Here is a 115,343-nt window from a genome sequence, read left to right on the forward strand (position 1 = left end):
GCTGACGGGCGCTATCAAAGATACTATCGTCAACATGGAAGACTTGGCAGTATACGGTCTTCGTTTCTTGGAAGCGAATTATCCTGACCGACTTTCGGATAGATATGGGTTGGCAACTATCGGCGATGAAATTCTCCCTATTTTCGAACAGATCGGTGCACGCCGTAAAGTGTATACGACAGGTGGAGAAGTCGATCATGACAAAGTGGCTGAGCTGATTGTCCGGGATATTCGAAACGAATACCTTGGAAAACTGACTTTCGACTTCACAGCCCAACAACCGCAACAAGAGTAGGCCGATGCCGGCACGGAATTTTTCCGCGGCAATCGGCCTTTTCTTTTATGCGGGTCAAAAAGTGACAACAGCAACCGATATAATAAACAAGAAATGAGTCGATAAATCGTCTGTTACTGGAAGGTGATTACATTGAAAACGATTAAAGAAATTACGGGACGGTTAAAGACCGTTGAAGAACCGGAACAGTGGATGGAAGAACTCGCATTGGACCCGAGAATAGGTGTGAAAAATGCGCTTAACCGTTGGAAACGACAGTACGACAAAAGAAAAGCTGTGGAACAGAACCACTTTGCGAAGGAAGCCTTTGACGTGTCGTTTGCGCCGTTTGAAGGAGCTATGATTGCTGGGGTCGACGAAGCGGGCAGAGGGCCATTGGCGGGTCCTGTGGTCACCTCAGCGGTTATTTTACCGCGAGAAACTCCGGAGCTCACCGGTCTGGATGATTCAAAGGCTGTGCCGAAAGCTGAAAGGGAGCGACTTGCGGAAAAAATCCGCAACGTCGCAATCGCTTATTCAACACATATCCAATCGGCTCATGCCATCGACGATATGAATATTTATGCTGCGACAAGGGATTCGATGGAGAAGGCGATAAGGGGGCTTGCAGTCAAGCCTGATTTCGTCATTGCAGATGCAATGGAACTAAAGACTGAATGTCCAACAGAATCTGTTATAAAGGGGGATGCAAAGAGCTTGGCGATTGCGGCGGCTTCAATCATCGCAAAGACGACACGTGACGCGATCATGGACGAATTACATAACGACTTTCCTATGTATAATTTCAAGAGGAATGCAGGATACGGAACGGCCGAGCATGTCCTAGCGCTTCAGACACATGGACCGAGCGAGCACCACCGCACAAGTTTCGAACCTGTCAAATCCATGATGAAAGATAGGAGGGGGGATAAGTGAGCTTTCCGACTACAGGAGCAGTGAGCAGCCAGGCTGCAGCAGGCATTGCCCAGAACAGGCCGCTTGTACTGAATGAAGGCCAGTTGTTCCACGGACAGATTAAACAACTTTTTCCGGGACAAATGGCTGAAGTGCAAATAGGCGGACAACGGCTGTTCGCGAAACTGGAAGTTCCGATGAAGGCCGGCGACTCCTATTATTTTCAGGTAAGTTCAGTAAAGCCCGAATTACAGTTGAAGATTATTTCGGGACCGCTTCAGTCTAATGAAGGACAGGTCCGCCAGCTAAGTGGTCTTATGGATGCGATGCAATTGCCGAAAACGCAGGAAATGCAATCACTTCTTACGTTCGTCATGAAAAACAGGATTCCGATCACGCGGGAAGGCCTGCTGGAAGCGGAAACGATAATGAAGGGTGTTTCGCCCGCCGCGCGGATTGAAGCGCTTGCGTCGATCCAAAAAATGATTGAGCTGAAATTGCCGCTCACAAAAAGTAATTTCCAGTCACTAGTAGGCGTCGAAACGAAAGAAGGGTTGCATACCGTTCTGACATCTCTTAAAAGTGCCTTGGCTATGGATGACAAGGTCATGCCGCATGTCAAGGATACAATCCTATCTGCTCTTGAGAAGGTGGATAAACCGTTCATACAGGCGACAGGAGGGGCTCTTCTGGGGCAATCCCTTCTAACATTACTCGACGGCAGTGAACCGCCGGAAACCCGATTCGCGACATTGCAACTATTGAAAAGTGCAGCTGTTTTACCGGAACGGAGCTCTCTAGCAAACCTCCAGCAAATGCTGGCTTCGCTTCTGACAACGGACAGCACGATTCGCCCGGCAGCTTCTGCCCCAACGCCACAGCAAAACGTACCTGTTGGACAGCAGCTATTGTGGGCACTTAAACAGGTTGGAGATGCTCCTCAAGGGCAGATGAAAGTACCATTGGAAAATGTAAAAGCACTGATTTCATCCGATACGGGGATGAATACACAGCAAAAAATTGCGCTTACAGAAATCGTCAATCGTGTTCCAGTCATGCAACCGGCTACTGATTCAACCACGAAGTTCATACAGGAATTCACCCAGGCATACACACGGATTGCTGCTTCCAATGCCGTTACAGCACCATTTCAACTCACTACTTCAGCTGAAGGACCAATAGAACGATTGCTCACTGTACTTGGTCAGCATGGAACGGACAAGCTGGAGATGCTCATGCGGACGGCGGAGCGTTCCGACAATTCAACTATCCAACAAGCGGTGCGAACAGCTGAAGCCGTTGTGTCTAAAATGATTGACGGGACAGCTGTAAAAGATGCTTTTCAGACGGTCATTCGCTCGTTTGGGCTTAATTATGAAGCGGGGCTGCTTGGTAAAGAAACTGATTTCGGACGACTTGCGGAAACATTAAAGCCACAGTTGCTTACGCTCATGCATAATCCTTCTATATCCCCAGCCCTACGTGAGGCGGCAGAAACTGTCGTCATGAGGATGAACGGCCCGCTGTTGCAGTCGGGGGAGAATGGCGCCCAACATCAATTAGTCATGCAAGTTCCACTTGAGTTTTTCGGAAAGCGTATCGATGCGACATTGCATTGGAACAGTCGGATGAAAGAGGACGGGAAAATGGACTCCGGATTCGCTAGGATTCTCTTTTATCTTGATCTTGAATCGATTAAGAATACAGTCATTGATATGCAAGTACAGAACCGGATTGTCTCGGTTACTGTCTTTAATGCTGATGAAACGCTTAAGATAATTGGAGACCCGCTCCAGCAAAGATTGAAAGAAGGACTTGAGTCGACCGGCTACAAACTGTCGGGCGTCTTCTTCAAAAATTTCAAGGAAGAAGATGGAAATGCGGCTAAACGGAAAAACTTCCCGAAAACCGACAGGGCAGGAGTTGACTTCCGCGTATGAAGAATGAACTGCACGTTCGAAAAGAAGCTGTTGCCCTTTCGTATGAACCGTTTTCGGAGGGGGCACCGAAAGTAGTCGCGAAAGGAAAAGGGAAAATCGCCGAAAATATATTGGAAAAGGCGAAAGCGAATAATATCCCGATACAGGAGGATCCCAGTCTGGTTGAAATTTTAGGTCAATTGAACATCAATGAATCGATTCCGGAAGAATTATACAAAGCGGTTTCGGAAGTTTTTGCATATATTTACCAGATCGACCGCGAACATGGAGGGAAAAGAATGTAACGACTTCCCCCTAAATTCGACAAATGTCTACATTCAGCAATCAATTGTGGACAATGTTTGACATCTTTACTACAATGGATGAGGCAGTAAATTAAAAGAGTTAGAAGTTCGATTGGAGGATGTAAGATGAATATCCATGAATATCAAGGTAAACAGTTGCTTAGAGAATATGGTGTAGCTGTTTCTAACGGTCTTGTTGCTTTCTCTCCTGAGGAAGCGGTAAAAGCTGCAAAGGAACTAGGTACGGACATCATCGTTGTTAAAGCACAAATCCACGCGGGTGGCCGTGGTAAAGCAGGCGGTGTCAAGATTGCAAAAAATCTTGATGAAGTTCGCGCTTATGCGGAGGAATTGATCGGCAAAACACTTGTGACTCATCAAACAGGTCCTGAGGGCAAAGAAATCAAACGTCTTCTTATCGAAGAAGGTTCTGATATCAAGAAAGAATACTATCTTGGACTTGTTCTCGACAGTGCAACAGACCGTGTAACACTTATGGGTTCTGAAGAAGGCGGAATGGATATCGAGGAAGTTGCAGAAGCAACGCCTGAAAAGATATTCAAAGAAGTCATCGACCCGGTTGTTGGTTTGACTGGATTCCAGGCACGCCGTATGGCATTCTACATGAACATCCCTACACATCTTGTCAACAAAGCAGCGAAATTCATGCTTGGACTTTATCAAGTATTCGTAGAAAAAGACGCATCTATTGTTGAAATCAACCCGCTAGTGGTAACGGCTGGGGACGATGTACTTGCGCTTGACGCGAAGTTCAACTTTGACGACAGTGCACTATACCGTCATAAAGACATCCAAGAACTTCGTGATTTTGACGAAGAGGATCCAAAAGAAATCGAAGCTTCGAAGTATGACCTAAGCTATATTTCCCTCGATGGAAGTATCGGCTGTATGGTTAACGGCGCAGGTCTTGCGATGGCTACAATGGATACTATCAACTACTACGGTGGATCACCTGCCAACTTCCTTGACGTTGGTGGCAGCGCGACAGCTGAAAAAGTTACTGAAGCATTCAAAATCATCCTTTCTGATAAAAACGTCAAAGGGATTTTCGTCAACATTTTCGGCGGGATTATGAAGTGTGACGTAATTGCTGAAGGCGTTATAATTGCATCAAAAGAAGTAGGTCTACAAGTGCCACTTGTCGTTCGTTTGGAAGGTACAAATGTCGATAAAGGTAAAGCACTATTGAATGAATCAGGATTGAACATCATCGCTGCTGATACAATGGCAGACGGTGCGAAAAAGATTGTAGAACTCGTAGGTTAAGAAAGGCAGGGACAAACGATGAGTATTTTTATTAACAAAGATACAAAAGTTATCGTACAAGGAATCACAGGTGCTACAGCACTTTTCCATACAGAACAAATGCTTGAGTACGGAACGAAAATTGTTGGCGGAGTTACACCTGGTAAAGGCGGAACGGAAGCGGCGGGTGTTCCTGTTTTCAACACGGTTGAAGAAGCTGTAAAAGCGACAGGCGCAAACGTTTCGGTTATTTATGTTCCGGCTCCATTCGCAGCAGACGCGATCATGGAAGCAGTAGATGCAGACCTTGATATGACGATCTGTATTACTGAACATATTCCGGTACTTGATATGGTAAAAGTGAAGCGTTACATGGAAGGCAAGAAAACACGTCTTGTCGGTCCGAACTGCCCGGGTGTCATCACGGCGGACGAATGTAAAATCGGCATCATGCCTGGCTACATCCATACAAAAGGACATGTCGGCGTCGTTTCACGTTCAGGTACACTGACGTATGAAGCCACTCACCAATTAAGCCAAGCAGGCATCGGTCAAACGACTGCTGTCGGTATTGGTGGAGACCCGGTAAACGGTACAAACTTCATCGATGTTCTTAAAGAATTCAACGAAGATCCTGAGACATACGCTGTCGTTATGATCGGTGAAATCGGCGGAACTGCTGAAGAAGAAGCTGCTGCATGGATCCAAGCGAACATGACGAAGCCTGTTGTCGGCTTCATCGGCGGGCAAACAGCTCCAGAAGGAAAACGTATGGGCCATGCTGGTGCCATCATTTCCGGCGGTAAAGGAACAGCTGCAGAGAAAATCAAAGCGCTAAATGCTGCTGGTGTTGAAGTTGCAGACACTCCTTCTGTCATCGGGGAAACGTTAATTAAAGTTATTAAAGAAAAAGGTCTGTACGAAAAGTGTAAAACACATTAATATGGGAGATGCAGCGTGTATTTTCATGCGCTGCATCTTTTTTTATTATAAAAGGGAGGTATTTAATGGAACTGACAGACGCGGAAAGAAGATTGCTAGCGCTTCACTATGTATTTCCTGTGCCCTTTAACAGGTTGAACGGACTTTATGGGATAGACCCCAATCTCGAAAAGTTATATTCATATAAAGCGTTTGAATTAGCTAATATATTGAAAATCACACTGTCAAAAGCGCATCAATTACAGGAAAAGCTGTACCGCAACGCCGATATCCCCTACGAAAAATTATATGAACGGCATGCAATCATCCCGATTCCGTTCACGAATCCCCTTTACCCTGACCAGTTACGAATACTTTTCGATCCGCCGTCCGTCCTGTATGTAAAAGGCGATGCGACGTTGATCGCCGAGCAGTTTAATGTCGCAATCATCGGATCCCGGAAAGCAACTGCATATTCAAAAAAAGCGATGTCATTTATCGTGCCGCCTCTCGTTGAAAATAAGGCTATTATTGTATCCGGGTTGGCGAAAGGTGCCGACACGATGGCACATGAAGCTGCACTTGAATTCGGCGGTAAAACAATTGCCGTACTCGGGCACGGACTTTTTCACCTCTATCCGAAAGAGAATCAGATTCTTGCAGATGAAATAGCGACAAACCATCTCCTAGTTACGGAGTATCCGCCGTATGTCAAACCTGAACGTTGGACCTTTCCGATGCGAAACCGTATTATAAGCGGATTGTCCGACGTAGTCGTGGTCACGGAATCGGCAGATAAAAGCGGGACGATGAGTACGGTCGAACATGCACTTGAGCATGGGAAAGACGTGTACGCAGTTCCTGGACCTATCACATCAAGTTTATCAACCGGACCGAATAAGTTGCTGGATGAAGGTGCAAAACCCCTATGGAATGGGTTTCAAATTGTCGGATCACATGTTTTAAACGGTTGAATAAAATTCATTTCTATTGAAAAGGTTGCATTAAAATGAAATCTGGTATACATTTTGCAACAGATATTCTTTTGAGTTTACGTTCAAAAAAAAAGGATGAAAAGGGCCGGGTATCAAGCCGACTACATATAAAAGTCAGTGCCTGCCGTGCAAGTCCGGACATTTTGAACTACCTCTTTTGATGAATAAATATGGAACCTCTCTAAGGAGGCAGACACGTAATGGCAGACTACCTAGTAATTGTAGAATCACCCGCGAAGGCAAAAACGATTGAGCGCTATCTCGGGAAAAAATATAAAGTGCGTGCATCTCTCGGCCACTTGCGCGATCTTCCGCGCAGTCAAATGGGCGTGGATACCGAAAATAACTATGAACCGAAGTACATCACCATCCGCGGTAAAGGTCCGATTTTGCAGGATTTGAAAAAAGAAGCGAAAAAAGCAAAAAAAATCTTTCTCGCGGCTGACCCCGACAGAGAAGGGGAAGCGATTGCATGGCATTTGGCAAACCAGCTTGGCGTGGATGTCGAATCGGATTGCCGTGTAGTTTTCAATGAAATTACAAAAGAAGCGATAAAAGAATCGTTCAAACACCCAAGACCGATTGATATGGATCGTGTCGATGCTCAACAGGCACGCCGGATATTGGACCGCCTTGTAGGCTATAACATCAGTCCTATCCTTTGGAAAAAAGTGAAAAAAGGTCTTTCAGCCGGTCGGGTTCAATCTGTAGCGCTACGCATGATCATCGATAGGGAGAATGAAATCAATTCATTCGTTCCTGAAGAATATTGGAGTATTTCCGGTCAAGTCGAAAAAGATGATACCACGTTCGAAGCGACGTTTTACGGAGATTCGAAGAAAAAAGTGAAGCTGACAGATAAACAGCAAGTTGATGCAATTCTGGGGCAGCTGGACGGAGACGAATTCGACATTGCGAAAGTAGTGAAAAAAGAACGCAAACGAAATCCGGCACTCCCGTTCACTACTTCATCCTTACAGCAGGAAGCTGCCCGCAAGCTGAACTTCCGTGCGAAAAAAACGATGATGCTTGCCCAGCAGCTCTATGAAGGAATCAACCTTGGAAAAGAAGGAAGCGTCGGACTCATCACCTATATGAGAACTGACTCGACCAGGATTGCCGATAGTGCAAAAGAGGAAGCGAAATCATTCATCGAAACGATGTACGGGAAAGAATTTGTCACAGCAACAAAATCAGCAACTAAAAGCACAGCTAAAACCCAGGATGCACACGAAGCGGTACGTCCGACATCCGTCATGCGGCCACCAGCTGCTATGAAAACGGTATTATCACGGGATCAACTTCGTCTGTATAAGCTTATATGGGAACGATTCGTTGCCAGTCAAATGGCACCGGCGATATTAGACACGGTGTCAGTTGATCTAGTTAACGGCGATGTCCGCTTCAGAGCAAGCGGATCACAAGTGAAGTTCCAAGGGTTCATGAAAGTGTATGTTGAAGGTCATGACGATAAGGAAGAAGAGAAGGATCGGATTCTCCCGCCGCTTGAAGAAGGCGAACGGGTGAAATTCAGTGAAATTGATCCGAAACAGCACTTTACACAGCCGCCACCACGGTATTCGGAAGCGAGATTGGTGAAAACGCTCGAGGAGCAGGGGATAGGCCGTCCATCCACTTATGCACCCACCCTCGACACGATTCAAAAGCGGGGCTATGTAACACTCGATGCTAAAAGATTTATTCCGACGGAGCTTGGCGGTATCGTCCATCAGGCAGTGGATCAATATTTCCCTAATATCATCGACTTGGAGTTTACGGCCCAAATGGAAAAAGGGCTGGATAATGTCGAGCATGGCCTGACCAAATGGGTTGAAGTCATCGATGACTTTTATCAAGACTTCGAGAAGCATGTGCAAGTTGCAGACGCTGAGATGGAAAAAATAGAAATCAAAGATGAGCCCGCAGGCGAAGACTGTGAAAAATGCAGTTCGCCCATGGTTTATAAATTGGGCCGGTATGGAAAGTTCATGGCTTGTTCCAATTTTCCGGATTGCCGAAATACAAAGGCAATCATCAAACCGATCGGCGTCGCTTGCCCTAGCTGTAAAGAAGGACAGGTCGTTGAACGGAAAAGCAAGACGAAGCGTATATTTTTCGGGTGTGACCGATATCCGGAATGTGAATACGTTTCTTGGGATAAACCAGTTGCGAGACCATGTCCGAAATGCGACAGTTCCCTAGTTGAAAAGAAATCGAAAAAAGGTGTACAAGTTCAATGTACAGAATGTGATTATAAAGAAGATACACAGTAACAAGAAAAGTGTAAGCGCCTGTTCGGAGGTGACAGGCATAAGACGGGCCGGCGAAGCAGCGTTCTATGCTGCACAGTCGGACCGACTAATGTCCCGAGCCTCTAGGCGCTGGAGCCTAGACAACAAGAACTGAAGAAGGAAGGTGACGGGATGACACCCATCGTAAATGTAATAGGCGCAGGGCTTGCAGGGAGCGAGGCTGCATGGCAAATCGCCAGCCGTGGAGTGAATGTCCGCCTATTTGAAATGAGACCGGTAAAACAGACGCCTGCACACCATACGGACAAGTTTGCTGAGCTTGTTTGCAGTAACTCGTTGCGCGCGAACAACTTAACGAATGCGGTAGGCATCATCAAGGAAGAGATGAGAAGACTCGATTCCCTGATTATACGCGCGGCAGACGCTTGCGCTGTGCCAGCCGGAGGAGCGTTGGCGGTCGACCGCCATGAATTTGCCGGCAATGTGACAGAGACTATTCGAAATCACCCGCTAATCGAAATCATTAACGAAGAAGTGACAGAACTGCCGGAAGGGATCACAATCATTGCAACAGGGCCACTAACATCACCGGCACTCGCCGAACAGATCCGTAAACTGACGGGAGAGGAATATTTATACTTCTATGACGCGGCAGCACCCATCATCGAGAAAGACTCGATCGACATGAACAAGGTCTATTTGAAATCCCGTTATGATAAAGGAGAAGCGGCATATTTGAACTGTCCGATGGATGAGGAAGAATTCGAACGCTTCTACAATGCACTTATCGCAGCTGAAATCGTACCGCTAAAGGAATTCGAAAAAGAGATTTACTTCGAAGGTTGCATGCCTGTGGAAGTACTTGCTCAACGCGGTGAAAAGACATTGTTATTCGGTGCACTTAAACCAGTCGGGCTTGAACATCCTGAAACAGGAAAGCTTGCAAAAGCTGTTATTCAGTTGCGTCAAGATGATGCAGCGGGCACTTTGTATAATATCGTCGGTTTTCAAACTCATATGAAATGGGGCGCGCAAAAGGAAGTCATCAACCTTATCCCGGGTCTGGAAAATGTCGAAATTGTACGGTATGGCGTTATGCATCGCAACACATTCATAAACTCACCCCGTGTACTGGATGCAACCTATCAGTTGAAGGCAAACCGCAACGTCTTTTTTGCAGGTCAGATGACAGGCGTGGAAGGTTATGTTGAATCGGCAGGCTCTGGCCTTATCGCCGGCATAAACGCAGCGAATTTGGCGCTCGGTAAAGAACCGGTCCTATTCCCGAACGAAACTGCACTGGGAAGCATGGCGCGTTATGTCACTGAAGCAAATCCCGAAAACTTCCAGCCGATGAACATTAACTTCGGTCTTTTCCCGAATCTTGAAAAACGAGTCAAATCCAAACTGGAACGTGCCGAAAAACATGCCGAGCGTGCTTTGGAAGCAATCAGTGAATTTCAATCAGTAGCATTGACTTAACTGTATTGGTTGAAGTTTTGAATGTGGAGTAAATAATAAGCGCAAGAGTGTATTTGAAGGGATTCTATATTTCTACTATAATTGGGAATATCTAACGTGTTTACAGACTTTTGGATGCGAATCAACTAGTTTGTTTCCAAAAAGAAGAAGTCCGGGGAAGTGATCCGGGCTTTTTCTTTTGCGAATATGTACAAATTGTGTCTGAAATTCGAACAAATCATAAGAGGTCAGACTTCTTGGGGAAAGATAGTTGCCGGACGCTTATCATTTATTGTATAGTGAATCGTGGATGACTTTTGAATTTCTGGACTTGTCTTTATTTTGCGGTTATTAAGTAAATCGCTTCGCTATGGCGTTTCATAAATAATGTGTTATTATTCAAATGACTCAAAATACTTCAGTAACTTGGAGACTCTTTATTCGGAGGGATGAAGTGTATGACAGTACAATCTTCGATCGTCCGTGACGAATACATCTCATATGTACGCTTGGAAAAGAATTATTCATTTTACACGGTTTTGGAATACGAAAAAGACGTTGATGCTTTTCTATCCTTTCTTGAAGTCGAGGGAATAAAGGATTTGAATGAAGTTACATATCCAGAAGCAAGACTCTATGCAACTGAACTTTATGACAAGGGATTATCGAGGGCATCGATATCCAGGAAAGTTTCCTCAATCCGTTCCTTTTTCAAGTTCGCGAATGCCCGGTATGGGATAAATGATAGCGCATTCCGATCCTTGCATCATCCAAAAAAGGAAGAACGACTGCCTGCTTTTTTTTATGAAGAAGAAATGGAGCTTTTATTTTCATCTTGTGATGGGCAGGATAAGAAGACATTGCGTGACTATGCACTGCTGGAATTACTATATGCGACCGGCATACGCGTCAGTGAGCTGACTTCACTCAAAATGCAAGACATTGATGATCACCTTGGTATAATTCTGGTCATGGGAAAAGGCCGCAAAGAACGCTATGTGCCTTTCGGAAGTTTTGCACAATCCGCACTCGATGCCTATCGGGAGAAGAGCAGGCTGGATTTGATGAAACAGAAAGAACACGACATGCTGTTCGTCAATTTACGGGGCGACCCACTGACTGACGGGGGTGTCCGACATATCTTAAGCATGATGATGGAGCGCGCATCACTCCACTCAAAAATCTATCCACATATGATTCGCCACTCTTTTGCAACCCACCTTCTGGCAGGGGGCGCCGACATGAGGACTGTCCAGGAACTTCTGGGACACAGCCACTTATCTTCAACGCAAGTGTATACACACATAACAAAAGAGCATTTACGGAAAACATATATGAATACGCATCCGCGAGCATAGGAGGATGATCCGATGGAATTCCATGCAACAACAATCTTTGCAATTCGTCATGAAGGTTCTTGTGCCATGTCGGGTGATGGGCAAGTGACTGTGGGAAATGCAGTCGTTATGAAACATACGGCGAAAAAAGTCCGTCGCATATTTGGCGGTAAAGTGCTGGCAGGATTTGCTGGATCAGTAGCCGACGCATTCACATTGTTTGAATTATTCGAGGCAAAACTGATGGAGTATAACGGGAATCTTCAACGGGCCTCTGTGGAACTTGCCAAAGAATGGCGTGGCGACCGGATACTTCGGAAACTTGAAGCGATGTTACTCGTCATGGACAGTGAAACGTTGCTGCTCGTATCAGGAACGGGAGAAGTGATTGAACCTGATGACGGGATTTTGGCAATCGGTTCCGGCGGTCATTATGCACTTGCAGCCGGCCGGGCTTTGAAGAAGTTTAGCGGGCATTCGCTCACTGCTGCTGAAATAGCACAAGCGGCACTGGAAACGGCTGCGGAAATATGTGTCTACACGAATGACCATATTATTGTGGAGGTACTCGAATGATGAAAAGACAAGAACTGACACCCAAGGAATTGACTGCACATCTAGACAGGTATATCATCGGTCAAGACAAAGCCAAGCGGGCAGTGGCTGTAGCAATCCGAAACAGGTACAGAAGAAGTCTACTTCCGGATAATGAGAAAAATGAAATCATACCGAAAAACATTTTAATGATTGGCCCGACTGGAGTCGGTAAGACAGAAATCGCACGAAGAATCGCGAAACTTGCAAATGCCCCATTCATTAAAGTGGAAGCTACGAAATTTACCGAAGTCGGCTATGTCGGTCGCGATGTCGAGTCGATGATCAGGGATTTAACGGAAGCGGGCGTCCGGATCGTTCGGGAAGAGCAACGCGAAGCTGTGAAAGAAAATGCTGCTATACTTGCCGAGGAACGACTGATTGAACTTCTTGTCCCTGAAAAAAAGAAAATGGGAAATATGCAAAATCCGTTTGAAATGCTGTTCGGTCAAAAGACAGAACAGGAAGAGCCTGATTATACAGAAGTTGCCGAAGTGAAGCGAAAACGTTCCGATATCGCGGCCAGACTAAAAGCAGGCGAACTGGAAGAGCAAATGGTCAGTGTTGAAGTATCAGCACAACAACCTTCAATGTTTGACGCGTTACAAGGTTCGGGTATGGAACAAATGGGAGCGAATATGCAGGATGCACTTTCTTCCTTGATGCCGAAAAAAACGGTAAAGCGAAAGTTGAAAGTGAAGGATGCACGCACTGCACTCGAAGCGGAAGAGGCCGACAAACTAATCGATCCTGAGGAAATTGCAAGACGTGCAATCGAATTAACCGAGCAATCCGGTATCGTCTTCATCGATGAAATGGACAAAATCGCCAGTAGAGGCGGAGGCGGTTCTTCGGCGGATGTTTCACGTGAGGGCGTGCAACGGGATATTTTACCAATCGTTGAGGGGTCGACTGTGACGACAAAGTACGGTACAGTGAAGACCGACTTCATCTTGTTCATCGCCGCAGGAGCTTTCCATATGTCGAAACCATCTGATATCATTCCGGAACTGCAAGGGCGATTCCCGATCCGTGTCGAGCTAGATAAGCTTACAAAAGATGATTTTATGCGTATCTTAAAAGAACCCGACTTTTCGCTTATCCGTCAATACGAAAAGTTGTTATATACGGAGGACGTCGTTTTGGACTTTACAGACGAAGCTATCGGCAGACTTGCTGAAATCGCCTTTGAAGTGAACGACGAAACTGAAAATATCGGGGCTAGACGACTTCATACGATTTTAGAGAAATTGCTTGAGGAACTATCCTATGAAGCGTCTGAAATAGGTCCCGCGACAATTAAAATCACACCTGCGTATGTCGACGAGAAATTGAAAAATATCGCAAAGAATAAAGATTTGTCACATTTTATACTTTAAGTAAAACGTTTTAGTTTATTTAAATAGTAAAAACCTTTAGAATATTCTTTAAACACTTAGCTATTATTTTGAGGAGGAAAAACAACAAATGAATTTGTTATCAAAAACACGTCAAATTAACGCAATGCTTCAAGAATCAGCAGGTAAAACAGTGAACTTCAAAGAAATGGCTGAAAAACTCAGCTCCGTCATCGAATGTAATGCATTCATCGTTAGCAGAAAAGGTAAATTGCTCGGTTTGGAAATCCATCATAAAATCGACAACGAACGAATGAAGCAAATGTTCGTTGATCGTCAATTCCCTGAAGAATATACAAACCGCTTATTTGATGTAAGAGAAACGTCTCCCAACTTGGACGTATATAATCCACACACTGTGTTCCCGAATGAAAACCGTGAATTATTCAAAGAAGGTTTGACGACGATCGTTCCAATCGTCGGCGGCGGTGAACGTCTTGGTACCCTTATCTTGGCTAGACTGAAAGATGAGTTCCATGACGATGATTTGATTCTTGCCGAATATGGCGCAACAGTCGTAGGAATGGAAATCTTGCGTGAGAAATCCGAGAAGATTGAAATCGAAGCGCGCAGCAAGGCAGTTGTTCAAATGGCTATCAATTCACTTTCGTACAGTGAACACGAAGCGATTGAGCACATCTTCAATGAACTTGATGGAAATGAAGGGTTGCTTGTAGCATCGAAAATCGCCGATCGCGTAGGGATTACACGATCAGTTATCGTAAATGCACTGCGTAAACTTGAAAGTGCCGGCGTTATCGAGTCCCGTTCACTTGGGATGAAAGGGACGTATATCAAAGTCCTCAACAATAAATTCCTCGAAGAACTTGAGAAGCAAAAATCATAAGTACAGGGATTCTATCCAAGCACTTCTTTCCATCGTGGAGAGAAGTGCTTTTTTGTGTGTGAAAATAGAGGCGGAGAGTGAAGAATGAGAATGCGCGGCATAAATGTCTTTCGATATGACTAAGGGACTAGTGATGTTTATGTGCCATTTTTCTATAAAAAAAGGGGTGTTTAGGACTAAAAGATAATATTCACATATGATAGACAAAAATCTACAAAATCCGCTACAATAGGAGTATCTAGAAGAGTGATAGATTACTTAATTTGAATGAATAATGATTTAATTCTTTATTAATAGGGAACATAAAAAACAAGAGGTGAAAACGTTGAATATATTTGGAACGACGATTTCGCAGTTGGAGCGAGGATTGGATTTTTCTGCTACAAAAGGTAAAGTGATTGCCCAAAATATAGCAAATATCGACACCCCCAATTATAAAGCGAAAAGTGTCAGTTTTAAAGAAGTCTTGGCCGACGCAAAAGAGAATTCATTGGAAGCTTATAGAACGGACGCACGACATATTGCTTTTAGATCGCACACGACGAACCCGGGTGTATTCAATTATTCGAATCTACGCTACCGGCAAGACGGAAATGGTGTGGATATGGATAAAGAGCAAGCAGATCTGGCGGCTAACCAAATTTACTATAATGCGGTAGTCGACCGCATTAGCGGTAAGTTCAATTCGTTACAGAATGTTATTAAAGGAGGTCGTTGACGATGACGATATTCCATAGTTTGAATACGTCCGCCTCTGCATTGACTGCCCAACGTCTGCGGATGGATGTCATTTCATCCAATATGGCTAACGTAGATACGACACGAGGAAAGATGGTAGATGGCGAATGGCAGCCATATCGCCGTAAATCCGTTTCTTTTCAACCGCGCGAAGGGCAATTCTCATCGTTGTTAAATGCTGCGATTGGAAAACCACAAAAAGGTTCAGCCGGGTACGGAGTCACGGTTTCAAGTATTAAAGAAGATACCGAAACGCCGTTCAAGCTTGTCTTCGATCCATCCCATCCTGATGCGAATGACGAAGGATATGTTTCCATGCCAAATGTTGACCCGTTGAGGGAAATGATTGATCTGATGTCCGCTACACGTTCTTATGAAGCAAACGTTACTGTTTTGAATGCAAATAAATCAATGCTGATGAAAGCACTTGAAATCGGCAAATGATAACCCCGGAAGGAAGATGACCCAATGGCTATACAATCTGTTTTCAATCCTGTGCAATCCGCGGGACCATTGCAAATGGAACCGCAGAAGAAATCAACGCCGTATGAAGCACAACAAAGTTTCGGAACATTTTTAAAAGATGCAATCCAGCAAGTGAACAATAAGCAGATGGAATCAGACACAGCGACGCAAAAGCTTGTGATGGGCGGAGATATCGAACTTCATGATGTCATGATTGCATCGCAGAAAGCATCGATTGCGTTAAATGCAACAATGGAAGTTCGGAATAAAGTAATCGAAGCGTATCAAGAAATCATCCGGATGCCTATTTGATTGCAAGTATCAATAGAGTTAAGCCGCATTGTTGAATTACGTAAGCTGACCGGGGGATTACAATGAATGAAAGATTGGCAAAAATCAGGACGGATATGCAGGCGTTCTGGTCAAGTCGTACAAAAAAACAAAAAATAACATATACAGGCACCACAGTGGCAATTATTAGCCTTGCCGCTATCTTGACGTTCTTCCTATCCAAAACGGAGTTTGTTCCACTGTATTCCGAAGTTTCCAGAGCGGAAATAGGACGGATAAAAGAGCAGCTGGATAGCCAAGGGGTTCAAAGTAAAATTGCTCCTGGGGGAACTTCAATACTTGTGCCAAGTGAGCGTGTAGACGACTTGCTTGTGTCGCTTGCCGCAGAAGGATTTCCTGATTCAGGGCTGATCGATTACTCTTTCTTTGCAGAAAATGCCGGTTTTGGAACGACGGATAACGAATTCAATATGATTAAACTTGCGTCGATGCAAACCGAACTTGCGAACCTGATGAAAGGAATCGATGGTGTTAAAGATGCGAAAGTGATGATCACGTTGCCGACAGAAAGCGTTTTTCTGAATGAAAGTACCCAACAGGCAAGTGCATCGATTGTTCTGAAGACAGACGCAGGTCATAAGTTCAGCGAACAGCAAATTACCGCCCTTTATAATCTTGTGTCAAAGAGCCTCCCGAATTTATCAACGGATGATATCGTCATCACGAACCAGTATTTTGAGTACTTCGACTTGAAGACCAGTGATAATCCATATGGAACAAGCATTGCAGACCAGATGTCGGTCAAAAAGACGATAGAACGCGATTTGCAGCGCCAAGTGCAGATGATGCTCGGCACAATGATGGGACAGGATAAAATCATCGTTTCCATAACGACGGATATCGATTTCCAAAAAGAAAAGAGAGAAGAGAACCTTGTGTCGCCTGTCGATGAAGAAAGTATGGAAGGGATCGCCCTCAGCGTCCAGCGTCTAACCGAGTCGTTTACAGGCAATGGACCGGGTGCGGGAGGTACACCGCAAGCGGAAGATCCCACAGATAACGGAACGGGTTACGTGGAAGGCGCATTTTCAAATGGTGATTATGAAAAGATCGAGGAAACGGTAAATAATGAAGTAAACCGGATTCGTAAAGAAATTGTGGAAAGCCCTTATAAAATACGTGACATTGGAATCCAGGTCATGGTTGAGCCGCCTGTAGCAGATGATGCAACATCTATGCCGCCGGGTCTGGAAGAAGATGTCCAACGCATACTTGAAACAATTATTCGGACAACCCTCGATAAAGAAGCAGCCGGAGAATTGACTGATGATGTGTTGAATGACAAAATCGTCTTTTCAGTTCAGCCTTTCAACGGCAAAATGATGGATTTCTCAGAACCGAAGTCCACAATTCCTCTGTGGGTGTACCTGGTTGGAGGGGCATTGCTACTAATCATCGTTATTCTGGTCTTTGCGTTTTTCAAGAAACGAAGAAAAGCGGAAGAGCTGGAAGAAGAATTCATTATAGAAGAACAACTAGCTTCATTTGACGTAGATGATATCAATACAGAACTCGAAACAGAGGGGACTGTTCGCAGAAAACAACTGGAAAAAATGGCGAAGGAAAAACCGGAAGAGTTTGCAAAACTTTTACGGACATGGATAGCCGAGGAATGACGGAGGGATGAATTATGGTGAAAAAAGAAAAAGGGATGACGGGTAAACAAAAAGCGGCTCTCCTGCTCATTTCCCTCGGTCCAGAGGTTTCGGCGTCAATCTATAAACATTTAAATGAAGATGAGATTGAGAGATTGACACTTGAAATATCGGGCGTCAAAAAAGTTGAGTCTTCGGTGAAAGAAGAAATTATTGAAGAGTTTCATCATATCGCACTAGCTCAAGATTACATCTCACAGGGAGGAATCGGCTACGCGAAGACGGTGCTGGAAAAGGCTCTTGGAAAGGAACATGCGCAAGCGATTATTAATCGTCTGACATCATCACTGCAAGTACGTCCTTTCGATTTTGCCAGACGGGCAGATCCGACGCAGATTTTAAATTTCATCCAAAATGAGCACCCGCAAACAATTTCACTTATCTTGTCATACTTGGATGCGGAACAGGCTGGAATGATACTCTCCTCATTACCGCAGGAAATGCAGGCGGATATCGCCAAGAGAATCGCAACGATGGATTCGACTTCCCCTGAGGTCATCAGCGAAATAGAAGCAGTTCTTGAACGTAAGCTCTCTTCGACCGTCACGCAGGATTACACGGAGACAGGCGGTATCGATGCAGTTGTTGAAGTGCTTAACGGAGTTGACAGAACGACGGAGAAAACGATTCTTGATGCGCTTGAAATCCAGGACCCGGAGTTGGCCGAAGAGATACGCAAAAGGATGTTCGTCTTCGAGGACATTGTCACATTGGACAACCGGTCGATTCAGCGTATTATTCGCGACTGTGAAAATGAAGATTTAATTCTCTCATTAAAGGTCTCTAGCGAAGAAGTGAAGGATATTTTGTTCAGGAATATGTCTCAACGGATGGCCGAATCGTTCCGGGAAGAGATGGAAATCATGGGACCTGTCCGACTGAAAGATGTGGAGGAAGCCCAATCCCGTATTGTCGGTATAATTCGAAGGCTTGAAGACTCAGGTGAAATCATTATTGCCCGCGGTGGAGGAGATGACATCATTGTCTAATGTATTCCGTTCATTCAATACAATGCTCGAGGATGGCAAAACCAAGGAAATCTCGATACGCAGCTTATCCATTTCGCAAGAAACCGTCGCCGAAGAACGTTTATCATTGTTAACGGAACGCGACCGTCTGCTGAAAGATGCCCATGAAACGAATGAACGGGAAAAATCGGTGATTGAACAGTTAAGACAAACTGCGACCGATGATATCAAATCGATGCAGGCAGCCTGGGAACTTGAAAAGACGGAACTTCAACAGCAAGCATATGAAGAAGGATTCCAGGTTGGTTATGAAGAAGGGCGAAACAAAGCGATTTCAGATATGACGGCTTCCATCCGCCTGGCAAATGAAGCTACAAATTTATCGAGAGAAAATGCAACCCAATACCTTATGGACCAGGAACGGGTCATTCTTGAACTCGCGATGCTGACTGCAGAACGGATTATCGGGCAAACGCTGCAAGAAGATAAGGAAATCTATTTGTCGGCCGTCAAAAGAGCGTTGAAAGAAACACGCGAAATGAAGGAGATTAAATTGTATGTCTCCCACGATTATTTCGAAATTGTTTCCAAAAATCGTTCGGAGCTTGCATCGATTTTTCCGTCCAATGTACCGTTCCTTATTTTTGCAAATGAAGATTTCGAATCCACTGAGTGCTATATTGAAACAAATCATGGGCGGATTGTCGTCAGTATCGACGAACAATTGAACGAAATAAGGGGAAAACTCATCGAAATCATGGAAAGTGGTGAGTGACGGTGAAAAGAGCGGAAGAACTGATTGACTATATTCCGAAGGTGAAGACTTTCAAAAAACTTGGGCGTGTAGTTCGCGTGGTAGGTCTTATGATTGAGTCACGAGGTCCTGAAAGTTCAATCGGAGATGTCTGTCATATCCATTTGAATAATTCCGGAAAAGACGAAGCCATTATTAAAGCGGAAGTCGTCGGATTCAAAGAAGAAATCGTCATTCTTATGCCGTATACGAATATTCGTGACATATCCAGCGGTTGTCTCGTTGAAGGACTCGGAAAACCGCTCGAAATTAAAGTGGGTATGAATTTAATCGGAAAAGTGCTTGACTCAATGGGTAATCCGATTGACAACAGCGCTCTCCCGCAAGGATTGGTGACAGTCAGGACTGAACAGGATCCACCCAATGCCCTCACACGTCCGCCGATCAATGAAAAGCTTTCCGTCGGTGTCAAAGCGATTGATGGTATGTTGACGGTTGGAAAAGGGCAACGTGTCGGGATTTTCGCCGGATCTGGTGTCGGGAAAAGTACATTGCTTGGAATGATCGCCCGCAATACGACCGCCGAATTGAATGTCATCGCACTGATCGGGGAACGTGGGCGGGAAGTGCGGGAATTCATTGAACGCGACCTTGGCCCCGAGGGGATGAGCCGGTCGATTGTGGTGGCGACAACTTCGGACCAGCCCGCACTCATGCGCATAAAAGGTGCGTTTACGGCAACAGCCATCGCCGAGTATTTCCGGGATAAAGGAATGAACGTCATGCTCATGATGGATTCTGTCACACGGGTTGCGATGGCCCAGCGCGAAATAGGCCTTGCCGTCGGGGAACCTCCTGCCACAAGGGGTTATACACCATCCGTCTTTGCGATATTGCCGAAACTGCTGGAACGGACAGGAACCAATGAGCGCGGTTCCATAACAGCGTTCTATACAGTTCTTGTGGACGGCGATGATATGAATGAGCCGATTGCTGATACAGTTCGGGGAATCCTTGATGGCCACATCGTACTCGATCGAACGCTCGCAAACAGGGGGCAATACCCTGCTATCAATGTGCTGAAAAGCGTTAGTCGGCTTATGAACCATATTGCGGATACAGAACACGTCAAAGCAGCCGAAAAACTGCGTGATCTTTATTACACGTACGATAAATCTGAAGATCTTATTAATATCGGCGCCTATAAACGCGGCACTTCAAAAGAAATCGACCAGGCAATCGAATTCGAGCCACTAATCACAAAATATTTAAAACAAGGTTATAAAGATAACGTTTCAATAGAAGACAGCATAGCAGAGCTCGTTTCGCTTGGTACGGGAGGTAATAGAGGTTGAAACCTTACCATTATCGTTTTGAAAAAGTGTTGACGTTCCGGGAACAGGAGAAAACTGAGACGGAAGTTGAGTTCAAAGGGGCTGTTGAGGCTTTCGAAACAGTCGCAACCAAACTATATGATTTGCTGAAAAAGAAAGAAGATATTCTTATGGAGCAACAAGTTAAAATGACGGCCGGATTTTCAGTCAATGAAATTCATCACTATGCTAGATTCATTACCAGTTTAGAAAAAAGGACTGCAGAAGTGCAGCAGCAAGTGATGCAAGCCCGTTCAAAAATGAATTGGTATGAGAATAAACTGTTGGAAAAAACGCTTGAGGTGCGAAAGTTTGAAAAGATGAGAGAAAAAGATCATGAAAATCATCGCGCAGAAATGGAACAGTTGGAAGCGATAGAGCTTGATGAATTATCGACGCTGAAGTTCCGCGGAAGAGAAAACGGGTGATAATAGGGTGAAAAAGACTAAACGAACAAAAGAATTCTCTACAGGAGAAATAGAGAAGAGCCCAGGGATATTACAGGTTTTACTGCTTTGGGTCATTATTCCGCTTCTATTTGCAATGGCGGTATTCCTGATTATCGCAACTGTCCTTGACATAAACGTTTTTGACAAAGCAAAAGGATCGTCAGAAAATCTTCCATTCCTTACTGAAAAGAAGGAACAGGAAACGGAAGCAGGAGAGATTATCCTAGAAGAGCGCGTCGTGACGATGCAAGCGGAAATTCAGGAGAAGGAAGCCCAACTTTTCAAAGTACAACAAGATCTCGATAAATCTTCCGATGAAAATAAGAAATTGTTGAAGGAACAGGAAAAGCTTCTTGAAGAAATCACGGTACTTGAACAAGAAAAAGAGGATTCAAAACGAAATTTCAAAGATATCGTGTCGACCTTTGAGCAGATGTCGGCAAAATCTGCAGCCCCTGTCATATCAAAAATGAGTGACGCGGAAGCCATTCGGATTTTAACTAGTTTGAAACCGGCTACCCTTGCTTCCGTTCTTGAAAAAATGTCACCAGAAGACGCTGCAAAATACACTGTGATGATGACTAAATAGTTGTCGGTTTCTGCCGATACTATTGAAGGGAGGTGGATAAGTGAACATCGCATTGATGCAAGCAACAAGTGGGGCTAATTTGAAGGTTCCGACAACTAGTGTGCAGACAAAGAAGCCGGAACAAAGTACATTCGGTTCGATTTTTAGCAGTGCCGCTGGAAATACCCCTTTATCCGTCGTTCCGGTCCAAGAACCGAGTGACAACGGGATTTCAGATGAATCGATATTGGCCATTTTTAACGCGACATCTATAGAAGAGCTTGAAGTTGTAGCAAAGGGTAAAACGGATGAGGAAAACGAGGATTCGACAAATAAACTGAACTTAATCGACAATCTAGGTAATCTGGAAGAGCTGGCCAGTATGTTAGATCTTAATCTCGAAGAACTGGTTGAAAGTTTGCTTCCGCTGTTACAAAAAGCAGGACTAACGAAAGATGAACTCTCGGAAGTGGCTAATACGACCGATTTTTGGACGGTATTGAATGCCATTGATAAAGTGGCTCCAAATTTTTTCACACAATTGACGGAGGCACTCGAAGGAAAAGGCGTTATCCCGAAACAACAGGCGGTAGATTTGTTGACACTGTTGAAAACAGCTGAACTTGCAGCACCGAAAACAGATTTATTTATGAAGCAGGAACAGCAGGTTTTTTCCTTGCAAGGTTACTTGGTAACTGAGGGGGAACATTTTGGAAATGTACGTAATTCCCAGAGTTCAGCAAACCATGGGATTTTACAGTTGATGGAGTCGAAACATGTCGGACAAACTGTCATTCAGGCGGATAAAGGTTCAGAGTTAACACAACAAACGTATAGCAGTGTAGCTGGAAACGTGGCAGTAGGTAAAGGTGAAATCACAAATGCTGAATTGGAAAATCGTAATAGCGCACGAAATGAGACATTGATCAAAGAGATGCAAACTATTTTCAAGCGTGCGAATTTCGGTCAGACAGGTGGAACGAACCGTTTGCTCATCAAACTCTATCCGGAACATCTCGGTCAAGTCAGAATTGAATTGATTCAAAACAACGGTATCATGACAGCAAGAATCCTTGCTTCGACTGCACTTGGCAAAGAGATGCTAGATAGTCAGCTGCACCAGCTCAGAAGCGCATTCCTGCAACAAAACCTACAAGTGGAACGAATCGACATTGCCCAAACACTGCAAGACACCTCAAGAAATGATCGTGAGCAGGCGTTTAATCAGCACTTCAAAAAAGAGGCACAAGAAACGGAAAACCATCATGATGAAAATGATGAAGAAGGAATGACATTCCAAGAATATATGATCGAGTTAGAGGTGTAAGTAATGATTGATGGACAACAACCAATTTCAAGTTCGATGTATTTGGTCAATAAAAAACGGGATGAGCGCCAAACCGGTAACGGGGTCATGGGGAAAGATGACTTCATGAAATTACTTATCACCCAATTGCAAAATCAGGACCCGACAAACCCGATGAAAGATAATGAGTTTATCGCTCAGATGGCTCAGTTTTCTGCATTGGAACAGACGATGAATTTATCAAAGTCCTTTGATAAATTTGCCGAAGCACAAAACCAATCACAACTGATTCAGTACAATAGCTTCGTAGGGAAAAATATCAAATGGCATGAAATAACGGACAAAACCGGAGAAGACGGCAAACCAGTCATTAACGAAGGAACAGGAATGATTAATTCGGTGAAGTTCGTGAATGGTTCCGCTATATTTACGATGCAGGATGGGAAAGAACTGACGCCGGGCAATATTTCGGAAGTTCTTGCCGGAGCTGGCAATACAAACAGCCTCGTGGAAGCTAGTATGCTAATCGGGAAAACAGTCGGGTATTCAGATGGCGAGGTAGAAAAGACAGGTACAGTCGTCTCCGTTTCTAATAAAGAAGGAAAATTGCAGTACATTTTAAATGACGGAAGCCGTATTGATGGTAACAATTTCACATCAATAAGCCAATAAGCAAGAACGGAGTGAATGTATGGACAACGTAAACATCCATCGCATTCCCTCGCAACCGCTCATACGCCAAGGACAATCGCCGAAAATCCAACCAAGTCCGAAACAATCCTTTCTTGAACATCTGAATAAAGCGGTACAGCCTGCTGAACTTAAAATCAGCAAACACGCATCAGAACGTTTGACGGAACGGAATATCCATATATCGGATGCTGAATGGGCACATGTCACTGAAAAGGTGAATGAGGCGAAGGTGAAGGGAATCAAAGAATCGCTCGTACTGATGGATCAGGCAGCACTTATTGTCAGTGCAAAAAATTCGACAGTTATTACAGCGATGGATCGCATGGAAGCGAAAGATCAACTATTTACGAACATCGACGGCACAATCGTGCTTAGCTAATACCGAATGGCAGGACCTTATTAGGATGCCATCCATCTGCTGACCGACGGAAGCAGATACACTTTTTTACAATCGAGAGGGGAAAAACATAAATGTTACGTTCAATGTATTCAGGTATTTCAGGACTACGAAACTTCCAAACAAAACTAGATGTAATTGGTAACAACATCTCTAACGTCAATACGTACGGATTTAAAAAAGGCCGTACAATCTTTAAAGACTTGATTTCACAGACGGTAGCGGGATCGTCCGGACCTATGGAAAGCGGTGCGCGCGGTGGGGTTAACGCAAAACAAGTGGGACTTGGTTCTCAAATCGCGGCAATCGATACGATCCATACTGGTGGTTCAACACAATTTACAGGGAATACACTAGATCTGGCAATTGCAGGTGATGGATTCTTTAAGGTGGGGGAAGATGGCGGCGATAATGCATTCTATACTAGGGCCGGTAATTTTTATATGGATCAAGCAGGCGATTTAGTAGATGGAGAGGGAAGATATGTTCTAGATATTGATGACAATAAAATTAACATACCACTTACCGCCACATCGATGTCAATCGGTCAAGATGGAAGTGTGAAATATGTACTTCCAGACGAAGATGAAGTCCAGGGAGATGCTCAAATATCTATAACGAAGTTTTCGAACCCTGGGGGACTCGAAAAAGTAGGCGGGAATTTATTTCAAATCTCAGCCAACTCTGGTCCGGCCTCCACGGGTGGACCCCTTGATGAAGGTCGAGGGAAAATTGAATCCGGGTTCTTAGAAATGTCCAACGTCGATCTTGCCGAAGAATTCACTGAAATGATTGTTGCGCAACGTGGATTCCAAGCAAACACGCGGATCATTACAACATCTGATGAAATCCTTCAAGAACTTGTCAACTTGAAACGATAAGAAACTTACTTTATCTAAATCGAACATACTGAGAGAAGGCTCCCCTAGCGTCGAATCGCGTCCAGTGGACGTCTATAATCTAACTTATATAGCATAGCTTTCACAAGAAAAGGAGGGCTGGGCCGGCTCTTGCAGCCCGGCCCCTTACATATATGATACAAGTTACACGCTTGAATGGCAGTGCGTTCACGTTGAATGCATTATACATAGAAAGAATTGAGTCGTTTCCCGATACTACGATTACATTGACGACAGGCTCGAAATATGTTGTCCTCGATACGGCCGATGAAGTGAACAGCCGGATCGTCGAATTTTATAAGGCGGTCCAGTTGTTATCAAATCCGCATATCCGAGGTGAAGAACATGAAGAATAAACTGTTGACAGTATCCCTAATCATAATCGTCTGTATTACATTGCTAGGCGGTGTTGCACTCGTACTCGCCATGCAGCTGAAAAACGGCGATGACGTAAAAGAACCGACAATTGATGACATCATCGAATCCTCGGTTGATGTCGAAGAGATTACAACGAATTTAGGCAACCGGCAATTCATCCGAATCACCTTGAAAATCCAGACGGACAATAAAAAGGCGGCGGAAGAGCTTGCCAAAAGGGATTTCCAAGTGAAAAACATCGTCATCCAGGAACTTTCCGAGATGACAGCGAAAGATCTAGAAGGGAAAGCCGGTAAACAAGCCTTCGAGGATGCATTGAAATCACACTTAAATCCACTTATGCAAAACGGTGACGTCGAAAAAGTCTATATCGTATCTTATATTATTCAATAAGCATTTAAGTTGAAGAACTGAATCCTGTGTATTAGTGGGAATTCTTTATTTCGACTTAACTATATCGTCAAATTTTGAACTTCAAACTCAGATGCCGGGAGGTGACCATATGTCAGGGGATATTTTATCCCAAAATGAGATCGACGCATTATTATCTGCGATTTCAACAGGGGAAATGTCTGCAGAAGACATGAAAAAGGAAGACGAGACCCGGAAAGTCAAAGTGTATGACTTTAAACGTGCTCTACGATTTTCCAAAGATCAAATTCGCAGTTTAACAAGGATACATGAAAATTTTGCTAGATTGCTGACGACATATTTTTCAGCACAGTTACGAACGTACGTCCAAATCAATGTGGCATCGGTCGATCAGATCCCATTTGAGGAATTTATCCGTTCCATTCCAAATATGACGTTAATTAATATCTTTGAAGTACCGCCTTTGGAAGGTAACATCCTGATGGAAGTAAATCCGAACATTGCTTATACGATGCTTGACCGCCTAATGGGAGGAGTGGGAGCAAGCCCGGGGAAAGTCGATAATTTGACGGAGATCGAGTTAAAAATCATGACTAACTTATTTGAGCGTTCCTTCGATAATCTACGGGAAGCGTGGTCCGGAATCATTGATATTGATCCATTCCTGACAGAGATGGAAGTGAATCCTCAGTTCCTTCAGATGATATCGCCGAATGAAACGGTTGTAGTCATTTCCTTTAATATCGTGATCGGTGAATCAAGCGGGATGATCAACATTTGTATTCCGCACGTTGTTCTCGAACCGATCGTACCCAATTTGTCGGTCCGTTATTGGATGCAGACAAATAAAAAAGAACCGTCGCCAGAGCAAAGTGCAATTCTTGAAAAAAGGTTAAAAAAAGCCCCGTTGTCGGTCATCGCTGAACTTGGCAATGGAAAGATGACGATTGAGGATTTTCTTTACCTTCAAAAGGGGGATGTCATCAAGCTTGATAGTAAAATTGAGGATCCGCTTATCATCAAAATCGGCGATATGCCGAAATTCACCGCACAGCCCGGCCATTTGAAAAACCGGATGGCTGTACAGATAATAGATACAGAGATTGGAGGGGATGAAGATGATGAGTGATAATATCCTTTCGCAGGAAGAAATAGAAGCATTATTACGCGGGGAACCGTTGCCGAGTAGTGAAGTAGAGGAATCGACAAAAAAGATTTTAGCGACGGAAGATTATTTGGACGCAATGGAACAGGATGCGCTCGGTGAAATCGGCAATATATCATTCGGCAGTTCAGCGACGGCATTGTCATCGCTGCTTGGTCAAAAAGTTGATATAACGACACCAACCATCTCGGTTGTTGATAAGGAAACGTTAGAAGAAGAATTCATCCATCCGTATGTTGCCGTTAAAGTGGACTACACAGTAGGGCTTAGCGGGATGAATCTACTCGTTATCAAACAAAGTGACGCGGCTATCATTGCGGATCTCATGTTGGGAGGCGATGGTTCGGAACCGAATATGGACCTAGGTGAAATCCATTTGAGTGCAGTTCAAGAAGCGATGAATCAAATGATGGGTTCAGCGGCGACTTCAATGTCGACATTATTCAATAAAAAAGTTGATATTTCGCCTCCTTCAATCGACCTGGTGGATATTTTGGGAAATAAGGGGCGTGAACTTATTCCCGAAGACGATTTATTGATAAAAGTGTCATTTACTCTAAAGGTCGGTGATTTGATTGATTCGAATATCATGCAATTGCTGCCTCTTGGATTTGGGAAGAAATTAGTAGCCTCCCTTATCGGAGGGGACGTGGAAGAGGAGACTGCTGCGGTTGCGGAGATGGCACCGCCAAAAGTACAGCAGCCTTCTCCTAGAGAACAGCAACCGGAACAGCAACAATCTTATGGACATGAGGTCTCTTCTCAAGGGATGCAGCAGTACGCCAATGAACCGCCTGTGCAACACCAGATGCCAATGCGTCCTCAACAGCCACAAGTGCAAGTTCAGCAGGCACAGTTCGCAAGTTTTGAAAGTCCGACTTTGAACCAATCCGAAGCGAATAATTTGAATATGCTTCTTGATATTCCATTGCAAGTAACGGTCGAGCTTGGAAGAACAAATCGTTCGGTCAAGGAAATTTTGGAGATGTCGAGCGGTTCTATTATTGAACTGGACAAACTTGCAGGTGAACCGGTTGATATATTGGTGAACAACCGCCATATTGCAAAAGGAGAAGTTGTCGTTATCGACGAAAACTTCGGTGTTAGGATCACGGATATATTAAGCCGAACAGAACGTTTGAACAATTTAAGATAACTAACGGGGGGTAATGGAAATGGGTAAACGTATATTAATAGTGGATGACGCAGCTTTTATGCGTATGATGATTAAAGATATTTTGACGAAAAATAATTTTGAAGTTGTTGGTGAAGCGGCGGATGGTGCACAAGCTGTTGAGAAATATATGGAACTAAAACCGGATCTCGTGACGATGGATATCACGATGCCGGAAATGGATGGTATTACTGCATTAAAAACGATTAAAGAAAAAGACCCATCGGCTTTAGTTATCATGTGTTCCGCAATGGGGCAACAAGGAATGGTAATCGATGCAATTCAAGCAGGAGCGAAAGATTTCATCGTCAAACCGTTCCAAGCAGACCGTGTCGTTGAAGCTATTGAAAAAGCATTAGGATAATCGAGGGATGAATTCATTGTTTTTACACAAGTACTTATCGGCTTTTCTTTTATTCATTCTCATCGCATGTCAATTTCCATATACATCCGTTTCTGCAGACACAGAGCTTGATCCGAATAAGCCTGTGTCTGAGTTGTTCAACAGAGATAAGGAAATGGAACCGGAAAAAGATGCTGATGTTCCAGCTGCCGACCCTGCAACCGAAGAGCCTGCTGTCGGTTCCTCAGCGGGGGATTACATAAAAACATTATTTGCATTGATTTTTGTCATTGGATTATTATTCGGACTTTTAAAATTCGTCAATCGAAAAAACAGACTTTATGATAAGAGTCGCTACATGAAAAATATGGGAGGCATCTCCCTTGGGCAGCATAAATCCATCCAATTGGTTGTTGTCGGTGAATCGTATTATCTGATTGGTGTCGGTGATGATATCCGTATGTTGAAAGAGATAACTGACTCGGAGGAAATCGATAAACTCGTTGAATTTTATGAGGGCGATAGCGTGGAGTCTCCGGCTGGAATGCTCAATCGAATCGTAGCCAAAGTGACTAGTAAATCAAAAAACAACCCGTACGAAAAAACGGAAGAGACAACTGATTTCAGCAATATGTTCAAATCAAGGCTTGAGGAGATGAAAGAGGAGAGGAAACGGCATATCGGCCGCTTGACAGAAAAGGAGCGCAACCGAGATGAATGAAATTACCCAGTTTTTTTCGGATAGTGATCCGTCCAATGTATCGACATCCATCAAAATGATGTTACTTCTGACGGTTCTTTCTCTTGCGCCCGCCATTCTGATTCTAATGACTTCGTTTGCAAGGATCATTATCGTTCTTTCCTTCGTCAGAACGGCGCTTGCGACGCAGCAGATGCCTCCAAACCAGGTTCTTGTCGGACTCGCATTATTTCTCACATTTTTCATTATGGCGCCGACATTTCAGCAAGTGAATGAACAGGCACTTACACCATTATTCGCAGAAGAGATTACACTCGATGAAGCTTATGATAAGGCGAGTATGCCGTTTAAAGAATTCATGAGCAAACATACCCGCCAGAAAGATTTAGAGTTATTCCTCAGATACAATAAAGCGGAGAGACCCGAATCACTTGAAGATATCTCGCTAACGATGCTCGTTCCGGCATTCGCACTGAGTGAAATAAAGACGGCATTCCAAATGGGTTTCATGATATTCATTCCCTTCCTGGTCATCGATATGATTGTAGCGAGTATTCTGATGTCCATGGGGATGATGATGTTACCGCCGGTCATGATTTCACTGCCGTTTAAAATATTGCTCTTCGTCCTCGTTGATGGATGGTATCTCATTATCAAATCATTGCTGCAAAGTTTTTAGGAGGGTTTTGAATGACGCAGGAAACAATCGTAGCGATAGCTGAGCGTGCAATCTGGGTCATTCTATTGACTTCCGGCCCACTCCTTATCCTTGCATTAGTAACTGGACTTGCAGTCAGTATCTTTCAGGCAACAACACAAATTCAGGAGCAGACACTGGCATTTGTGCCTAAAATCGTTGCTGTATTGGTGGGAATTGTATTCTTCGGTCCATGGATGCTAGCGAAAGTGACATCGTTCGCTTCTGATATTTTTGAGAACTTGGGCAGGTATGTCGGGTGATGAAATGGAAGAGTTAATACCTTCACTCGCCGCATATCTACTTGTCCTGACTCGGGTCACTTCTTTTTTTGTAACACTTCCATTGTTCTCTTACAGGACGATACCAGCAACTCATCGCGTCGTATTCGGTGCTCTGCTTGCCTGGATGATGGTTTATACGCTGGACATGCCTGACCTTGAGATTGACGGGGCATACCTATTGCTCGTTGTAAAAGAGGCAATGACAGGGTTATTCATTGGAATACTTGCGTTCATCGTTATGTCCGCTATCCAGATTGCGGGCGGATTCATTGATTTTCAGATGGGGTTTGCCATTGCGAACGTCATTGACCCGCAAACGGGAGCACAATCACCGCTTCTTGGCCAATTCTTCAACTCGCTTGCCATTCTACTATTGCTCGCATTGAACGGACACCATATGTTGCTGGACGGTATTTATTATAGCTATCAATTCATCCCGGTGGATCAACTTTGGCCCGCATTCGGTGAGGAACGTCTGGCGGAATTTGTGATAAAGACATTTGCAACGTCATTTGCAATCGCATTTCAAATGTCGATACCTGTAGTAGCGACGTTGTTCCTCGTCGATTTGGCACTTGGAATTACCGCAAGAGCAGTGCCGCAATTGAATATTTTCGTTGTCGGATTCCCGATTAAAATCGGTGTCAGTTTCATAGTGTTATTCATTATGATGGGTGTCATGATCCAAATGATGAAGAAATTGTTTGAAGTGATGATAATCGGAATGAGGGACCTGATGATAATTTTAGGAGGTGGCTGACATGATGATACGGCTTGATCTGCAATTTTTCGCGGGGGAAAAGACTGAAAAAGCCACCCCTAAAAAGCGCCAAGATTCCCGGAAGAAAGGTCAAGTCCTAAAAAGCCAGGACGTTACGAGTGCAATTCTCCTACTTTCCGTGTTCCTGTTCCTGTTCTTCGCCGCGGGACTCATGAGGGACCGCTTTTTCGTGTTTTTCAATGAGGCGTTCACAGAATACGTCACACTGCCTATTTTGGATGAGAATCAGACAATGCTGATTTACAATGATGTCATGATTCAAATGGCGTTCATTCTTTTGCCTATCATGCTGATCGCGGTCGTCGCAGGAATAGCAGGAAATCTGTTCCAATTTGGCTTACTCCTTACTGGGGAACCTTTAAAATTCGACTTGAAAAAAATTGATCCGATCAAAGGACTTAAACGCATTTTTTCCATTCGCGCCATTATTGAATTAATGAAATCCTTATTGAAAATTTCATTTATCGGAACGGTCACAACCATGATCATCATGGCGAATATCGACAAAGTACTCGGACTGGCATTTAAAAGTCCGTGGGATACGTTGACAACCGTGGGACAACTCACCGCTTTGATGGGAATCACGGCTGCGTTCGTCTTATTGTTCATTTCCATTCTCGATTTTATGTACCAGAAATTTGACTATGAAAAAAATCTCCGCATGTCCAAACAGGATATCAAGGATGAACATAAAAACTCTGAAGGGGATCCCATCATTAAATCCCGTATTAAGCAACGTCAGCGGGAAATGGCAATGAGACGCATGATGCAGGAAGTGCCTGATGCGGACGTCGTCATCACGAATCCCACCCATTATGCGATTGCATTGAAGTATAAGGATGGGGATATGGACGCTCCGATTGTCGTGGCGAAAGGCGTCGATTTCATCGCCCAAAAGATAAAATTGATCGCTGGTGAAAACGACATCGTCATGGTGGAGAATCGGCCGCTTGCCAGGTCACTCTATGAAGATGTTGAAATAGGTGGCAGGATTCCCGAAGAGTTCTTCAAAGCGATAGCCGAAATATTGGCATATGTGTACAGAATTCAGCGCAAAATCTGATTTGGCCAACGGGGAAGGAGGTAGTCCAATCCTTCCCTGCTGCATACCTGCGTCCAGTAGGCACAAGCTCAATTCAAAATCTGGACGCAAATACGCATAGGCGTATTTGATTAAATACAAGAAAGTAGGGATGACATGCAGTTCAAGGATATAGGAGTGCTCGCAGCGGTCATCATGATCGTTGCGATGCTTGTCATCCCGCTTCCGCCATGGCTTTTGAGTTTCTTGATTATTATAAACATTACACTTGGACTTTTAGTTCTATTAACGGCCATGAACATGCAGGAAGCGTTACAGTTTTCAATCTTCCCCACCTTACTCCTATTGCTTACGCTATTTCGGCTTGGACTCAATGTTTCAACAACAAGGGCGATTTTAGCGAATGGAGATGCGGGTGGAGTCGTTGAAACGTTCGGTACATTCGTTACGGGCGGTAATATCATCGTCGGTCTAGTTGTTTTCGTCATCCTGATTCTTATTCAATTCATCGTCATTACAAAAGGGGCGGAACGGGTATCCGAGGTAGCAGCCCGTTTCACTCTGGACGCGATGCCGGGGAAGCAGATGAGTATCGATGCCGACTTGAACGCGGGTATGATTTCTGAAACGGAAGCTCGTACGAGACGGGAAAAGGTTAGTAATGAAGCCGACTTTTACGGAGCCATGGATGGAGCGACGAAATTCGTCAAAGGTGATGCAATTGCCGGTATTATCATCGTTATTATCAACTTACTCGTCGGTATGATTATCGGCGTTGCTCAAATGGGGCTGCCTTTCGCGGAAGCGGCCGTGCTCTTTTCCCAATTGACTGTCGGTGACGGGATTGTATCGCAAATTCCGGCTTTGCTTATTTCGACTGCGACAGGTATTGTCGTGACACGTGCGGCGTCTAAAGGCAATCTTGGTTCCGATATTACAATCCAGCTCCTTGGGCAGCCGAAACTGCTATATGTTGCAGCTGTTACGGTGCTATTGCTTGGATTGGTTACACCGATTAACGACATTCTTACAATTCCAATTGCGCTAGCGCTCGCTTTTGCCGCATTTGCAATGTCCAAAAAAGTCGTTGAAGATCCGGAAGAGTTGCTTGGGATGGAAGAGGATATAGAGACGGAAGGTTTGAAAAGTCCCGAAAATGTCGTCAATCTTCTCAATATCGATCCGATAGAATTTGAGTTCGGTTATGGGTTGATTCCGCTTGTCGATGCAACGCAAGGCGGCGATTTGCTAGACCGGGTTGTTATGATTCGCAGGCAGCTGGCAATTGAACTGGGCCTTGTCATCCCGGTTGTCCGTATCAGGGACAATATCCAGCTGCAGCCGAATGAATATAGAATCAAGATTAAGGGAAGTGAAATGGCAAGAGGGGAATTGTTACTGGACCACTACTTGGCAATGAGTCCGGGCGGGGATGATTCCATTGAAGGCATCGATACTATAGAGCCGTCATTCGGTCTGCCCGCCAAATGGATTACAGAAGACGCGAAAGAAGATGCCGAAATCCTCGGGTACACGGTCGTCGATCCGCCAAGTGTCGTCTCGACGCATCTGACAGAAGTGATTCGTGCAAATGCAGCAGATTTGATCGGCCGCCAGGAAACGAAACAACTTGTCGATCACGTCCGTGAAACATTCCCGATTCTTGTGGATGAACTGACGCCAACTCCATTGTCGATTGGTGAAATTCAAAAAGTGCTTGCGAAATTGCTTAATGAGCATGTTTCAGTCCGGAATTTACCCATCATTTTTGAAACGCTTGCGGATTATTCGAAATATACATCAGATGTTGATGTCTTGACCGAATATGTCCGACAGGCCCTTGCAAGGCAAATTACAAATCAGTACGCGGCAGCCGGTCAATCGCTGAAAGTGCTGACCGTATCGGGTAAGGTCGAGAAAATGATCGCTGATAATGTACAGCAGACGGAACAAGGCAACTATTTATCAATCGATCCGCAGCATTCACAGGATATACTTGAGTCGATTGCGGGGGAAGTGGAGCGCGTCGCATTGATGGATCAATCACCTGTCGTTCTTTGTACGCCAGCGATCCGGATGTATTTGAGACAAATTACAGAACGCTACTTTCCGCAGATTCCAGTGTTGTCTTACAATGAGCTTGAATCTTCGATTGAAGTCCAAAGTGTCGGGGTGGTGGATATCTGATGAAAATGAAAAAATATACGGCTGAAACGATGGTGGAAGCCATGAAAAAAGTGCGCCTGGATTTTGGCGATGATGCGATAATCCTTAGTTCGAATGTCGTCAAATCGAAAGGGTATCTCGGATTCTTTAAGAAGAAGTCCGTAGAAGTGGTAGCAGGATTTGACGAACCATTCGCGAAGGTGGAGGAAGCGGTTCCTCCACTTCTTTCATCACAGCCAACAAGAGATGACAGTATTTCTGTGGAGATGAAAAAGGAAATGACTGAAATGAAGAAGCTGTTGAAAGATATGCAGCAAGCATCTATTCATTCACAATTCCCTGATGAAATGAAGCCTTTGCTTACCCATCTTCATAATCAAGGTCTGTCCGAAAAGTCCATTACACAAATAGGTGAAAGTCTTTTTAAACGAATGAAAGGCGAGAGAAAAGAATTTACTGCCGAGGAACAGCAGTTGATGACTAGGCAGTTTCTTGAGCAGGAAATGGCGAATTTGCCGTTCGGTGGTATCTCTTTCAACAAAAAATATGTTAACGTGCTTGGACCGACTGGCGTCGGTAAAACGACCACGATTGCAAAGATTGCTGCCCGGGCACTTCTGGAAAAAAAGAAGAAAATCGGTTTTATTACTACAGATACATATCGGATAGCGGCAATTGAGCAGCTCCGGACATATGCAAACTTATTGCAGGCACCTGTGGAAGTGGCTTATAACAAGAGGGATTTCGAAAAAGCGATTGAAAAACTGAAGGATTTGGATCTAATTTTCATTGACACTGCAGGTCGGAACTACAAAGAGGCAAAGTTTGTGGAAGACTTGACGCAACTCATCGATTTTTCACTGGAAATGGAATCCTATCTCGTCCTGTCCATGACTTCAAAAGAAGCTGATATGAGAACGATTGTGGATCAGTTCAATAAGTTCCCGATAGAAAAATTCATTTTTACGAAAATGGATGAAACCGGATCGATTGGACCTCTATTTAATCTGATGAAGGACTATGGTATTGGAACCGCCTATTACACGGATGGGCAGGAAGTGCCGGAAGATATTACTGAAGCGGATCGTATGAAACTAATAACTTTGTTATTAAAGGGTGCTCCTGATGCGTGACCAAGCGGAAACACTCAGACTCAAAATGCTGAAGTCCCAAGGTGAACTATCAAAATCGATTGCGATTATAAGTGGAAAAGGCGGTGTTGGGAAATCAAATTTCTCGACGAATTTCGCCTATGCCCTTCTTTCAAAAGGAAAGAAAGTCCTTATTATTGATATGGATATTGGCATGGGCAATATTCATATTCTTCTCGGTGCGACACCCCAATATAGTTTGAAAGATTATTTGCATGGCACTAAGGAAATAGATGAAATCGTTAACACGGCACCTCGAGGGTTGACATTCATATCGGGAGGCTCGGGGCTTGACTCGGTGATGGAGTGGTCTGCGGAAATGTTCGAAAGATTGATTCGGGCGTTTGAGCATTTGCAGCAAGCTTATGATTTCATCTTATTTGATATGGGAGCGGGAGCGACGCAAAGTTCAATCGAATTGATTGTCGCAGTCGATGAAATCATCGTCATCTCGACGACTGAACCGACGTCCATCACAGATGCATATTCCATGATGAAATTCATCTGCCTGCAAGACGCTGATAAATCATTCAGTATTGTCAGCAACCGTGTTTCAAAGTATGATGACGGCAACGATGCCATAACCCGGCTTCAGTATGCTATGCGGAAATTTCTGGGTAAGGAGACGAAGCTTCTTGGCTTCTTGCCTGAAGATCCGGTGGTCCACAAGGCGGTACTTGCACAAGAGCCTTTTTTGTTGCTGTTTCCAAACGCTCCCATTACAAAAAGAATGATGGCGATTGCAGAAACTTTTGTCAGTCCGAGTTCTTCCGATGGATTTAAAACGGGGGAAGGGTTCCTTGGGAAACTGAGAAGCCTATTTACGAAAGGGCGTGGATGATTTGAATACAGGCAATCGTAAGAAAGCGCTTGTGGTGGATGATTCGGCGTTTATGCGTAAGCTCATATCCGATTTTCTCACGGGGCATCCGGGAATTGAAGTAATCGGGACTGCCCGCAATGGGAAAGAGGCCGTTGAAAAAGTGGGGTCGTTGAAACCCGATGTTGTCACGATGGACATTGAAATGCCGATTATGAATGGTCTGGATGCGCTGAGAGAGATTATGTCAAACCACCCGGTGCCAGTCGTCATGTTATCCAGTACAACGAAAATCGGCGCGGAAAATACGATACTCGCTATGGCATATGGTGCGGTGGATTTTGTCGCAAAACCAGGCGGCGCAATTTCCTTGAACCTTCATGAGGTGAAGGAAGAAATCCTTGGAAAAGTCCTTGCCGCCGCTGAAGTCCGTATGTCTACACTGGCAAGGAATGTTACCGGACGGCTTTTGACGAAGCCGATTGTTTTGAAATCGATTGATAATGCGGCCGGCATCCAATCTGAATCATTGTCAACTTCCGAAGAACGTTCTCAGATGAAGAACATAACACAGAAAAAGTTTTCCAAAACGAGTAAGACTTTCGTTATAATAGGTACATCGACAGGGGGTCCTCGGGCCTTGCAAGAAGTGCTGACAGGCTTACCGGCATCTATCGGCGTTCCAATTCTTGTCGTGCAGCATATGCCGCCGGGATTTACGAAATCCCTTGCGGATAGGCTGGACGGTCTTTGTGACATACGAGTAAAAGAAGCGGAAGACGGCGAACTGCTTACCAATGGGACTGCTTATATTGCACCTGGAGGCAAGCATCTGAAAGTGATGAAAAAAGGTATGATGTACTATGTACATCTGGATGCAGTCGAACCGCCGCGAATGGGACATCGTCCTTCAGTCGACGTACTGCTTGAGTCAGCCGCGGGGAATTGCGACTTGAATTACTTGACCGTCATAATGACGGGGATGGGCTACGATGGAAAAAACGGCATGAAACTGCTTCGACAAAATGGAAGAACAATCACGATAGCTGAATCGGCTGAGACATCGGTGGTATACGGAATGCCGAAAGCGATAAAAGAAGCTGACCTTGCTGATAAGGTGGCGGACTTGCAGGACATAGCAGAATCGATTTTGGAAGTTATCAAGTCTTAAAGGGGGTATTACAATGGATACCGATCAATATTTAGAAATGTTCATTGAAGAAAGCAAGGAGCATCTTCAGTCATGCAACGAGCATCTGTTGGAGCTTGAAAAAAATCCGCAAGATCTTGGCATTGTAAATGAAATATTCCGATCTGCCCATACGTTGAAAGGGATGTCCGCGACAATGGGGTATGAGGACATCGCCGACCTGACTCATATGATGGAAAATGTATTGGATGCAATTCGCAACTCGAGAATCCGTGTCACAACTGAAATTTTGGATGTTGTTTTTCAAGCTGTCGATTATCTTGAAGAGATGGTTATAGACATTGCATCTGGTGGAACGGGTAAAAAAGATGTACGTGAACTCGTAGAATCACTCAACGCAATTGAAACCGGAAAAAATGCCATTATCAGTGCGGTAGCCGAAACGGCGGTAACGTCTGTACTGGCTGAGGAGAATGGCACGGTGGAGCCCCTCCTATATGATGGATATGAAATGACCGTCATCACCCAATCGGCGGAGCAAGGATTCAATGCTTTTGAAATCACTGTGCAATTGCGTGATGACTGCTTGTTGAAGGCGGCTAGGGTATTCATGGTATTTGAAATACTGGAAAAGTCCGGTGAAATCGTCAAATCCGAACCAAAAGTCGAACAGCTCGAAAACGAAGAGTTTGATGATATGTTTACTGTAGCACTGATCACAAAAGAAGATGCGTCTATATTGAAAACTAAAGTGATGAAAGTATCCGAAATTGAGACAGTGACTGTCATGCCGATTACGATCCATAATCAATCCAAGGAGAATGAGGTCGAGGCGGCTCAAAATACTGGAACGGTTACGACTATCTTGGATGAAGCAGAAGCGAAAAAAGATCCGACTGAACAAAAAGATAAGAAGAATACGGGCGCACATTCCGGTAACAAAACAATTCGGGTGAATATCGACAGACTCGATATCCTCATGAACCTGTTTGAAGAGCTGGTCATTGATCGCGGCAGGCTACAATCGATTGCTACCGATATTCAAAATCCGGAGCTGACTGAAACTGTTGAACGGATTACACGGATATCCGGTGATCTGCAAACGATCATCTTGAACATGCGCATGATTCCGATTGAAACAGTCTTCAATCGTTTTCCGAAAATGGTGAGGCAGCTTGCGCGTGATCTTGATAAGAAAATCGCCCTTGAAATCATTGGTGCCGAAACTGAACTTGATCGGACGGTCATTGATGAAATCGGAGATCCGCTCGTCCATTTAATCCGAAATGCATTGGATCATGGCATCGAAAGTCCGGCTGAGCGGATTGCAAAAGGCAAGCCCGAAGAAGGTACGGTGACCCTGCGTGCTTACCATTCCGGCAATCATGTGTTCATAGAACTTGAAGACGATGGCGCCGGTGTGAATCGTCAACGTGTTCTTGCAAAAGCTATCAAAAGCGGCATCGTCTCGGAGGAAATGGCTGAAACGATGACAGACCGTCAAGTGGCGGAACTCATTCTTGCATCCGGCTTTTCAACAGCGGAGAAGATTTCGGATGTATCAGGCCGCGGTGTAGGTTTGGATGTTGTGAAAAACACGATTGAATCTCTCGGGGGATATATCACGATCGAATCGAAAGAAGGTCAAGGTTCCTTATTCCAAGTGCAGCTTCCGTTAACGCTGTCCATTATTTCCGTCATGCTTGTTGAGTTGGAAAGTGAAGTGTTCGCAATTCCTTTAACGTCCATCATTGAGACGGCAATCATCAAGACATCTGAAATTATGAGTGCTCACAACCAGAAAGTCATTGATTTCCGCGGCAATATCATTCCGCTCGTCAACTTGTCGGAAATTTTTGAAATGCCGGGGACAGCTGATGTGAGTGACGGTCATCAGTCTGTCGTAATCGTCCGTAAAGGTGATAAATTAGCAGGGCTGGTTGTCGATTCATTCATTGGACAACAGGAGATTGTGTTGAAATCCCTTGGTAATTACTTGCAAAGTGTCTTCGCAATTTCCGGTGCAACAATTCTTGGAAATGGACAAGTTGCACTTATTATCGACTGTAACGCATTGATCAAATAGGCGGGAGTGAAATAATATGACTGACAAGCTCGATCAGAAAGAAATGAAAGTCATCGTTTTCCAACTGATGGATATGGAATATGCCATCAATGTCGATATCGTCCAGTCAATCGAGAGGGTGCTGTCGATAACACGTGTCCCGAAGACACCGGCGTATGTGAAAGGGGTCATTAATCTGAGAGGAATCGTTACGCCGATTGTCGACCTGCGGGAACGATTCGGATTGGTTTCCACAGAAATGGATGATCATACAAGAATAATCATCGTAACGTTGGAAGACTATGAAGTCGGACTGATTGTAGACGCCGCGAACGATGTACTCGACATTCCTCTGGACTCAATCGAACCGCAACCTGAAGTCGTCGGCTCCATCGAATCGGACTTCGTTTCAGGTGTCGCCAAGGTGGGGAAACATCTTCTTGTCATGCTCAATCTCGATACAGTTCTGGAGCCTGTGAAGCGGGTGACGGCTGATGAATACTGACAACTTGATTACCGACATGCATCTAGACGTATTGAAAGAAGTCGGCAATATTGGGGCGGCACATGCGGCAACCTCATTGTCACAATTGCTGAATCGTAAAATCGACATGCATGTTCCCAAAGTCGAACTGGTCTCGTTTGATGGGATGTTCGATCTTGCAGGAGGTGCCGAAACGGTTGTAGCAGGAATCTTCCTCCGGATTGAGGGAGATTTGTCCGGCAGCATGTTTTTTGTTCTTCCATTGGATTCTGCGAATCACTTCATTAGAAAGCTGATTGGGGACGAAACGTTTGATTTCGCTTCGCACGATATCCCGGATATGGGGATATCCGCGATGCAGGAGCTTGGCAATATCTTGTCGGGTTCTTATTTGTCCGCGCTTTCCGATTTCACAGGATTGAAAATCTATCCAACCGTACCTTCGTTAAGTGTCGACATGGTGGGCGCAATCGTCAGCTTCGGGCTGATTGAGGTATCCCAGCACAGTGACGAAGTAATCGTCATCGACACGCAGATCCGTGAAGAAGGTCCAGACGGTACTGCAAGTGTTAATGGCCACTTTTTCCTGTTGCCTGATCCATCATCCTATGCTGCAATTTTTCGTTCTCTGGGTGTGTTGTAAGATGATGGTGTTGAAAGACGTCGTCAGAGTAGGGATCGCAGATATGAATGTGGTTAAGGAACCGATGACGATCCGCACATCCGGACTGGGTTCTTGTGTCGGTGTCGTTCTATATGATCAAACGAAAAAAATCGCCGGGTTGGTACATATAATGCTTCCGGATTCCAATCTTGGTAAATCAGATCAGGTGAATGTAGCCAAATTTGCAGATACGGGTATATACGCTTTGATGGAGTTGCTTAAAGCGGAAGGTGTCAGACCGATGGGGTTGAAAGCGAAAATTGCCGGCGGTTCACAAATGTTCCAATTCGGTTCGAACGATACTATCAGAATCGGCCCGCGCAACATCGAGGCGGTAAAAAAAGAATTGAAACGATTGTCGATACCTTTAACCGCCGAAGACACAGGTGGCTCAAGCGGACGGACGATTGAATTCGACCCCGCACATTCAATCCTCCATGTCAGGACAGTGAGCCAGGGTACGAAAGAGATTTGAATACGAAAGCGGATATACTTCGCCGTATGGGATAGCAGTTGAACAGTTGAACATATGAATACATCAGAGGCGCCTTTCAAGGGGCATCCCCTATCACCGAAGCGTGTATGAAGGGATTCTTTATTCCAATCTAAATACTTATGTTAGGCGGCTGATCGCTTCGGTCGCCTTTTTTCGTGCTTATTTGCTATAATAATAGGAAACTATGACTGAATCATCATGGAAAGTGAGGGATTCGATGTCGAAACAGGATATGATGGAAGATAATATATATTGGGACCTGTGGATTGAAAATCGTGATCCCGATGCGGGTGACATTCTCGTCCGGAAATACACACCGCTGGTAACCTATCATGTACAACGGATCAGTTCAGGTCTGCCGCGAAACGTTTCTCGCGATGATATCATGAGCCTTGGTCTCCACGGTTTATTTGACGCATTGACAAAATTTGACCCGGGCAGGGACTTGAAATTTGAGACATATGCTTCATTTCGAATACGCGGCACTATTATCGACGGTTTGCGGAAAGAAGATTGGCTACCGCGTTCTTCAAGGGAGAAATCGAAAAGACAAGAAGAAGAGATTACGAGACTCGAGCAGAAACTGCAGCGTCATGCGACACCTGAAGAAATTGCCGACCATATGGATATATCGGTGGAACAGGTTTATCAGACTGTGCATGAACATTATTTCTCAAATGTCCTTTCCATTGATGAAAAGGTAAATGACGATGACGAGGAAGGGCAAAAATCTTTCGTCATTAAGGATCAAGATTCCAAAACACCGGAACAGAAAACGATGATGAATGAATTAATCGGCGATTTGGCGACTAAAATACGGGAACTGAATAAAAACGAACAGCTTGTCCTCAGCCTCTTTTATACAGAAGAAATGACGCTTACTGAAATTGGTGAAATTTTAAGTTTGTCCACTTCCCGAATCTCCCAAATTCACTCAAAAGCGCTGTTCAAACTCCGCAAACTCTTATCAACCGAAATAGTTGATGGAGGGATTTTATGAGTTTGAAAGGGATTGAACTGCAAATTGCAATACCGAAGACGTTTGAAGCCGGTAAAATTGCGGAACATAAGCATCAGCAGACACAATTGAACCAAGACCATTCCAACTCCCTGATGGAACGGCAAATGGTGAAGACAAGAGAATCAGTCTTGCCATCCGAAGAAGCCGCCAAGATGGCTTCAGGCGGAAATCAGCACCTGCGGGATTCAGCGGAAGACGCAGATCGAAAAAATAACGAAGAGGAAAAGAAGACGATGCACCCTTATAAAGGTTCTTTCGTCGACTTTACAGGATAGCAGCTATGACAATGATTTTCTTATTGCTTTTATTCATCATGCAAGTGATCGGTTTTTACTTTCTGACATTGCTTTATACAAAAGTGACAAAGTTTGATGATCTGGAAAAAAAACAGCGCAAGCTCATGAGTGAAATGGATGACTCGATAGGCGCATACTTATCCGAGTTGAAAGATGAGAATGAGCGGTTAATGGAACGGCTTACTGAATGGGATAAGAATACGGAATCTGATCAACGGAACAGTCCTATATTTGCAATGGATGAAACCGCCGTATCTAAAGAAAGCCGTACAGCGGCACTTGTCAATAAGCCTACAACGCCTGTCAACCTTGCACTCAAGTCATATGCAGCTTCGAACGTGCTAGGACTGAAGCAGAGTGACCCGGATGTGAGGGAAGTGGAGGATGATAGATCAAGAGCTTTCGTTTTACACGATGCTGGACATTCCATTGAAGAGATTGCCAAGAAATTAGGAAAAGGGCGTACGGAAGTTGAGCTGATTTTAAAATTCAGATGAAGTGTGTTGCAAAAAAATAAACAATATGTTATATTATCAAGTGGTATTACTACACACGTGCACGGACGTCAGGAATGGTGCCGAGAGGTCGTTCTGTCGGATGAGGTACACGGAGGGAATCAAACCAAACAGGAGGAATAACAAATGTCAGTAATCTCAATGAAACAACTGCTTGAAGCAGGGGTGCACTTCGGTCACCAAACACGTCGCTGGAACCCGAAAATGAAGAAATTTATCTTCGTTGAGCGTAACGGTATCTACATCATCGATCTTCAAAAAACGGTGAAAAAACTTGAAGAAGCATATGCATTTATGCGTCAAGTTGGTGCTGATGGCGGGAAAGTCCTATTCGTCGGTACTAAAAAACAAGCACAAGACGCAATTAAAGAAGAAGCTGAACGCGCTGGAATGTACTATATCAACCAACGCTGGCTTGGTGGAACACTTACAAACTTTGGTACAATCCAAAAACGTGTTGCACGCATGAAACAAATCGAACGTATGGAAGAAGACGGTACATTTGACGTGCTTCCTAAAAAAGAAGTTGGCCAACTTAAAAAACAACACGAACGCCTTGTTAAATTCCTTGGCGGAATCCGTGATATGAAAGCAATTCCGGATGTAATGTTTGTTGTTGACCCACGCAAAGAGCGCATCGCTGTTGCGGAAGCAATCAAATTGAACATTCCACTAGTCGGAATTGTTGACACGAACTGTGATCCGGATGAAATCGACTACATCATTCCTGCGAATGATGATGCGATTCGTGCGGTACGTCTTTTGACAAGCAAAATGGCTGACGCTTTGATCGAATCTAGACAAGGCGAAGACGAAGAAGCGACTCAAGAGGAAACAGCTGTAGCTGCAGAGTAAATCCAGTAAATGAAAAGACGATAAGCGGCTTATACCCTTATCGTCTTTTTTCGGAATTGACGGCATAAATAGGAGGAATGGAAAAATGAAAATCACAGCACAAATGGTAAAAGAATTACGGGAAAAAACAGGTACAGGTATGATGGATTGTAAAAAAGCGTTAACGGAAGTAAATGGTGATATGGAAGCGGCAATTGATTATCTTCGCGAAAAGGGTCTTTCTAGCTCAGCGAAGAAAGCGGACCGTATCGCTGCAGACGGCACAACGTCGATCCATGTTGACGGTAACGAAGCAATCATCCTAGAAGTTAACGCTGAAACAGATTTCGTAGCTAAAAATGAAGGTTTCCAAACGCTTGTATCCGAGCTTGCTGAACATCTTCTTGCTACAAAACCTGCAACAGTCGAAGAAGCGGTTGAAACTAAATTGCCTAACGGTTTGACAGTAGCAGATCACATTTCAAACGCTGTCGCTAAAATCGGTGAGAAAATCACACTTCGCCGTTATGAGATCCGTACAAAAACAGATAACGATGCTTTCGGTCCATACTTACATATGGGTGGACGCATCAGTGTGCTAGTTGTCCTTGAAGGTTCAACAGATGCAGACGCTGCAAAAGATGTTGCAATGCATATTGCCGCATTGAATCCGAAATACGTTTCACGTGACGAAGTTTCTGAGGAGGAAGTTGAGCACGAGCGCAAAATCCTTACAGAACAAGCACTTAACGAAGGTAAACCTGAAAACATCGTTGCGAAAATGGTTGAAGGTCGTATCGGTAAATATTTCGAAGAGATCTGTGTACTGGATCAACCATTCGTTAAAAACTCCGACCAAAAAGTTGGTGACTTCGTGAAATCAACAGGCGGAACTTTGAAAGAATTCATTCGTTATGCTGTTGGTGAAGGAATCGAAAAACCTGAAGATAATTTCGCAGACGAAGTTATGAACCAAGTTAAAGGTAACTGAGCCATTATAAACTGACAAATGGGGAACACACGCGTGTGTTCCCTATTTTTAAAGAGCTAAGAAGTATTAGTCTTTCAACATGGAATAGTGTCTAGCTCTAGGCGCCAACCCCTCGGGTCATAAGCCGTTTTGCTTTTAGGGGGATTGAAATACATCCCTCCTTGGTGGCTGAAGTACGCCTCCTCGTGCCTGCGGAGGCAGGTATGCAGTCGTTGCGACACGAAGTCGCGATCGTTAGACTGCCTTCCTTATCACCTATGCCTGTCGGGGCTGGACGGCGCCTTGCGCATTTCTTAAGAAAACAGAGTAGATGGAGGGTACAAATGAGCAACCCAAAATATAAACGAATCGTCTTGAAGTTAAGCGGAGAAGCCCTTGCCGGTGAAAAAGGTTTCGGTCTCTCGCCTGAGGTTATCAAAACGGTTGCAAAACAAGTGAAAGAAGTTGTCGATCTCGGTGTCGAGGTAGCGGTCGTCGTCGGAGGTGGCAATATTTGGCGCGGCAAGGTCGGCAGTGAAATGGGAATGGACCGCGCGACAGCTGATTACATGGGCATGCTTGCTACAGTTATGAATTCCCTCGCTCTACAGGACTCCCTAGAAAAAGTCGGTGTTGAGACCCGCGTTTCCTCGTCAATTGAAATGAGGCAAGTTGCGGAACCATACATACGCCGCAAAGCAATCAGACATCTCGAAAAGAAACGGGTCGTCATTTTTGCAGCTGGTACCGGAAATCCTTACTTTTCCACAGATACGACAGCGGCGCTACGTGCAGCTGAAATAGAAGCGGATGTCATCCTTATGGCGAAAAATAACGTAGATGGTGTCTATTCCGCGGATCCAGCGAAAGATGATAAAGCGATCAAATACGTAGAACTATCATTTTTGGATGTCATAAACCAAGGACTTGAAGTGATGGATTCCACGGCTTCAACCCTATGTATGGACAATGATATTCCGCTCGTAGTATTCTCTATTATGGAAAATGGAAATATTAAGAGAGCCGTCCAAGGTGAGCCAATCGGGACGGTCGTCAGGAGGAACTTATAATGGCGAACGAAGTTATGAACCAAGCAAAAGACCGTATGGAAAAAGCAATTGGAGCGTATACGAGAGAATTGGCATCGATTCGTGCCGGACGTGCAAATGCTTCCATGCTTGATAGACTGACTGTTGAGTATTACGGAGCACCTACGCCTTTAACGCAGATGGCTGGAATTTCAGTGCCAGAAGCTCGTCTCCTAGTCATCCAACCCTATGACAAAACAATTCTTGGAGATATCGAAAAAGCAATCATGAAATCGGATATTGGAATTACACCTTCCAATGACGGCAGTGTCATTCGTCTTGCTGTTCCTGCATTAACAGAGGATCGCCGTAAAGAGCTTGTGAAACTGGTGAAAAAAGAAGCGGAAGACGCAAAAGTAGCGATCCGTAACATCCGCCGTGATGCGAATGAAGATTTCAAGAAACTTGAAAAAAGCGGCGGAATCACCGAAGATGATCTACATCGCAACGGTGAAGAGATACAGAAGCTGACTGATTCGCAAATCGTGAGAATCGATGAAATTGCGAAAGACAAAGAAAATGAAATCATGGAAATCTGATAGAAGAACTTTCTATATTTCGGGACGTCCTAATTTCAGGACGTCTTTTTCTTTTGAACATCGAAAAGAAATGAAATTCACCGTCTAATTTGATACGATAGAGTATGTACTTGCTCTGAAAGTAGCTGAGTGGAGGAAACAACATGCTGGATAAACTTTTTCGAAAAAAAACTGTGGCAGCGGACGGTTCGATTTTGGATCGGATTGCGGAGGTTCAAAATAGGCCGATGCCTGCGCACGTAGCGATTATTATGGATGGCAACGGCAGATGGGCGAAACAGCGCAACTTGCCAAGAATCGCAGGTCATCATGAGGGAATGAAAAAAGTCCGTCTAATAACACGCATCGCAAATAATCTTGGCATAAAAGTGCTTACGCTTTATGCTTTCTCCACAGAAAACTGGAAACGGCCAAAACCCGAAATAGATTTCTTGATGAAACTTCCAGGAGAGTTTCTTAGTACATATCTACCTGAACTAATCGAACAGAATGTGAAAGTTGAAATGATCGGGAACTTTGATATGTTACCGGCACATACGAAAAATGCAATTCGTAAAGCGATGGATGAAACTGCGCATAATGATGGTTTGACTTTGAATTTTGCGATGAATTACGGCAGCAGACTCGAACTTGTCGAATCTGTAAAAGAAATTGCTGCACTTATTGCTGAAGGAAAGATTGGTCCGGAAGATATCGATGAAAACCTTATCGGGTCCCACCTTATGACTGCTCACTTGCCGGAGCCCGATTTATTGATCCGCACAAGCGGAGAAGTAAGGCTGTCCAATTTCATGCTTTGGCAGTTGGCATACGCCGAATTTACTTTCATGGATGTGCTTTGGCCGGATTTTGATGAACTTTGCATGCTGAATGCAATTGAAGAATTCCAATTGCGAAACAGGCGTTTTGGAAGCGTAGAAGGGAAGGGGACCGTTTGAAACAAAGGATACTTACGGCAATCGTCGCGCTAATCTTATTCGTTCCATTTGTCGTAATAGGTGGATTGCCCTTCACAATCGCAATTTATGCTATAGCTACAATTGGTCTATATGAATTATTACGCATGAGAGACATCCAATTGTTTTCGGTTGTAGGTTTGTTGACGTGGGCGGCTCTAGTCGTATTACTAATGCCGATTGCTTGGAGTGACGCTGTTTTTGAAATACTTGGTTACACAAAGATTGAAATGGCGTTTGCTATCGTACTTATTTTATTGATTTATACAGTAGTCGTTAAAAATCGATATACATTCGACCATGTAGCATTTTCAGTAATGGGTGCATTATATGTCGGAATCGGATTCTATTATTTCATCGAAACAAGAATGTATGGAATTGAATATGTCGTCTACGCTTTGATGGTGATTTGGACAACGGACTCGGGCGCTTATTTCATAGGCAGGAAAATTGGAAAGCGGAAGTTGTGGCCGGAAATCTCACCGAATAAAACCGTTGAAGGATTTATAGGCGGAATACTATCCGCTGTTGTCTTTGCATTTATTTTTCAATACTTTTACCCGATTGCTTCAACGTATTTGATACTCATCGCTGTGACGGTTGTTGCATCGATTGTCGGACAACTGGGCGACCTTGTCGAGTCGGCATTGAAAAGGCATTATGACGTGAAAGATTCCGGACAGCTTCTACCTGGACACGGTGGAATCCTGGACAGATTTGATAGCCTCCTTTTCGTCCTGCCATTGCTTCACTTTTTACACTTTGTAGGTTAACGGAAAGGGTGTCTTTATGATGAAGAAAATCAGTTTACTCGGTGCTACGGGTTCTATTGGCATACAAACAATCGATATCATCGGCTCGAACCCGGAAAAGTTTAAACTCGTATCTTTTTCAGCTGGTTTGAATATTGATAAAGTACGGGAAATCGCTTCCGCTTTTCTACCTGATACCGTGTCGGTGATGAAACTAGAAGATGCTCAGAAGTTGCAAACGGAATTCCCAGCCATACGCTTTGTCCATGGTGAAGAAGGGCTTGTTGAGGTAGCGGGTCATACAGGTGCTGATATACTCGTCAACGCAGTCATCGGCAGTGTTGGACTCAAACCGACGTTAGAAGCGATACGCGCAGGTATCACCATCGCCATTGCCAACAAAGAAACGCTTGTCGCGGCAGGCGATGTTGTTATGAGTGAAGCCCGTAAATTCAACGTTCCGATCCTGCCGGTGGACAGTGAGCATTCAGCACTTTTCCAAGCGTTGAACGGCGAAAATCCGAAACGGGTTACCCGGTTGATCCTGACAGCATCAGGGGGTAGTTTCAGAGATCTTACGAGGGATGAGCTTTCCAATGTAACGTTGGCGCAGGCACTAGCCCATCCGAATTGGTCGATGGGCAATAAGCTGACCATCGACTCAGCGACGATGATGAACAAAGGTCTCGAAGTAATTGAAGCACATCATCTTTTCGCAATGCCCTATGAAAAAATTGATTGCTTACTTCACAAAGAAAGCATTATCCATTCCATGGTCGAGTTTGAAGATACAAGCGTTATGGCGCAGCTAGGCTCGCCGGATATGCGGGTTCCAATCCAATATGCCCTGACATATCCGGATCGGATTCCGATGCAAAACGCAAAACCGCTTCGTCTTGAGGAAATCGGCAAGCTGCACTTTGAGAAAATGGATCTGCTCCGTTTCAAGGCATTGGGACTTGCATATGCCGCCGGGAAAGAAGGCGGGACAATGCCTGCCGCTATGAACGCGGCAAATGAAGTGGCTGTTGCGCTGTTCATGAAAGGACGCATTCCCTTTGTACAGATTGAAGAAATCATCGAACGTGTAATGGACACACATCGAACAAATTCCGCACTTGAACTTGAAGCGGTTTTGGAGACGGATTCGCTTACTCGGAAAATTGTATATGCTATGATAGAATAAGCTTTTTAGAAAAGGCCAAATAGGTCAGTGAAGGTGGTTTTTTATGGAAACCGTTATTGCGTTTATCATTATATTCGGTTCTCTGGTCTTTTTCCATGAACTGGGACATTTCTTGTTTGCAAAAAGAGCTGGAATCATGGTGCGTGAATTCGCAATCGGATTCGGGCCTAAAATTATTGGACTTCAAAAAGGTGAAACGTTATATACCATCCGACTATTGCCGCTTGGCGGTTACGTCAGGATGGCAGGTGAAGACTTTGATACGGTTGAATTACTACCGGGCTATCGTGTAGGTCTTGTGATTAATGGGGCGAATGAAGTTGAAAAAATTTATTTGAACCGCAATGTTGCCAATCCTGACGTTCTGTTCCTTGAAACGGAATCATCCGATTTGGAAAAGGAACTGTTCATCGAAGGATATGATGAAGAGGGACAGCTTGTTCGTTACAACGTATCCAGACAAGCGATCATTTTCGAGAAGGGGCAGAAAACGCTCATCGCACCGTATGACCGCCAATTTGAATCGAAATCGGTCGGCAGCCGGGCGATGGCTATTTTTGCAGGTCCATTGTTCAACTTTATTCTATCTTTCTTCATTTTCCTTGCAATCGGCTTGTTACAAGGGGTTCCGACGTATGAACCAATTATTTCGGATGTGGTCAGTGATGGTCCCGCACAAGCTGCCGGAATGGAAGAGGGGGATTTTGTCAAATCGGTTGACGGCAAACCAATCGTCACATGGCAGGAGTTTGCAGCAATCATTCAAAAAAGTCCTGGCGTTCCTCTCCAATTCGAGGTGGATCGAAATGGCGATTTGCTGACATTGGATGTAGTTCCGGACGCAGTTAAAGTTAAAGAGGCGGAAACGGAGATTGGCCAAATCGGAGTGCGTTATACAAGCCCGGTGATCAAAAATCCGTTGAAAGCAGTTCAATACGGAGCAGAAGAAACGATAACCTGGTTTATCAGGATTTTTGAATTATTAGGTATGCTCGTAACAGGTAAATTCACAATCGATGCATTATCTGGCCCTGTCGGTATCTATAAAGCGACGGAAGAAGTTGCGCAATACGGCGTATACCAACTCATGAACTGGGCCGCAATTTTAAGCATCAATCTTGGAATCATGAATCTATTGCCATTGCCGGCTCTTGACGGCGGAAGGTTGTTGTTCTTCTTGTTCGAAGCCATTCGTGGCAAGCCGATCGATAAGCAGAAAGAAGGAATGGTCCATTTTGTCGGGATTATGCTATTGATGGTACTAATGCTCGTTGTAACCTGGAACGATATCCAGCGCTTTTTCTTTTAATGAAAGTTTGAATGGCTATTTAAGTTGAAGCATTGAATGCGGTGTACAAACTGAGCGCAGGCACCATATAAGGTGCATCCGAAGCGCCGAAGTGGATTTGAAGTAAATCTGAACTTCAAATTATAATAGAATGAATAGCGAAGAATTTTTCCAAAACATTACTTGAGGTGGGACCATAGATGAAACAATCACGAACATTCATACCTACAATGCGTGAAGTGCCTTCTGATGCCGATATTAAATCGCATCAATTGCTGTTGCGCGCAGGTTTTATCCGCCAAAATACAAGCGGAATTTATTCATTCCTGCCACTGGGCAAGAAAGTACTCCAAAAAATCGAAGCGATTGTCCGTGATGAAATGGAAGCGATCGAAGCTGTCGAAGTGTTTATGCCTGCTATGCAACTGGCTGAACTTTGGCAGGAAACGGGAAGATGGTATTCATACGGTCCTGAGCTATTCAGGGTGACGGACCGTCATAAGCGGGAATTTGCACTAGGCGCGACACATGAAGAAGTAATCACTTCACTTGTCCGCGATGAAGTGAAATCGTATAAGAAACTGCCGCTAACAATGTTCCAAATTCAAACGAAGTTCAGGGATGAGCAACGTCCGCGTTTCGGTCTTCTAAGGGGACGCGAATTTATCATGAAAGATGCCTATTCCTTCCATTCGACGGAAGAAAGCCTTGATGTGAAATATCAGGAGATGAAGCAGGCCTATGCCAACATCTTTACAAGGCTGGGTCTTAACTTCCGGGCTGTCTTGGCAGATGGAGGTTCAATCGGCGGGACGGATACACATGAATTCATGGCATTATCCGATATCGGTGAAGACACGATTGCTTATAGCGATTCTTCGTCATACGCGGCCAATATTGAAATGGCCGAAGTGAATATGGCCTATGAGAAGTTGGATGAAGCATTGAAAGAAGTGGAGAAAGTCGCTACACCCGATCAACGGACGATTTCCGAAGTCGCGTCATTTTTGGACGTCGATGCGACTCGCCTCATTAAAACACTCATTTTCAAAGTGGATGAAGAACTAATTGCGGTCCTGTGTCGCGGCGATTATGAAATCAATGATATCAAGCTGAAGAACGCCCTCGGTGCATCTGAAGTTGAATTTGCATATGAAGGTGACGTCACAAAGCTTCTATCCTGCGAAGTCGGATCAATCGGTCCTGTTAAACTGCCAATCGATCTTAAGGTGATTGCGGATCATTCAGTCGCTTCTGTCGTAAACGGGGTTTGTGGTGCGAATGAAGATGGTTTCCATTTGACGAACGTTAATCCTGAACGTGATTTTGCTGTGGATCGCTATGAAGATCTTCGGTTCATCCGTGAAGGGGATGCTTCACCGGATGGCAACGGTACAATTAAGTTCGCTAAAGGGATTGAACTTGGCCATATATTTAAACTAGGTACGACATACAGCGAACCGATGGAAGGGACATTCCTTGATGAAAATGGACGAGCTAAACCATACATCATGGGCTGTTACGGCATTGGTATTTCACGTATACTTGCCGCTGTAGCGGAACAATATAATGATGAGCAAGGATTGAAGTGGCCTAAAAAAATTGCGCCATATGATGTCCATCTTATCGCTGTGAACCCCAAAGATGAGAGCCAGAAGGAATTGGCGGACGAATTGTATACTGTATTGAAATCCTATAGATACGATGTACTTTATGACGATCGTTCTGAACGGGCAGGAGTCAAATTCGCTGATTCGGATTTAATTGGCCTACCGGTACGGATTACTGTCGGAAAAAAAGCTTCAGAAGGAATCGTGGAAATAAAATTCAGGCAGACCGGTGAAACCGCTGAATGGCAAAAAGAAGAGCTGACTGAAAAGTTACAAGCATATTTCACAGCTGAATAAGTTTCGGGAAGGGAAGTCCGCAAATCGGTACTTCCCTTCTTTTTCACTGGTGAAAGACAGGAGGGGCTTATGGACGCTATAAATAAACTATATATCTTGCTGCAACAAATCGGTATGACAGATGACCAATTTGCCATCCACTTTGAACAAGCGGAACTCAACCGTGTGAACATCCATCGGAAATCGAGAGTGTGGCAATTTAATTTGACACTTACTAAACCATTGCCCGTTGATGTGTACACAGTATTTTCCCAACGTATAAATGAAACATTCGCCGCAATTGCCACGGTCAAACTCCATATAACTTCCAATGCCCTTGATATCGATAACCAACAGCTCACTGATTATTGGCCGTTCATCATAGAGGAAATGAGTGACATGTCGCCGCCGATTAGAGAACGGCTCGTAAGTCAAAAACCGGTCATGGTGGGCGGTAAAATGACACTTCTATGTACAAGTGATATGGAACTGCAAACGCTGAAAAATAAATATGCCGGTCTCATTTCGGATGTCTATACATCATTCGGCTTTCCGAGGCCCGCAGTCGATTTCAAGTTGACGGAAGAAGATAGCGAGGCGGAAGCCGCCCGCGAAGCATTTGTTGCACAAAAGGAAGCGGAAGAAGAAGCACTTGGTCAAAAAGCGCTTGCCGATTTGAAACAACGGGAAACAACTAAGAAAGAAAATGGCAATATATCCGGACCGTTCCGTCTTGGGACACCCATTAAGCCTGATGAACCAATGCTTGAAATTCAGCATATTCAAGACGAGGAGCGCCGCGTGACGATCGAAGGGTATGTGTTCGATACGGAAATACGTGAACTGCGCAGTGGACGATCTCTACTGACGATCAAAGTGACGGATTATACGGATTCGATTCTTGTGAAAATGTTCTCGCGGGATAATGAAGATGCGGAAATGATGAAGACATTGAAAAAAGGGGCTTGGGTCCGCGCACGCGGAGGTATCCAGAACGATACGTTCGTCCGCGATCTTATTATGATGGCCCAAGACATTATGGAAGTTTCACCGGTTATACGTAAAGACAACGCACCGCAGGACCGGAAACGGATTGAACTGCATGCGCATACGACGATGAGTCAGATGGATGCTGTCGTATCTGCATCCGCACTCGTTGAACAGGCAGCTAAGTGGGGGCATCCCGCAATCGCGATTACGGACCATGCGAACGTCCAATCTTTTCCGGAAGCATATTCCGCAGGAAAGAAAAATGGTGTGAAAGTTATTTTCGGATTGGAAGCGTATTTAGTGGATGACGGCGTGCCTATCGTTTTTGAAGAACAGCATCGAAAACTTGAAGACGATTCATATGTAGTATTTGACGTCGAGACCACGGGGCTATCAGCAGTATATGACACGATCATCGAGCTGGCTGCAGTCCGAGTGAAAGACGGTGAGATTGTCGAGACATTCGAAAGATTCTCGAATCCGCATCATCCTTTGTCATCTACTACGACAAAATTGACCGGAATTACCGATGACATGGTGAAAGACGCTCCGGAAATCGCGGATGTCACAAAAGATTTCATCGAATTCATCGGAGATTCGATTCTTGTTGCCCATAATGCAAAATTCGATATGGGGTTCTTTTACGAAGCATGCAAAAAAGCTGGTTTGGAAGCTGCCGCTTATCCGGTGATTGATACACTTGAGCTGGCCCGTTTCCTCTATCCGGAAATGGGGAATCACCGGCTTGGGACGCTGGCGAAAAAGTTCGGCATCGAACTGACTCAGGCTCACCGTGCAATCTATGATACCGAAGCGACTGCGCATCTGTTCCTTCGTTTATTGAAGGATGCGGAAGGAAAAGGCATCGAATACTTGGATGACTTTAACCGACATATTGGTGAAGGGGACTCATACAAACGAGCTAGACCATCGCATTGTACGTTGCTAGTGACGGATGATGAAGGGTTGAAAAACCTGTTTAAACTCGTATCTTATTCCCATATGGACTATTTTTTCCGCGTACCGCGTATTCCGCGTTCATTACTTGTCAAATATCGGAAAGGTCTGCTAGTAGGCTCCGGATGTGATAAAGGTGAAGTATTCGAAGGGCTTATGCAGAAACCGATGGATGAGGTGGAGGAGATTGCGAAGTTTTATGATTATCTTGAAGTACATCCTAAACCGGTGTACGCGCATCTCGTCGAACTTGAATTGATACGTGATGAATGGAATATGGAAGACATTATGCGAAAACTGATCAAGCTTGGAAAAAAAGTCGGTCTGCCGGTTTGTGCGACAGGCAATGTTCATTATATCGATGAGACGGATGCGACATTCCGCCAAGTCCTCGTCAGATCACAGGGCGGCGCCAATCCGATGAACAGACATTCACTTCCCGCCGTGCAATTCCGGACAACAGATGAAATGCTGGAAGAGTTCGCATTCCTGGGTGGACAGGTGGCGGAAGAAATCGTCATTGATAATCCTCATGCGATTTTGGAACGCATCGGCGATGTAAAACCGATTAAAGATGATCTTTACACGCCGACGATTGAAGGCGCCGACGGAGAAGTGCGTGAATTGACGTATTCGATGGCACATGCCATTTATGGCGAACAATTGCCCGAAATCATCGAAGCGCGCATCGAAAAGGAATTGAAGTCAATCATCGGCCACGGGTTCGCGGTAATCTATCTCATCTCCCATAAACTTGTAAAGAGATCACTTGACGATGGATATCTCGTTGGATCACGGGGCTCTGTAGGCTCATCGCTTGTCGCGACGATGATGGAAATAACCGAAGTGAATCCGATGCCACCACATTACGTGTGTCCATCCTGTAAGACATCCGAGTTTTTTGACGATGGATCCGTCAGTTCCGGATACGACCTTCCGGACAAAGCGTGTCCATCTTGCGGCACGATGTTCAAAAAAGACGGTCAGGATATCCCATTCGAGACATTCCTAGGTTTCAATGGGGATAAAGTTCCCGACATCGACCTCAATTTCAGCGGTGATTATCAAGGGCATGCCCATAACTATACGAAAGATTTGTTCGGTGAAGATTTTGTCTACCGGGCGGGAACAATCGGTACAGTCGCCGAGAAGACCGCATACGGCTATGTGCGCGGCTATATGAACGATAACAATTTGAACTTCCGCGGCGCGGAAATTGATCGGCTCGTGCAGGGCTGTTCAGGCGTTAAACGGAATACGGGTCAACATCCCGGCGGAATTATCGTTGTCCCTGATGATATGGATATATTCGACTTCACGCCGGTACAGTTTCCGGCGAATGATTTGAATTCAAGCTGGATGACGACTCATTTCGACTTCCATTCCATCGATAATAACTTGTTGAAGCTCGATATCCTCGGTCACGATGATCCGACAATGATTAAAATGCTGCAGGATTTGTCCGGTATCGATCCGTTGACGATTCCGCCGGACGATAAAGGCGTCATGCAATTATTCAGCGGTACGTCTTCGCTTGGGGTCACGCCGGAGCAGATCGGCTGTAAAACAGGTACGCTCGGTGTACCGGAATTCGGGACAAGATTCGTACGCCAGATGCTTGAGGAAACGAAGCCGTCGACGTTTTCGGAACTAATTCAGATTTCGGGATTATCCCACGGTACGGACGTCTGGCTCGGCAATGCCCAGGAATTGATCCAGAATAAGACTTGCGAACTATCCGATGTTATCGGCTGCCGTGATGACATCATGGTGTACTTGATCTATCAAGGCCTAGAACCTTCAATGGCGTTCCAAATCATGGAGTTCGTCCGGAAAGGCCGTGGACTTACACCGGAGTTTGAGGCGGAAATGAAAGTCCAAGGTGTGCCGAACTGGTACATCGAATCGTGTAAAAAAATAAAATATATGTTCCCGAAAGCGCACGCGGCCGCCTATGTACTGATGGCGCTGCGTATCGCCTATTTCAAAGTGCATCACCCTATCCTTTACTATGCAACATATTTTACAATACGGGCAACCGATTTTGACCTTTTGACGATGACGCAGGGATCGGCATCAATACGGGCTCAAATTAAAGAAATCAATACAAAAGGGCTTGATGCAACACCGAAGGAAAAGAACTTGCTTACAGTGCTAGAACTCGCGCTGGAAATGTGGGAACGCGGTATTTCATTGTTAAAGCCGGATTTGTACAAGTCTGATGCGACGGAATTCCTCATTGAAGGCAACACATTGATCCCGCCATTTAATGCGGTTCCTTCCCTTGGGACGAACGTAGCAAAATCAATTGTAGAAGCACGGAAAGACGGGGAGTTTCTTTCGAAAGAGGACTTTCAGCAACGCGGTCGTGTTTCGAAGACGATTGTCGAATATATGGATACACTTGGCTGTCTGGAAGGAATGCCTGAGGCGAATCAGCTTTCCCTCTTCTAGCACAATGTTTGCACCATTATTTTTCATATGGTATGATGGGAACAACTTTTGTAATAGTCTTGCGCAAAAAGAGTGGGATTTCCCGCTCTTTTCTGTTGTTCTGTACTGTTTTTTAACATTATTTCGCGGAAATCCGGACTTCCGCCGAGTAACGTTAAAGCCTCCGGCGGATGCCACGGATTTTGTAGTGATGTTAATCGCAAAATCTGGACGCAAATACGCCGAGGCGTATTTGATTGAGAATTCGGGAGGGATAAGATGAGTAATATTGCGGAAGAAATTGAAAAACTAGTTAGTCCGATCGTAGAAGAACTGAAACTGGAACTTGTCGACGTGGAATTTGTAAAAGAAGGTAGAGACTGGTTTTTACGAGTCTATATCGATACACCTGACGGGAACATTGATATTGAGCAGTGCTCTCAAGTTAGTGAAAAGTTGAGTGAGGAACTCGATCGCATTGATCCGATCCCCCAAAACTATTTCCTTGAAGTATCTTCCCCAGGTGCTGAGCGTCCGCTGAAGAAAGAAGAGGATTTTCAAAATGCGATTGGACAGTTCGTATTTATCAAGACATACGAGCCCATCAACGGGATGAAAGAGTTCGAAGGTTATTTGTTAGCGTACGGCCCGGATGCCGCAGAAGTTGAAATACGTATTAAAACCAGGAAATTGACTGTGGAGATCGACAAGGATAAAATCGCGCTTGCCCGTTTAGCCATCGATTTTTCTGCATAAACAATTTGTATAATTGAATAGTGGGAGTGATTAACATGAGTAGTGATCTACTCGATGCATTGACAGCCCTTGAAAAGCAAAAAGGCATTTCCAGGGACGTGTTAGTAGAAGCAATCGAAGCGGCACTTGTAACGGCATACAAACGAAACTTCAATCAAGCGCAGAACGTGCGTGTTGACTTGAACCTTGCAAAAGGGACGATGAAAGTCTATGCCAGAAAAGACGTCGTCGAAGAGGTTGAAGATGATCGGTTACAAATTAGCCTTGAAGATGCACACAAAATCAACCCCGCTTATGAACTTGAGGATGTTGTCGAGGAAGAAGTGACACCCCGTGATTTCGGCCGTGTAGCAGCTCAGACTGCGAAACAGGTTGTAACACAGCGTGTACGGGAAGCTGAACGTGGAATCATCTATGAGGAATACGTCGACAGGGAGGACGATATCGTCAATGGTATCGTTGAGCGGCTGGACGCACGTAACTTATATGTCGGTCTTGGAAAAGTGGAAGCCGTTTTACCGGTTGGGGAACAGATCCCGACTGAAACATATCAACCGCATGACCGCATCAAGGTTTATATCACAAAGGTTGAACGTACTTCACGCGGGCCACAAGTCTTCGTATCAAGAACCCATCCAGGGCTTCTCCGCAGGCTGTTCGAACTCGAGGTGCCAGAAATATTTGAAGGTATCGTCGACATCAAATCGATTGCACGCGAAGCGGGTGACCGTTCAAAGATATCTGTCCATACGAACAATGAAGAAGTGGATCCGGTTGGTTCATGTGTAGGTGCAAGAGGTGCAAGGGTTCAATCGATTTCAAACGAACTGAATGGCGAAAAAATCGATATCGTTGAATGGTCTGAGGATCCGGCTATATTTGTAGCAAATGCGCTTAGCCCATCGAAAGTGATTGACGTTCAAGTGAATGAAGAAGAACGATCGACAATGGTTGTTGTACCTGACTACCAATTATCGCTGGCAATCGGCAAGCGCGGACAGAATGCAAGACTCGCTGCTAAGATGACAGGCTGGAAAATCGACATCAAGAGCGAAACGGATGCGCGTGAGCTAGGAGTTTACCCGCGGGCTTTCACAGAGTCGGACGAAAATAGCCAGTTGGATGAGGATGCAAATGAAATCGATCCCTACTTCGTTGAAGACGAAGTTACGGAAGATGTTGAAACTGAAGCGATCGATCTGTATACGGATAACGAAAACTGAGACGAAAGGATGAACACACATGGCTAACATGAAAAAGGTTCCTTTGCGTAAATGTGCGGCGACTGGCAATATGTTCCCGAAAAAGGAAATGATCCGCATCGTACGACCGAAAGATGGGGAAGTTTCAGTTGACCTCACTGGCAAGAAGTCAGGCCGCGGGACATATGTGTCGAAATCCGAAGAAGCAGTTGAATCCGCGCGCCGTAACAGAGCGATTGAAAGTCAGCTTGGAACGGCTGTACCGGATCAGGTATTCGATGATCTCCTTCACGCAATTCGCCGGGAGGCTATTAAATGATAGATTCGAAAAGGATTTATCAAATGCTTGGAATGGCGGCGCGGGCAAGAATGATTGTCACGGGTGAGGACCTCGTCGTACGTGAAATACGTGCGGGTAAAGCGCATCTTGTAATTGTTGCAGAGGATGCTTCTAAAAACACAATGAAAAAGTTAACAGATAAAAGTACGTTTTACGACGTTGAGAAGCATGTTTTCGGGAGTCGGGAAGATCTTGGACATGCAATCGGAAAAGAGTCGCGGGTTGTACTTGCGCTAACAGATGCCGGTTTCGCCGGAAAATTGTCCGGGCTACTCAACGAATATAACCGGGGGTGGACTAATGACGAAAATACGTGTACACGAATACGCGAAAAAAGTGAATCGGTCGAGTAAAGAAGTTATTGATGAACTTGGAAAATTAAATGTGAATGTAGCAAATCATATGTCAACAATAGATAAAGAAGCGATTACAAAGCTTGATAGTAAATTCACTGGAAATGTGACTAAACAAAATGCACCGAAAGCGGATCCAAAACCTGCTGGACAAACAGCATCTTCTAAACCTGCACAACGTCCACAAAGCGGCAACCGCCCAGCACAAGGCTCGCAAGGCGGCAACCGTCCAGCACAAGGCTCGCAAGGCGGCAACCGTCCAGCACAAGGCTCGCAAGGCGGCAACCGTCCAGCACAAAGCTCGCAAGGCGGCAACCGTCCAGCACAAAGCTCGCAAGGCGGCAACCGCCCAGCACAAAGCTCGCAAGGCGGCAACCGCCCAGCACAAAGCTCGCAAGGCGGCAACCGCCCGGCACAAAACTCACAAGGCGGCAATCGTCCAGCACAAGGCTCGCAAGGTGGCAACCGTCCAGCGCAGGGAGCTCCAGGTGGTCAAAACCGTCCTACCGGCGGTGCGCCGAATCGTTCAGGCGGACGCGGTGGACGTCCACCAGCTCGCGGCATAAACCAAGGACGAAGAAGATACCGTCCGGCGAATCCGCTTCCAAAAGTGGAAAAACCATTACCGGAAAAAATTACTTATTACGAATCACTTTCAGTAGCAGAACTTGCGCAAAAACTTGGGCGCGAACCATCGGCTATCATCAAAAAACTCTTCATGCTTGGCGTTATGGCAACAATCAACCAAGAACTCGACAAAGATGCGATTGAACTGATCTGCGCAGAATTCGAGGTTGAAGTGGAAGAAGAAATCCGCATTGATGTAACGGACCTTGAGACATATTTTGAAGAGCATGAGGAAACAGCTACTAATCTAATGGAACGCCCGCCGGTTGTTACAATCATGGGACACGTAGACCATGGTAAAACAACACTGCTGGATTCGATACGAAATACGAAAGTTACACAAGGCGAGGCGGGTGGAATCACCCAGCATATCGGTGCCTACCAAATCGAAGAAAATGGCAAGAAAATAACGTTCCTGGATACACCTGGTCACGCGGCGTTTACAACGATGCGAGCACGCGGTGCGAAAGTGACGGACATTACGATTCTTGTTGTTGCAGCAGATGACGGTGTCATGCCGCAAACAGTCGAAGCGATCAACCATGCGAAAGCAGCTGAGGTTCCGATTATCGTTGCGGTGAACAAGATGGATAAGCCTTCTGCAAATCCTGATCGTGTCATGCAAGAATTGACAGATCATGGACTTGTAGCTGAAGCGTGGGGCGGCGATGCAATTTTCGTACCGATTTCCGCGTTGAAAGGTGAAGGAATTGACCAATTGATCGAAATGGTACTTCTTGTTGCCGAAGTAGGGGAGCTAAAAGCTGATCCGAACATCCGTGCACGCGGAAGTGTCATTGAAGCACAGTTGGACAAAGGTCGCGGTGCTGTTGCAACACTTCTTGTCCAAAACGGAACGCTCCATGTAGGTGATCCGATTGTAGTAGGTAACACATATGGCCGTGTTCGTGCAATGGTGAGCGACATCGGGCGCCGCGTGAAAGAAGCCGGACCATCCACTCCGATTGAAATTACCGGGCTAAGTGATGTGCCGCAAGCAGGTGATCGTTTTGTTGTCTTCGAAGATGAGAAAACTGCTCGTCAAATCGGTGAATCAAGAGCCGGGGAAGCACTCCAAGACCAACGTGTCGAGAAAACACGCGTGACGCTTGATAACCTGTTCGATCAAATGAAACAGGGCGAAATGAAAGAATTGAATTTAATCGTTAAAGCGGACGTACAAGGTACGGTTGAAGCGATGGCTTCCTCACTTATGAAAATTGAAGTCGAGGGCGTCAATGTGAAGATCATCCATACGGGTGCCGGTGCGATTAACGAATCCGATATTTCACTTGCTGCTGCATCGAATGCCATCGTTATTGGATTCAATGTTCGTCCAGACGTCAACGCGAAACGTGCGGCTGAAGAAGAAGGCGTTGATATCCGACAACACCGCGTCATCTACAAAGTCATCGAGGAAATCGAAATGGCGATGAAGGGTATGCTTGATCCCGAATACGCTGAAAAAGTTATCGGACAAGTTGAAGTGCGAGAAACATTTAAAGTGTCTAAAATCGGTACGATTGCGGGAAGCTATGTGATAAGCGGTAAAATCACACGTGATTCAAGCGTCCGTATCGTTCGCGATAACATTGTCATCTTTGAAGGCGAGCTAGATACATTAAAACGCTTTAAAGACGATGCAAAAGAAGTTGCAAAAGGTTATGAATGCGGAATCACGATTAAAAACTTCGATGACATGCATGAAGGCGACATTATTGAAGCCTACATCATGGAAGAGATTAAACGAGTATGATTGTCTACGCGGAATGTTCATTTTTCATTCCGGAGGCGGCTTCATTGAAAGAGAAGCGGTCTGTTTTAAAACGGATGACGGACAGAGTGAAGAACTCTTATAATGTCTCCATCGCGGAAATGGATCATCAGGATCTTTGGCAACGGACAACCATCGCCCTCGTTGCCGCTGCTTCAACAAAAGACGCGGCCGAGCGTGAGGTCAGGCGGGCGATCCGGTTCCTTGAGTCAAACCCGGAATGGGAATTGTCCGACTTGACGCTCGACTATTATTAAAAGGGATCGGGGTGACCATCCATGTCAATGCGTGCTAATCGTGTTGCAGAACAGATGAAGAAGGAACTTGGTGAAATCATAGGTCAAAAAGTGAAAGATCCGCGAATCGGCTTTGTTACAATAACCGACGTCGAGGTGACAGGTGATCTTCAACAGGCGACAGTTTTCATTTCTGTTCTCGGAAATGATTCGGAAAAAGAAGATACGCTGAAAGGGCTGAATAAGGCGAAAGGTTTTATTCGCACTGAAATCGGCAAGCGGATCAGACTTCGGATAACACCCGAAATCATGTTTGAGTTCGATAGTTCCGTGGCATACGGAAATCGAATTGAATCACTTCTTAAACAGGTGAAAACCGAAAATGAGTAATGAAAAATGGAGGGAGTCGGTGTCCACAAGGACTTTCCGGCTTCCTCCATTTACATATAAATGGAACTTCGAAAAGGGTGACATGTATGGACGGAATACTTCCGCTGTGGAAAGAAAAAGGGATGACTTCGCATGATTGTGTATTCAAATTGCGGAAAATCCTCGGCACTAAAAAAGTTGGGCATACCGGTACACTTGACCCTAGCGTGGAAGGCGTACTGCCGATCTGTATCGGGCAAGCGACGAAAGTGGCTGAATACGTAACGGACTCCGGAAAAGAATATATTGCGGTTGTTTCGATTGGGACCGCGACCGAAACGGAAGATGCGGATGGTGAGGTGGTCGCTTCAGACTTGTCGCCAAAGCATATTTCAAGAATGGAAATTGAGGCGGTACTCGCAAAATTGACAGGTGAAATCGTCCAAATACCGCCGATGTATTCCGCCGTGAAAGTGAATGGCCGCAAATTATATGAATATGCGCGAAAAGGTATAGAAGTCGAAAGGCCGGAGCGGAAAGTTCTGATCCATGAAATCGAATTGCTTGATCCCATACAATGGTATGAAGGGGAAACAGTATCGTTCCGTATCAGGGTGGCATGCGGGAAAGGGACATACATTCGGACCCTGGCTGTACAAATAGGTGAACTGCTTGGATTTCCGGCACATATGGCTGCTCTCGTGCGGACATCGTCAGGTACATATGGCCAAGAGGATTGCCGAACGCTGGATGAAGTCAGGGAAATTCAAGAAGAGGGAAAAATCACAACGATTCTGCGCCCGCTTGAGGATGCCCTAAACGAGTTCATTTCGGTTGAAATCGATGAGGAACTCTGCGAACAAGTGGTGAACGGTCAAGTATTGCCTACACATCCATTGCTTCAACATGAGGAGTTCATCGTATTCAAGAAAGATAACAAAGCGTTTGCAGTTTATAAGAAGCATCCTACCAAGCTTGGACTTATGAAGCCTGAAAAGATGTTTCCATTGAACAGGTAAGGGAGGATTCCGATGGACATCTACAAATTGCATTATCCAGGAAGTGTTACGATTGAAAATGCTGAGGACTTTTCCCTGGCGATCGGTTTTTTTGACGGATTGCATAAAGGGCACCAGGCAGTAATCAATGCGGCGAAAGAAAAGGCCAATGAACTTGGTATCCGTTCGGCTGTCATGACATTTAATCCTCATCCATCCCATCTTTTCGGCGGTGGTGAAAATAAAGTAGATTACATTACAGATTTTCCGGAGAAAATTAGGCTGCTCAGTACCATGGGGATTGATGCACTGTTTGTCGTGACGTTCGATTGGGCACTTGCTTCCCTGTCACCAAAGCAATTCATTGATATTTTCTTGAAAGAATTGCATATTAAACATGTGACGGCAGGTTACGATTTCACGTTCGGCTCAAAGGGCGCAGGCACCATGGAACAGATGGCTGATTTGTCGGATGGGGAATTTGGGACAACCGTCATCAAAAAAGTGACGGACAACGAAGCAAAGATTTCATCCACCCGGATTCGCAAGCTTCTTTCCGAGGGCAATGTCGAAGAGACGGAAGTTCTTCTTGGCAGGCCTTATCGAACTGTCGGTATAGTCGTTGATGGTGAAAAAAGAGGGAGGTTGCTCGGATTTCCCACTGCAAACGTCTTGTCGGCGAACAATACCGTGTTGCCCGCGAACGGTGTGTATGCGGTTCGTTTCACGGTGGATGAAAAAACGTACGAGGGCGTATGCAACGTCGGTGTAAAGCCGACATTCCATGACGCGGATAATACGCAGGCGGTTGTCGAGGTGCATGTACTCGATTTTGACGGTGATCTCTACGGAAAAGAAGTATCCGTAGACTGGATCGGTCATATCCGTGACGAGCAGAAGTTCGATTCTGTCGATTTACTTGTTGAACAGATAGTGAATGACAAAAAAAGCGCCAATGAGATTCTATCGGCGCATCGATGATTGTTGCATTTCGAAAATAGGCATGTTACTATAAATACGTGCCATTGTGCACGAACCACTCCTTGGCAATGCGAATCACCAACGGTTGCTCGGGAACTGGGGATATCTTACTATTGGAGGTGAAGAAGATGGCTATCACACAAGAACGTAAAAATGAATTGATCAATGAATACAAAATTCATGAAACTGATACTGGATCAGCAGATGTACAAATCGCTGTTCTTACAGAAGAGATCAATAACCTGACAGAACATTTCCGTCTTCATAAAAAAGACAACCACTCACGTCGTGGTCTTTACAAAATGATCGGAACTCGTAAAAGACTTTTGAGATACTTACGGGACAATGAAGTTCAGCGTTACCGTGATCTTATTGCTAAACTCGGCCTTCGCCGTTAATAAGATGACTATCGAAAGCGGGCCTTGCCCGCTTTTTTCTTTGTTCAATGAAATAACATGGCTTGACTTCAGCATATAGCCCCGATAGACACCTTTCGCTTTTCTATTCGCATAAGAGTGCCTTTTTTGATACACTACTATTAATACATACACGTATACAGTCCAGGCTGGAATATGGAGAGGGGTTCACTAATGACAGAAAAAAAAGTTTACACATTTGAATGGGCAGGACGTCCGTTGACGATTGAAACGGGCCAACTTGCAAAACAGGCGAACGGAGCAGTACTCGTACGCTATGGAGAAACAACAGTACTTTCAACTGCAACATCTTCGAAAAATTCGCGGGGGCTGGATTTCTTCCCTCTTACAGTGAACTATGAAGAGCGCATGTACGCTGTCGGAAAAATTCCGGGCGGCTTCATTAAACGAGAAGGGCGTCCCTCTGAAAAAGCGGTGTTGACGAGCCGTTTGATCGACCGTCCAATCCGTCCTCTATTCCCGGAAGGGTTCCGTAATGATGTACAAGTCATTTCGCTCGTTATGTCAGTCGATCAGGATTGTTCATCTGAAATGGCTGCAATGCTTGGTTCATCACTTGCATTGTCGGTTTCCGATATTCCGTTCGAAGGACCGATTGCCGGTGTCCAAGTCGGATTGATTGACGGGGAATTCGTCGTCAACCCAACGCCGTCACAATTGGAAAAGAGTGAGTTGGACCTAGTTGTCGCGGGCACTAAAGACGCTATCAACATGGTTGAAGCAGGCGCGCAGGAGGTTGCGGAAGACGTCATTCTGGAAGCAATCATGTTCGGTCATGGTGAAATCATTAAGCTTATCGAGTTCCAAGAGAAAATCGTTGCTGAAATCGGTAAGGAAAAAACGGATGTCGCACTCTTCAACCTGGATGAAACAATCATGTCTGACATCAAAAACAGCAGTGAAACAGATCTCATCAATGCAATCCAAACGGTTGAGAAGCATGCACGTGAAGATGCCATCAACGCCGTAAAAAATGAAGTCATCGAACGCTATACTGAAAACGAAGCGGACGATGCTACGATGAAACAAGTTAAAGGCGTATTGGAGCACATCGTTAAAGACGAAGTTCGTCGTCTTATCACGGACGAAAAAATCCGTCCCGATGGCCGCGGTCTTGACGAAATCCGTCCACTTGCATCTGAAGTAGGCATCCTGCCGCGTACGCACGGTTCAGGGCTCTTTACACGCGGACAAACTCAAGCGCTAAGTGTATGTACGCTCGGTGCCCTTGGCGAAGTGCAGATTATTGATGGTCTCGGACTTGAAGAAACTAAGCGTTTCATGCATCACTATAATTTCCCTAACTTCAGCGTCGGTGAAACAGGTCCGATCCGTGGACCGGGCCGTCGTGAAATCGGACATGGTGCACTCGGCGAACGCGCACTTTCAGCGGTTATTCCGAATGACACTGATTTCCCGTACACAATCCGTCTCGTGGCGGAAGTGCTCGAGTCGAACGGTTCATCTTCCCAGGCATCAATCTGTGCTTCAACAATGGCAATGTTGGATGCTGGTGTTCCGCTTAAAGCGCCTGTTGCTGGTATCGCAATGGGTCTTGTGAAAAAAGGGGACAACTATTCTGTCCTTTCCGATATCCAAGGTATGGAAGATCATCTTGGCGACATGGACTTCAAAGTGGCAGGAACCGACAAAGGGATTACTGCACTGCAAATGGATATTAAAATCGAAGGTCTGTCCCGTGAAATCCTGGAAGAAGCATTGTCGCAGGCAAAAGTGGGCCGTTTGAAAATATTGAATCATATGATCACGGCAATTTCGGGACCACGTGAAGAACTTTCAAAATATGCTCCGAAAATTATCGTCATCAAAATCAATCCAGATAAGATTCGCGACGTAATCGGACCAGGCGGAAAAGTGATCAATAAGATCATCGAAGAGACGAACGTAAAAATCGATACTGAACAAGACGGTACGATATACATCTCTTCTCCGGATAATGAAATGAATAACAAAGCGAAAGCGATGATCGAGAATATCGTCCGCGAAGCAAAAGTCGGCGAATATTACATGGCGAAAGTGAAACGGATTGAGAAATTCGGTGCATTCCTTGAACTCTTCCCAGGAAAAGACGGTCTTCTCCATATTTCTGAAATTGCGGAAGAACGTACAAAAGCAGTCGAGGACGTTTTGAAAATGAACGATGAAATGTTCGTCAAAGTAATTGAAATCGATAACCAAGGACGGGTTAACTTGTCCAGAAAAGTTGTCATTCTTGAAGAGAAAGAAACAGCTGAAAAAGAGAAAAACTGAATCGAGTTACAGCAATAGTACAAAAAGCCTCTCTTCCTTAAGTGAAGATGAAGGCTTTTTGTGCGTTCGTTAATTATAATGGGAACAGTTATAATAGAGTTAAAAAGGAGGAAACGGATAATGATAGAAACACATGTATGCGGGAACGGTGTCAGGATTGTCCATGAAAAAATGCCGCATGTACGCTCGGTAGCACTAGGGGTATGGGTCGGTGCAGGATCAGGGGATGAAAAGGAATCAGAAGCGGGACTCGCACATTTCATTGAACATATGTTGTTCAAAGGAACGAAAACAAGGAGTGCACGGAAGATAGCAGAGGAATTTGACCGTATCGGAGGCGACGTCAACGCGTTCACTTCAAAAGAAATGACATGTTATTACACGACGATACTCGGCCATCAAGCACCCCGTGCGCTGTCCATCATGACTGATATGTTTTTCAATTCCAAGTTTGATGAAGCGGAAATAGCAAAAGAAAAGTCAATCATTCTTGATGAAATCGCGGCGGTTGAAGATGCACCGGATGACGATGTGGAGGAAAGATTATGGACGGTCATGTATCCCGAACAACCGATCGGTAAACCGGTCCTTGGCAACGAAAAGACAATCGACACATTCAATCGTGAAATGATAGATGAATTCATGGAACGTATGTACACGCCGGAACGGATTGTCATATCCGTGGCAGGAAACTATGATGATCGTTTGATCCAGCTCATTGATGTACATTTCGGTTCGTTCAAGAGGAAAGAACAAGCTAAACACACATCAAATGTGAAGATGCCGGAATTCCATGGCGGTCTTTCGTTGAAAGCGAAAGACATCGAACAGGCGCATATTTGTCTCGGTTTTTCAGGCCTTGCGGTGGATGATAAGCGCATCCATGATTTAGTTGTATTGGATAGCATAATTGGCGGTTCGATGTCTTCCCGTCTGTTCCAAGAAGTCCGTGAAGAACGCGGTCTTGCCTATTCGATCCAATCTTATTTCTCAGCATATAAAACGGCAGGCGCGTTCATGATATACGGAGGTACCTCCCCTGAAAATGCAATGGAATTGTCCGATACAATTGACGAAGTCATCCATTCGATTTTGAGTGACGGAATCACGGAAAATGAATTATATAACGCGAAAGAGCAATTGAAAGGCGGATTCCTGTTAGGGCTGGAAAGTTCAGAAGCGAGGATGCACCGCAATGGAAAAAACGAACTCATCTTGGAGGAGCATAAAACAATCGATGAGGTCGTATCCCTTATTGACGATGTGGAATTGGTTCATGTTTATAGAATGGCGAGCGATATTTTCAAGCAAGAGAGGGCGATTTCCATCATTGCACCGAAGGAAGTCCTGAGTGAATTCGAAATTTGAGTGAAGGTGTCAGTCAGTTTTCCCATGTTCATCTCATATGATGAAGGAAGATGAAAGAAAGGGGAATGACGATGCTGCTTTCGGAACTTGCTCAAAAGGAGCTTATTCAAGTGGAGGACGGGGTCCGTTATGGCTTTTTGGCGGATACCGACCTAATCTTCAACGGGAAAACAGGCGATATCATCGGATTCGAAATTAAAAAGAAACTCGGTCGGTTTTCATTTAAGAACCGCCAAGAAACTGCGGATGAATTTATACCTTGGCATGAAATTGTCCTAATTGGAGAACATCGTATCCTGTTTGGAAAAACGCATAGTATGGATGTGTTGGATAGCAATGACAGAGGCTAATTGGTTGTTCATCGGAACAGACAGTAGATTAGGAGCATGCAGCGAAATAATGTCGAAGAATGGATTCACCAGTCACCATATCGGGACGGATCAATATTCGAAGCAACTTGGCGATCTAATTACCGAATTGACACCCGGGCATATCGTTTTTCCTATTTTACAAATGAAAGGTGCATTGCCACCGGAACTGCTGAAAGAGGGAACGGCACTATACACAGGAATCGCTTCGGAAGAATGGCTAAAGCCCTTAAAAGATTCAGGACTCAAAATCCATTCTTATCTGAAGGAAGAGCAGTACATCTGGCAGAATGCAAAGCTGACTGCTGAAGGTTTTATTCATGAATACTATAACCGCACGGGACGGATCATTTCCGGAAACCGCTTTTGTGTGGCGGGTTTTGGAAGAGTGGGTAAGGCGACAGCTCATGCCCTGGCATCATTGGGCGGGCATGTGACTGTCCTTGCCAGATCCGATGATCAGCTCGCCGAAGCATCGTATCACGGCTATAAGATCGAACGACTGACGGATGAATGGGATATGAAAGAAGGAATCTTGATCAATACGATTCCCGCACAATGGCTCGCCATTTCGGAAAATCCGGACCTGCACATCTATGATCTTGCATCAGCCCCAGGATGCCTAAAGGGGCAGCTTTCCCCTGAATACTATACAGTACTCCTCGGTTTGCCGGGTAAAGTTTTTCCCGTGGACGCGGCGGCCGCTTTAGCGGATTCGCTTGGGAGGATATATAGAGGATGAAAGGGGAATACGATGCTAAAGGGAAAAAGAATAGGGCTTGGAATCACGGCGTCACACTGTACTTATGAGGAAATCATACCGGTCATCGATGCACTGAAAGATGCAGGCGCGACCGTAGTGCCCATTATCACCCACTCTGTTTTGACAGCGGCAACGCGTTTCGGAACAGGGGAAGAATGGATTGCGCGTATTGAAGGGGCAACGGGTGAGAAGGTCATTTCCACCATCGTCGGAGCTGAGCCGTTCGGTCCAAAAACACCTGTCGATTGTATGGTTATCGCGCCGATGACCGGTAATTCCATGAGCAGATTCGCCAATGCGGCGACTGATTCTCCCGTACTCATGGCAGCAAAAGCTACGCTGCGGAATGACAGTCCTGTACTTATCGGCATTTCGACAAATGACGCCCTCGGCCTGAATGCCATGAACCTTATGAAGTTATTAAATATGAAAAATGTTTTTTTTATTCCGTTCGGACAGGACGATCCATTTAAAAAACCAAATTCACTTATCTCCGATTTTACACTGATGGTACCCGCAGCTGTTGCTGCCCTCGAAAAAAAACAACTCCAGCCGTTATTGATTATTCATAAATAATTGTGAAAAATACAGAGCAGAAAATTCATATATATGATATAATTCCTCCAATGAACTGCTAACGATGTAATGGGCTAAAGTATTTCTGTCAATTGTGGCACTTTTGCCGCAATACGGAAAGAAGCATAACTTATGCATGGTCTGGTTATTTATACATCTGTATAAGCTGAAAGGGAGATAGAGATGAAAAAAGTGAATGTAGCAATAGTCGGCGCGACGGGGGCAGTCGGTACAAAAATTCTTGAAAAATTGCTTGAACGTGATTTTCCTGTACAATCAATCAAGCTACTGGCTTCGAAACGATCTGCGGGAACGGAAATTACGGCAGGCGGACATAACTATATCGTTGAAGAAACCGTGCCTGAATCATTCGACGGCATTGATATAGCATTTTTTAGTGCGGGCGGTTCCATTTCGGAAAAATTTGCACATGAAGCAGTGAAAAGAGGGGCGGTCGTTATTGATAATACGAGCGCGTTCCGAATGACGGAACAAATTCCCCTCGTTGTTCCTGAAGTAAATGCAGACGCGCTAAACGGTCACGCGGGTATCATTTCCAACCCGAATTGTTCAACAATACAAATGGTGACTGCGCTACAACCAATCCGCGAAAAGCTCGGCTTGAACCGAATCATCGTTTCGACCTACCAGGCCGTTTCAGGCGCGGGTTCAGAAGCGATTGATGAATTGGAAAACCAAAGTAACCAGTTTACAAAGCGTTCAGAAATCAAAGCTGAGATTTTACCGTCTGCATCAGCTGAACGTCATTATCCGATTGCATTCAATGCAATCCCGCAAATCGATTCATTCGACTCATCCGGTTATACATTGGAAGAGTTGAAAATGATGAATGAGACGAAGAAGATTTTCGGTGATCCGGAACTGTCTGTTTCCGCGACATGTGTACGATTGCCTGTCGTGACGGGTCATTCTGAATCGGTTTATATTGAAGTCGGTCAAGATGGAGTAACTGTAAAGGAACTTCATGACTTGTTGACAAACGCGCCCGGCGTCGTCGTCCAAGACGATCCTTCCAAGCAATTGTACCCGATGCCATTATTCGCCGAAGGAAAAGACGAGGTGTTTGTGGGTCGTATTCGAAAGGACCCAGAACATCCGGCAGGATTCCACCTATGGATTGTTTCGGACAATCTACTTAAGGGGGCGGCACTGAACTCGGTGCAAATTGCAGAAACTCTACTAACCTAATAAACCAAAGTAAAGGGCTGATAATTATGGAACTTGGACGTGTATCGACGGCGATGGTAACACCATTTTCATCAACAGGCGACATTGATTTCGACAAAACCGCAAAACTGATTGAACATCTTATTGCGAATGGCAGCGATTCATTAGTTGTTTGTGGAACAACCGGTGAATCTCCTACACTTTCCGTGGAAGAGAAAGAAGCACTATTTTCATTCACGATAAAAGTGGTAAACAAACGCATACCGGTCATAGCGGGAACAGGTACGTTTTCCACCAAGGAAACTGTAAAGCTGACCCGGATGGCAGAGCGGGTAGGAGCTGATGGTATTATGCTCGTCGCTCCTTATTACAACAAACCCGACCAAAAAGGGATGTATGCCCATTTCTCTTATGTCGCAGGAGAAACCAGCCTGCCGGTGATGCTGTACAATATTCCGGGACGATCGGCCGTCAATATGCTGCCGGAAACGCTCATCGCTTTATCAAAGATTGCTAATATCCGCGCGGTCAAAGAAGCAAGTGGAAGTCTAGAACAAATGGCGGATATCATATCGGGCACTGATGACGGATTTTCTGTTTACAGCGGAGATGACTCGTTGGCGCTGCCGACCCTTGCGATTGGCGGTAAAGGTATCGTATCAGTCGCTTCGCACGTTGCAGGCAACGAAATGCAACGGATGATCACGGCGTTCAAAGAGGGGCGGACAAAAGAGGCCGGTGCGATGCATAGAGCATTACTTCCGATATTCCGTGGCGTTTTTACCGCACCAAACCCGGTGATGGTAAAATACGCACTGAAAAAATTGGGAGTCGAAACTGGAGGAGTCAGACTGCCTCTGATCGGGCTAGAAGACAAGGATGAGAGCTTCGATGAAATCTGGGAAAACTATGAAAAAAACCTTCATATTTTCAATTAATCAAAAGCCGGTATCAAATACCGGCTTTTTTTGTTTGTACAGATAGCTCCTCTCCCGTATAATGAAAATTAGTCGTTATGAACGGGAATTAGTAATAGGAGGAAACAAAGTGACAAAAACTAAAAATGAATTAATTAAAGTCATCCCACTTGGTGGAGTCGGGGAAATCGGGAAGGCGATGTATGTTGTCGAAATCGATGAAGAACTGTTTATCGTTGACGCCGGGCTCATGTTCCCTGAAGGAGAAATGCTTGGAATCGACATTGTCATTCCGGATATGAATTATATCGAAGAAAACAAAGAGCGCGTAAAAGGAATCTTCCTGACGCATGGCCACGAAGATGCAATCGGTTCGATTTCGTATCTGTTGCAAAAAGTGCAAGCTCCTGTCTATGGATCTAAATTGACCATCGCATTGGCAAAAGAGCATCTGAAAGCGATGCCGGCACCTTCAAACGTCAAGTTTTTTGAAGTGACGAATAAAAGCCGCATGAATTTCAAATGTACGTATGTAACGTTCTTCCATACGACACATAGTATCCCAGATTCACTCGGAATCGTATTCCATACGAGTGAAGGTGCGATTGTGCATACGGGAGAATTCAAGTTCGATCAATCTGCTAAAGGCAAGTATCGTCCTGACATTGCGAAGATGGCCGCTCTTGGTGAAGAGGGCGTCTTCATTCTTATGTCGGATTCTTCCGAAGCGGAGCGCCCAGGCTATACGACTTCCGAGTCGGTTATTGAAAAGAGCCTATCAAAAACGTTCCATGGGGCGGAAGGAAGAATCTTGGTCGCGCTTTATGCGTCGAACTTCATCCGTATCCAACAAGTGTTCGATACGGCGTTTGAAACAGGGAAAAAAGTGGCGGTCGTTGGAAAAAGTCTTGAAAGCTACTTCGAAGTCGGCATGAAACTCGGTTATTTAACGATAGAGGATGATATTGTCATTCCAGTCAAAGAAATTGAGAAATATGACGATGACCGAATTGTCATTATTGTGACAGGTAACCAAGGAGAGCCGCTTGAAGCACTTGAGAAAATCGTCCGTAAACAGCATAGGGAAATACGCATCAAAGAGACGGATACAGTCCTTATCACATTCACACCTTCCCCAGGCATGGAAGTTTCCATGTTCCAGACGATGAATGACCTTGCGAAAGCGGGCGCTTCCGTACTTACTTCAAGTAAGAATGTTCACGTTTCAGGGCATGGCAGTTCGGAAGATTTAAAACTGATGCTAAACTTGATGCAACCTAAATATTTCATCCCAATCCAGGGCGAATACCGGATGCTCATTGCGCACTCCAAGCTTGCGCAAGAAACAGGGCTTCAAAAATCGCAAGTATTTATCGCGGATAAAGGCGATATTGTCGAATATAAAAACGACAAAATGCGAATGAGTGGCCGTGTACAAGCAGGAAACATCCTGATTGACGGAATCGGTGTGGGCGACGTCGGGAATATCGTTCTCCGGGACCGTAAACTACTTTCACAGGACGGTATTTTCACAGTTGTCGTAACGCTCAACCGTAAACAGAAACGCATCGCATCGGGACCGGAAATCGTCTCGCGCGGCTTCGTCTATGTACGCGATTCCGAGGAACTGTTCGATGAGTCTGTAAAGCTCGTCAGAAAAATTGTCGAAAAGTACGTGAATAAAGAGACGTTCGAATGGACAAACATTAAACAAGAGATACGCGATACGCTAAGCTCGTATTTGTACCAGCAAACGAAAAGAAGACCGATGATCATTCCGATCATCATGGAATACTGAACCGAAAACTGCATTTATTATATAGTCTGTAGTATGGAATCCGGTGAATAAATTGAGCGAAGGTGCCTTAACAGGGGTAGTAGGAAAAGTTGAAAGCGCCCGGGTAGATGCAACTGGTATAAGACAAGCTGACGACGTGGCGCTCTTTGCCACAGTGTTAGATTGGCTTATACCCGAGCATCTGGCGCTAGAAACTAGACACCGAAGCCATAAGACTGGCGGCATCCCCTAGCGTCGCAGCGGTTCAGTGGAATTCTTTAGATCAACTTACATAATAACTTTATGAAGGGTTTCCTTGCCGTCAGACCGGCGGGAAACCCTTTTTTGTAAAAAGGAGGCAACGTAAGAATATGGCGAAAAAAACGGGAAAGAAGAAAAAAAGATCGAACGCCCAGAAAAAAAAGTCTTCCGAGTTGCATCCTTTATTGTATGAAGTGATGGGTTTAGCGATGATCGGACTCGCAATCATCATCATATTCGAATTCGGGATTGCAGGAAGAGGACTGTCATCTTTAGCTAGATTCATTTTTGGGAACTGGCATGTTGCTGTTCCGCTCTTGCTCATTGTTCAGGCACTCATGTTCATGATCAAGCAGAAGGTAGGCGGCTGGAGAAACCGAATTGTCCTAGGCAGCTTGTTCCTCCTGGCAAGCCTTGTTCTGTTCAGCCACGTCCATTTGTTCAAGGAATTATACGAAAGCCGTGTCCTGATGTCTGATTCAGCTCTAAAAGAGACGTGGAAAGTCCTCATTACGAATGATGGGATAACTTCAAGGAGCGGAGCCCTCGGGGGCGGAATGACAGGGGCAATTCTATTTGCCATGTTTTATTCGCTCTTTGATTCCGCAGGGGCAACGGTTGCAGGCATATTATTATTTCTGATTGGTTTCGTGCTCATAACTGGAAAAGCGTTTGTCCCGTATGCGGCCGAATATGTGCCCAAGCTGGCGGGGTCAATGAAAGAGGCATTATCTAAAAAATCGGTGCCTGTTAAAAAGGGGAAGACCGAATCCAGAACAACCCGTTCGAAAAAGATACCTGCTTCATTAGCCGAACAACCGGTACAAGATGTGCCGACAGACCAGCCAGACATCGAAGAAGTGGTATCCCAACCTATTATTTCAGCTTTCAGTGAACGGATCGATAAGCCTGTTCGTGATGAACAAGCGGCTGTAGTGGAGCTGGAAAAGAAAGCTACTGATGGAATTACGGAAGAATTCACCGGGGAAATAACGGCCTATACGGGTGTGACAGGAGAAGAAGAAAACGAATCATACGTCTTGCCCCCTGCTTCTTTGCTGAAGCAAACACCTATAATCGATCAATCGGATGAATTCAATTCAATTCAGGCGAATGCACAAAAGCTTGAAAGGACATTTCTCAGTTTCGGTGTGAAAGCGAAGGTTACGGAAGTGCATCTTGGGCCGGCAGTTACGAAATATGAAGTGCTGCCGGATACGGGTGTCAAGGTGAGCCGGATTGTCAGCCTCGCTGATGATATCGCACTTGCACTGGCGGCAAGTGGAATCCGTATTGAGGCGCCGATTCCAGGAAAGTCCGCAATTGGAATTGAAGTGCCGAACAGCTCGGTCGCTGTCGTCAGTCTCCGTGAAGTCATCGAAGCGAAAGAAAACAACCGTCCCGATTCCAAATTGATGATTTCACTTGGACGTGATGTAACAGGGAAGGCGATGCTGGCTGAATTGAACAAAATGCCGCACGTCCTAATCGCCGGATCGACAGGTAGTGGTAAAAGTGTATGTATCAATGGGATTATCGTCAGTATTTTGATGCGCGCAAAACCCCATGAAGTGAAAATGATGATGATCGACCCGAAAATGGTTGAGCTGAATGTCTATAATGGTGTTCCACATTTACTGGCCCCAGTTGTCACGGATCCTCGGAAAGCATCTCAAGCGCTGAAGAAGGTCGTTTCAGAAATGGAAAGACGCTATGAGCTGTTTTCCCATACCGGGACTAGAAATATCGAGGGATATAATGACCATATTGAAGTATGGAACGAAGAAAACGAGGAAAAGCATCCCCGTATGCCTTATATTGTCGTCATTGTGGATGAACTCGCGGATCTTATGATGGTAGCTTCCAGCGATGTGGAGGATTCTATAACACGCCTTGCACAAATGGCGCGCGCTGCGGGGATCCACTTGATCATTGCGACGCAGCGACCTAGTGTCGATGTCATTACGGGGATTATTAAAGCGAATATCCCGTCTCGAATCGCCTTTGCCGTGTCATCATCAATCGATTCAAGGACCATCTTGGACAGCGGAGGGGCGGAAAAATTGCTTGGAAGAGGCGATATGCTATTCTTGCCGGCGGGTGTGTCGAAACCGATGAGGATTCAAGGTGCATTTGTTGCCGATTCTGAAGTCGAGGCGATCGTTGACTTTGTTATTGAACAGCAGAAAGCCCAATATCAGGAAGAAATGATTCCAACAGAAATAGAAGAAGTTGCATTGCATGAAGAAACAGATGAATTGTACGATGAAGCAGTCCAGCTTGTAACAGATATGCAGACCGCTTCCGTTTCATTGTTGCAGCGCCGTTTCAGGGTAGGTTACTCAAGGGCGGCACGCATCGTCGACCAGATGGAGATGCGCGGGGTTGTTGGACCGCCCGAAGGCAGTAAGCCCCGTCAAGTGCTTATGAGTAAGGACGAATCAGACGTACATTCATAAGTGGGGTGTCGAAATAGGTACAATTATGCACTTCGAAAGAACACATTCGTAATATTTTTCTAAAGTGTTGTTTATTTTATGTGACGAAAGTGATATAGTATGGATGATTAGTAGTGACGTTTAACATCAGAGGTCTGACCTCGTATAGGGGGAGATGGTATGATGGTGAAAGCGGATCAAAGACATTTGTATGTACAAGTTATTGAACGTCTGAAAACGGACATCGAATCGGGTATATTCAAAGAGAATGAGCGGTTCCCTTCGGAATTTGAACTCGCTCGTACACTGGGTGTCAGCCGCGCAACACTCCGCGAAGCGCTCCGTGTGCTTGAGGAGGATAAGGTCATCGTCCGCAAGCATGGTGTTGGGACGTTCGTTAATCCAAAACCGTTGTTTTCATCGGGCATTGAGCAATTATCCAGCGTTTCCTCTATGATCCGCGATGCGGGGATGGAGCCGGGTACGATTTTCATGGATGTTTCGGAAACGGACCCATGTGATGAAAGCATCGCCAAATTTGATTGCGATGAAGATGATCGTTTGGTTACCATTAAAAGAGTACGGACCGCAGACGGCGCCCCGGTAGTCTATTGTATCGATCAGGTCCTATCAAAAAACCTTTCGGCCGACACGGAAGAGCTGATGAATGATTCTATTTTCGACGCGATCGAAAAGTCTGGCACAATCCGTATCGGCCAAGCTGTGGCGCATATCGAGCCTGTTGGATACGATGATGAAGCATCGTCCATCCTAAGATGCGGAGTCGATGTTCCACTCCTTGTTCTTCTGCAGCATCATTACAGTGAGGAAGGCGAAATGGTCCTTTACTCGAAAAACTATTTTCGGGCTGATAAATTCAGTTTCCATGTCGTACGAAAAAGGGTATAAGACGTTAATACGTCCTACTAATAGAAAAAACAGGGAGGTTCCAACAATGAGCAAACGTAAATTTGGTCTTGCTTTATCAATGGTCCTAGCTGCCGGTACAATACTTGGCGCTTGTGGAACGGATAAAGCGAAAGACAAAGAAGGTTCTACGGGTGGTACGAAAGAAGATACTTTCTCAATTGCAATGGTAACTGATACAGGCGGTGTTGACGACAAATCGTTCAACCAATCCGCTTGGAAGGGGATCCAAGACTACGGTAAAGAAAATAACCTTGAAAAAGGCGATGGCGGCTTTGATTACTTACAGTCAAAAGAAGACGCTGAATACATGCCAAATTTAAACAAACTTGTTCAACGTGATTTCGACCTTATCTTAGGGGTAGGATTCCTGTTGAAAGAGTCGATTGATGAAATTGCTTCACAACGCCCTGACAACAAATTTGCGCTTGTTGATGAAGTTTCCGACATGCCTAACGTAGCAAGTCTTATGTTCAAAGAGCAAGAAGGAGCATTCCTTGCGGGTGTAGCAGCTGCTCGTATGTCGAAATCCGGTAAAATCGGTTTTGTCGGCGGAATGGATATCCCGGTTATCGAACGTTTTGAAGCTGGATTCCTTGCAGGTGTAGCGGCTGTAAAACCTGAACTCAAAGTTGATGTTCAATATACAGGCGATTTTGGAAAAGCTGAACTTGGTAAAGCTGCAGCAAACCGTATGTATTCTTCAGGTGTAGATATTATTTTCCACGCTGCAGGCGGTACTGGTAACGGTGTATTCGCAGAAGCGAAAGAACGTAAAAAAGCAGATCCAAACGCTTATGTATGGGTAATCGGTGTAGACTCCGACCAATATGATGAAGGTCAAGTAGGCGACGATAACATAACATTGACTTCAATGCTGAAACGCGTTGACATTGCAGTTAAAAATACAGCAGATCTTGCTGCTAAAGGTGACTTCCCTGGCGGTGAAGTAACTACTTTCGGTCTTGCTGACAATGGTATTGCACTTGCCGATTCACACGGAGCGATTCCGCAAGAAGTGCTGGACGAAGTGGATGAGTTTACAAAGAAAATTGCAGACGGTGAAATCGAAGTTCCAGAATTCAGAGCTAAAAAGAAATAAAAAACAAGTAAACATGAAGACCGATGTATTCGGTCTTCATGATTTAAATGTAAATTAATAGAAGAAAAGATTCCGTATATGGTTTCTTTTCTTGTGTTAATTTAATTTCATTAAGCAAACGTCTCCCACTTCTATAAGTGGCGGGATGAATGCGAACGAAGCCTATTATCCGGCGGGGATTCAACCCCCTGCTGTTTAAAGACAAAGCCTCCGGCGGATGTCGCGCCGAGGCGTGATAGATTCTAACTTACGCAAACGCGAGGGAGTGAACCCAGTGGAATATGTTATAGAAATGCTGAACATCCGAAAGGAATTCGGTAATTTTGTTGCGAACGACGATATTACTCTTCAGCTTGAAAAAGGTGAAATCCATGCTTTATTAGGTGAGAACGGAGCGGGGAAATCTACGTTGATGAATGTGCTATTCGGCCTCTATCAGCCTGAAGGCGGAGAAATTCGGGTGCGGGGAAAAGCGGTTGCTATTACGGATCCCAACGTTGCGAACAATTTGGGGATAGGGATGGTTCACCAACATTTTATGCTGGTTGAAAATCTGACAGTCACAGAAAATATCATTCTCGGAAATGAACCGAAAAAAATGGGTATGATCAATGTAAAAGATGCAGCAAAAAAAGTGGCGGAGATTTCGAAGTTATATGGACTTGACGTGGATCCCTATGCAAAAATCGAGGATATTTCTGTCGGTATGCAGCAACGGGTAGAAATATTGAAAACGCTTTATCGAGGTGCGGAAATTCTGATTTTCGATGAACCGACTGCATCTTTAACACCGCAAGAAATCACGGAACTGATTTCTATCATGAAAAAATTGATTAGCGAAGGAAAATCGATTATCATCATCACCCACAAACTTCAGGAAATAATGGATGTATCCGATCGGGTGACGATTATCCGTAAAGGGAAAGGGATCGGAACAGTGATTACTTCGGAAACCGACCCGGAAGAACTTGCAACTTTAATGGTTGGTCGTCAAGTTACATTCAAAACGGAAAAAGGACCGTCTTATCCAGCTGAGGAAGTTCTCCGTGTAGAAAACCTTGTTGTGGAGGATTATCGTAAAATTCCGAAAGTGAAAGGGTTAAATCTTTCTGTCCGTAAGGGTGAAATAGTTGGAATTGCAGGAATTGACGGCAATGGTCAATCAGAATTGATCGAAGCGATAACAGGTCTCCGGAAAGTGAAAAGTGGAAAAGTGTTCTTGGATTCAAAGGATGTCACCGGAAAAAAACCGCGTGAAATTACAGAATCCGGTCTTGGTCATATTCCCCAAGATCGCCATAAACATGGTCTGGTTCTTGACTTCTCAGTAGGATACAACGTCGCATTACAAACTTATTATAAAGCACCTTTATCCAAAAATAGCATTGTGAATTATAAACTCGTATCTAAAAAGGCAAAAGAAATCATCGAGATGTATGATGTACGGACACAAGGTGAGCATGAGTTTGCCCGTGCACTTTCGGGAGGGAATCAGCAGAAGCTCATCATCGGACGTGAAGTGGATCGGAATCCAGAATTGCTGATTGCCGCCCTTCCGACACGGGGGCTTGATGTCGGTGCAATTGAATTCATTCATAAACGATTAATAGAACAACGTGATAACGGCAAAGCGGTTCTTCTTATTTCGTTTGAACTGGATGAAGTGATGAACGTTTCCGACCGCATTGCAGTTATTTACGATGGTATTATTGTCGATACGGTTATTCCTGCCGAAACGACTGAACAGCAACTTGGACTTCTAATGGCAGGACAAACGAAGGAAAAGATTGTCGTCGAAGGGAAAGAAGTTAGGCTGAAAGAGGGTGATGATCACCATGTCGAATAGATTTGTGAATATATTGGTACCGATCATCTCGATTATTCTAGGACTGCTTGTTGGTGCAATCGTCATGTTGCTTAGCGGATATGATCCGGTTGCCGGGTATATTGCATTATGGAACGGTATCTTCGGAAACATGTATTCAATCGGTGAAACAATCCGGCAAATAAGTCCTTATATACTTGCGGGTCTCGCTGTTGCATTCGCATTCCGCACCGGTCTTTTCAACATCGGGGTAGAAGGACAGTTGATCGTCGGCTGGTTCGCAGCGGCTTACGTCGGAATGGCGTTTGAACTGCCGAAACTCATCCATTTACCTTTAGCGCTTCTTGCAGCTGCTTTGGCGGGGGCACTTTGGGGGCTGGTTCCCGGTATCCTGAAAGCGACACTTCATGTGCATGAAGTTATTGTCACCATCATGATGAACTACATTGCACTTCATACGGTGAATGCGCTGATCAAAGCTGTTTCCGACGGCGGATACAAGACAGGGAAGATTCACCCGACAGCATCCCTACGATCGGATTTCTTATCCAATCTGACGGATTTCTCTACGTTGCACTATGGAATTTTCGTCGCACTTGCGATGGTTGCAGTCATGTGGTTCATTTTGGAGAAAACGAAAACTGGGTTCGAGCTTAAATCAGTTGGTTTCAACGACCACGCGTCACAATATGCAGGAATGAATGTAAAAAAGAACATTATTTTGTCCATGGTGGTCTCGGGTGCGTTTGCAGGACTCGGAGGAGCGATGGAAGCCCTTGGAACTTTCGGAAATATGGTGACGCGAAGTGCGTTTACAGGTATTGGATTTGACGGGATTGCCGTCGCCCTTTTAGGTGCAAATACGCCGCTTGGTGTTATTTTCGGGGCATCGCTCTTCGGGTCACTGAAATATGGTGCCGGAAATATGCCGAATGAGGCGGGCGTGCCGATTGAAATCGTATCAATCGTCATTGCGCTAATCATATTCTTTGTCGCATCAGGCTATATTATTCGCGTTCTTCTTAGCAAGATGAAAAAGAAAAAGGAGGCAAAATGATATGAGTTTTCTAGAAATACTTTATTTCATCGTTCCGATTACCATTTCATACGCTGCCCCTCTCATTTTCACTGCAATCGGAGGCGTATTCTCGGAACGTTCGGGTGTTGTTAACATCGGTCTTGAAGGGCTCATGGTCATGGGTGCTTTTATCGGAATTCTATTCAATTTATTTTACGCTGATACATTTGGTGCTTGGACTCCGTGGCTTGCATTGCTGGTGGCAATGATCGTTTCCGGGATATTCTCCATCATGCATGCGGTCGCTTCGATTACATTCCGTGCCGATCAAGTAGTATCGGGGGTTGCCATCAACATGCTGGGAATCGCCATCGCTTTGTTCTCCGTAAAATTGATTTACGGCAAGGGACAGACGGATTTCATTCAACATAGTATTCCGCGTTTTAACGTCCCGATCCTACATGAAATCCCGTTTATCGGCCCTCTATTTTTCAAGGGAATTTATGGTTCATCTATATTGGCAATAGGCCTCGCTTTTCTGGCGTGGTTCATCATTTATAAAACGCCATTCGGTCTTCGCCTCCGTTCAGTCGGGGAACATCCGATGGCTGCAGATACAATGGGAATCAACGTAACGAAAATCCGCTATATTGCGGTCATTATTTCGGGAGGTCTTGCCGGTATTGGCGGGGCAATCTACTCTCAAACGATGACGAATGATTTCAGTCATGCAACGATTAATGGACAAGGGTTCATGGCACTTGCCGCGATGATTTTTGGTAAATGGCATCCGATTGGTGCGATGGGGGCTGCCTTGTTCTTCGGATTTGCACAAGCACTTGCTATCAGTTCGTCTAGTATATCGTTTATGGAAAATGTCCCATCCGTCTATCTGTACATTTTGCCATACGCATTGACAATTCTTGCTCTTGCAGGATTCATCGGTAGAGCGAATGCGCCGAAAGCAAGCGGACAGCCTTATATAAAAGGAAATCGATAAAATGAAGCTGCCTCGATCGTCTGATACATCGGACTTTGGGGCAGTCTTTTTATATGAGAAAAGATACATTCGGCTGATAATTTGCATCTATTGACTTATGGAATGTATAGTGAAGTGAGGATTCCGCATATTAACTAAAACAGAGGTGTTCATATGTTCAAAAAAGTCGGGTTACAAGAGGGCGTCACATTATATATCCGAAAGTCGGAACAGTTTAAAACCGTCAATTTCTCGGTGAAATGGAAAACGGCTCTTGATGAAAAGAAAGCAGCTCATCGCGCAGTTCTGGCGAACGTTCTGGAAGATTCCAACGGCCGCTATCAGACACAAACCGAATTCCGGAATGCGTTAGACGAATTATATGGAACGGTATTGTACACTGATGCCGGAAAACGGGCAGAAACGCATATTGTTTCCCTTTCCGCTGAATGTGTAAACGATGAATATATATCTGAAGGCGGTGTGCTTGATGAAGTGCTCAGCTTGATTCAAACAGTGATTTTCGACCCTAACATCAAGGACGGAAAATTCGATGATACCGTCGTCACTCGCGAAAAAAGGTCTGTGAAAGATCGAATCCGTTCGGTTTACGATGATAAGACGAGATACGCCCAAAAAAGAATGCTGGAATTACTACGACCAGACAGTGCAGCATCTGCATCATCCTACGGAACGGAAAAAGATGTCGAAGCGCTTACATCAGCAGATCTATTTGCTGCTTATGAAAGTATGATCAATGACGATGAAATCGATATCTACGTTGTGGGAGACATCGACGAAAACGAAATGACAGAGAAGATCAAGTCACTTTTCACATTCAACCCGCGTACAGTACAGAACCGTCAACCTGTTGTTCAACAAACAGCGAAACAAACGACGGATATTAAACATGTGCTGGAGAAACAGGATATGAAACAAGGAAAACTGCATCTTGGATTCAGTACACCCGTAACATTCGGTCATCCTGATTATGCGAAAATGCAAGTCACAAACGGAGTTTTCGGCGGTTTTGCACACAGTAAACTGTTCATGAATGTCCGAGAGAAAGAAAGCATGGCGTATTACGCATCCAGTTCCTATTCTTCCCATTACGGACTTCTCTATGTAATGGCGGGAATTGACGCTGAACTTGAAGAAAAAGCTGTAAATCTTATTAAGGAACAACTTTCAGAACTTCAAGCGGGAGAAATTACGGATCTTGAAATCGAGCAGACGCAAGCGTTACTTGCAAATGGCATTAAAAGTGCATTCGACTCAGCTAGAGGTCAGATTGAAGTGTTTGATCAATACAAGGAACTGGATGAAAACTTCACAGCGGATTCAATCATTTCCGGCTGGGAAGCTGTAACGAAAGAGGATATAAGAAAAATGGCCTCTGAAATCACTTTAGAAATCGTCTATCTGTTATCGGGCAAGGGGGCTAACTAAGATGAAGAAGATTCAATTCGATAATTTACAGGAAACCTTATATAACGAAACACTCGACAACGGACTAGATGTCTACATTTTACCTAAACGCGGATTTTCAAAAACATTCGTGACGTTCACGACTAAATATGGTTCAATCGACCGTACATTCATTCCACGTGGGAAAAATGAGGAAGTGACTGTTCCGGACGGTATCGCGCATTTCCTTGAGCATAAAATGTTTGAAAAAGAAGATGGAGATGTATTTCAGAAGTTTAGCGTGAATGGAGCATCCGCCAATGCGTTCACTTCCTTCACACGGACTGCTTATTTATTCTCTGCAACCGATAAGCTATATGATAATACAGAAATCCTACTTGATTTCGTCCAAGAACCATATTTTACGGAGAAAACGGTTGATAAGGAAAAGGGAATCATTGCACAGGAAATCACGATGTACGATGACCAACCCGATTGGCGTCTATATTTCGGTACGATTGAGAACATGTTCCATGAGCATCCGGTGAAGATCGACATTGCCGGTACAGTAGCATCGATTCAAGACATCACGGCAGATCATTTGTATGAATGCTATGAAACCTTCTATCATCCATCGAATATGGTGCTTTTCGCAGTGGGTGCTGTTGACCCCGCGGAAATGATGGCGTTCATCAAGAAGAATCAAGATGCCAAAACATTTGATGAGCCAGCGGAAATCATCCGCAGTTTTCCGACTGAAGCGGACACCGCCGCGAAAACCGATCGGAATCTTGTGATGGACGTATCAAAACCGAAATTGAATATCGGGATGAAATGCAATAAAACGGACATTGAGGGAGAAGAGATGCTGATTCAAGAATTATCGGCGGGACTTGTCCTCGATATCCTATTTGGCAGATCCTCAGAGTTCTTTACGGAATCATACAATGAAGGACTGATTGATGAGTCATTCTCTTATGATTTCACAATGGAGAACGGATTTGGTTTCGCTATGGTCGGTTCTGATACAGACCAGCCTGTGGAACTTGAAACCGCAATTCGAAAAACGATCCGCGACGCGGTGGAAAATTGGCCCATTACCGATGTGGAACTTAATCGGATGAGGAAGAAGAAAATTGGTCAATTCATGCGTTCTTTGAATTCACCGGAATTCATCGCCAACCAATTTACACGATATACTTTCAATAACATGAACTTGTTCGATGTCATTCCTACATTCGAAAAGTTGACGCTTGAGAACTTAAAAGATGCATTCAACACGTTTTGTGATGAAAGCGGTCATACTGTCTATTCAATCGTTCCAGCTGTAAAAGCAAAATGAAGCAACGGAAATACTGTGTCGTACTCGGCGCATCGGGTGGCATAGGTGAAGCGATCAGCAGAAGTTTAGCATCTGCAGGTTGGTCGCTTTTCCTTCATTGCCATGAAAACACAGAACAGGCAGCGCTTTTGCTGACAGAGCTGAGCAGAGCATTTCCCGAGTCGGACTTTCGCGTAGTGCAAGCTGATTTCCGTGCATCGGATGGGGCTGAGAAACTAGCCGAACAAGTCCGGGATGTTGGTGCCATCGTCGCTGCGAACGGCCAGTCGATGCTGAAGCTCCTGACGGAGACGACTGCAGAAGACATGGATGGATTATGGAAGGTGCATGTCCAAAATCCTGCAAGGTTCATCGGGCTTATTTCGTCCCAACTGCGCACTTTTGAACAATCGTACGTCGTCATGATCGGGTCGGTCTGGGGCAATACGGGAGCGGCGGGGGAAGTGATGTATTCCGCGGTGAAAGGAGCGCAGCATGCATTTGTGAAAGCCTACGCGAAAGAAGCGGCCTATTCAGGAATGCGTGTCAATGCAGTTGCACCCGGATGGATTGAAACCCGGATGAATGCAGATATCCCATTGGACGAACGGCAGATGATCATTGATGAAATTCCGCTAATGCGCCCGGGAACGCCCGAGCATGTCGCCGAAGCGGTAAACTTTCTGTTAAGCGGCAAGGCGGATTATATAACAGGCGAGATAATGAAAGTGAACGGCGGTTGGTATATATAGTTTGACGAGGGGGGAGTACGACAATCCCCTTTTTTTCTTTTACCCTTTTTCCTTTTCATAATGTGTCGAATCCGCTATCATAGAACTATATTGCTTCTTGTGCGTCATATAGTTATGGATGTTCAAAAAATGGATGAAAGGGTGTGTGTCGGATGGGAGAATGGTATCTTGAATATGAAATTCAAGTGAACCGTCCTGGTCTTCTGGGTGATATTGCGTCACTGCTTGGAATGCTACGCGTCAACATCGTAACAATCAATGGAGTCGATGGCGGGCACCGCGGAATGTTACTGCGGACTGACAATGATGATCAGATCGCCCGCTTTGAACAAATTGCCGAGACGATGGAAACGATCCAAGTGATAAAAATCCGCGAGCCGAAGTTACGTGATATTCTTGCTGTCCGGCATGGACGTTACATTCAACGTGATGCGGATGAGAGGAAAACATTCCGATTCCTAAGGAGCGACCTTGGAATCCTTGTTGATTTCATGGCGGAGATTTTCAAGCAGGAAGGTCATAAATTAATCGGGATTCGCGGAATGCCTCGTGTAGGAAAGACAGAATCGGTTGTCGCCGCAAGTGTCTGTGCAAACAAAAAATGGATTTTCCTCTCATCGACGATGATTAAGCAAACGCTGCGGAAAAATTTGGCCGGCGATGAATTTTCGAAAGACAATATTTTCATCCTTGATGGTATCGTCACGCGACGTGCAGAGGATGAGCGCCATATGCAACTCGTCAGGGAAATGATGCGCATGCCAACTATAAAAGTGGTGGAACATCCTGATATGTTCGTGCAACATTCCGAATACAATATTGAGGATTTCGATTACATTATTGAATTGAGAACAGATCCAGAGCAAGAAATTACATATGAAATGATGGAAAAAAACCATATGATATCCGACCGTGCAGCAATGGATGGTCCGGGTTTATTCAACTTCTGATAGGCAGGTGTTTTTGGTGACCGGATTAGGTGATCGTCTCAAGCAGGCGAGAACAGATAAAGGATTTACTTTAGATGATTTACAGTCTTTAACAAAGATACAGAAACGGTACCTTTCCGGTATCGAAAATGAAGATTACAGCATGATGCCCGGCTCTTTTTATGTACGTGCATTTATTAAACAATATGCTGAGGCGGTAGGGCTCGATCCCGATGAAATGCTTGCTATGTATAAGGATACGGCTCCGGCGGCGTCGGCTGAAGAAGAAACTGGTCAACTATCAACTCCGACATTGACACGTAGAAGTGGTTTGAAAAGCAACGATCGTTTGAATGAAATGATGCCTAAAATCATCGTTGCCTTATTCATTATCGTTATCATTGTCGTCATTTGGACCCTTTATCAAAAAGGTCCATCCACCAAGCCGTCTGTTGTGGACGATACCGTGACGAACGAGCCAGTGACGATGGAGAACAGCAAACCGGATTCCGATAAGACCGATTCAAGTAAAGTAGATGAAGATCCGGTGGACGAAGAAGCGGACCCGGAACCGGAAAAGCCGGTGCAATCGCTCACTTTTGGAAGCGCAAGCGGGGAAACATCGACATACAGCCTTACGGGTGCGGAATCGTTCAACCTTGAAATTCGGTTGAATGGGGGTTCTTGGATCGGTGTCAAAGATAATACCGGGAAAGAATGGATGACGCCAGCACGTATTATGAAGGCGGGGGATTCGGTTGAATTCGATGTATCGGCAACGGACTCGGTCAGAATCCGTGTAGGTCGTCCCAAATCCACTGAAATCTATGTCAACGGCGAGCTGCTAGAATATGGCGTACCGCCACAGGACACTGTCCCGCAAAACATTATGATTGAATACAAAAAAGAGTAATAGTCATCTACTTCAGATGACTATTTTCTTTGAAAGGAAAGGTGTGACTTTATGAATTTACCTAATAAAATTACAGTATCGCGTGTGCTGCTAATTCCAGTTTTCATGGTTTTCATGCTTATCGATTTTAAAATGGGTACGATTGCCATAGGCGGCACTGAAATGATGAAAGAACATCTAATTGGCGGTTTGATTTTTATCATCGCCTCCATAACGGACTGGCTCGACGGCTATATCGCGCGAAAAAGAAACCTCGTCACGAATATGGGGAAATTTCTAGATCCGCTTGCTGATAAATTGCTCGTTTCCGCAGCACTTATCATTCTTGTCGAACTTGGACTGGCACCTTCTTGGATTGTTATCGTCATCATCAGCCGTGAATTCGCCGTGACGGGATTAAGGCTGATCCTTGCAGGCGGCGGTGAAGTCGTGGCGGCCAATCAACTCGGAAAAATCAAGACGACTGCTCAAATTTTGGCGATTGCGTCTTTGTTGTTGCATAATATATTTTTCGAATCAATCGGTGTGCCGTTCGGTATGATTATGCTTTACATTGCACTCGTATTTACAATTTGGTCAGGTTTCGACTACTTCTACAAAAACAGACGTGTACTGCTTGATTCGATGTAAGGGGATGGGATATTGTGAAAGCGGAAATCATTGCGATAGGTTCCGAGTTACTTCTCGGTCAAATTACGAATACAAATGCAAAATTCATCTCGTTGAAACTTGCGGAAATAGGCGTTGATGTTCATTATCAGACAGTCGTCGGAGACAATCCGGACCGTTTGGATGAAGTAATTGAAATTGCAAGAAAACGTGCAGATATCCTTATTTTCACCGGAGGACTTGGACCGACGAAAGATGATATGACGAAAGAAACGATCGTGAAGCATATCGGTACAACGCTGGTCAGCGATGACGAAGCCCTCCTTTATATCCAGCAGTACTTTGAACGCAGCGGCAGGGTGATGACAGAAAATAATAAGAAACAAGCGCTGGTCTTTAAAGGCGCGAAAGTTCTTCCGAACAGAAAAGGGATGGCACCGGGGATGGCTGTGGAAAAGGATGGCGTACGGTATATTCTGCTGCCGGGTCCACCGCATGAAATGGAGCCGATGTTCACGGATGAGGCGATTCCCTACTTGTTAGGCGCTACCGGGAAACAGGAAGTCATCACTTCCCGGGTCCTGAAGTTTTATGGCATAGGCGAGGCGGAGCTTGAACATCGCATCCAGCCCATTTTGGAAAAACAGACGAATCCGACAGTGGCTCCACTTGCGACAGCCGATGCAGTGACATTGCGCATCACTGCCAAAGCAAAATCGACAGATGCGGCATTACAGCTGATTGTTCCTGTAGAACAGGAAATTCGGGCGGTTGTCGGTGAGTACATCTATGGAACGGACGACGATACATTATCATCCAAAGCTGCGGAACTTCTTATTAAGAATGGCTGGACGATAGCGGCTGCTGAAAGTTTGACGGCAGGCCTATTCATGGCGGAACTGGCCGGCGAACCGGGAATCAGTGCGTCACTTGAAGGCGGCGTTGTCGTTTATAACGAGAAGGCGAAAATTGAACAACTAGGCGTGGAAGGGGCACTGCTTGAGGAATATGGAGTAGTTAGTGCGGAATGTGCAGCATCTCTAGCGGACAACGTAAAAAGGATGTTCGGGTCTGATATAGGAATCGGTCTCACAGGTGCGGCAGGACCGGATCCACATGATGGAAAACCGGTCGGTACTGTATGGATCGGCATCAGTTCTATGAATGCGGAAACTGAAACTCATAAATTATTGTTGTCAGGTTCAAGAAATGCAAACCGTCTTCGATCGGCAAGATTTGCACTCTATTATCTCATAAAATACTTGAACGCCAAAGAAAGCTGAAATTGAAGTTTCAACCGATTTCTCACTTAAAAGCGTATTTTCCTTCTTATTCTCATTTAAAATCTGTTTTCCGGAAAAATAAACGAATAAATGTTCGCTTATTTATTGAGTATTTCTCAATAAAGGAGTATAGTAGAGATAGTAAGAAAAACAGAACATCATCTTTAGGGAGGAAATACATTGAGCGATCGTAAAGCAGCATTAGATATGGCGTTGAAACAAATTGAAAAGCAATTCGGCAAAGGGTCCATTATGAAATTGGGGGAAAAAACGAGTCTGGAATATTCCACCTCTTCGACAGGCTCCCTGGCACTTGACGCCGCGCTCGGCATAGGCGGATATCCACGCGGTCGTGTCATTGAAATATACGGACCTGAAAGTTCAGGTAAAACGACGGTTGCCCTTCATGCCATTGCAGAAGTACAGGCAGCGGGCGGAACAGCGGCTTTCATTGATGCCGAACATGCGCTTGACCCGATTTACGCGCGTAAATTAGGTGTTAATATCGATGAATTACTGCTTTCCCAGCCTGATACGGGAGAGCAAGCGCTTGAAATCGCTGAAGCGCTTGTACGAAGCGGTGCGGTTGATATTTTCGTAGTCGACTCCGTCGCAGCACTCGTACCAAAAGCGGAAATTGAAGGGGAGATGGGTGATTCGCACATTGGATTGCAAGCCCGTCTAATGTCACAAGCATTACGTAAGCTTTCGGGTGCCATTAATAAATCCAACACGATTGCCATCTTCATCAACCAAATCCGTGAAAAAGTCGGTGTTATGTTCGGAAGCCCGGAAGTCACACCTGGTGGACGTGCGTTGAAATTCTACTCTTCCGTGCGCTTAGATGTACGACGCGGGGAAGCCATCAAGCAAGGCAATGATATGGTGGGGAATAAAACACGGATCCGCGTTGTTAAAAATAAGGTTGCGCCGCCGTTCAAAACAGCGGAAGTCGATATTATGTACGGTGAAGGAATCTCCAGAGAAGGAGAAATCATCGATCTTGGTGCCGAAGCCGAAGTCGTTCAAAAAAGTGGATCATGGTATTCATATGAAGGGGAACGACTTGGACAAGGACGGGAGAATTCGAAACAATTCCTGAAAGAGAATCCGGATATCCGTGCAGAAATCGCCAACAAAATCCGTGAATCATATGGACTTGCAAGTTCAACCTACGTCATTGGTGCTCATGAGGTAGACGACGAAGAAGAGCTGGATCTTCTGCTTGAAAAAGAATAAGGTTTCAAGAACCGGTCTGTCCCGCAAGTGGGGCATGATCGGTTTTTTTATGTGAACAGCTGGATAACCTAAAAAGGAATTCTGAACGCACCTAAAATGAAAGTGCTCGATTTGTTAATGCACATAATACACGTTCCGGCGCTTTGTGGATGCCTCCCGCGATAACATGAAAGGCGCCTTCGCTAGTTTTTTCTAGGTATTTTAAATACACTGATAAAGTTCACAATTATAGTCTGGACTTAGCATTGTCCATAATACATGCTTCGCCTGCTATGCGGATGCAACTCAGAAATAATCAGTGCAGGCGCCTCACAGGGGTAGCCGAAGCCATAAGACTGACGACAAAGTTGTCCGGCTTAGGGGGGGGCACTGAAAAAGTCCGATCTCCTTCAATCCCGTTGATTTCCGTTCCGAGCGGACGCTTTCCACGGGCACGGCTTCAGCCAATCGAACAGCGAAGGGTTCGATTTGCCGTATTTCTGCGTTCTTGGCAGAAATTAAGGCATTCTTCCCCGTGCTCCCAACGCTAACGCTTTTGGTCGCAAAAGCCGTTCTTCGTGACGGCTTTTCCAGCGGGGTCTTCAGCTCGCGCTGTTCCCGCTGGAGTCGCTGCTCTACACTACAATCAACTAGTTCTTACTATAAAAAAGAACTTTTTCAGTGGCTTGGCTTAGGGCGAGAGGCATCCCCGAGCGCCGAAGCGTGTATTACGGAAACCCCTTATCCTCCCAAATAATAGTGAACGTAAATATTCTCAGTACCTCCAACATACCTGCGAAATACCAGCGAAGGCGCCTCAAAGGGGTCGCCGAAGCCATAAGACTGACGACGAAGTTGTCCGGCTTAGGGCGAGAGGCATCCCCAAGCGCCGCAGCGTGTATTACGGGAGCTCCTTATTTCACTCTATAAAAGTAAAAGTAATTTTTCTCAGTAGCTCCAATCTACCTAAGAAAAACCAGCGAAGGCGCCTCAAAGGGGTAGCCGAAGCCATAAGACTGACGACAAAGTTGTCCGGCTTAGGGCGAGAGGCATCCCCAAGCGCCGCAGCGTGTATTACGGAAACTCCTTATCCCACTCAATAATAGTGGACATGTACATTCTCAGCACCCCAACATACCTGCAGAATACCAGCGAAGGCGTACCAAAGCGCCGAAGTGGACTTGAAGGAATTCTTTATTTCAAATTAATAGATTAAAAGCGGTGAACAGGCGGAATCTCTTCTAATAATGCAGTGCAAAGACTCGTGTATCCTTGACATGTCAAATTTACATAGATACAATTAGAATTGTATAATTTCATACCATTGAAATGATTTTGGCAGTATGTTGTACGTTGATATATGAGCCGACTGAAAATGAAAAGAATAGCAGGAGGAGGTGACCTGGATGTTAGTACAAATGATCATCTTCGCTTTGCTCGGTCTAATCGTCGGTGCCGTTGTTACCTATTTCTTTAATAAGAAAGTGAACGATTCAAAAGTGACTGGTGCCAAGAACTCTGCAGAACAAATCGTTGAAGAAGCGAAGCGTGAAGCGGAATCTCTCAAAAAAGAGGCACTATTGGAAGCGAAGGATGAAACTCACAAACTGAGAATTGAAGCGGAATCAGAGATCCGTGAACGAAGGGCGGAACTGCAAAAACAAGAAAGCCGTCTTTTGCAACGGGAAGAAAATCATGACCGCAAGGATGAAGCTCTCAATAAAAGAGACGCGGGTCTGGAGCGCAAAGAAGAAGCGCTTACAGGAAGACAACAGCATATTGAAAAGATGGAACGCAAAGCGGAAGAACTGGTTACGGTTCAGCAGATTGAACTTGAAAAGATATCATCACTGACACGGGAAGAGGCGAAAAGGCTCATCCTTAGCGAAGTGGAAAAAGAGCTTGCTACAGATATCGCCGTCATGACGAAGGAATCTGAACAACGCGCGAAAGAGGAATCGGATAAAAAGTCGCGTGAAATCCTTTCTCTCGCATTACAGCGTTTCGCGGCAGACCATGTTGCCGAAACAACTGTATCGGTAGTAAACTTACCGAACGATGAAATGAAAGGCCGTATTATCGGCCGTGAAGGACGTAATATCCGAACGCTCGAAACGTTGACAGGGATCGACTTGATCATCGATGATACACCCGAAGCGGTCATCTTGTCAGGTTTTGATCCGGTGCGTCGTGAAACTGCGCGACTGGCATTGGAAAAACTTGTGGCAGACGGACGTATTCACCCGGCACGGATTGAAGAGATGGTTGATAAATCAAGACGTGAAGTGGATGAACTAATTCGGGAAACCGGGGAACAAACGACATTCGATATCGGAATTCATAATCTGCATCCCGATCTTATCAAAATATTGGGCAGATTGCGCTTCCGTACAAGTTATGGACAAAACGTCTTGAAACATTCGACGGAAGTCGCCTATCTTGCAGGATTGTTGGCAGCTGAACTTGGCGAAGACGTCACACTTGCGCGACGTGCGGGTCTCCTGCATGATATCGGAAAAGCGATTGACCATGAAGTGGAAGGCAGTCACGTCGAAATCGGCGTAGAACTTGCGACGAAGTACAAAGAGCATCCTGTCGTCATCAACAGTATAGCGTCCCATCATGGGGATACTGAAGCGACATCAGTAATTGCGGTCCTCGTGGCAGCAGCGGATGCATTATCAGCTGCAAGACCGGGAGCACGCAGTGAAACGCTTGAAAACTATATCCGCAGGCTGAAAAAGCTTGAAGAGATTTCCGAATCATACGAAGGTGTAGAAAAATCATTTGCAATCCAGGCCGGTCGCGAAGTTCGCATTATTGTCCGACCAGATCAGATTGACGACATTACAGCCCATCGTCTGGCAAGGGATATCCGGAAAAGGATTGAAGAAGAGCTCGATTATCCGGGACATATCAAAGTAACGGTCATCCGTGAAACACGGGCGGTCGAATACGCAAAATAACGAAAAAAAGGGGTTTCCGTGATTTCGGTCCGGGGGCTTCTTTTTTATTGGGAGAGATTTTACAATGAAAGTATTATTCATCGGAGATATTGTTGGATCACCGGGGCGGGACATGATTTATGACTACTTACCGCGTCTGAAAAGGAAATATGAACCTGATGTCATTATTGCGAACGGGGAAAATGCTGCTGCGGGCAGAGGAATAACAAAAGCGATTTTTGATGACTTGCTTCGTGCAGGAGTTGATGTTGTGACGATGGGAAATCATACGTGGGACCATAAAGAGATTTATGATTTCATCGATGAAACGGATTATCTGATCCGTCCCGCAAACTTTTCAGATGAAGCACCTGGTAAAGGGATGACGACGATTTCACGGAATGGAGTCACATTATCCATCATTAATTTACACGGACGGACATTTTTACCGCCGCACGGAGACCCGTTTGAAAAAGCGGATGAATTGGTAGCGGAAGCGAAAGAAATCTCTCCGCTTGTCTTCGTGGATTTTCATGCCGAAGCTACGAGTGAAAAAATAGCGATGGGCTGGCACCTCGACGGAAAAGCATCTGTGGTCGTCGGAACGCACACGCACGTCCAAACGGCCGATGATCGCATTTTACCAGGTGGGACAGCTTATTTGACAGACGCAGGCATGACGGGGCCTTACGATGAAATATTAGGTATGAAAAAAGAAGATGTCATTTATCGTTTCCGCACAAATCTGCCTGTCCGTTTTGAAGTTCCTAAATCAGGACGTGCCCAGTTAAATGGTCTATTCGTCGTACTGGACGATGAAAGTGGGAAAGCCGTTAAAGTTGAACGGGTATCAATTAATGAGGACCGTCCATTCAAAGGATGATCCGCGTCTAAACAACGCCTCCGATTCATAGGATGGTTTATGGAGATATCCGTTCCATAGACATCGAAAAATAAGGAGGAATTATGTTGAATCCATTGAAGGTATCATCCCGCTCGAATCCGAATTCCGTTGCAGGAGCACTTGTCGCAGTTATCCGGGATCAAGGATATGCAGAAATGCAGGCAGTAGGTGCAGGTGCATTAAATCAAGCCGTAAAAGCAATTGCGATTGCGCGAGGATTCGTTGCTCCTAGTGGCGGAGATCTCATCTGTGCACCCGCTTTCACTGATATTGAAATTAACGGCGAAGGGCGTACGGCATTAAAGTTGCTTGTTGAAAAAAGGCAGCGCAACGTTTAAAACTGAAAAAGTCAAGGCCACGGGAAGCATCAAATTCCTGTGGTTTTTTAGTTGTTCAGATATAAATGCAGATTCTCAACTGTGACAATCAAGCGACAATGCTGCCTCTCCTTGTACAGTCGGTCTACAATTAAGTATAATGAAATCATATGTTTAAATTCCTAGGGTTTCGTAGGAAAGGGGACAAGTGAAATGAACGAAGAACAGCGCCAGGGCGCGGGACTTTTGAAACCGGATCTTGTAAATCCACCGGAAAAGGATTATAGCCGCTATTTCCAAACTGTCTATACGCCGCCTTCGTTGAAGGATGCCAAAAAGCGCGGCAAGGAAGAGATTGCATATCATGACGATTTCGAGATTGACGAAAGGTTCCGCGGGATGGGAACAAACCGGAAGTTTTTCATAAGGACTTTCGGCTGTCAAATGAACGAACATGATACAGAAGTGATTGCGGGCATTTTGATAGGCCTGGGTTATGAACCGACAGATATCGTCGCAGAAGCGAATGTTATATTACTCAACACTTGTGCCATCCGAGAAAACGCGGAAAATAAGGTATTTGGGGAACTGGGCCATTATAAACCGTTGAAACAGAAAAACCCTGATGTTTTAATTGGAGTTTGCGGCTGTATGTCGCAAGAGGAATCAGTCGTCAATAAAATATTGAAAACGTATGATCAAGTCGACATGATTTTTGGGACGCATAATATCCATCGACTTCCTAACATACTGCATGAGGCGTACTTATCGAAAGAGATGGTCATCGATGTATGGTCCAAAGAGGGAGATATCATTGAAAATCTTCCGAAAGTCCGACATGGCAATATCAAGGCGTGGGTGAACATCATGTACGGCTGCGATAAGTTCTGTACATATTGCATCGTTCCTTATACACGCGGCAAGGAACGGAGCAGACGGCCTCAGGACATTATCCAGGAGGTTCGACAGCTGGCATCGCAAGGCTACAAGGAAATAACATTACTCGGTCAGAACGTTAATGCGTATGGAAAAGATTTTGATGACATCGGGTATCGTTTCGGTGATCTGATGGAGGATTTGCGTAAAATCGATATTCCAAGAATTCGATTTACGACGAGTCATCCCCGGGATTTCGATGACCACCTTATCGAAGTGCTTGCAAAAGGCGGTAATCTTGTCGATCATATTCATCTACCAGTTCAATCGGGTTCAAGTGATATTTTAAAAATCATGGCAAGGAAATATACACGTGAACACTATCTCGAACTTGTCCGTAAGATAAAAGAGGCGATTCCGAACGTTACATTAACGACGGATATCATTGTCGGATTTCCGAATGAGACGGATGAGCAGTTCGAAGAAACGATGTCATTGTACAGGGAAGTCGGTTTCGATATAGCTTATACGTATATTTATTCACCCAGGGAGGGTACGCCTGCTGCAAAAATGATTGATAATATCCCGATGGAAGTGAAAAAAGAGCGTTTGCAGCGATTGAACAAACTAGTCAACGATTTATCCGCAGAGGCGATGAAGCCATACAAAGGAAAAATCGTTGAAGTGCTTGTCGAAGGGGAAAGTAAGCGAAATCCAGAGGTGCTCGCAGGATATACTGAGAAAAACAAACTGGTCAATTTCAAAGCGCCACGATCAGCTATCGGGAAAATCGTAAAAGTGAAAATAACAGAGGCAAAAACATGGTCACTCGACGGTGAGTTCATCGGGGTCGTAGAAAAGGAAAAGGTGATGTCATAATGGAAAAGAAATATACTAAAGATGAAATAATCGTAAAAGCACGGGAAATCGCAGTAATGATTGCAAATACGGAACAAGTTGAATTTTTCAAGCGTGCGGAAGAACAGATTAATGAAAATCAGAAAATCCGTGAAAATATCGCGAGTCTGAAATCATTGCAAAAGCAGGCAGTCAATTTCCAACAGTACGGTAAGGAAAAAGCGTTGAGTATCATTGAAGGGAAAATCGAAAAAATACAAAATGATATTGACGAAGTTCCTATCGTTCAGGAATTCAAACAATCACAGTCTGAAGTGAATGATTTGCTCCAACTCGTATCGAACACAATCGCTAACACGGTGACAGATGAAATCATCAAAGCGACGGATGGCGATATACAACGTGGGGAAACCGGTTCATATATAAAGAACACGACATATGACAAGCTATAATCCATTATACCAATCGGCGGAAATAAATTTTCTGCCGATTTTTTTCACTCTCTGGGCTTCTGTTGCATAGAATGGATTGAAGCGAATGGAGGAGGAGTTAAACTGAAGAATATGCGACAGATTGTGACGAAGACGGTTATTGCCAAGGGGAAGAAACGGACAGAGGACACTGTTAATCTTAGGCCGCCGAATAGTCCGACGAGTATACTCGGCTGTTGGGTCATCAACCATACGCATCAAGCGAAAAAGGTTGGTAAATACATCGAAGTGACTGGGAAGTTCGACGTCAACGTTTGGTATTCGCATCAAGATCATTCGAAAACATCTGTCTTTACGGAATCCATCCCTTACAAAGACCGGATTCGTCTGCATTATCGCGATGAGCCCACATCAGGTCATGAGGAAGTAATTGTAGATGTCATCCAGCATCCAAATTGTACTGAGGCGGTCATTTCTGAATGCGGCGAAAAATTCTGTATCACGATTGAGCGTGAATTGGTGGCTGAAGTCGTCGGTGAAACAAAAGTATGTATTTCGGTCCACCCGCAAAGTTTTGAAGAAGAATGGAAGTTCAGCGATGAATCATCGTCGCATGAGCCTGGTCACAGCCATAGTCGCAATCAAGGTCCTGTGCATGACAATAAAAAGGGAAAAGAATCTTCTTCATTTTGAGAGCCGGATAACATTACCGGCTTTTTTTGGTTTTTTCGGGAAGCGGAATAAGTGAAAACCAGTGTATACCACAAATACCACGCAGAACTTGGGCTCATCGAGGTGAGGCTTTGCTTAGAATTACGCAAAGCCCGCGTAATTCACGCAGAAACTGGACCCTTCGCGGTAAAACCGTTTTGCTTTGATTTTTGAAGAACCCAAAAATCACGCAGAAGTTGGGCTCTATGTGGCCCAACTTTGGTATAATAATAAAAAATAGTAAACGTAAAGAGGTTAAATAATGACTACACATACACCAATGATTCAGCAATATTTGAAAGTGAAGGCGGAGCATGAAGATGCATTTCTGTTTTTCAGATTAGGCGATTTTTATGAACTGTTTTTTACGGATGCGACGGAAGCGTCTCAAATTCTTGAAATCACGTTAACAAGCCGTGATGCAGGGAGTCGCGACCGGATTCCGATGTGCGGAGTTCCGTATCATGCGGCTGCCGGCTATATCGAGACGCTCGTACGTAAAGGGCATAAGGTGGCCATTTGTGAACAAACGGAAGATCCGAAAGCAGTGAAGGGGATTGTGAAAAGGGAAGTCGTTAAAATCATTACCCCCGGTACGATGACTGAAGGGAAAACAATTGATGCGAACACGAATCATTTCATCGGCTCAGCCGATATCATAGATGGCAACAAATATGGGCTCGCATATCTTGACCTGGCGACAGGTGAAGGGAAAGTGGAGTGTGTCGAAGGGGATGAAAGGACGCTGATCGCTGAAATCGAGGCGTTGGGTATGAAGGAAGTCGTCGTTGGCGAAAGACTTCATATCGCACTCAGTGAAAGCATGTCGAAACGTGGCATAGTGTTATCAATCGAGTATGGAGAAGAACGTACTGAGGCGGCGGATTTATTCGCAACCATTCCGACAGAAGTTACGGAAGCATGCGGCATGCTCGTTTCCTACGTGAAGCGGACTCAGAAAACGGCGCTCGACCATATACGTCCATTTGAATTTATTCAAAAACAAGCGAAGCTATCCATTGATGCCAACTCGATGCGTAATCTGGAGCTCATCCAATCCATCCGAAATGGTAGCAAGGACGGCACGCTTTACTGGCTTCTTGACGAAACTGTCACAGCGATGGGTGCCCGTAAGTTGAAAATGTGGATCCATCAGCCGTTAGCCGAAAAAAAAGCGATTGAAAACCGACTGAATGCAGTGACTGAACTGATGGAAGAGTTTTTCCTACGGGATGAACTGAAGACAAGCTTGAAAGAAGTATACGACTTGGAACGGCTTGCCGGTAGAATATCGATGGGCAGCGCAAGCGGGAGGGATCTTGCACAACTACGGAACTCATTGCGTCGTGTTCCTGCTATCAAAAAAGCTCTACAAGAATCGGAAAGGTCTTTGCTTACTCAATTCGCTGGACGGATTGACGGTTGCGAAGAAGCGTTGCACATACTTGAAGCGGCAATTGCAGAAAATCCTCCGCTATCAGTTAAAGAGGGCGGAATCATAAAAGACGGATACGACAAAAAACTTGACCAATACCGGGATGCATCAAAAAACGGCAAAGCGTGGCTTGCGGAACTTGAAGGTGAAGAGCGTGAGCGGACGGGCATTAAATCATTAAAAATAGGGTATAACAGGATATTCGGCTATTTTATAGAGATTACGAAATCCAATATCCATTTAGCCGATTTGGAACGCTATGAAAGAAAGCAGACGCTTGCTAATGCGGAACGGTACATAACCCCGGAACTGAAAGAAAAAGAAGACCTGATCCTAAATGCGGAATCGGAAGGGCAAGAGCTTGAATATCACTTATTCAGCGAGGTCCGTGATTCCATGAAATCACATATCAGGCATATCCAACTTCTAGCAAGCGTTCTAAGTGAATTGGATGTCCTTCTTTCATTCGCGGCGGTTTCGGAAAAACGTAACTATGTAAAACCTGTATTCCATGATGGTAATGCATTGGAAATTAAGAACGGTCGTCATCCAGTCGTCGAAAAGATGATGGACCACTCCCTTTACGTTCCAAATAACTGTAAATTGACTGATGACGCAAATATGTTGCTTATCACTGGACCAAACATGTCCGGAAAGAGTACATACATGCGGCAAGTAGCAATCATTGCTGTCATGGCGCAGATTGGCTGCTATGTCCCTTGTGATCAGGCGTTACTTCCCGTCACCGATCAAATATTCACAAGAATCGGGGCTGCGGATGACCTGGCATCAGGCCAAAGTACATTTATGATGGAAATGATGGAATCCCAATTTGCCATCGCAAACGCGACTGCACAGAGCCTTCTTCTTTTCGATGAAATCGGGCGCGGGACTTCCACGTATGACGGCATGGCGTTAGCGCAGGCGATGATGGAACATATTCACGATGAAATCGGAGCGAATACGTTGTTTTCTACGCATTATCATGAACTGACCAACCTGGATAAAGAGCTGTCCCGACTGGAAAATGTCCATGTCGCGGCAATGGAGCAAGATGGCAAGGTTGTCTTCCTCCATAAAGTGATGACAGGACCTGCGGATAAAAGTTACGGTATTTATGTCGCGGATCTTGCAGGGCTACCCGCATCGCTTCTTAACCGTGCGAAAGCATTGCTCACGACATTTGAAAATGTGGAAAAACAGACGGTCCGTGAAGACGAGCCTCAGCAATTGAATTTTTTCGATCTGCCAACTAGTGAACAAAATGTTCTTTCAACAAAGGAACAGGAAGTGTTGGCTGACCTGAGTGGAGCTGATCTCTTGAACATGACGCCGCTTCAGTCAATGCATTATATCCACGAATTGAAAGAAAAGCTCGAATCCAAGAAAGGGTGAAACCGATGGACATCATCAAAGTGATGGACGATAAATTGTCCAACAAAATCGCTGCGGGCGAAGTCGTCGAACGTCCTGCATCCATCGTGAAAGAGCTTGTTGAAAATGCGATAGATGCAGAGAGCACCGTAATTGAAATTGCACTCGAAGAAGCTGGACTTATGACAATCCGCGTGACGGACAACGGCAAAGGAATGTCCAAGCGGGATGCTGTTCAAGCGTTCGAGCGGCACGCAACGAGCAAGATAACAAATGACCATGATCTGTTCCGCATCCGAACACTCGGTTTCCGCGGAGAAGCGCTTGCGAGTATTGCATCCGTGTCCAAGATTAGTATGTGGACATCGGACGGGGAAACTGAAGGAACCGAAGTCCAGATTGATGGGGGCCAGCTTATCAAACATGATTTTGCGGCATTTCGCAAAGGCACGGACATAACCGTTTCCCAATTGTTTTTCAATACACCTGCACGCCTGAAATATATGAAAACAATCCAAACGGAGCTGGGTCATACGATTGATCTCGTCAACCGGCTTGCGCTTAGCCACCCCTTTATCGCTTTTAAACTTTCCCATTATAGTCAAGTATTATTGCAGACGGCAGGAAGCGGTGACCAGCGCCGTGTCCTGTCAGATATATATGGAATAGCGGTCGCCCGTAAAATGGTGGGCTTCTCGGGCGAGAATCCGGATTACAAAGTTTCTGGCCACGTGACATTACCTGAAATGACACGCGCATCTAGAAACTATATGACACTGATCGTCAATGGCAGATGGGTGAAGAGCCACGCCATCAATCATGCGATTCTGGATGCATTCCATACGTATTTGCCGATTGGAAGATCCCCAATAGCCATCGTCAATATTGAAGGAGATCCTTATTTGACGGATGTCAACGTGCATCCTTCCAAACAACATATCCGCATGAGTAAAGAGGGCGAGCTGCTTGCACTCATTAAAGAATCCATCCAAAAAGCCATCCGGAAAAACACAATCGTTCCAGGTGCCATTAAAAAAGAACCGGCAAGGAAAGTGCAATCTGAGCAAGTGAACATATGGAATCAATTCAGGACAGAAAAATCTGTTCCCGTGGCGGAGCCGGCAATGCCACCACAAGAAAAGCCCGAATACCAGCCCTATGGTTCATCTGACATCGAAGTCGAAACAGTAGCTGAAACTGTAGAACAGCCGCCGTCGTGGACGGTCAATGAAGCGCCGGTTGCACAGGAAGATTCAATGCAGCAAGAAGACAAAAACTTTCCGGCATTAGTACCTGTTGGACAAGTTCATGGGACATATATTGTTGCACAAAATGAAGACGGCTTCTTTATGATCGATCAGCACGCAGCCCAAGAACGTATAAAATATGAGTTTTTCAGGGATAAATTGAGTGAAACGGATAATGGTGAACGCCAGCTGTTGCTAATGCCGCTCATGTTCCATTACTCGGCGGACGACAAGACGAAAATCGAGGAAAACATGCATCTTCTGCAAGATGTCGGTATTTATCTGGAAGAATTCGGACCTTCTTCGTACGCGGTGAAGGAATACCCGTCCTGGTTCCCGGCAGGAGAAGAGACGGCTATCATCGAAGACATTATTGAGCAAGTGTTGAGTATGCGTAAAATCGATATCGGCAAGCTGCGTGAAGACGCCGCTATCATGATGAGTTGCAAAAAATCGATCAAAGCGAATCACCATTTGACACTTGCGGATATGGAAAGGTTACTGAACGATTTGTCGGCGGCCGACAATCCATTCACATGTCCGCACGGTAGACCGGTTCTTGTCCATTTCACAACGTATGAAATTGAAAAGATGTTCAAGCGAGTGATGTAGAAAGGGGGATGCAGGATGGGGAAATATATTCTGGCGATCGATCAAGGGACCACAAGTACACGTGCAATCCTGTTTGATCGGCAAGGTGAAATCGTCCATTCTTCACAGCGGGAATTCAAACAACTATTTCCAAAGCCGGGCTGGGTCGAACATAATGCCAGTGAGATTTGGGGTTCAGTCCTGTCCGTCATTGCATCAGTATTGACGGAAAGTGGAAATCAACCGGAAGACATTGATAGCATCGGGATCACCAACCAACGGGAAACGACAGTCGTGTGGGATAAAAAGACGGGGCAGCCTGTGTATAACGCAATCGTCTGGCAATCAAGGCAGTCGCAGGAAATCGTCGATGAATTGCAAGATGCAGGACATGAGAAGATGATCCAGTACAAGACGGGGCTGAAACTGGATCCCTACTTTTCAGCATCAAAAGTCAAATGGATTCTCGATAATGTGGCAGGGACACGGGAACGGGCTGAGAAGGGGGATTTATTATTCGGGACGATCGATTCCTTTCTCATCTGGAAATTATCGGATGGAGCCGTTCACGTCACGGATTATTCGAATGCCTCCAGGACGATGCTGTATAACATTGGAGAACTTCAATGGGATGCCGAATTATGCGAACTTCTTCAAGTGCCTGCATCGATGCTTCCGGAAGTCCGCCCTTCTTCAGAAATTTACACGACAACGGCCAAGTCTGTATTCTTCGGTGCTGAAATTCCGATTGCCGGCGCAGCGGGCGATCAACAATGCGCACTCTTCGGCCAGGCTTGTTTCCATAAAGGAATGGCGAAAAATACGTATGGTACAGGCTGTTTCATGCTTCTAAACACGGGTGAGGACATGGTACGGTCTGAAAACGGCCTGTTAACGACGATTGCCTGGGGGCTTAACGGAAAAGTGACTTATGCACTTGAAGGCAGTGTGTTCGTTGCGGGGTCGGCCATCCAATGGCTTAGAGACGGACTCAGAATGATCCAGAAAGCATCCGACACAGAATCGTACGCGACCCGTATCGCATCTTCAGATGGTGTATATGTCGTTCCCGCTTTTGTCGGTCTAGGAACCCCCTATTGGGATTCCGATGCCCGGGGAGCTGTTTTCGGATTGACACGCGGCACGGAGAAAGAACATTTTATACGGGCAACCATAGAATCACTCGCTTATCAATCGAAGGATGTCCTGCTTACAATGGAAAAAGATGCCGGAATGGATATTGGTATTTTGCGAGTCGACGGAGGCGCGGTCGCAAACTCATTTCTGATGCAATTCCAAAGTGACTTGCTGCAAGCCGATGTGGAACTTTCGAAATATCATGAAACGACAGCGCTCGGTGCCGCCTATCTTGCAGGAATTGCAACCGGATTTTTCGGCACACTTGAAGATGTCGAGTCGTTGTGGACAAATGAGAAAACCTATTCCCCAGTCATGCAAGAAGAAGAGCGCGACAGACTGTATACGGGATGGAAAAAAGCAGTGGAGGCCACTCGGATCTTTAAACTTTGATAGAAGGGGGTGAGCGGATGTTATCAGCGATCACAAGACCGAAAGTGAAACAATTCATGGGCGATTATCGATTCGACGTTCTAGTCATCGGCGGGGGGATCACTGGAGCGGGAATCGCGCTGGACGCAGTTACACGTGGCTTATCGGTGGCGCTGGTTGAGATGCAGGACTTCGCGGCGGGCACCTCCAGCCGATCGACAAAGCTTGTACACGGAGGCTTGCGTTATTTAAAGCAGCTCGATGTGAAGGTTGTTGCAGAAACGGGACGGGAACGTGACATCGTCTATCAAAATGCCCTTCATGTGACTAAACCGGAAAGAATGCTGCTGCCGTTTCACAAAGGGGGCACGTTCGGAAAATACACAACATCTGCCGGATTATTTGCATATGACTTGTTGGCCGGTGTAAAAAAAGAAGAGCGGCGTAAAATGCTGACAGCAGAAGAAACGTTGAAAATGGAGCCATTATTGAAACGGGAAGGACTTCTCGGCGGAGGTCATTACGTTGAATACCGTACAGACGATGCACGGCTAACGATTGAAACAATGAAAAAAGCTGTGGAAAAAGGAGCCCTTTGCCTGAACTATGTAAAGGCGGTAGACTTTATCTATGAGAAAGAAAAAGTCATCGGTGTAATTGCGCAAGACACACATGAAGGAGAGTTTTTTCAAATCCATGCGGCGACCATTGTGAACGCGACTGGTCCTTGGGTCGATGAAGTACGGGAAAAAGATGAACTTTCCAATTCGAAAAGACTCCGTCTGACGAAAGGTGTTCATATTGTTATCGATCGTTCTGTTTTCCCCTTACGTCAAGCAGTTTACTTTGACGCGGCGGATGAGAGGATGATTTTTGCTATTCCAAGAGGGGACAAGACATATATCGGAACGACGGATACTTTTTTTGACGGGAACTTGTCTTCTCCTCACGCAACGGAAGAGGATATCAATTATCTTCTGGGTACAATTCGGGATAAGTTCGCTGGGACAGTCGTCGGCCGTCAAGACGTTGAATCGACGTGGGCAGGTGTGCGTCCGTTGATTTATGAAGATGGAAAGGATCCATCCGAAATTTCTAGGAAAGATGAAATATGGGAAGCGGGAAGCGGACTCATCACGATTGCAGGTGGAAAACTGACAGGCTATCGTAAAATGGCGGAAACAGTTGTCGACCTAGTCCTAAAACGGATGCATCGGGAGTCGATCGGTCCTTGTGTAACAGAACATCTACCTTTGTCGGGCGGCAATTTCGGCGGTATTGAAAGATTTCTAGCGTTCATCGATAGCAAAAAGAATGAAGCTGAGTTATACGGATTGTCGAAAGAAGAGGGTGAACGACTTGCTCGCTTTTACGGGACCAACGTCGATATCATTTTCGCATACGCACATGCACTTGGGACGGGCGATGTTAATCTTCCTGCCGCAATAAGCGCGGAAATCCTCTATTCGATCCATCATGAAATGGCGCTTTCCCCATCCGACTTTTTCATCAGAAGGAAAGGCGATCTTTTTTTTAATATCCAGCTTGTGGAACAATATAAAATACCCGTCGCTAATTTTATGGCGAAACTTCTTTCTTATAGCCAGGATGAAAAAATGTCCAATTTGCAAGAACTCGAACGTCATATCGCAGAAGCGAAAGTGAAGGATGGTGTACGGCAGTGAGAGAAGCGACAATCGAAATGACTGACGGATTCTTGGTGCATGCAATCGTTTTGGTACCCGACTGCAATCCAATCGGGCATATCCATCTGCTTCATGGCATGGCTGAACATATCGGCAGGTACGAAGAATTTGCGAAGTATCTAGTCGCAAAGGGTTATATCGTATCCGGCCACGATCATCGGGGGCACGGCAAGACGGGCAAAATGAACGGCATAAAAGGGCATTTCGCGGATGAAGATGGATTTGCCCATGTGGTACAGGATGCCCGCGAAGTCATTGCGACTTTCAGGATGCAATATCCATCCCCTCGTTTTATACTGTTCGGCCATAGTATGGGCTCGTTCGTCGCGCGAAGATATGTCCAGCTATACGGCAATGAAGTGGATTTGGCGATTTTTTCCGGTACGAGTGGAAATCCTGGTGCAAGCGGTCTTGCAGGACAGGTGGCCGCTTATGTGCACGGCAAGAGAAACGGCTTCGACCAACCGGATAATTTCCTGAATAAACTCGTTTTCGGCCGTTTCAATAAATCGATACATAAACCGAAAACTCCCCTGGACTGGCTATCCACCGATACCGAAGCCGTTGAAAAGTACATCGTTGATCCCGCTTGTGGAATTACGCCTACAACGCAGTTTTTTTCGGATCTATTCAAAGGTCTGGGAAAAATACATGATACAATTGAAATTAATAAGATACCGAAAGAACTCCCCGTTTTCCTGTTTTCAGGGAATGACGATCCGGTGGGCGACAATGGAAAGGGAGTATGGAAAGTAGCAAAGCAATACAATAACGCGGGTATGAAAGACGTGACGGTCATGCTGTTCGAGGGCGGCAGGCACGAAATGCTCCACGAAAAGAATCGTCGCCACGTTTTTAAAGCCGTCTATGACTGGATTGGAAAAAATGACTAATTATCCTGAAGTGATCGCCATCGTCGGTCCGACAGCGTCGGGTAAAACGGCTTTAAGCGTCAATCTTGCTAAAGCGATCGGTGGAGAAGTGATTAACGGCGATGCGATGCAAGTATACAAAGAGCTCGATATTGGAACTGCAAAAATAACGGAAAAAGAAATGGAAGGCGTTCCCCATCATTTATTCGATATAAAAGAGCCGGACGAATTATTTTCTGTCGCAGAATATCAAGCGGAAGTTCGAAAATGGATAAAAGATATTCAGAACCGTGGGAAAATACCTATCATTGCGGGAGGTACCGGACTATACGTTCAATCGGTGCTGTTCGATTTCCGTTTTACTGAGGAAGCTGCGGATCTTGAAGTACGGAACCGTTTGGAGCTTGAATTGGCCGACAAAGGAGCCGCGTATCTCTACGATAGACTTGTTGCACTTGATCCGGCGAGCGCCGAAAAGATTCATCCGAACAATCACCGCAGGCTTGTCCGCGCACTGGAAATTATTGAAGTGACCGGCAGGACGAAAGGTGACCATGAGGAGAATGCAGGGAATGCACCGCTTTACGACCATCTCATCATCGGTCTTGAAATGAATCGTGATGTCCTATATGAACGAATCGATCGGCGAGTCGACATGATGATGGAAAAAGGGCTGCTGGAAGAGTCCGAAAGGCTATGGCATGAAGGCATCCGTGGAGTGCAATCCGTGCAGGCGATCGGCTATAAAGAACTCCATCAATACATCGAGGGAAAGGTATTGCTTGATGAGGCAATTGAATTGATCAAGAAAAACACGCGCAACTATGCAAAACGGCAAATGACCTATTTCCGTAACAAACTGGATGTTACATGGTTCGATGCGGAAAGAGGTACTGTTGAAATTGTTGAGGGAATTTTGGAAATTTTGAAGGACTTCGATCATCCGGGTCGAATAAAGTAAGGAGTGCAATAGAAATATAGTTATGACAACTGGAGGATTTGGCTTATGAAACAGGTGAACATGCAAGAAACTTTTTTAAACTCGTTACGAAAGAATAATACATTTGTAACGGTATTTTTACTGAATGGATTTCAATTGAAAGGGCTTATTAAATCGTATGACAATTATACCGTACTGCTTGAGTCAGACGGGAAGCAACAGCTTATTTACAAACACGCGATTTCCACATATGTCCCATCGAAACCGGTTATCTTAAAAGAAGAACTATCATGAAAAAAAGCGGAACTGGTTGTTATAAACCAGTTCCGCTTTTTCAATGTATTTTCCTATTAGGCAGTTTCCAGTGAAAGACGAGCGATAAAATACGAAGTCCCGCCGTCATGACAAGTAAGGCATACAGCGCCAGATCACTTGTAAACAGACCGAGGCCGACAACAAGACCCGAGATTGCAGCCCACACAGCATAGATATCACGCTTAAAAACAAGTGGCCTCCTGCCTGCCAACACGTCACGAATTACACCCCCGCCTGCTCCTGTCAGAACTGCTGCCACCACGACTGCATAAAGCGACATTTCCAGTTGAATGGCAAGCATTGCTCCTTGGATGGCGAACGCCGCCAAACCAATCGCGTCAAAATAGGTCCCCCATCTGTTCCAGTGGGAAAGAAGATATCTTGAGTAAAAGAAAATAACTGTTATTAAAATACTTGCCACTACAAATAAAAATTGCTGATCCCACAAAACGGAGACGGGAACGCCTATCAATACATTACGGACAGCTCCGCCACCGAAGGCAGTAACCATACCCAATATGTAAACGCCGAAAATATCATATTCCTCTTCCATTGCAACAATGGCGCCTGAAATGGCGAATGCCGCGGTGCCGATAAAGCTGAAAACGTCCCAAGCCAATTGTGTTCCTCCATTCAATATACCCATTAAAATTTTAACAGGTATTCGTATATTATCAATGTAGAACCTTGTAAACGTTGACCTCTACGAACATACTGATAAGATAATGAAGTGACTAATTTAAGAAAAGAGGATTACCAATCGTGAATACTGAACAAAACGATCTCTTATTTGACGATGCGGAAGCAATTGAAGAAAAACTTTCGCCTTATTTCAAAGGTGTAGAAAAAACCGCTTTTTACAATCAACGGAAAGTGCTGAAGGCGTTCCGTAAAAATATGGTGAGTGATTTCCATCTCACCGGGTCAACGGGGTACGGCTACGACGATGCAGGCCGTGACGTATTGGAACAAGTATATGCTGATGTTTTTGGAGCTGAAGATTGTCTCGTACGCAATCAGATCATCTCGGGAACCCATGCAATTTCAATAAGTCTTTTCGGTATTCTAAGGCCTGGAGATGAACTTCTATACATAACGGGGAAACCGTATGATACATTGGATTCCATCGTATCGGGAAGAGGGAAGGACACGGGGTCACTGCAAGATTACGGCATCACGTATAAACATATCGATCTGAACGAAGACGGTTCAGTCAATTTTGAAGAGGTCGTAAAAAACATGCACGCCAAAACAAAAATAATAGCCATCCAACGCTCGAAAGGCTATTCCGACCGTCCATCCTTCATGGTGGATGAAATCGGAGAAATGGTCCAAAAAGTGAAAGCCGTCAATCCCGATGTCGTCGTATTTGTCGACAACTGCTACGGTGAATTCGTCGAAGAGCAGGAGCCGACCGAAGTTGGCGTAGACCTGATGGCGGGTTCGCTGATCAAAAATCCAGGCGGCGGCCTCGCACGAACAGGCGGTTATATAGCCGGTCGTGCCGATCTTGTTGAAAGATGTGCATACCGCATGACTTCACCCGGCCTGGGCGCCGAAGCGGGGGCATCTCTTGATACGCTACGGGAAATGTACCAAGGATTTTTCCTGGCACCGCATGTAGTCAGCCAAGCAGTGAAAGGGGCGCTATTCACCGCCGCGCTCCTGGAAAGTTTCGGACTCGACACATCGCCCCATTACACAGATAAAAGAACGGACCTGATTCAATCCGTATCATTCAAAAATGCGGATCAAATGATCGCTTTCTGTCAGTCGATCCAAGAAAACTCGCCTATCAATGCCCACTATGCACCGGAGCCATCCTATATGCCGGGCTACACGGACGATGTCATCATGGCGGCAGGAACGTTCATTCAAGGCTCCAGCATAGAACTGACTGCAGACGGCCCGATCAGACCCCCATATACGGCATACGTGCAAGGCGGCTTGACGTACGAGCATGTTAAAGTGGCCGTTCTGTCTTCCGTGGGCAAACTAGTTCGTAAAAATTTGATTGGGAAATAAATGTAACGGGTAGGCGTGATTCATGAGTGGTTGATTTGTCATGCCAAACCGCCACACCAATCTCACACAAAAAAGGGTTGTTTCCTTCACTAGAAGGAAACAACCCTTTTACATACTCGTAATTAATGAATCATGCGATAGACGCCAACGACTTTACCGAGAATAGATACGTTATCCAAAATGATCGGATCCATCGATGCATTTTCAGGCTGCAGGCGGAAATAATCTTTTTCTTTAAAGAAACGTTTCACTGTCGCTTCATCATCTTCGGTCATTGCGACGACAATTTCACCGTTGTTCGCCGATTGCTGCTGTTTGACGACAACATGGTCACCATTCAGGATCCCGGCCTCGATCATACTGTTGCCGACAATTTCTAGCATGAATAGCTTGTCTTCTGACGTTCCGAACGATTCGGGCAATGGAAAGTACTCCTCGATATTCTCAATAGCGGTTATTGGAAGACCAGCCGTGACTTTACCGACTAATGGCACGTGGAGGACGCCGGGTTTCATTGTTTCCTGACCGTCAGGATCAAGAACCTCGATTGCACGTGGTTTTGTCGGGTCTCTTCTGATGAAACCTTTGCTTTCTAGACGCGCCAGGTGCCCGTGCACCGTTGAGCTTGAAGCCAATCCGACTGCTTCACCGATTTCCCTCACGGACGGTGGATAACCTTTTTTCTTCACTTCTGCTTTAATGAAGGATAAAATATCTTCCTGTCTCTTCGAAATTTTCTTCATTTCATTCACACCCCTTAACCCAAAATCTAGTAACATCCGAAAATGGTGAAACCAATCACCGACATTCAAGTTATTTCAATGGATTCATTATATCAGCCTGTCATAAAAATGGCAAACACAAGTTCGAATAGGTGTTGACATTCATATTCTTCTTTTCTATAATAGAATCAGTTATACGAACAAGTATTCGTAAGGGGGAGAAATGATGACTTTCATTAAAAATAACAGTTACGTTCTATTTATTATCATTTTATGTATGTGTTTTGCAACTATAGGTGCGGGAAAGTACGGGAAAGAGCAAGCGGTGACGAAAATTATTATTACCGAGGGGGATACGCTTTGGGGGCTCGCCTATCATCACTCTGAAGAGATGCCTGCTGAACAATGGATCAAAGAAGTGATGAAATTGAATGATTTATCCTCTGCAACCATTAAAATAGGTGAAGATTTGCTTCTGCCCGCGGCACGAACAATAAAAGATGATGAAACGCAATTGGCTGGTGTCAGTCAATGAGCGGAGGACGTGAAAAATGTGTCATCTATTGCAGGGTGAGCACGGAGAAAGAATCACAGGAAATGTCGCTGGCCAGACAGGAAGAAGAGCTGGTGGATTTGGCAGCTGAACTTGGTCTTGATCATGCGGCTACATTTAAGGATAAGCATAGCGGCTATGACATCGACCGGGAGGGACTGCTGAGTCTTCTCGATTATATCCGTGACGCGGAAGTCGATGCTATTTTGATTCAAGATGAAACAAGGCTGGGTCGCGGGAATGCACGGATGGCGGTTCTACATTTGCTGGCGAAAACGGATACGGCGATTTATTCGCATAATGACAATGGTCCGATTGCACTCAATGAAATGGACACCATGTTGCTCGAAATTTTGGCCATCGTCGAGGAATACCAGCGTAAGATGCATAATGCTAAAATCAGACGCGGCATGAAACGCGCGGTGAGGGAAGGGTATCGACCTGAACGCAACTTGAAAAACAGGGGCAATATAGAAGGCCGTGAACGCATTGAAGTGCCAATCAGTGAAATCGTCTCATTAAGGGATAAGGGGCTTACCTACGAAGAAATCACCGGCGTTTTGAAAGGGCTCGGGCATGATATCAGTAAAGCGACGGTCCATCGCAGATACAAAGAATATGAAATTGGGCGGGAAGGCTGAATCATTGCACTTTCCGCCTATTTTGTATACGTTAATAACACAAAACTAAATGGAGGAAAAAATATGTTATCAGCAGATAAAATCAAACGAATCAATGAGCTTTCAAAGAAATCGAAGACAGCAGGCCTATCCATCGAAGAGGCGAAAGAACAGTCACAATTGCGGAAGGAATATCTTGAGACGTTCCGGTCATCAATGCGTGACACGATTGAGCATGTCAAAGTGCTTGATCCTGAAGGCAATGACGTGACGCCTGACAAGGTGAAAGACGCGCGTAACGGCAAATACCTGAATTGACCTTTGCATTCACAGCGCCGATTGTCTAAACTAGGACATGTAGATAAATAGACAACACGGGAAAGGATGTACACAATGACTCAACAGATTGACCAACTAGCCATTAACACAATCCGTACACTCTCAATTGACGCAATCGAAAAAGCGAATTCCGGACATCCGGGATTGCCAATGGGCGCTGCTCCAATGGCTTATACGCTTTGGACGAAACATATGCATCACAATCCGTCGAATCCGCAATGGTTCAACCGTGATCGATTCGTCCTCTCTGCAGGACACGGTTCGATGCTTCTATACAGCCTGCTGCATCTTGGCGGTTACGGTCTTCCAATGGATGAAATCAAGAATTTCAGACAGTGGGATTCCAAAACGCCGGGACATCCTGAATACGGCCATACAGTCGGTGTCGAAGCAACGACTGGCCCACTAGGACAAGGGATTGGAATGGCAGTCGGAATGGCAATGGCGGAGAAACACCTTGCTGCGACGTACAATCAGCCAAGTTTTGACGTTGTCGATCATTACACGTATGCACTATGCGGCGATGGTGATCTAATGGAAGGTGTTGCAGCCGAAGCAATTTCACTTGCCGGTCACCTGCAGTTGAATAAACTGATTGTCCTGTACGATAGCAATGATATTTCACTCGATGGTGAACTTGACATGTCGTTCTCCGAAAATATCCGTAAACGTTTTGAATCGTATGGCTGGAATTATATCCGTGTTGAAGATGGTAATAACATCGGTCTCATTTCGACAGCAATTGAAGAAGCGAAAGGCAATGTCGGAGGGCCGACGATGATTGAAGTAAAAACGGTCATCGGTTACGGTTCACCGAATAGATCCGGAAAGTCGGATGCACACGGTATGCCGCTTGGCGAAGATGAAATGAAATTGACAAAAGAATATTATAAATGGACATTGGATGAAGATTTCCATGTTCCTGAAGGCGTCTATGAAACATTCCAGGAGGCGGCCGAGAAATTGGGCACGCAAAAAGAACAGGAATGGAACGAACTATTTGAAAGATATGAAGCGTCCCATGAGGATCTAGCAAAACAATTGAAAGATGCAATTGACCGTAAACTACCGGAAGGATTCGAGAAATCCTTACCATTGTATGAAGCTGGTTCATCTCATGCAACACGCTCCGCTTCGGGCGATGCTATCAATGCTATTGCTAAGACCCTACCTTCGTTCTTCGGCGGAAGTGCAGACCTTGCAGGTTCCAACAAGACGACGATCAAAGGAGCAGGGGATTTCCTTCCTTCAAACTATGGCGGCCGGAATATTTGGTTTGGTGTACGTGAATTCGCGATGGGAACTGCGCTTAACGGTATGGCTCTCCACGGCGGAGTGCAAGTATTCGGCGGTACGTTCTTCGTGTTCAGCGACTATGTGCGTCCAGCAATCAGATTGTCAGCCCTCATGGGTGTACCTGTCACATATGTATTCACCCATGACAGCGTTGCGGTCGGTGAAGACGGACCGACACACGAACCGGTCGAGCATCTCGCCTCACTTCGTGCAATGCCTGGACTATCGGTCATCCGTCCGGCAGATGCAAATGAAACGGCAGCAGCCTGGAACATCGCGGTATCAGCAGAAAGTAATCCGACTGCACTTGTGTTATCCCGACAAAACTTGACTGTCCTTCCGAAATCGGCAGAACTTGCGATGGAAGGCGTTAAAAAAGGTGCATATATCGTTTCACCTGCGAACAAAGAACAGGCGGATGCAATATTGATTGCGACCGGTTCTGAAGTGAGCCTTGCTGTTGCTGCACAAGCAAAACTATTGACTGAAGGAATCGATGTCTCTGTCGTTTCCATGCCATCGTGGGATCTGTTCGAGAAACAGGACGATGCATACAAACAAAGCGTATTACCGAAAGATGTTAAAAAACGTCTTGGTATCGAGATGGGCGTTTCATTCGGCTGGCATAAATATGTCGGTGACGAAGGTGCAATCATTGCTATCGACACATTCGGCGCAAGTGCACCTGGAGATACAGTCATTAAAGAATTCGGTTTCACTGAAGAAAATGTACTCGCAACTGTGAAAATGTTACTCAATAACTGATAGAAATCAATTGAGCCGTTCCATCTACCGAAGAAATTTCGGTGTTGGAACGGCTTTTATCATTGCTGTATATGTTGAACAAATGAATATCGATAAAAACAAGTGAGGGCACTGAAAAAGTCCGATATCCTTCAATCTTGATGATTTCCGTTCCGAGCGGGCGCTTTCTTACCTCCAGCCAAGTAATTTCTGGAAAAATTGGCGTGGAAATAAAGAATATTCTAAAGCAATTGCTTTTCGTTCCAGCGCTCGCTTTCCGCGGGTATGGCTTGAGCCAATCGAACAGTGAAGGGTTCGATTGGCCGTATTTCTGCGTTCTTGGCAAAAATTAAGGCATCCTTCACTCGTGCTCCCAACGCTAACGCTTTTGGTCGCAAAAGCCGTTTCTGCGGGGTCATCGGCTAAGGATGAGTGGACTTACTCTTCCTATCTTTGCCTTCTGTTCCCGCTGAAGTCGCCGCTCTCCACTAAAATAAACTAGTTCTTACTATAAAAAACAACATTATCAGTGGCTTGGCTTATGGCGGAAGGCATCCCCAAGCGCTGTAGCTTGTATTATGGGGAACCTTAATTGTCTTGGTGACAGGCACCTTATAATTATAGGCGCCTATCTTTTGAATCTTCATAATTGCGGTGGTGATTGTCATCTAAAATATATCGAGCGAAGGCGCCTTACAGGGGTAGCCGAAGCCATAAGCCAGACGACGAAGTTGTCTGGCTTATGGCGGGAGGCATCCCCAAGCGCCGCAGCGTTTATTATGGAGAACCTTAATAGTGGTGGTGACGGTCACCTGCACCGACCGGGGTAGCTGAAGCATGTATGAAAAGAATTCCTTGTTCAAAACTATATATATGGCGACATTAATTATCTGTCATTTCCGACAGTAATAGTGCCATTCCTTTCCGCAATGTGACACACTTTTTAAAGTAAACGCTGTAGGCTATCAGTAGGGGGTGGCGATAGTGA

Annotated in this window: 111 protein-coding genes (2 of these 111 only partly in view); 109 read left to right on the forward strand and 2 right to left on the reverse strand. The window is 45.1% G+C overall.

The annotated features are described in order from the left end of the window. The 103 genes from ylqF to hfq all read left to right on the forward strand — a co-directional run. On the forward strand, window positions 1–295 hold the 3' end of the coding sequence (ylqF, locus tag HDC33_RS04900) for a ribosome biogenesis GTPase YlqF (protein WP_179391379.1). It extends 569 nt beyond the left edge of the window; 295 of the gene's 864 nt are visible here — the last part of the coding sequence; its start codon lies off the left edge, out of view; it ends in the stop codon at window positions 293–295. A 123-nt stretch (window positions 296–418) separates the two neighbouring features. Further along, window positions 419–1,210 carry a ribonuclease HII gene (locus tag HDC33_RS04905; RefSeq protein ID WP_370457406.1) on the forward strand — a complete coding sequence of 264 codons (792 nt, stop codon included), beginning with the start codon at window positions 419–421 and terminating at the stop codon, window positions 1,208–1,210. After that, the gene (locus HDC33_RS04910; protein ID WP_179391381.1) at window positions 1,207–3,129 is read left to right on the forward strand and encodes a hypothetical protein; all 1,923 of its coding nucleotides are present in this window, start codon (window positions 1,207–1,209) and stop codon (window positions 3,127–3,129) included. The genes HDC33_RS04905 and HDC33_RS04910 overlap by 4 nt, the downstream gene beginning before the upstream one ends. Next, window positions 3,126–3,413: an EscU/YscU/HrcU family type III secretion system export apparatus switch protein gene (locus HDC33_RS04915; RefSeq protein ID WP_179391382.1), complete on the forward strand. Its 288-nt coding sequence runs from the start codon at window positions 3,126–3,128 to the stop codon at window positions 3,411–3,413. The genes HDC33_RS04910 and HDC33_RS04915 overlap by 4 nt, the downstream gene beginning before the upstream one ends. A gap of 126 nt (window positions 3,414–3,539) precedes the next feature. After that, on the forward strand, window positions 3,540–4,700 hold the full coding sequence (sucC, locus tag HDC33_RS04920) for an ADP-forming succinate--CoA ligase subunit beta (protein ID WP_179391383.1): 1,161 nt from the start codon (window positions 3,540–3,542) through the stop codon (window positions 4,698–4,700). A gap of 18 nt (window positions 4,701–4,718) precedes the next feature. After that, on the forward strand, window positions 4,719–5,621 hold the full coding sequence (gene sucD / locus HDC33_RS04925; protein WP_179391384.1) for a succinate--CoA ligase subunit alpha: 903 nt from the start codon (window positions 4,719–4,721) through the stop codon (window positions 5,619–5,621). Between the two features lie 65 nt (window positions 5,622–5,686). Then, on the forward strand, window positions 5,687–6,574 hold the full coding sequence (gene dprA / locus HDC33_RS04930) for a DNA-processing protein DprA (RefSeq protein WP_179391385.1): 888 nt from the start codon (window positions 5,687–5,689) through the stop codon (window positions 6,572–6,574). Between the two features lie 221 nt (window positions 6,575–6,795). Beyond that, window positions 6,796–8,868 (forward strand): type I DNA topoisomerase, encoded by a 2,073-nt coding sequence (gene topA / locus HDC33_RS04935; protein WP_179391386.1) that lies wholly within the window; start codon window positions 6,796–6,798, stop codon window positions 8,866–8,868. A gap of 150 nt (window positions 8,869–9,018) precedes the next feature. Further along, on the forward strand, window positions 9,019–10,329 hold the full coding sequence (gene trmFO, locus HDC33_RS04940) for an FADH(2)-oxidizing methylenetetrahydrofolate--tRNA-(uracil(54)-C(5))-methyltransferase TrmFO (RefSeq protein WP_179391387.1): 1,311 nt from the start codon (window positions 9,019–9,021) through the stop codon (window positions 10,327–10,329). Between the two features lie 437 nt (window positions 10,330–10,766). Further along, window positions 10,767–11,666 (forward strand): tyrosine recombinase XerC, encoded by a 900-nt coding sequence (xerC, locus tag HDC33_RS04945; RefSeq protein ID WP_179391388.1) that lies wholly within the window; start codon window positions 10,767–10,769, stop codon window positions 11,664–11,666. A gap of 12 nt (window positions 11,667–11,678) precedes the next feature. Continuing rightward, window positions 11,679–12,221: an ATP-dependent protease subunit HslV gene (gene hslV, locus HDC33_RS04950; RefSeq protein ID WP_179391389.1), complete on the forward strand. Its 543-nt coding sequence runs from the start codon at window positions 11,679–11,681 to the stop codon at window positions 12,219–12,221. Next, the gene (hslU, locus tag HDC33_RS04955) at window positions 12,221–13,618 is read left to right on the forward strand and encodes an ATP-dependent protease ATPase subunit HslU (RefSeq protein WP_179392631.1); all 1,398 of its coding nucleotides are present in this window, start codon (window positions 12,221–12,223) and stop codon (window positions 13,616–13,618) included. Before hslV ends, hslU begins: the two co-directional genes overlap by 1 nt. 88 nt (window positions 13,619–13,706) lie before the next feature. Beyond that, on the forward strand, window positions 13,707–14,483 hold the full coding sequence (codY, locus tag HDC33_RS04960) for a GTP-sensing pleiotropic transcriptional regulator CodY (RefSeq protein ID WP_179391390.1): 777 nt from the start codon (window positions 13,707–13,709) through the stop codon (window positions 14,481–14,483). A 325-nt stretch (window positions 14,484–14,808) separates the two neighbouring features. After that, complete coding sequence (gene flgB / locus HDC33_RS04965; protein WP_179391391.1) at window positions 14,809–15,201, forward strand: flagellar basal body rod protein FlgB; 393 nt, start codon at window positions 14,809–14,811, stop codon at window positions 15,199–15,201. Between the two features lie 2 nt (window positions 15,202–15,203). After that, window positions 15,204–15,665: a flagellar basal body rod protein FlgC gene (flgC, locus tag HDC33_RS04970; RefSeq protein ID WP_179391392.1), complete on the forward strand. Its 462-nt coding sequence runs from the start codon at window positions 15,204–15,206 to the stop codon at window positions 15,663–15,665. A gap of 24 nt (window positions 15,666–15,689) precedes the next feature. Next, on the forward strand, window positions 15,690–15,998 hold the full coding sequence (gene fliE / locus HDC33_RS04975; RefSeq protein ID WP_179391393.1) for a flagellar hook-basal body complex protein FliE: 309 nt from the start codon (window positions 15,690–15,692) through the stop codon (window positions 15,996–15,998). A 62-nt stretch (window positions 15,999–16,060) separates the two neighbouring features. Then, the gene (gene fliF / locus HDC33_RS04980) at window positions 16,061–17,653 is read left to right on the forward strand and encodes a flagellar basal-body MS-ring/collar protein FliF (protein ID WP_179391394.1); all 1,593 of its coding nucleotides are present in this window, start codon (window positions 16,061–16,063) and stop codon (window positions 17,651–17,653) included. A 14-nt stretch (window positions 17,654–17,667) separates the two neighbouring features. Further along, the gene (fliG, locus tag HDC33_RS04985; RefSeq protein WP_179391395.1) at window positions 17,668–18,681 is read left to right on the forward strand and encodes a flagellar motor switch protein FliG; all 1,014 of its coding nucleotides are present in this window, start codon (window positions 17,668–17,670) and stop codon (window positions 18,679–18,681) included. Beyond that, window positions 18,665–19,435 (forward strand): flagellar assembly protein FliH, encoded by a 771-nt coding sequence (gene fliH, locus HDC33_RS04990; RefSeq protein ID WP_179391396.1) that lies wholly within the window; start codon window positions 18,665–18,667, stop codon window positions 19,433–19,435. Before fliG ends, fliH begins: the two co-directional genes overlap by 17 nt. Window positions 19,436–19,437: 2 nt before the next feature. After that, window positions 19,438–20,769, forward strand: a complete 1,332-nt coding sequence (gene fliI, locus HDC33_RS04995; RefSeq protein ID WP_370457449.1) for a flagellar protein export ATPase FliI — start codon at window positions 19,438–19,440, stop codon at window positions 20,767–20,769. Continuing rightward, window positions 20,766–21,215: a flagellar export protein FliJ gene (gene fliJ / locus HDC33_RS05000; RefSeq protein WP_179391398.1), complete on the forward strand. Its 450-nt coding sequence runs from the start codon at window positions 20,766–20,768 to the stop codon at window positions 21,213–21,215. Before fliI ends, fliJ begins: the two co-directional genes overlap by 4 nt. 7 nt (window positions 21,216–21,222) lie before the next feature. Then, complete coding sequence (locus tag HDC33_RS16775) at window positions 21,223–21,825, forward strand: MotE family protein (RefSeq protein ID WP_179391399.1); 603 nt, start codon at window positions 21,223–21,225, stop codon at window positions 21,823–21,825. Window positions 21,826–21,865: 40 nt separating this feature from the next. Then, window positions 21,866–23,131 (forward strand): flagellar hook-length control protein FliK, encoded by a 1,266-nt coding sequence (locus tag HDC33_RS16780; RefSeq protein WP_179391400.1) that lies wholly within the window; start codon window positions 21,866–21,868, stop codon window positions 23,129–23,131. A 3-nt stretch (window positions 23,132–23,134) separates the two neighbouring features. Beyond that, on the forward strand, window positions 23,135–23,782 hold the full coding sequence (flgD, locus tag HDC33_RS05015) for a flagellar hook assembly protein FlgD (RefSeq protein WP_179391401.1): 648 nt from the start codon (window positions 23,135–23,137) through the stop codon (window positions 23,780–23,782). A 19-nt stretch (window positions 23,783–23,801) separates the two neighbouring features. Further along, on the forward strand, window positions 23,802–24,182 hold the full coding sequence (locus HDC33_RS05020) for a TIGR02530 family flagellar biosynthesis protein (protein ID WP_179391402.1): 381 nt from the start codon (window positions 23,802–23,804) through the stop codon (window positions 24,180–24,182). Between the two features lie 92 nt (window positions 24,183–24,274). Next, the gene (gene flgG, locus HDC33_RS05025) at window positions 24,275–25,081 is read left to right on the forward strand and encodes a flagellar basal body rod protein FlgG (protein ID WP_179391403.1); all 807 of its coding nucleotides are present in this window, start codon (window positions 24,275–24,277) and stop codon (window positions 25,079–25,081) included. Window positions 25,082–25,233: 152 nt separating this feature from the next. After that, complete coding sequence (locus HDC33_RS05030) at window positions 25,234–25,455, forward strand: flagellar FlbD family protein (RefSeq protein WP_179391404.1); 222 nt, start codon at window positions 25,234–25,236, stop codon at window positions 25,453–25,455. Beyond that, complete coding sequence (gene fliL, locus HDC33_RS05035) at window positions 25,445–25,870, forward strand: flagellar basal body-associated protein FliL (RefSeq protein WP_179391405.1); 426 nt, start codon at window positions 25,445–25,447, stop codon at window positions 25,868–25,870. The genes HDC33_RS05030 and fliL overlap by 11 nt, the downstream gene beginning before the upstream one ends. Before the next feature lie 109 nt (window positions 25,871–25,979). Continuing rightward, entirely contained in the window at window positions 25,980–26,978 is a 999-nt protein-coding gene (fliM, locus tag HDC33_RS05040) for a flagellar motor switch protein FliM (RefSeq protein WP_179391406.1), read from the forward strand. Beyond that, window positions 26,971–28,170 carry a flagellar motor switch phosphatase FliY gene (gene fliY, locus HDC33_RS05045; protein ID WP_179392632.1) on the forward strand — a complete coding sequence of 400 codons (1,200 nt, stop codon included), beginning with the start codon at window positions 26,971–26,973 and terminating at the stop codon, window positions 28,168–28,170. Before fliM ends, fliY begins: the two co-directional genes overlap by 8 nt. 19 nt (window positions 28,171–28,189) lie before the next feature. After that, window positions 28,190–28,552 carry a response regulator gene (locus HDC33_RS05050; protein WP_179391407.1) on the forward strand — a complete coding sequence of 121 codons (363 nt, stop codon included), beginning with the start codon at window positions 28,190–28,192 and terminating at the stop codon, window positions 28,550–28,552. Between the two features lie 7 nt (window positions 28,553–28,559). Then, entirely contained in the window at window positions 28,560–29,252 is a 693-nt protein-coding gene (locus tag HDC33_RS05055) for a flagellar biosynthetic protein FliO (RefSeq protein WP_179391408.1), read from the forward strand. Further along, a complete protein-coding gene (gene fliP / locus HDC33_RS05060; protein ID WP_179391409.1) occupies window positions 29,245–29,910 on the forward strand; it encodes a flagellar type III secretion system pore protein FliP in 666 nt (221 codons plus the stop codon). Before HDC33_RS05055 ends, fliP begins: the two co-directional genes overlap by 8 nt. An 11-nt stretch (window positions 29,911–29,921) precedes the next feature. After that, window positions 29,922–30,191 (forward strand): flagellar biosynthesis protein FliQ, encoded by a 270-nt coding sequence (gene fliQ, locus HDC33_RS05065; RefSeq protein WP_179391410.1) that lies wholly within the window; start codon window positions 29,922–29,924, stop codon window positions 30,189–30,191. Between the two features lie 4 nt (window positions 30,192–30,195). After that, complete coding sequence (gene fliR / locus HDC33_RS05070) at window positions 30,196–30,972, forward strand: flagellar biosynthetic protein FliR (RefSeq protein WP_179391411.1); 777 nt, start codon at window positions 30,196–30,198, stop codon at window positions 30,970–30,972. Window position 30,973: 1 nt separating this feature from the next. Then, entirely contained in the window at window positions 30,974–32,056 is a 1,083-nt protein-coding gene (flhB, locus tag HDC33_RS05075; protein ID WP_179391412.1) for a flagellar biosynthesis protein FlhB, read from the forward strand. A 135-nt stretch (window positions 32,057–32,191) separates the two neighbouring features. Next, window positions 32,192–34,222 carry a flagellar biosynthesis protein FlhA gene (gene flhA, locus HDC33_RS05080; protein ID WP_179391413.1) on the forward strand — a complete coding sequence of 677 codons (2,031 nt, stop codon included), beginning with the start codon at window positions 32,192–32,194 and terminating at the stop codon, window positions 34,220–34,222. After that, window positions 34,222–35,334, forward strand: coding sequence for a flagellar biosynthesis GTPase FlhF (gene flhF / locus HDC33_RS05085; RefSeq protein ID WP_179391414.1), 1,113 nt, complete (start codon window positions 34,222–34,224; stop codon window positions 35,332–35,334). The genes flhA and flhF overlap by 1 nt, the downstream gene beginning before the upstream one ends. Further along, window positions 35,327–36,193, forward strand: coding sequence for a MinD/ParA family protein (locus HDC33_RS05090; protein WP_179391415.1), 867 nt, complete (start codon window positions 35,327–35,329; stop codon window positions 36,191–36,193). Before flhF ends, HDC33_RS05090 begins: the two co-directional genes overlap by 8 nt. Before the next feature lies 1 nt (window position 36,194). Then, window positions 36,195–37,343 carry a protein-glutamate methylesterase/protein-glutamine glutaminase gene (locus HDC33_RS05095; protein ID WP_179391416.1) on the forward strand — a complete coding sequence of 383 codons (1,149 nt, stop codon included), beginning with the start codon at window positions 36,195–36,197 and terminating at the stop codon, window positions 37,341–37,343. 13 nt (window positions 37,344–37,356) lie between these two features. Further along, window positions 37,357–39,408 (forward strand): chemotaxis protein CheA, encoded by a 2,052-nt coding sequence (locus tag HDC33_RS05100; RefSeq protein ID WP_179391417.1) that lies wholly within the window; start codon window positions 37,357–37,359, stop codon window positions 39,406–39,408. Between the two features lie 16 nt (window positions 39,409–39,424). Then, window positions 39,425–39,892, forward strand: a complete 468-nt coding sequence (locus HDC33_RS05105) for a chemotaxis protein CheW (protein ID WP_179391418.1) — start codon at window positions 39,425–39,427, stop codon at window positions 39,890–39,892. Next, window positions 39,882–40,514 (forward strand): chemotaxis protein CheC, encoded by a 633-nt coding sequence (locus HDC33_RS05110; RefSeq protein ID WP_179391419.1) that lies wholly within the window; start codon window positions 39,882–39,884, stop codon window positions 40,512–40,514. The genes HDC33_RS05105 and HDC33_RS05110 overlap by 11 nt, the downstream gene beginning before the upstream one ends. Window position 40,515: 1 nt before the next feature. Further along, window positions 40,516–41,010 carry a chemotaxis protein CheD gene (locus HDC33_RS05115; protein ID WP_179391420.1) on the forward strand — a complete coding sequence of 165 codons (495 nt, stop codon included), beginning with the start codon at window positions 40,516–40,518 and terminating at the stop codon, window positions 41,008–41,010. Window positions 41,011–41,248: 238 nt separating this feature from the next. Beyond that, window positions 41,249–42,031 carry a FliA/WhiG family RNA polymerase sigma factor gene (locus tag HDC33_RS05120; RefSeq protein WP_179392633.1) on the forward strand — a complete coding sequence of 261 codons (783 nt, stop codon included), beginning with the start codon at window positions 41,249–41,251 and terminating at the stop codon, window positions 42,029–42,031. After that, window positions 42,028–42,327, forward strand: coding sequence for an RNA polymerase subunit sigma (locus HDC33_RS05125; RefSeq protein WP_179391421.1), 300 nt, complete (start codon window positions 42,028–42,030; stop codon window positions 42,325–42,327). Before HDC33_RS05120 ends, HDC33_RS05125 begins: the two co-directional genes overlap by 4 nt. Window positions 42,328–42,332: 5 nt before the next feature. Further along, window positions 42,333–42,845 carry a hypothetical protein gene (locus HDC33_RS05130; RefSeq protein WP_179391422.1) on the forward strand — a complete coding sequence of 171 codons (513 nt, stop codon included), beginning with the start codon at window positions 42,333–42,335 and terminating at the stop codon, window positions 42,843–42,845. Window positions 42,846–42,989: 144 nt separating this feature from the next. Next, the gene (gene rpsB, locus HDC33_RS05135) at window positions 42,990–43,718 is read left to right on the forward strand and encodes a 30S ribosomal protein S2 (RefSeq protein ID WP_179391423.1); all 729 of its coding nucleotides are present in this window, start codon (window positions 42,990–42,992) and stop codon (window positions 43,716–43,718) included. Window positions 43,719–43,803: 85 nt separating this feature from the next. Continuing rightward, entirely contained in the window at window positions 43,804–44,688 is an 885-nt protein-coding gene (tsf, locus tag HDC33_RS05140; protein ID WP_179391424.1) for a translation elongation factor Ts, read from the forward strand. A gap of 323 nt (window positions 44,689–45,011) precedes the next feature. After that, window positions 45,012–45,737 carry a UMP kinase gene (gene pyrH / locus HDC33_RS05145; protein WP_179391425.1) on the forward strand — a complete coding sequence of 242 codons (726 nt, stop codon included), beginning with the start codon at window positions 45,012–45,014 and terminating at the stop codon, window positions 45,735–45,737. Then, window positions 45,737–46,294, forward strand: a complete 558-nt coding sequence (gene frr, locus HDC33_RS05150) for a ribosome recycling factor (RefSeq protein WP_179391426.1) — start codon at window positions 45,737–45,739, stop codon at window positions 46,292–46,294. The genes pyrH and frr overlap by 1 nt, the downstream gene beginning before the upstream one ends. A gap of 143 nt (window positions 46,295–46,437) precedes the next feature. Then, on the forward strand, window positions 46,438–47,232 hold the full coding sequence (locus tag HDC33_RS05155) for an undecaprenyl pyrophosphate synthase (RefSeq protein WP_179391427.1): 795 nt from the start codon (window positions 46,438–46,440) through the stop codon (window positions 47,230–47,232). After that, window positions 47,229–48,023, forward strand: coding sequence for a phosphatidate cytidylyltransferase (locus HDC33_RS05160; RefSeq protein ID WP_179391428.1), 795 nt, complete (start codon window positions 47,229–47,231; stop codon window positions 48,021–48,023). Before HDC33_RS05155 ends, HDC33_RS05160 begins: the two co-directional genes overlap by 4 nt. Window positions 48,024–48,042: 19 nt before the next feature. Beyond that, complete coding sequence (locus tag HDC33_RS05165) at window positions 48,043–49,188, forward strand: 1-deoxy-D-xylulose-5-phosphate reductoisomerase (RefSeq protein ID WP_179391429.1); 1,146 nt, start codon at window positions 48,043–48,045, stop codon at window positions 49,186–49,188. Window positions 49,189–49,231: 43 nt separating this feature from the next. Beyond that, window positions 49,232–50,497: an RIP metalloprotease RseP gene (gene rseP / locus HDC33_RS05170; protein ID WP_179391430.1), complete on the forward strand. Its 1,266-nt coding sequence runs from the start codon at window positions 49,232–49,234 to the stop codon at window positions 50,495–50,497. Window positions 50,498–50,676: 179 nt separating this feature from the next. Continuing rightward, on the forward strand, window positions 50,677–52,383 hold the full coding sequence (locus HDC33_RS05175) for a proline--tRNA ligase (RefSeq protein WP_179391431.1): 1,707 nt from the start codon (window positions 50,677–50,679) through the stop codon (window positions 52,381–52,383). A gap of 69 nt (window positions 52,384–52,452) precedes the next feature. Continuing rightward, complete coding sequence (locus HDC33_RS05180) at window positions 52,453–56,763, forward strand: PolC-type DNA polymerase III (protein WP_179391432.1); 4,311 nt, start codon at window positions 52,453–52,455, stop codon at window positions 56,761–56,763. A gap of 258 nt (window positions 56,764–57,021) precedes the next feature. Continuing rightward, window positions 57,022–57,498: a ribosome maturation factor RimP gene (gene rimP, locus HDC33_RS05185; RefSeq protein ID WP_179391433.1), complete on the forward strand. Its 477-nt coding sequence runs from the start codon at window positions 57,022–57,024 to the stop codon at window positions 57,496–57,498. Window positions 57,499–57,533: 35 nt separating this feature from the next. Then, window positions 57,534–58,721 (forward strand): transcription termination factor NusA, encoded by a 1,188-nt coding sequence (gene nusA, locus HDC33_RS05190; protein WP_179391434.1) that lies wholly within the window; start codon window positions 57,534–57,536, stop codon window positions 58,719–58,721. A gap of 19 nt (window positions 58,722–58,740) precedes the next feature. Then, the gene (gene rnpM / locus HDC33_RS05195; RefSeq protein ID WP_179391435.1) at window positions 58,741–59,019 is read left to right on the forward strand and encodes an RNase P modulator RnpM; all 279 of its coding nucleotides are present in this window, start codon (window positions 58,741–58,743) and stop codon (window positions 59,017–59,019) included. After that, entirely contained in the window at window positions 59,016–59,393 is a 378-nt protein-coding gene (locus HDC33_RS05200) for a YlxQ family RNA-binding protein (RefSeq protein ID WP_218843164.1), read from the forward strand. The genes rnpM and HDC33_RS05200 overlap by 4 nt, the downstream gene beginning before the upstream one ends. Next, window positions 59,341–61,776, forward strand: a complete 2,436-nt coding sequence (gene infB, locus HDC33_RS05205; RefSeq protein WP_179391436.1) for a translation initiation factor IF-2 — start codon at window positions 59,341–59,343, stop codon at window positions 61,774–61,776. The genes HDC33_RS05200 and infB overlap by 53 nt, the downstream gene beginning before the upstream one ends. Then, window positions 61,773–62,051, forward strand: coding sequence for a DUF503 domain-containing protein (locus tag HDC33_RS05210; RefSeq protein WP_179391437.1), 279 nt, complete (start codon window positions 61,773–61,775; stop codon window positions 62,049–62,051). The genes infB and HDC33_RS05210 overlap by 4 nt, the downstream gene beginning before the upstream one ends. A gap of 21 nt (window positions 62,052–62,072) precedes the next feature. Beyond that, window positions 62,073–62,420: a 30S ribosome-binding factor RbfA gene (gene rbfA / locus HDC33_RS05215; protein ID WP_179391438.1), complete on the forward strand. Its 348-nt coding sequence runs from the start codon at window positions 62,073–62,075 to the stop codon at window positions 62,418–62,420. Between the two features lie 86 nt (window positions 62,421–62,506). Then, the gene (gene truB / locus HDC33_RS05220; RefSeq protein WP_179391439.1) at window positions 62,507–63,418 is read left to right on the forward strand and encodes a tRNA pseudouridine(55) synthase TruB; all 912 of its coding nucleotides are present in this window, start codon (window positions 62,507–62,509) and stop codon (window positions 63,416–63,418) included. A 12-nt stretch (window positions 63,419–63,430) separates the two neighbouring features. Beyond that, window positions 63,431–64,378 carry a bifunctional riboflavin kinase/FAD synthetase gene (locus tag HDC33_RS05225; protein ID WP_179391440.1) on the forward strand — a complete coding sequence of 316 codons (948 nt, stop codon included), beginning with the start codon at window positions 63,431–63,433 and terminating at the stop codon, window positions 64,376–64,378. A 128-nt stretch (window positions 64,379–64,506) separates the two neighbouring features. Then, window positions 64,507–64,776 (forward strand): 30S ribosomal protein S15, encoded by a 270-nt coding sequence (rpsO, locus tag HDC33_RS05230; RefSeq protein WP_179391441.1) that lies wholly within the window; start codon window positions 64,507–64,509, stop codon window positions 64,774–64,776. A gap of 192 nt (window positions 64,777–64,968) precedes the next feature. Next, entirely contained in the window at window positions 64,969–67,086 is a 2,118-nt protein-coding gene (gene pnp / locus HDC33_RS05235; protein WP_179391442.1) for a polyribonucleotide nucleotidyltransferase, read from the forward strand. A gap of 120 nt (window positions 67,087–67,206) precedes the next feature. After that, a complete protein-coding gene (locus HDC33_RS05240) occupies window positions 67,207–68,454 on the forward strand; it encodes a M16 family metallopeptidase (protein ID WP_179391443.1) in 1,248 nt (415 codons plus the stop codon). A gap of 71 nt (window positions 68,455–68,525) precedes the next feature. Continuing rightward, window positions 68,526–68,804 carry a YlmC/YmxH family sporulation protein gene (locus HDC33_RS05245; RefSeq protein WP_179391444.1) on the forward strand — a complete coding sequence of 93 codons (279 nt, stop codon included), beginning with the start codon at window positions 68,526–68,528 and terminating at the stop codon, window positions 68,802–68,804. After that, window positions 68,791–69,564, forward strand: coding sequence for an NAD(P)-dependent oxidoreductase (locus HDC33_RS05250; RefSeq protein ID WP_179391445.1), 774 nt, complete (start codon window positions 68,791–68,793; stop codon window positions 69,562–69,564). The genes HDC33_RS05245 and HDC33_RS05250 overlap by 14 nt, the downstream gene beginning before the upstream one ends. A gap of 12 nt (window positions 69,565–69,576) precedes the next feature. After that, window positions 69,577–70,161, forward strand: coding sequence for a dipicolinate synthase subunit B (locus tag HDC33_RS05255; protein ID WP_179391446.1), 585 nt, complete (start codon window positions 69,577–69,579; stop codon window positions 70,159–70,161). A gap of 183 nt (window positions 70,162–70,344) precedes the next feature. Continuing rightward, on the forward strand, window positions 70,345–71,370 hold the full coding sequence (locus HDC33_RS05260; RefSeq protein WP_179391447.1) for an aspartate-semialdehyde dehydrogenase: 1,026 nt from the start codon (window positions 70,345–70,347) through the stop codon (window positions 71,368–71,370). A gap of 26 nt (window positions 71,371–71,396) precedes the next feature. Beyond that, on the forward strand, window positions 71,397–72,287 hold the full coding sequence (dapA, locus tag HDC33_RS05265; RefSeq protein ID WP_179391448.1) for a 4-hydroxy-tetrahydrodipicolinate synthase: 891 nt from the start codon (window positions 71,397–71,399) through the stop codon (window positions 72,285–72,287). 109 nt (window positions 72,288–72,396) lie between these two features. Then, on the forward strand, window positions 72,397–74,064 hold the full coding sequence (locus HDC33_RS05270) for a ribonuclease J (RefSeq protein ID WP_179391449.1): 1,668 nt from the start codon (window positions 72,397–72,399) through the stop codon (window positions 74,062–74,064). Window positions 74,065–74,107: 43 nt separating this feature from the next. Further along, entirely contained in the window at window positions 74,108–74,296 is a 189-nt protein-coding gene (locus HDC33_RS05275) for a hypothetical protein (protein WP_179391450.1), read from the forward strand. A 118-nt stretch (window positions 74,297–74,414) separates the two neighbouring features. Next, window positions 74,415–76,763: an FtsK/SpoIIIE family DNA translocase gene (locus HDC33_RS05280; protein WP_179391451.1), complete on the forward strand. Its 2,349-nt coding sequence runs from the start codon at window positions 74,415–74,417 to the stop codon at window positions 76,761–76,763. Between the two features lie 159 nt (window positions 76,764–76,922). Next, window positions 76,923–77,651, forward strand: a complete 729-nt coding sequence (locus HDC33_RS05285; protein WP_179391452.1) for a GntR family transcriptional regulator — start codon at window positions 76,923–76,925, stop codon at window positions 77,649–77,651. A 46-nt stretch (window positions 77,652–77,697) separates the two neighbouring features. Further along, window positions 77,698–78,771, forward strand: coding sequence for a BMP family lipoprotein (locus tag HDC33_RS05290; protein WP_179391453.1), 1,074 nt, complete (start codon window positions 77,698–77,700; stop codon window positions 78,769–78,771). Window positions 78,772–79,045: 274 nt separating this feature from the next. Then, window positions 79,046–80,617 (forward strand): ABC transporter ATP-binding protein, encoded by a 1,572-nt coding sequence (locus tag HDC33_RS05295; RefSeq protein WP_179391454.1) that lies wholly within the window; start codon window positions 79,046–79,048, stop codon window positions 80,615–80,617. Further along, window positions 80,607–81,653 (forward strand): ABC transporter permease, encoded by a 1,047-nt coding sequence (locus tag HDC33_RS05300; protein WP_179391455.1) that lies wholly within the window; start codon window positions 80,607–80,609, stop codon window positions 81,651–81,653. The genes HDC33_RS05295 and HDC33_RS05300 overlap by 11 nt, the downstream gene beginning before the upstream one ends. Before the next feature lies 1 nt (window position 81,654). Further along, the gene (locus HDC33_RS05305; protein WP_179391456.1) at window positions 81,655–82,614 is read left to right on the forward strand and encodes an ABC transporter permease; all 960 of its coding nucleotides are present in this window, start codon (window positions 81,655–81,657) and stop codon (window positions 82,612–82,614) included. Between the two features lie 153 nt (window positions 82,615–82,767). After that, window positions 82,768–84,042, forward strand: a complete 1,275-nt coding sequence (gene yfmF / locus HDC33_RS05310) for an EF-P 5-aminopentanol modification-associated protein YfmF (protein ID WP_179391457.1) — start codon at window positions 82,768–82,770, stop codon at window positions 84,040–84,042. Window position 84,043: 1 nt separating this feature from the next. After that, complete coding sequence (yfmH, locus tag HDC33_RS05315; RefSeq protein WP_179391458.1) at window positions 84,044–85,342, forward strand: EF-P 5-aminopentanol modification-associated protein YfmH; 1,299 nt, start codon at window positions 84,044–84,046, stop codon at window positions 85,340–85,342. Then, window positions 85,339–86,073 carry an elongation factor P 5-aminopentanone reductase gene (gene ymfI / locus HDC33_RS05320; RefSeq protein WP_179391459.1) on the forward strand — a complete coding sequence of 245 codons (735 nt, stop codon included), beginning with the start codon at window positions 85,339–85,341 and terminating at the stop codon, window positions 86,071–86,073. Before yfmH ends, ymfI begins: the two co-directional genes overlap by 4 nt. 152 nt (window positions 86,074–86,225) lie before the next feature. Then, window positions 86,226–87,023 (forward strand): DUF3388 domain-containing protein, encoded by a 798-nt coding sequence (locus HDC33_RS05325; protein WP_179391460.1) that lies wholly within the window; start codon window positions 86,226–86,228, stop codon window positions 87,021–87,023. Between the two features lie 16 nt (window positions 87,024–87,039). Next, on the forward strand, window positions 87,040–87,915 hold the full coding sequence (locus HDC33_RS05330; RefSeq protein ID WP_179391461.1) for a helix-turn-helix domain-containing protein: 876 nt from the start codon (window positions 87,040–87,042) through the stop codon (window positions 87,913–87,915). A gap of 51 nt (window positions 87,916–87,966) precedes the next feature. Further along, a complete protein-coding gene (gene pgsA, locus HDC33_RS05335) occupies window positions 87,967–88,545 on the forward strand; it encodes a CDP-diacylglycerol--glycerol-3-phosphate 3-phosphatidyltransferase (protein WP_179391462.1) in 579 nt (192 codons plus the stop codon). 14 nt (window positions 88,546–88,559) lie between these two features. After that, window positions 88,560–89,807, forward strand: a complete 1,248-nt coding sequence (locus tag HDC33_RS05340; protein ID WP_179391463.1) for a competence/damage-inducible protein A — start codon at window positions 88,560–88,562, stop codon at window positions 89,805–89,807. A 180-nt stretch (window positions 89,808–89,987) separates the two neighbouring features. Next, window positions 89,988–91,046 carry a recombinase RecA gene (gene recA, locus HDC33_RS05345; protein WP_179391464.1) on the forward strand — a complete coding sequence of 353 codons (1,059 nt, stop codon included), beginning with the start codon at window positions 89,988–89,990 and terminating at the stop codon, window positions 91,044–91,046. A gap of 1,385 nt (window positions 91,047–92,431) precedes the next feature. Then, entirely contained in the window at window positions 92,432–93,991 is a 1,560-nt protein-coding gene (gene rny / locus HDC33_RS05350; RefSeq protein WP_179391465.1) for a ribonuclease Y, read from the forward strand. Window positions 93,992–94,055: 64 nt separating this feature from the next. Next, window positions 94,056–94,853, forward strand: coding sequence for a TIGR00282 family metallophosphoesterase (locus HDC33_RS05355; RefSeq protein ID WP_179391466.1), 798 nt, complete (start codon window positions 94,056–94,058; stop codon window positions 94,851–94,853). A gap of 86 nt (window positions 94,854–94,939) precedes the next feature. Continuing rightward, window positions 94,940–95,212: a stage V sporulation protein S gene (locus HDC33_RS05360; protein ID WP_179391467.1), complete on the forward strand. Its 273-nt coding sequence runs from the start codon at window positions 94,940–94,942 to the stop codon at window positions 95,210–95,212. A gap of 192 nt (window positions 95,213–95,404) precedes the next feature. After that, window positions 95,405–96,946 (forward strand): tRNA (N6-isopentenyl adenosine(37)-C2)-methylthiotransferase MiaB, encoded by a 1,542-nt coding sequence (miaB, locus tag HDC33_RS05365; RefSeq protein WP_179391468.1) that lies wholly within the window; start codon window positions 95,405–95,407, stop codon window positions 96,944–96,946. After that, on the forward strand, window positions 96,946–97,377 hold the full coding sequence (locus HDC33_RS05370; RefSeq protein ID WP_179391469.1) for a YlbF/YmcA family competence regulator: 432 nt from the start codon (window positions 96,946–96,948) through the stop codon (window positions 97,375–97,377). Before miaB ends, HDC33_RS05370 begins: the two co-directional genes overlap by 1 nt. 102 nt (window positions 97,378–97,479) lie before the next feature. Further along, window positions 97,480–98,049, forward strand: a complete 570-nt coding sequence (cotE, locus tag HDC33_RS05375; protein ID WP_255457370.1) for an outer spore coat protein CotE — start codon at window positions 97,480–97,482, stop codon at window positions 98,047–98,049. Window positions 98,050–98,329: 280 nt separating this feature from the next. Further along, a complete protein-coding gene (gene mutS / locus HDC33_RS05380) occupies window positions 98,330–100,897 on the forward strand; it encodes a DNA mismatch repair protein MutS (RefSeq protein WP_179391471.1) in 2,568 nt (855 codons plus the stop codon). Between the two features lie 5 nt (window positions 100,898–100,902). Then, entirely contained in the window at window positions 100,903–102,735 is a 1,833-nt protein-coding gene (mutL, locus tag HDC33_RS05385) for a DNA mismatch repair endonuclease MutL (protein WP_179391472.1), read from the forward strand. A gap of 15 nt (window positions 102,736–102,750) precedes the next feature. Next, window positions 102,751–104,244, forward strand: coding sequence for a glycerol kinase GlpK (gene glpK, locus HDC33_RS05390; RefSeq protein WP_179391473.1), 1,494 nt, complete (start codon window positions 102,751–102,753; stop codon window positions 104,242–104,244). A gap of 17 nt (window positions 104,245–104,261) precedes the next feature. Continuing rightward, window positions 104,262–105,908, forward strand: coding sequence for a glycerol-3-phosphate dehydrogenase/oxidase (locus HDC33_RS05395; protein WP_179391474.1), 1,647 nt, complete (start codon window positions 104,262–104,264; stop codon window positions 105,906–105,908). Next, window positions 105,905–106,822 carry an alpha/beta fold hydrolase gene (locus HDC33_RS05400; RefSeq protein ID WP_370457407.1) on the forward strand — a complete coding sequence of 306 codons (918 nt, stop codon included), beginning with the start codon at window positions 105,905–105,907 and terminating at the stop codon, window positions 106,820–106,822. Before HDC33_RS05395 ends, HDC33_RS05400 begins: the two co-directional genes overlap by 4 nt. After that, a complete protein-coding gene (gene miaA / locus HDC33_RS05405) occupies window positions 106,815–107,762 on the forward strand; it encodes a tRNA (adenosine(37)-N6)-dimethylallyltransferase MiaA (RefSeq protein ID WP_179391475.1) in 948 nt (315 codons plus the stop codon). Before HDC33_RS05400 ends, miaA begins: the two co-directional genes overlap by 8 nt. Window positions 107,763–107,807: 45 nt before the next feature. Continuing rightward, window positions 107,808–108,035, forward strand: coding sequence for an RNA chaperone Hfq (hfq, locus tag HDC33_RS05410; RefSeq protein WP_179391476.1), 228 nt, complete (start codon window positions 107,808–107,810; stop codon window positions 108,033–108,035). 40 nt (window positions 108,036–108,075) lie between these two features. On the opposite strand, the gene HDC33_RS05415 is transcribed toward hfq, so the two are convergent. Further along, window positions 108,076–108,675, reverse strand: a complete 600-nt coding sequence (locus HDC33_RS05415) for a trimeric intracellular cation channel family protein (RefSeq protein ID WP_179391477.1) — start codon at window positions 108,673–108,675, stop codon at window positions 108,076–108,078. A 143-nt stretch (window positions 108,676–108,818) separates the two neighbouring features. Between HDC33_RS05415 and HDC33_RS05420 the strand changes: the two genes are divergently transcribed. Continuing rightward, window positions 108,819–110,081, forward strand: a complete 1,263-nt coding sequence (locus tag HDC33_RS05420) for a methionine gamma-lyase family protein (protein WP_370457408.1) — start codon at window positions 108,819–108,821, stop codon at window positions 110,079–110,081. 122 nt (window positions 110,082–110,203) lie between these two features. On the opposite strand, the gene lexA is transcribed toward HDC33_RS05420, so the two are convergent. Further along, entirely contained in the window at window positions 110,204–110,824 is a 621-nt protein-coding gene (gene lexA / locus HDC33_RS05425) for a transcriptional repressor LexA (RefSeq protein WP_179391478.1), read from the reverse strand. A gap of 205 nt (window positions 110,825–111,029) precedes the next feature. On the opposite strand from lexA, the gene yneA reads away from it, so the two are divergent. The 5 genes from yneA to sirA all read left to right on the forward strand — a co-directional run. Beyond that, window positions 111,030–111,338: a cell division suppressor protein YneA gene (gene yneA / locus HDC33_RS05430; protein WP_179391479.1), complete on the forward strand. Its 309-nt coding sequence runs from the start codon at window positions 111,030–111,032 to the stop codon at window positions 111,336–111,338. Next, window positions 111,335–111,997 (forward strand): YneB family resolvase-like protein, encoded by a 663-nt coding sequence (locus HDC33_RS05435; RefSeq protein ID WP_179391480.1) that lies wholly within the window; start codon window positions 111,335–111,337, stop codon window positions 111,995–111,997. The genes yneA and HDC33_RS05435 overlap by 4 nt, the downstream gene beginning before the upstream one ends. 63 nt (window positions 111,998–112,060) lie before the next feature. Continuing rightward, window positions 112,061–112,294 carry a DUF896 domain-containing protein gene (locus tag HDC33_RS05440; protein WP_179391481.1) on the forward strand — a complete coding sequence of 78 codons (234 nt, stop codon included), beginning with the start codon at window positions 112,061–112,063 and terminating at the stop codon, window positions 112,292–112,294. 75 nt (window positions 112,295–112,369) lie between these two features. Further along, the gene (gene tkt / locus HDC33_RS05445; protein ID WP_179391482.1) at window positions 112,370–114,376 is read left to right on the forward strand and encodes a transketolase; all 2,007 of its coding nucleotides are present in this window, start codon (window positions 112,370–112,372) and stop codon (window positions 114,374–114,376) included. 963 nt (window positions 114,377–115,339) lie between these two features. Continuing rightward, window positions 115,340–115,343 carry the beginning of a sporulation inhibitor of replication protein SirA gene (gene sirA / locus HDC33_RS05450; RefSeq protein ID WP_179391483.1) on the forward strand. 446 nt of this gene lie beyond the right edge of the window, so the window shows 4 of its 450 coding nt (coding positions 1–4); it begins with the start codon at window positions 115,340–115,342; the stop codon falls past the right edge of the window.

Source organism: Sporosarcina sp. JAI121 (assembly GCF_013408665.1).
GTDB lineage: Bacteria > Bacillota > Bacilli > Bacillales_A > Planococcaceae > Sporosarcina.

Coding starts and splice junctions, on each gene's coding strand:
- HDC33_RS04915 (WP_179391382.1), top strand. CDS start 3,126: ATGAAGAATGAACTGCACGTTCGAAAAGAAGCTGTTGCCCTTTCGTAT.
- sucC (WP_179391383.1), top strand. CDS start 3,540: ATGAATATCCATGAATATCAAGGTAAACAGTTGCTTAGAGAATATGGT.
- sucD (WP_179391384.1), top strand. CDS start 4,719: ATGAGTATTTTTATTAACAAAGATACAAAAGTTATCGTACAAGGAATC.
- dprA (WP_179391385.1), top strand. CDS start 5,687: ATGGAACTGACAGACGCGGAAAGAAGATTGCTAGCGCTTCACTATGTA.
- topA (WP_179391386.1), top strand. CDS start 6,796: ATGGCAGACTACCTAGTAATTGTAGAATCACCCGCGAAGGCAAAAACG.
- trmFO (WP_179391387.1), top strand. CDS start 9,019: ATGACACCCATCGTAAATGTAATAGGCGCAGGGCTTGCAGGGAGCGAG.
- xerC (WP_179391388.1), top strand. CDS start 10,767: ATGACAGTACAATCTTCGATCGTCCGTGACGAATACATCTCATATGTA.
- hslV (WP_179391389.1), top strand. CDS start 11,679: ATGGAATTCCATGCAACAACAATCTTTGCAATTCGTCATGAAGGTTCT.
- hslU (WP_179392631.1), top strand. CDS start 12,221: ATGAAAAGACAAGAACTGACACCCAAGGAATTGACTGCACATCTAGAC.
- codY (WP_179391390.1), top strand. CDS start 13,707: ATGAATTTGTTATCAAAAACACGTCAAATTAACGCAATGCTTCAAGAA.
- flgC (WP_179391392.1), top strand. CDS start 15,204: ATGACGATATTCCATAGTTTGAATACGTCCGCCTCTGCATTGACTGCC.
- fliE (WP_179391393.1), top strand. CDS start 15,690: ATGGCTATACAATCTGTTTTCAATCCTGTGCAATCCGCGGGACCATTG.
- fliF (WP_179391394.1), top strand. CDS start 16,061: ATGAATGAAAGATTGGCAAAAATCAGGACGGATATGCAGGCGTTCTGG.
- fliG (WP_179391395.1), top strand. CDS start 17,668: ATGGTGAAAAAAGAAAAAGGGATGACGGGTAAACAAAAAGCGGCTCTC.
- fliH (WP_179391396.1), top strand. CDS start 18,665: ATGACATCATTGTCTAATGTATTCCGTTCATTCAATACAATGCTCGAG.
- flgD (WP_179391401.1), top strand. CDS start 23,135: ATGATTGATGGACAACAACCAATTTCAAGTTCGATGTATTTGGTCAAT.
- HDC33_RS05020 (WP_179391402.1), top strand. CDS start 23,802: ATGGACAACGTAAACATCCATCGCATTCCCTCGCAACCGCTCATACGC.
- flgG (WP_179391403.1), top strand. CDS start 24,275: ATGTTACGTTCAATGTATTCAGGTATTTCAGGACTACGAAACTTCCAA.
- HDC33_RS05030 (WP_179391404.1), top strand. CDS start 25,234: ATGATACAAGTTACACGCTTGAATGGCAGTGCGTTCACGTTGAATGCA.
- fliL (WP_179391405.1), top strand. CDS start 25,445: ATGAAGAATAAACTGTTGACAGTATCCCTAATCATAATCGTCTGTATT.
- fliM (WP_179391406.1), top strand. CDS start 25,980: ATGTCAGGGGATATTTTATCCCAAAATGAGATCGACGCATTATTATCT.
- fliY (WP_179392632.1), top strand. CDS start 26,971: ATGAGTGATAATATCCTTTCGCAGGAAGAAATAGAAGCATTATTACGC.
- HDC33_RS05050 (WP_179391407.1), top strand. CDS start 28,190: ATGGGTAAACGTATATTAATAGTGGATGACGCAGCTTTTATGCGTATG.
- HDC33_RS05055 (WP_179391408.1), top strand. CDS start 28,560: ATGAATTCATTGTTTTTACACAAGTACTTATCGGCTTTTCTTTTATTC.
- fliP (WP_179391409.1), top strand. CDS start 29,245: ATGAATGAAATTACCCAGTTTTTTTCGGATAGTGATCCGTCCAATGTA.
- fliQ (WP_179391410.1), top strand. CDS start 29,922: ATGACGCAGGAAACAATCGTAGCGATAGCTGAGCGTGCAATCTGGGTC.
- fliR (WP_179391411.1), top strand. CDS start 30,196: ATGGAAGAGTTAATACCTTCACTCGCCGCATATCTACTTGTCCTGACT.
- flhB (WP_179391412.1), top strand. CDS start 30,974: ATGATGATACGGCTTGATCTGCAATTTTTCGCGGGGGAAAAGACTGAA.
- flhA (WP_179391413.1), top strand. CDS start 32,192: ATGCAGTTCAAGGATATAGGAGTGCTCGCAGCGGTCATCATGATCGTT.
- flhF (WP_179391414.1), top strand. CDS start 34,222: ATGAAAATGAAAAAATATACGGCTGAAACGATGGTGGAAGCCATGAAA.
- HDC33_RS05090 (WP_179391415.1), top strand. CDS start 35,327: ATGCGTGACCAAGCGGAAACACTCAGACTCAAAATGCTGAAGTCCCAA.
- HDC33_RS05100 (WP_179391417.1), top strand. CDS start 37,357: ATGGATACCGATCAATATTTAGAAATGTTCATTGAAGAAAGCAAGGAG.
- HDC33_RS05105 (WP_179391418.1), top strand. CDS start 39,425: ATGACTGACAAGCTCGATCAGAAAGAAATGAAAGTCATCGTTTTCCAA.
- HDC33_RS05110 (WP_179391419.1), top strand. CDS start 39,882: ATGAATACTGACAACTTGATTACCGACATGCATCTAGACGTATTGAAA.
- HDC33_RS05115 (WP_179391420.1), top strand. CDS start 40,516: ATGATGGTGTTGAAAGACGTCGTCAGAGTAGGGATCGCAGATATGAAT.
- HDC33_RS05120 (WP_179392633.1), top strand. CDS start 41,249: ATGTCGAAACAGGATATGATGGAAGATAATATATATTGGGACCTGTGG.
- HDC33_RS05125 (WP_179391421.1), top strand. CDS start 42,028: ATGAGTTTGAAAGGGATTGAACTGCAAATTGCAATACCGAAGACGTTT.
- HDC33_RS05130 (WP_179391422.1), top strand. CDS start 42,333: ATGACAATGATTTTCTTATTGCTTTTATTCATCATGCAAGTGATCGGT.
- rpsB (WP_179391423.1), top strand. CDS start 42,990: ATGTCAGTAATCTCAATGAAACAACTGCTTGAAGCAGGGGTGCACTTC.
- tsf (WP_179391424.1), top strand. CDS start 43,804: ATGAAAATCACAGCACAAATGGTAAAAGAATTACGGGAAAAAACAGGT.
- pyrH (WP_179391425.1), top strand. CDS start 45,012: ATGAGCAACCCAAAATATAAACGAATCGTCTTGAAGTTAAGCGGAGAA.
- frr (WP_179391426.1), top strand. CDS start 45,737: ATGGCGAACGAAGTTATGAACCAAGCAAAAGACCGTATGGAAAAAGCA.
- HDC33_RS05155 (WP_179391427.1), top strand. CDS start 46,438: ATGCTGGATAAACTTTTTCGAAAAAAAACTGTGGCAGCGGACGGTTCG.
- HDC33_RS05165 (WP_179391429.1), top strand. CDS start 48,043: ATGAAGAAAATCAGTTTACTCGGTGCTACGGGTTCTATTGGCATACAA.
- rseP (WP_179391430.1), top strand. CDS start 49,232: ATGGAAACCGTTATTGCGTTTATCATTATATTCGGTTCTCTGGTCTTT.
- HDC33_RS05175 (WP_179391431.1), top strand. CDS start 50,677: ATGAAACAATCACGAACATTCATACCTACAATGCGTGAAGTGCCTTCT.
- HDC33_RS05180 (WP_179391432.1), top strand. CDS start 52,453: ATGGACGCTATAAATAAACTATATATCTTGCTGCAACAAATCGGTATG.
- rimP (WP_179391433.1), top strand. CDS start 57,022: ATGAGTAATATTGCGGAAGAAATTGAAAAACTAGTTAGTCCGATCGTA.
- nusA (WP_179391434.1), top strand. CDS start 57,534: ATGAGTAGTGATCTACTCGATGCATTGACAGCCCTTGAAAAGCAAAAA.
- rnpM (WP_179391435.1), top strand. CDS start 58,741: ATGGCTAACATGAAAAAGGTTCCTTTGCGTAAATGTGCGGCGACTGGC.
- HDC33_RS05200 (WP_218843164.1), top strand. CDS start 59,016: ATGATAGATTCGAAAAGGATTTATCAAATGCTTGGAATGGCGGCGCGG.
- infB (WP_179391436.1), top strand. CDS start 59,341: ATGACGAAAATACGTGTACACGAATACGCGAAAAAAGTGAATCGGTCG.
- HDC33_RS05210 (WP_179391437.1), top strand. CDS start 61,773: ATGATTGTCTACGCGGAATGTTCATTTTTCATTCCGGAGGCGGCTTCA.
- rbfA (WP_179391438.1), top strand. CDS start 62,073: ATGTCAATGCGTGCTAATCGTGTTGCAGAACAGATGAAGAAGGAACTT.
- truB (WP_179391439.1), top strand. CDS start 62,507: ATGGACGGAATACTTCCGCTGTGGAAAGAAAAAGGGATGACTTCGCAT.
- HDC33_RS05225 (WP_179391440.1), top strand. CDS start 63,431: ATGGACATCTACAAATTGCATTATCCAGGAAGTGTTACGATTGAAAAT.
- rpsO (WP_179391441.1), top strand. CDS start 64,507: ATGGCTATCACACAAGAACGTAAAAATGAATTGATCAATGAATACAAA.
- pnp (WP_179391442.1), top strand. CDS start 64,969: ATGACAGAAAAAAAAGTTTACACATTTGAATGGGCAGGACGTCCGTTG.
- HDC33_RS05240 (WP_179391443.1), top strand. CDS start 67,207: ATGATAGAAACACATGTATGCGGGAACGGTGTCAGGATTGTCCATGAA.
- HDC33_RS05245 (WP_179391444.1), top strand. CDS start 68,526: ATGCTGCTTTCGGAACTTGCTCAAAAGGAGCTTATTCAAGTGGAGGAC.
- HDC33_RS05250 (WP_179391445.1), top strand. CDS start 68,791: ATGACAGAGGCTAATTGGTTGTTCATCGGAACAGACAGTAGATTAGGA.
- HDC33_RS05255 (WP_179391446.1), top strand. CDS start 69,577: ATGCTAAAGGGAAAAAGAATAGGGCTTGGAATCACGGCGTCACACTGT.
- HDC33_RS05260 (WP_179391447.1), top strand. CDS start 70,345: ATGAAAAAAGTGAATGTAGCAATAGTCGGCGCGACGGGGGCAGTCGGT.
- dapA (WP_179391448.1), top strand. CDS start 71,397: ATGGAACTTGGACGTGTATCGACGGCGATGGTAACACCATTTTCATCA.
- HDC33_RS05280 (WP_179391451.1), top strand. CDS start 74,415: ATGGCGAAAAAAACGGGAAAGAAGAAAAAAAGATCGAACGCCCAGAAA.
- HDC33_RS05285 (WP_179391452.1), top strand. CDS start 76,923: ATGATGGTGAAAGCGGATCAAAGACATTTGTATGTACAAGTTATTGAA.
- HDC33_RS05290 (WP_179391453.1), top strand. CDS start 77,698: ATGAGCAAACGTAAATTTGGTCTTGCTTTATCAATGGTCCTAGCTGCC.
- HDC33_RS05300 (WP_179391455.1), top strand. CDS start 80,607: ATGTCGAATAGATTTGTGAATATATTGGTACCGATCATCTCGATTATT.
- HDC33_RS05305 (WP_179391456.1), top strand. CDS start 81,655: ATGAGTTTTCTAGAAATACTTTATTTCATCGTTCCGATTACCATTTCA.
- yfmF (WP_179391457.1), top strand. CDS start 82,768: ATGTTCAAAAAAGTCGGGTTACAAGAGGGCGTCACATTATATATCCGA.
- yfmH (WP_179391458.1), top strand. CDS start 84,044: ATGAAGAAGATTCAATTCGATAATTTACAGGAAACCTTATATAACGAA.
- ymfI (WP_179391459.1), top strand. CDS start 85,339: ATGAAGCAACGGAAATACTGTGTCGTACTCGGCGCATCGGGTGGCATA.
- HDC33_RS05325 (WP_179391460.1), top strand. CDS start 86,226: ATGGGAGAATGGTATCTTGAATATGAAATTCAAGTGAACCGTCCTGGT.
- pgsA (WP_179391462.1), top strand. CDS start 87,967: ATGAATTTACCTAATAAAATTACAGTATCGCGTGTGCTGCTAATTCCA.
- rny (WP_179391465.1), top strand. CDS start 92,432: ATGTTAGTACAAATGATCATCTTCGCTTTGCTCGGTCTAATCGTCGGT.
- HDC33_RS05355 (WP_179391466.1), top strand. CDS start 94,056: ATGAAAGTATTATTCATCGGAGATATTGTTGGATCACCGGGGCGGGAC.
- miaB (WP_179391468.1), top strand. CDS start 95,405: ATGAACGAAGAACAGCGCCAGGGCGCGGGACTTTTGAAACCGGATCTT.
- HDC33_RS05370 (WP_179391469.1), top strand. CDS start 96,946: ATGGAAAAGAAATATACTAAAGATGAAATAATCGTAAAAGCACGGGAA.
- mutS (WP_179391471.1), top strand. CDS start 98,330: ATGACTACACATACACCAATGATTCAGCAATATTTGAAAGTGAAGGCG.
- mutL (WP_179391472.1), top strand. CDS start 100,903: ATGGACATCATCAAAGTGATGGACGATAAATTGTCCAACAAAATCGCT.
- glpK (WP_179391473.1), top strand. CDS start 102,751: ATGGGGAAATATATTCTGGCGATCGATCAAGGGACCACAAGTACACGT.
- HDC33_RS05395 (WP_179391474.1), top strand. CDS start 104,262: ATGTTATCAGCGATCACAAGACCGAAAGTGAAACAATTCATGGGCGAT.
- miaA (WP_179391475.1), top strand. CDS start 106,815: ATGACTAATTATCCTGAAGTGATCGCCATCGTCGGTCCGACAGCGTCG.
- hfq (WP_179391476.1), top strand. CDS start 107,808: ATGAAACAGGTGAACATGCAAGAAACTTTTTTAAACTCGTTACGAAAG.
- lexA (WP_179391478.1), bottom strand. CDS start 110,824: ATGAAGAAAATTTCGAAGAGACAGGAAGATATTTTATCCTTCATTAAA.
- yneA (WP_179391479.1), top strand. CDS start 111,030: ATGACTTTCATTAAAAATAACAGTTACGTTCTATTTATTATCATTTTA.
- HDC33_RS05435 (WP_179391480.1), top strand. CDS start 111,335: ATGAGCGGAGGACGTGAAAAATGTGTCATCTATTGCAGGGTGAGCACG.
- HDC33_RS05440 (WP_179391481.1), top strand. CDS start 112,061: ATGTTATCAGCAGATAAAATCAAACGAATCAATGAGCTTTCAAAGAAA.
- tkt (WP_179391482.1), top strand. CDS start 112,370: ATGACTCAACAGATTGACCAACTAGCCATTAACACAATCCGTACACTC.